Below are 115343 nucleotides of genomic sequence, written 5' to 3'. Positions count from 1 at the left end.
TGAGAACTTCCCGGCAAACCGGTCACCCCGGGAGCGATTTCGATGCCCCGCGCGTTGTACCGGTGAAGCGAAGAAAGGACCGTCATGCTCGCTCTGTTCGTACTCTATGTCGTGGTCGAGGTCGCAGCGCTGGTCGCCGTGGGAAGCGCGCTCGGTGTTCTCTGGACAGTCGTACTGCTGATCGGCGGATCGCTGATCGGGTCACTGCTGGTGCGATCGCAGGGCAGACGCGTGTTGGACGGTCTGCAGAGGGCATCGCGAGGCGAGCGATCGGCCGGTGGAGCCGTGGCCGATGGAGCTCTCTTCGCCGCAGGGTCGGTCGCAATGTTCGTGCCGGGTCTGGTCACCACGGTGATCGGACTGCTGTTGTTGATCCCGCCGACCAGGTGGCTGCTGCGCCCAGCGGTGATGTGGGCCGCCGCACGCTGGTTGCCGCAGGTTGCGACCGCAACCAGGCGCATGCGCCCCACCGTCATCGACGGTGAGATCCTCGACGATCAGGTCGACGACAGCACGCGCGCACCGAATGCATCCGGTTCTGCGCTGATCCTCGAAGGACAGGTGATCGAGGCCGACCGCTTCGACCCCACCGCCGGGGATTTCCGGAAGCCACACCGGTAGGGGCAGACTGGTCGTTCGTGACCACCGAATTGTTCTGCGGCGGACGGATCTACAGTCCGATGGCGTCCGACGCCACCGCCATGGCCGTGACCGATGGAATCGTCAGTTGGATCGGTGAGGATCGCACCGGGCGAGCGCTCCACCCAGGGGTCCGCATCACCGACCTGGCCGGGTCCTTCGTGGCACCGGCGTTCGTGGATACGCACGTGCACGTCACCGACCTGGGGCTCACGTTGATCGGACTCGATCTGTCGGGCTGCTCCTCGCTCGAAGACTGTATGCGGGTGCTCGCCGAGCATGCATCGTCGTCCTCGGACGCACTGGTGTGGGGACACGGCTGGGACGAAACCGGGTGGCCCGAACATCGCGCACCGTCGACAGCCGACCTCGATGCCGCAGCGCCCGGACGCCCGGTGTACCTCACTCGCATCGATTCGCATTCGGCCGCCGTCTCGACGCCGTTGCGCGTCGCCGCGATCGGAATCGAATCCACCACCGGCTTCTCGGGGCAGGCCACGCTCACTGCTGCCGCCCATCACCTCGCGCGGCTGACGGCACGGTCGATGATCACGGCCGGCACCCGGGATCGGGCTCGAACGGCTGCTCTCGACAGTGCTGCGGCGCACGGAATCGTTGCCGTTCACGAATGTGCTGGTCCGATCGTGTCGGGTATCGACGACTTCCGTGAACTGATGGCCACCGACCACGGGGTGGAGGTTCGCGGATATTGGGGCGAGCTGGTCGAGACGGCCGAGCAGGCGCAGCAGCTACTCGACGACACCGGTGCCCACGGGCTGGCCGGTGACATCTTCGTCGACGGCTCGTTGGGGTCGCGGACCGCGTGGTTGTCCTCGCCGTATGCCGACGGCTCCGGATCGGGCGTCCCGTACGAGGACGTCGATGCGATCGCCGCTCACATCTCGGCGTGCACGACGGCCGGAGTACAGGCGGGTTTCCACGTGATCGGAGACGCGGCGATCTCGGCTGCCGTCACCGCATTCGAGCGGGTGGTGGCCGAGCTCGGAACTCCGGCCGTCGCCGCGTGCGGGCATCGGCTCGAACATCTGGCAATGGTCGCACCCGAGCAGGCCGACAAATTGGCCTCGTGGGGCGTGATAGCGAGCATGCAACCGATGTTCGACGCACTATGGGGCGGTTCGGGAGGGTTGTACTCGGCACGGCTCGGCGCAGATCGTGCGTCGGCGCTCCATCCGTTCGCGCGCTTGGCATCGGCTGGGGTGTCGCTCGCATTCGGTTCGGATGCGCCGGTCACCCGACTCGATCCGTGGGCGACGGTCAGAGCGGCGGTCAACCACCACACGCCGGGCAGTGCCATCTCGCCTCGGGCCGCTTTCTCGGCCGGTACCCGCGGAGCATGGCGCGCGGGCGGAGTCCGAGACGGCTTGGCAGGGACGTTGGTGCCGGGAGCGCCCGCGTCCTTCGCGGTGTGGGAGGTCGACGAACTCGTCGTCCGAGCTCCCAAGGACAGCGTGCAACGGTGGTCGACGGACCCACGCGCTGGGGTGTCTCCGTTGCCCGGTCTCGACCCGTCGTCCACCAGCCCACAGTGCTCGATGACCGTTCATCGCGGGCAGGTCATCCATGAGAACTGAGTCCACTTCGGGTGTCGGGACGGTGGCCTCGTCAGCGGAGCGGATAGGCCGGGCCTCGATGTCGACTGCGCTCTCCGTTGCCGGCGGTGCACTGATATTCGCGAGCTTTCCTCCGCGAACCCTGTGGTTCCTGGCACCGCTGGGTATCGCGCTGCTGGCCCTCGTTCTGACCGGCTTCGGCGGCCGCAGGTCGGTATCGCTGAAGGCGGGATTCGGCTACGGCTGTGCCGCCGGACTGGGGTTCTTCGTTCCGCTCCTTCCATGGATCGGTGTGTACGTAGGACCGATGCCCTGGCTGGCGCTCGCCGCCGCCGAGTCCGTCTTCGTCGGCCTGTTCGGAGTGCTCGGGGTGTTGGCAGCGCGGAGTGCCTGGTGGCCGTTGTCGATGGCATTGGCCTGGAGTCTGACCGAATGGCTCAGATCCACTGTTCCCTTCGGTGGCTTTCCGTGGGGCAGGTTGGCGTTCGGACAACCCGAGGGCTGGCTGCTTCCCTTGGCGAGCATCGGGGGTGCACCGTTGCTCAGTTTCGGCGTGGCGCTGACCGGAACCGGGACGGCGGCGCTGCTGCTCGCGGTCTGTCGGCGAGACGGAGCGCGTTCGTACCTCGGACCGATCGCCGCCACGACGGTCGCGTCCATCGTGGCGCTGGCGCTGCTACCGACGCTGCACAGCAACGACGCACCGGAGAGCGACGAACGGACGGTGACGATCGCGGCCGTCCAGGGAAGCGTTCCGCGTCTGGGTCTCGATTTCAACGCACAGCGGCGAGCGGTGCTGGACAATCACGTCCGGGAGACGATGACGTTGGCCGCTGACGTCGAGGCCGGCAGGCAACCTGCCCCGGATCTCGTCGTGTGGCCCGAGAATGCGTCCGATATCGATCCGTTGAGAAATGCCGACGCTGCGACCCTCATCACACAGGCGTCGGTGGCTGTCGGGGCTCCGATTCTCGTCGGCACCGTACTGGTCAATGCCGATGGCACGAACACGAATTCGGTGATTGCGTGGAACGGTACCGATGGGCCCGGTGAGCGGCACGACAAGAAGATAATTCAACCGTTCGGCGAATACTTACCATTCAGAAGTTTTTTCCGATTGTTTTCGGAATATGCCGACCGAGCGGGTTATTTCGTCCCCGGCAGCGGAAATGGAGTGGTACGCGCTGGGGGAATAGCGGCCGGAATAGCGACGTGCTACGAAGTCGCATTCGATCGTGCCCTCGAGGAATCGGTCCGATCGGGCGCAGAGTTCATCGCCATACCCACCAACAACGCGACCTTCGGCGACACCGAGATGACCTACCAACAACTCGCGATGTCCAGAGTACGAGCCGTCGAGCACGGGAGAACTGTCGTGGTTGCGGCGACGAGTGGCGTCAGCGCGATCGTGTCGCCGGACGGCGACGTGCTGCAAGAGACGCCGCTGTTCACCGCCGACGTGCTGGTGTCGAGTGTCGAGCTGCGTCGAACGCTTACCGTCGCGACGCGGATCGGCTTCGGATCGGAACTGTTCCTATGTCTGGCCGCCGTCGTCGGAATCGGCGCGACGCTGCTGGCTGGGAGGCGATGCCTCAGCCCATAAACAATCACCAAGTCGGTATTGGTGCATCTTTTGAATCTTCGAGTCGGTAAATCGCCGGACGTGACGTTTTTCGACAATCTGGAGTCATTCGTTCGATCTAATAGCGCACGTTCGAGTGGTGCACACAGTCACTCCTGTAACAGGCTGGAAGCGGCGGTCGATGCTTTTTATGACTACTGCACAAAAGGCCAGAGCCAATGTTGTATCTTTGTAAGCCGCTGGACGTGTTGGAGGCTGGTTTTCGGGTGTGGCTTCAGTGGATGGCCGAGCAGAACATCGGCTACACGTGGGTTTGGGATCGAAGTATCGACGCCGACATTGTGTCCGGGTCGCACATCTGGCCGGGGAGGGGAAGTGTGTGTCGCAGACGACGGTAGATTCGGGCATCAACACATGCTCGTCGTACGAACTCACAGTTCGGTCCATACGGTAAAACAGGGATCGTCCCCGTTTCAATCCGGTCGACTACGCGCGACGAACCAATACAAGCCCTGTTAAGCCATCGAGCGTGTGCGAACCGACACGAACGCAGACCAGAACGGAAGCCAGAATTGCTCAATCGCGCGCTCAAGCCGCCGCGGCTCGACACCCCGAGTCGGACCGAGGGCTCCGAGTCGATCGACTCGACGTCGGCCTTCGCCGCCGTGACCGTGCCGCCGAAGGGCAAGTGAATGCGCGCAGCAATTACCGGTGGGTCTCAGACGCCCCCGACCGGCCCCGGTTTCGAGAACGGCTTCCCGCTGTCGTCTGCACAACGGGGCATGTGGTTCGCCCAGCAGCTCGCCCCTGATGTTGCGGTCTGCATCGCCCAGTACGTGGATCTGCGAGGCAACCTCGACATAGCCGTACTGCAGGAAGCCTCGGCACAGGCCGGACACGAGTTCCAGTCCGCCTACCTCCGACTGGGCGAAGTCGACGGCGAAGCAGTCCAGCTGGTCGACCACTCCATCGACCAATCCGTGCACTACCTGGACCTGCGCGGCGAAGACGATCCGATGGCCTCGGCGCTGCGCTGGATCGACGACAACTACGTGCAGCCGGTCGACATGGAGAACGATCCCCTCGTCGAGAGCTGGATCATTCAGGTCGAGGACGAACGCAACCTCTGGTACAGCAAGATCCACCACGTCGCCCTCGACGGCTACGGTGCCATGACGCTCGTCAACCGCACGGCAGCGCTCTACACGGCCGCCGTCGAGCACAGCGAACCCGCGCCCAACAAGGCAGCCGAGCTCCGCCGACTGTACGAGCTCGATCAGGAATACCGGACGTCCAGGCGTTTCGAAACCGACAAGAAGTACTGGATAGATCGCGCCGCGGACATCAACGACGGTGCATCTCTTTCGAACACGGACGGTCGCACGATCGCCGCCAGCAAGCTACGCAGCGTTGCTCTGCCCGCGGACGTCGTCACCGCACTCGAAGGATCGGACACAACCAAGGGCGGCACCGCCGCGGCTGTGTTCATCGCCGCCTTCGGATGCTACCTCTCGCGAATGTCCGGGCGAGAAGACGTCTCGGTCAACATCCCGGTGTCCGCGCGCACCACCGCACTGCTTCGCCGATCCGGTGGAATGCTCGTCAACGTCGCACCTATTTCGATCCACGTACCCCAGGACGCAACCGTCGGCGAGCTGGTACAGCAAGTACAGCTCGAACTGATGGGCGCCCTGCGGCACCAGCGCTTCAGCATCGAGGACATTCGGCGCGAGCTCGCGGCTTCGGGGAGCGACAAGCAGCTTGCCGGCCCGATGGTCAACATGATGCTGTTCCATCAGCAGATCAACCTCGGGTCGATCGTCGGCGAGTTCAACATCGTGACCTCGGGTCCGGTCGAGGATCTTCTGGTCAACGTGTATCAGAGCGGTTCTCCGGCCAGGACGTTCGTCGATTTCAGAGCCAACCCCAACCGGTACGACGACGACGACCTCACCGCACACCATTCGAGTTTCGTCGACATGGTGGAGTCCTTCATCGCGGCCGGGCCCGATGTCGCCGTTCTCGACGTACATCCGGACAGCGCACGTGAAGGCCAACGCCGGCGGCGCGCCGCAGCCCATCTCGCCTACTGGACCGACCGGCTCGCCGATGCTCCGGATCTCCTCGATCTTCCGACCGACCGCTCGCGCCCCTCGCGCATCGGTCACGTTCGCGCATCCCACGAGGTGACGATCGGATCCGAATCGTGGTCCGGAGTGGCTCGATTGGCGGCCGAACGTTCCACGACTCCGTTCGTGGTGTTCGAATCTGCTCTCGCCGTGTTGCTTTCGCGGCTCGCGAACACCGACGACGTGTCGATTGCCGTGCCCGCGGGTGACGGCAACACCGTGGTGCTGCGGACCCGACCCGACGTTCGGCACTCGTTCGCCGAGTTCGTCGATGCCTCAGGAACCGACTTCGATTCTGCGATGACGCACGGTGACACGTCGTTCGACGATGTCGTTCAGGCCCTCGGTCTGCCGCGATCGGAATCTCACAGCCCCCTTGCTCAGGTTGCGCTCCGGTTCGGCCCGTCCGCACTGCCGCGTGACGGGATCGGCATGGATCTGGTCGTCACCGTCGACGAGTCCGACACTCTCGCCGTCGTTTTCGACTACGCCACAGAACTGTTCGACGCCACGAGCATGGCTCAACTCGCCCGCCGCCTCGTACGCATGCTCGACGCTCTGACCAGCGAGCCGGATCTTCGGATCGGCGATGTGGACATGCTGTCCACCGCTGAACGCGCTCGCCTGGCTCCGGTTCGTGGTCCGCGGTCTGTGGTGGGTGTGGTGTTGCCGGAGTTGTTGGCTGGTGCTGTGGGTGTTGCTGGTGTCGGTGGTGTTGCGGTGGTGTCGGGGTCGCGGTCTGTTTCGTATGGTGAGTTGGATGCGGCGTCGTCGCGGTTGGCGCGGATGTTGATGTCGTGTGGGGTGGGTCCGGGGTCGTTCGTGGCGTTGGCGTTGTCGCGGTCGGTGGAGTCTGTGGTGGCGGTGTGGGCGGTGGCGAAGGCCGGTGGTGCGTTCTTGCCGGTGGATCCGAATTATCCGGTGGATCGGATCGAGCACATGTTGGTCGATTCGGGTGCTGTGGTGGGTGTGACGTTGGGTGCTCATGTGGGTGCGCTGTCGGGTGTGGGTGGGGTGTCGTGGGTGGTGCTCGATGATGCGGATGTGGTGGCGGATCTGGCGTTTCGGTCGTCTGCTCCGGTGTTGGATGCGGAGCGTTCGGGTGTGTTGCGGCTCGATGATGCGGCGTATCTGATTTATACGTCGGGTTCGACGGGTGTGCCCAAGGGTGTGGTGGTCACTCATCGTGGTGTGGGGAACTTGGCTGCCGAGGAGCGGGTGCGGTTCGGTGTGGGGCCGTCGTCGCGGGTGTTGGCGTTTGCGTCGCCGAGTTTCGATGCGTCGATTCTGGAGTTCGTGTTGGCGTTTTCGGGTGGGGCGACGATGGTGATTGCGCCGCCGTTGGTGTTCGGTGGGGTGGAGTTGGCGTCGTTGCTGGCGCAGGAGCGGGTCTCTCATGCGTTCGTCACGCCTGCGGCGTTGGCGTCGGTGGATCCGGTGGGGTTGGATTCGGTTGCGGTGGTGGTGACCGGTGGTGATGTGTGTGCGCCGGAGTTGGTGGCGCGGTGGGCGCCGGGTCGGCGGATGTTCAATGCGTACGGTCCGACGGAGGCGACGATTTTCTCGTCGATTTCGTCGGCGTTGGTGGTGGGGGAGTCGGTCGATATCGGTTCGCCGACGATCGGTTTCGCGGAGGTGGTGTTGGATTCGCGGTTGAATCCGGTGCCCGTCGGTGTGGTGGGTGAGTTGTATCTGGCGGGTCCGGCGTTGGCTCGTGGGTATCACGCGCGGTTGGGTTTGACGGCGGAGCGGTTCGTGGCCAATCCGTTCGGTGGTGCGGGTTCGCGGATGTATCGCACCGGTGATGTGGTGCGGTGGAATGCCTCGGGTGCGTTGGAGTATGTGGGGCGTAGCGATTTTCAGGTGAAGGTGCGTGGTTTCCGGATCGAGTTGGGTGAGATCGATTCGGTGTTGGCGGCTGTGTCGGGTGTCGATTTCGTGGTCACCATCGGGCGTGAGAGTGCGGCCGGGGCAACGGTGTTGGTGTCGTATGTGTTGCCGGTGGCGGGTGCGGTCCTTGAGGTCGATGCTTTGCGGGAGCATGCCGGTTCGGTGTTGCCTGCGCATATGGTGCCGTCGGCGTTCGTGATGTTGGAGTCGATTCCTCTTACTCCGGCAGGCAAACTCGACCGAAACGCACTCCCCGAACCGGAATTCGGTTCGCAGGGTGCATTCGAGGCCGCGGAAACGGAATACGAGGCCGCGGTGGCTACCGTGTTCTGCGACGTTCTGGAGGTCGATCGGGTCGGCGTCACCGACAGCTTCTTCGATCTCGGCGGAAACTCCCTCGTGGCAACGCGTTTGATCGCGCGGGTCAATTCGGCTCTCGGAACCGATTTGAAGGTGCTGGATCTGTTCGAAGCGTCGACGGTTCGGACTCTGTCGGAACGTGCCGAAGCCAAGGGCGCGTCACTGCATCGACGCCCGGCACTCGTCCCCGTCGACCGGCCCGATTCGATCCCGCTGTCTCTCGCGCAGCAGCGGATGTGGTTCATCAACCAGTTCGAAGTGTCCTCGCCCGCGTACAACATCCCGCTCACCGTTCGCCTGACGGGTCGGCTGGACGTGAGTGCGATGGCTGCGGCCGTCGGCGACGTCCTGTCCCGGCACGAGTCGCTCCGCACGGTGTTCCCGACTGTGGGCGATCTGCCGAACCAGGTCATCGCACCGGTCGAGGACGTCACCCGATCGAAGCTCCTCCTCGATGTGGTCGACGTCGACGCCGGTTCGGTCGATGCGCTCGTCCGTACCTCTGCAACAACAGGATTCGACGTCACGGTCGATCTTCCGTTCCGTGCGGTGTTGTACCGGACCGGCTCGGAAAGCTTCGTACTCTCCATCGTCGTCCACCATATTGCGGCGGACGGTGCGTCGATGGCACCGTTGGCCCGAGACGTGATGGTCGCCTACGGTGCTCGGTCCGCGGGTTCGGCTCCGGCGTGGGAGCCACTCGCCGTCCAGTACGCGGACTTCGCGCTGTGGCAGCACGCTGTTCTCGGCGACGAGAGCGACTCCACCTCGGTGGCGTCGCGGCAGATCGAATTCTGGCAGTCGGCTCTGGCAGACCTGCCGGACGTACTGCCGATGCCGCTCGACCGCCCGCGGCCCACCCGGCAGTCGATGCGTGGAAGTGTCACCCCGTTTATGATTCCCGCCGATGTCGCCGCTCGATTGAGTTCGGTTGCTGCCGAACACGACTCGACGCTGTTCATGGTCGTCCATTCCGCGCTTGCGTTGCTGCTCGCGCGCCTGAGCGGCACTCAGGACATCGCTATCGGTACTCCGATCGCTGGTCGAGGCGACGCGGCCCTCGACGACCTCGTGGGCATGTTCGTCGGGACCCTCGTCCTGCGAACACAGGTCGAGCCGCAATCGACCTTCGCCGAACTGCTCGCCGATACTCGTAGCTCCGACCTCGCCGCCTTCGACAACACCGACATCCCGTTCGAGCGACTGGTCGATGTACTCGATCCGGTGAGGTCGACCGACCATTCGCCGCTGTTCCAGGTTCTCCTCGAGTTCCAGAACAATGCAGCTGTCACGTTGGAGCTTCCCGAACTCACCGTTCGGTTCGAGGAAATCAGCACCGACACAGCCAAATTCGATCTGCAGCTGCGCGTGGATCAGGAGCCCGTGGACCCATCGGGTGCACTGTCGGCGTCGTTCACCTACGCCACAGATCTGTTCGATCCCGAAACCATCGACCGGTTCGTCGATCGCTTCCTGCGGATCGTGTCGACCATCGGGACGTCGACCGACGTACGCACCGGCGACATCGACATCCTGTCAGCCGCGGAGCGGGAGCTCGTCCTGTTCGAGTGGAACGACACCGCACGTCTGATCGAACCTCCTGTCCACCAGCAGATTCCGGCCGGCGGCGTCGACATGACGCTCAGCAGCCTGTTCGACCGACAGGTGCAGCGCAGTCCGTACTCGACCGCGCTCGTGTTCGAGGACGAGCAGATCACCTATCTCGAACTGGACGAACGTGCGAATCAGCTCGCGCGACATCTCATCTCGCTCGGCGTTACACCCGAATCCCATGTAGGCCTGGCGATTCGACGGTCGATCGACCTGCTCGTCGGCATGTACGCGATCGTCAAGGCCGGTGGCGCCTATGTGCCGATCGACCCGGACCATCCGGTCGAGCGCTCGTCGTACGTCCTCTCCAGCGCCCAGCCGGTGTGCATCCTCACCACGAGCCGCGACTGGATCAACATCCCGGTCGCAACTCCGGTCCTCGCCGTCGACCTACTCGACGTGTCCGATCGCGACCACTCCTCGGTCACCGATTCGGACCGTCTGGGAAGACTGCACGGCTCGAACACCGCATACGTCATCTACACCTCCGGTTCGACCGGTCGGCCCAAGGGTGTCGCAGTCACACACTCGGCCATCGTGAACCGGTTGCTGTGGATGCAGCACGAGTATCACCTCGAGCCTGCGGACACCGTTCTACAGAAGACTCCGGCCACGTTCGACGTGTCGGTGTGGGAGTTCTTCTGGCCGCTGCAGGTCGGTGCCAAGCTCGTCGTGGCCGAACCCGACGGACACCGCGATCCCGTGTACCTGTCTCGCATCATCGCAGACGAGCACATCACCACGGCGCACTTCGTACCGTCGATGCTCGCAGTGTTCGCGGCAGGAGCACGGGCTGCGGAATGTGTCTCGCTTCGGCTGGTCTTCTGCAGCGGCGAGGCACTTCCGCCTGCCACCGCGGCGCAGTTCGCGCAGTTCTCCCTCGCGGAACTGCACAACCTCTACGGTCCGACCGAAGCGGCCGTCGACGTCAGCTACTACCATGTGACAGGGCGCGACGCCGTCTCGATCCCCATCGGCGCACCGGTGTGGAACACGCGCTTGTACGTGCTCGACGCCTCGTTGCGACCGGCTCCGATCGGTGCTCCCGGCGAGCTGTATCTCGCCGGTGTGCAACTTGCTCGTGGGTACGTCGGTCGCGGCGACCTCACAGCGGATCGCTTCGTCGCAGATCCGTTCGGTGAGCCGGGCGAGAGGCTCTATCGCACAGGCGATCTGGTGCGGTGGCGCTCCGACGGCGAACTCGAGTACATCGGCCGCACGGACTTCCAGGTCAAGCTGCGCGGCCTCCGCATCGAACTACCCGAGATCGAATCGGTTCTCCTTCGATCCGAGTCCGTCGCACAGGCGATCGCGTTGGTGCACAAGGATCCGAACACCGGTGAGACCCTCGTGGCATACGTGGTCGGTGCGCACGGTTTCGCCGTCGACCCCGCGCTCCTGACGGCCGAGGCCGCGCGCCGCCTCCCGGGGTACATGGTGCCCTCACACGTGGTGGTACTCGATTCGCTCCCGGTCAACGCCAGCGGCAAACTCGACCGCAAAGCACTGCCTGCGCCCGAATTCACCGTCGCCGCGTCGGAGTTCTTCGGTCCAGAGAACCCGGTCGAAGAGATCGTCGCCGGTGTCTTCGGTGATCTACTCGGTATCGCTCAGGTCAGCGTCACGTCGAGCTTCTTCGAGATCGGTGGCAACTCGCTGATCGCGATGCGGTTGGTCGCGCGAGTCAATGCCGCACTCGGAACCGACATCGGCATCAGGGATCTGTTCGACGCCCCCACCGTGCGAGCGCTGTCGGCAGGCATCGACATCGGCGAGCACGACGCTGCAGCCGCCCCTCGACTGATCCCGCAGGAGCGACCGGATGTGGTGCCGCTGTCGTTGGCGCAGCAGCGCATGTGGTTCATCAATCAGTACGACACCGAGTCGGCTGCCTACAACGTTGCGTTCGCCATGCGTCTGAGCGGTGTGCTCGATGTCGACGCGATGCACTCGGCCATCGGTGACGTGTTGAGCCGGCACGAGTCGCTGCGCACGATGTTCCCGCTGACCGACGACGTTCCCGCGCAGTCGATCCTGGACGTGACATCGGCACTGCCGGATCTGACTCCGATTCTCGCGAACGACGAGCGTCACGTCCTCGAATTGATCGCCGACGTCGCCGGCTCGGGCTTCGACGTGGTGGCCGATGTTCCGCTGCGAGTCCGACTGGTTCGGGTGCGCGAGAACGAACATGTGCTCGTGATGGTGGTGCATCACATCTCCTCCGATGGGTTCTCGAGCGCCCCGCTGGCCCGCGACTTGATGGTGTCCTACAGTGCCCGCGCCGCAGGGCACGCACCGAGCCAGGAACCGTTGCCGGTGCAGTATGCCGATTACGCGCTGTGGCAGCGCCGGTTCCTCGGCCCCGAGTCCGATCCCGAGTCGTTGATGGCCAAGCAGCTCACCTTCTGGGTCGACACACTGTCCGGCAGCCCCGAGGTCCTGACGTTGCCGACCGATCGCCCACGTCCCGCGGTGGCATCCCTGCGCGGCGACAGCGTCACGTTCGACATCGACGCCGCAATTCATGCTCGACTCGCTACTGTTGCCGCCGAGCACAATTCGAGCTCGTTCATGATCGTGCACGCGGCTCTGGCCGTCCTTCTGGCCCGACTCTCGGGTACCGAGGACGTCTCGGTCGGAACGCCGATCTCGGGCCGAGGAGACGCCGCACTCGACGAACTCGTCGGCATGTTCGTCAACACCCTCGTTCTGCGCACCCAGGTGCCCGGCTCGACTCGGTTCGAGGACCTGCTCTCGGACGTTCGCACCGTCGACCTGGCCGCGTTCACTCATTCGGATGTCCCGTTCGAGCGAGTGGTCGACGCGGTCGATCCCGCGAGGTCGACTGCCCATGCACCGTTGTTCCAGGTGATGCTCGAGTTCCAGCAGACCGACCGACCGACGGTGACGTTGCCCGGACTGTCGATCGAGAGCATCGAGCTACCCAACGACATTTCCAACTTCGACCTGCAGTTGACGATCTCGGAAGAATTCGACAGGTCCGGCGCACCGGTCGGCATCGAAGCCGGATTCCGCTACGCCACAGAACTCTTCGACGCAGATACCGTCCAGGTGCTCGCCGATCGCCTCGTACGGATCCTCGACGCCGTGACGTCCACGCCGACCATCCGAGTCGGTGACATCGAGATTCTGTCTGCCAACGAGTACGACTCACTGGCTCCGGTTCGTGGTCCGCGGTCTGTGGTGGGTGTGGTGTTGCCGGAGTTGTTGGCTGGTGCTGTGGGTGTTGCTGGTGTCGGTGGTGTTGCGGTGGTGTCGGGGTCGCGGTCTGTTTCGTATGGTGAGTTGGATGCGGCGTCGTCGCGGTTGGCGCGGATGTTGATGTCGTGTGGGGTGGGTCCGGGGTCGTTCGTGGCGTTGGCGTTGTCGCGGTCGGTGGAGTCTGTGGTGGCGGTGTGGGCGGTGGCGAAGGCCGGTGGTGCGTTCTTGCCGGTGGATCCGAATTATCCGGTGGATCGGATCGAGCACATGTTGGTCGATTCGGGTGCTGTGGTGGGTGTGACGTTGGGTGCTCATGTGGGTGCGCTGTCGGGTGTGGGTGGGGTGTCGTGGGTGGTGCTCGATGATGCGGATGTGGTGGCGGATCTGGCGTTTCGGTCGTCTGCTCCGGTGTTGGATGCGGAGCGTTCGGGTGTGTTGCGGCTCGATGATGCGGCGTATCTGATTTATACGTCGGGTTCGACGGGTGTGCCCAAGGGTGTGGTGGTCACTCATCGTGGTGTGGGGAACTTGGCTGCCGAGGAGCGGGTGCGGTTCGGTGTGGGGCCGTCGTCGCGGGTGTTGGCGTTTGCGTCGCCGAGTTTCGATGCGTCGATTCTGGAGTTCGTGTTGGCGTTTTCGGGTGGGGCGACGATGGTGATTGCGCCGCCGTTGGTGTTCGGTGGGGTGGAGTTGGCGTCGTTGCTGGCGCAGGAGCGGGTCTCTCATGCGTTCGTCACGCCTGCGGCGTTGGCGTCGGTGGATCCGGTGGGGTTGGATTCGGTTGCGGTGGTGGTGACCGGTGGTGATGTGTGTGCGCCGGAGTTGGTGGCGCGGTGGGCGCCGGGTCGGCGGATGTTCAATGCGTACGGTCCGACGGAGGCGACGATTTTCTCGTCGATTTCGTCGGCGTTGGTGGTGGGGGAGTCGGTCGATATCGGTTCGCCGACGATCGGTTTCGCGGAGGTGGTGTTGGATTCGCGGTTGAATCCGGTGCCCGTCGGTGTGGTGGGTGAGTTGTATCTGGCGGGTCCGGCGTTGGCTCGTGGGTATCACGCGCGGTTGGGTTTGACGGCGGAGCGGTTCGTGGCCAATCCGTTCGGTGGTGCGGGTTCGCGGATGTATCGCACCGGTGATGTGGTGCGGTGGAATGCCTCGGGTGCGTTGGAGTATGTGGGGCGTAGCGATTTTCAGGTGAAGGTGCGTGGTTTCCGGATCGAGTTGGGTGAGATCGATTCGGTGTTGGCGGCTGTGTCGGGTGTCGATTTCGTGGTCACCATCGGGCGTGAGAGTGCGGCCGGGGCAACGGTGTTGGTGTCGTATGTGTTGCCGGTGGCGGGTGCGGTCCTTGAGGTCGATGCTTTGCGGGAGCATGCCGGTTCGGTGTTGCCTGCGCATATGGTGCCGTCGGCGTTCGTGATGTTGGAGTCGATTCCTCTTACTCCGGCAGGCAAACTCGACCGAAACGCACTCCCCGAACCGGATTGGTCCGCCCAGGTCACGGCCGGTCGCGATGCGGACAATGCGGTCGAGAAGACGTTGGCCGGATTGTTCGCCGAGGTTCTTCGACTGGACCGCGTCGGCGTCGACGATTCGTTCTTCGCCCTCGGCGGCGACAGCATCATGTCGATTCAGCTGGTTTCGCGCGCCAAGGCGGCCGGACTGTCTCTGTCGCCACGAGATGTGTTCGAGCACAAGACCGTTGCGGCACTGGCCGAGGTGGTCGCGTCCGGAGACGGCACCGCACCTCTCGTGCTGGAGGAATTGCCCGGTGGAGGTGTGGGTGACGTACCGCTGACTCCGATCGTGGCGTGGATGCTCGATCGGACGGCAGTCCTCGACAAGCACACGCAGACGGCGGTTCTCACACTTCCGGTCGACATCGAGCTGGATGTGCTCGAGGCCACCGTCCAGACGGTCCTCGATCACCACGACATGCTCCGCGGCGTATTGCATCGCGGTGACGACCCGTCGATGGAGGTGCTTCCCGTCGGATCGGTGACGGCGCAGTCCGTTGTCCACCGGGTCGAGTCGACAACTGTTCACGGACAAGCATTCTCGGATCAGGCGAAGGCCGAGGCCGCGTCGGCGGTCGGGCGCCTTGCACCCGATTCCGGCATCATGATTCAGATGGTGTGGTTCGACGCAGGCTCTGAGGGGAGTCGTCTGCTCGTCGTCGCTCATCACCTGGTGATCGACGGTGTGTCCTGGCGAATCCTGGTTCCCGACCTGGCGTCGGCGTGGGCCCAGATCCTCGGCGGAAGCACTCCGGAGCTGGCTCCGGTCGGCACCTCCATGCGTCGTTGGTCGCACGGGTTGCGTGAGGTCACCGCCACCCGCGGCGACGAGCTGGCGATCTGGCGCGACGTTCTGGCACAACCGGATCCACTCATCGGATCGCGCGCACTCGATCGCGAGATCGACGTGTACCGGACAGTGGACAAGGTCGAGTTGTCGCTGTCGACCGACGTCACCGAGGGTCTACTGACAGCGCTGCCCGACGCGTTCCACGGCAGCGTCAACGACGGTCTGCTCGCGGCTCTCGCGCTCGCCACGGCAGTGTGGCGACGTGGACGGGGAGTGGCCGTGAACGACGCTCTCATCTCGCTGGAGGGTCACGGCCGCGAGGACCACGTGGTGCCCGGTGCCGATCTCGGCCGGACCATCGGTTGGTTCACCACGATCTACCCGCTCCGGCTGACCCTCGCCGGTCTGGACCTGGACGACGCACTCGCCGGCGGTGTCGACGCAGCGCGTCTGATCAAGTCGGTCAAGGAGCAGTTGCTGGCAGTCCCCGACCACGGCATCGGTTACGGCATGCTCCGATACCTCGACGAGGACGGTGCCGCTGCTCTGCGCGACTTCCCGGCTCCCCAGATCAGTTTCAACTACCTCGGGCGCTACAGCACCGATGTTCCGGACGAGCTTCGCGGACACGGCTGGCTGCCGGTCGACGACTCCGGTGTCGGCGATTCGCAGGACCACGACCTACCGGTCGCAGCCGTGCTCGACATCAATGCCGTCACCACCGCAACGCCGACCGGCCCACGGCTCGAGGCGACGTTCGCTTTCCCCACCGGAGTGCTCGACGCCGATGAGGTCACCGAACTGGCAGAGCTGTGGCGTCAGGCCCTCACCGCTTTGACTCAGCTCGCCCAGCGACCGGGGGCCGGTGGCTTCACACCGTCCGACCTCGATCTGGTGCGGCTCGATCAGAGTTCCATCGACGACCTCGAACGGGTCTATCCCACGCTGGACGACATCTGGTCCATGACGCCTCTGCAAGCCGGATTGCTCTTCCACGCCGAGCTGTCGGATCAGTCCGTCGACGCCTACATCGTCCAGCTCGTGTTGGAGTTGCGCGGAAGCGTCGACGAGGCGCGGTTCCGGCGTGCTGCTCGGGCGCTCCTGCGTAGACACGCGAACCTGCGGACTGCCTTCGTGCACAACAACGACGGCGAGTCCATCCAGATCGTCCACCACGACGTGGACGCTCCCTGGTCGTCGATCGACCTGACCGAACTGGACCTCGAAGATCGAGCTGTCGAGCTCGATCGCATCGAACACGAGGACCGAGCCACCCGATTCAACATGGCGCAAGCACCTCTGTTGCGCTTCATGCTCATCACAGTGGCACCGGGCGAGTGGCGTCTGGTGATGACCAACCACCACATCCTGCTCGACGGTTGGTCCACGCCGCTGCTGCTCAAGGACCTGCTGACGCTCTACGTGGTCGACGGCGACGACACCGTGCTCCCGCGTGTTCCCGCCTACCGCGACTACCTGTCGTGGCTGGCCAAGCGCGACCGCTCGACGGCACTGGACGCGTGGACGAACGCGCTCGCAGGGTTGTCCGAGCCGACCCTGTTGACGCCGGTCGAGAGCCGACGCCAGGAGTCGACGTTGGCCGGCCGTTCGTTGGTCTCGCTCGATGTGGAGCAGACGAACCGCCTGCGCAGCGTCGCTCGTGCACGTGGCGTCACGATGAACTCCATGGTGCAGGCGTCGTGGGCCCTGGTTCTCGGCACTCTGACCGGACGTTCCGACGTCGTGTTCGGTGCCACCGTGTCCGGACGACCGCCGGAGGTCTCCGACATCGAGTCGATGGTCGGTCTGTTCATCAACACTCTGCCGGTGCGGATCGTGCTCGATCCGTCGGAGACACTCGGTGAGTACCTCGAGCGGGTGCAAGCCGAACAGGCCGCTCTGCTCGATCACCACTACCTCGGCCTCACCGACATTCAGCGAGCAGTGGGACCGGCCGTCGCCTTCGACACCCTGACGGTGTTCGAGTCGTACCCGATGGACCGCGCGGGATTGTCGGCGGAAACCGACCTCGCCGGAATGCAGGTGCACGACGTGCACGACGGCAGCGACACAGCGCAGTATCCGCTGACCTTGGTCGCCATGGTCGACGATCGGCTGCACATCGAGGCGAAGTACCTGCCGGAGTTGTTCGAGCACAGCGTCGTCGCGGCGACGGTCGACAGAATCGTGCGCGTTCTCGAGGACATTGCCACCGACACCGGTCGCCGTGTCGGAGCGCTGTCGTTGCTGTCCGAGGAAGAATTGCGCCGGGTGGCACCGGTTCGGGGACCGGCATCGTCGGATGCTCGACTGCTTCCCGATATCTTCACCGACGCCGCTGCATCGAACCTGCACGGCACCGCTCTGTGGAGCGACGGTCGCACCGTCGACTATGCCGAACTCGACGCGCAATCATCAGCTCTCGCAAGAACATTGATCGCTCGCGGTGCCGGCCCGGAAACTGTCGTTGCGCTGGCTCTGCCACGGTCCATCGAATCCGTACTCGGCATCTGGGCAGTCGCCAAGACCGGGGCGGCATTCCTGCCGATCGATCCGAGCTACCCGCGCGATCGCGTCGAACACATGCTCGTCGACTCGAACGCGTCGATCGGCCTGACTCTGTCCGAGCACGTGGCTGCGGTCGCAGACCTCGGCTCTGCTCGGTGGACCGTGCTCGACCAGGACGACACACGCACCGAACTCGCCGGTCACCCGACCACGCCGGTTCTCGACGTCGACCGTATTCGGCCGATGCACATCGATCAGGTCGCGTACCTGATCTACACCTCGGGCTCGACAGGTATTCCCAAGGGCGTCACCGTCACCCACCGCGGGCTGGCGAATCTGGCCGAGGAGGAGCGGACTCGTTTCGAGGTGACCCCGGACGCCCGGGTTCTCGCGTTCGCGTCCCCGAGCTTCGATGCCTCGATCCTCGAACTGCTCATGGTGTTCTCCGGTGCCGCGACAATGGTTATCGCGCCGACCTCGGTCTACGGTGGCACCGAGTTGGCCGAACTGCTCGCAGCACAGCACGTCACGCATGCGTTCGTCACTCCCGCCGCGCTGGCATCGGTGGATCCGGACGGCCTGACCGACTTGGCCGTGGTCGCCACCGGTGGCGATGTTTGTCCTCCCGAGCTCGTGGCCCGATGGTCACCGGGCCGTCGAATGTTCAACGCGTACGGTCCGACCGAGGCGACGATCTTCTCGTCCATCAGCGATCGACTGCACGTCGACTCCGCCATCGACATCGGCGCGCCGACAATCGGTTTCAGCGAAGTCGTCCTCGACGCACGGCTGCATCCCGTCCCGGTCGGGGTTGCAGGTGAGCTCTATCTCGCCGGGCCGGCACTGGCACGTGGCTACCATTGCCGATTCGGTCTGACCGCAGATCGTTTCGTCGCGAATCCCTTCGGCGCGGACGGTGCCCGGATGTACCGCACCGGCGACGTGGTGCGGTGGACCGAGTCGGGAACGCTCGAGTACGTCGGGCGCAGCGACTTCCAGGTCAAGGTGCGCGGTTTCCGCATCGAACTGGGCGAGATCGACGCTGTCCTGACCGACGATCCGACGGTCGAGTTCGCCACCACTGTGGGTGTCGACGGTCCGACGGGCAACACGATTCTGGTCGCCTACGTTCTTCCGAGGTCCGGCGAGCAGGTCGATGCAGCAGCTCTGCGCACTCACGTGTCGAATTCGCTACCGACCCATATGATCCCGACGGCCTTCGTCGCGCTGGAGTCGATCCCGTTGACACCGGCAGGCAAGCTGGACCGCAACGCCCTGCCTGCGCCCGATCTTCATCTCGGGGGCGACTCGCGTGCGCCACGTAACGACACCGAGCAGGTCATTGCCGACATCTTCGGCGAGGTACTGGGGATCGACGGCGTCGGAATCGATTCGAGCTTCTTCGATCTGGGTGGCGACTCGCTCAGTGCCACCCGACTCACTGCCCGCGTCAACTCTGCCCTCGGCACCACGATCAGCGTCCGCGCATTGTTCGAGGCTCCCACCGTCGAGTCACTTGCGGTTCGGGTGAACAGCAACCCGGTCGGCACCCTGCGCCGCCCCGCACTCGTGGCGACGCCGCGACCGGATTCGATTCCGTTGTCACTCGCGCAGCAACGGATGTGGTTCATCAACCAATTCGACGTCGCTTCTGCGGCCTACAACATCCCGCTTGCGGTCCGGCTGACGGGTCGACTCGACATCGCCGCGATGAGCGCGGCAATCGGGGACGTCCTGGAACGTCACGAGTCGCTGCGCACGGTGTTCCCCACCCACGGGGAGCGCCCCGAGCAGAAGATCCTCGACGCGCAGACGGTGAGAACCGAACTCGCCGTCGTCGATCTGGACGCCACCGAAGTCGTTGCGGCCATCTCCGCCTCTGCCGCAACGGGATTCGATGTGTCGACCGATCTACCCTTCCGCGCGGTCCTGTACCGGGTTGCACCGGACGAGTTCGTACTCTCGATCGTTGTGCATCACATCGCTGCCGACGGCGCGTCGATGGCACCCTTGGCCCGAGATGTCATGGTTGCCTATGGTTCTCGCGCAGCGGCCGGCGCTCCGATGTGGGCACCGCTCGACGTTCAGTACGCGGACTTCGCACTCTGGCAACGCACCGTCCTCGGTGACGAGTCCGATCCGTCGTCCCTGGCGGCGCAGCAGTTGGAGTTCTGGACGACCGAACTGGCGGATCTTCCCGACGTGCTGCCGCTGCCGCTCGATCATCCGCGGCCCGCTCGGCAGTCACTGCGCGGCAACAGTGTTCGGTTCGAGATCGACCGCACCACTCATGCCGAACTGGTCGAGATCGCGCGCGCCAACGAGGCGACCGTCTTCATGGCCGTCCACGCGGCATGGTCGATCCTGCTGGCACGCATCAGCGGCACCGAGGACATCGCTGTCGGAACGCCGATCGCCGGTCGCGGCGACGCCGCGCTCGACGATCTGATCGGTATGTTCGTCGGCACGCTGGTTCTGCGTACAGAGGTGGCACCGGGGCTCTCGTTCACCGATCTGCTCCGTTCCACGCGCACAGCCGATCTGGCTGCCTTCGACAACACCGATGTTCCATTCGAGCGACTGGTCGACGTTCTCGACCCCGCTCGTTCGACCGACCACTCACCGCTGTTCCAGGTGCTGCTCGAATTCCAGAACAACACTTCGGCTGCGCTCGAATTGCCGGAGCTCACGGTCGAGGCCGTCGACATCGACGCGCACGTCGCGAAATTCGATCTGCAGCTGACCGTCGCCGAGCAGTACGACGAGTCCGGTGCACCGGCAGGGATGACCGCCGCGATCACCTACGCGGTCGACCTCTTCGAGGAATCGTCCGTCGAGGAGTTCTCGGCACGATTGCGGGCCGTTTTCGCCGCCGTGACGGCCGATCCCGAGCGTGCTGTGGGCGATATCGACCTCCTCCTCCCGGGTGAGCTCGACGCCATGACGGGGGAGTGGAACCACGCGGGCCTCGTGGCATCCGACGCGACGTTGGCCGATCGATTCGCCTCTGCTGCAGCGCGATTCCCCGATTCGCGCGCGATCGTCTTCGGAGATCACACACTGACCTATGCCGAGCTGGACGACCGGTCGAGCCGGCTCGCGCGGCTTCTGATCCAGCGCGGTGTGACCTCGGAATCGCTCGTGGCGGTCGCGATGCCGCGCAACGAGGAGCTGATCGTCGCGCTGCTCGCGGTGATCAAGTCCGGTGGCGGCTACCTTCCGATCGACGTGTCCTACCCAGCGGATCGGCTGACGTTCATGCTCGAGGACGCCTCACCCGTCTGTGTGATCTCCACTGTCGCCGACAGTGCGTCGGTGCCTGCCTCCGATCTCGATATCCTCGAGATCGATTCGCCCGAGTTGATCGCCGAACTGGACGGCATGTCGGGTGCCCCGCTGACCGATGCGGACCGCTCGGGTGGCACCAGTGCCGATTCGATCGCGTACGTCATCTACACCTCGGGCAGTACCGGTCGCCCCAAGGGCGTGCAGATCGCGCACCGCAACGTGGCGACGCTGTTCGCGAACACCGCTGATCTCTTCGATTTCGACGATCGCGACGTCTGGACGATGTTCCACTCGTATGCGTTCGACTTCTCGGTATGGGAGCTGTGGGGACCGCTGCTGCACGGTGGAACGCTCGTCGTCGTCGACTACTACACGGCACGCTCCCCGGAGCTGTTCCGCGAGTTGCTGGTACGCGAGAAGGTCACGGTGCTCAACCAGACACCGACGGCGTTCTACCAGTTCGCGGAAGCGGATCGAGTGGCTACCGGAAACCTCGCTGGTGCCGCGGACTCCGATCTCTCGCTGCGCTACGTGATCTTCGGCGGCGAGGCACTCGATCTCGGTCAGTTGGCTCGCTGGTACGCCCGACACGACGAATCCGCGCCGACTCTGGTCAACATGTACGGCATCACCGAGACGACGGTCCACGTGAGCCACCTGGCACTGACCGAACAGTTCGCGGCGTCGGCCTCGGCCAGCGTCATCGGCCAGGCGATTCCCGCGCTGCACGTCGCTGTTCTCGACACGCGGCTCAATCCGGTTCCGCCGGGTGTGACCGGCGAAATGTACGTCTCGGGGGCACAGCTCTCTCGCGGCTACCTCGGCCGGGCCGGCCTGTCGGTAACCCGTTTCGTCGCCGATCCGTCCGGGGAGGCCGGTGCCCGGATGTACCGCACCGGTGACACGGCGCGGTGGAATCGCGACGGGGCACTGGAGTACCTGGGCCGCAGTGACATGCAGGTGCAGCTGCACGGCTTCCGCATCGAACTCGGCGAGATCGAAAGCGCGCTGCTCGCATTCGACGGCGTTGCGGCTTCTGTGGTCTCGGTTCGAGACGACGGATTCGGTGATCGACTGATCGGATATGTCGTCGCAGAAGCGGGTCGAACACTCGACCACTCCGCCGTTCTCGAATTCGTCGGACACTCGCTGACGTCCTACATGGTTCCGGCTGCGCTGATCGTGCTGGACGAGCTGCCGCTGACCGCCAACGGAAAACTCGATCGCCGAGCACTGCCGGCACCGGACTTCTCCGCCAACGTGACCGAAAGCCGTTTGCCGGCAACCGAAGTCGAGTCGATTCTCGCCGGCTTGTTCGCCGACGTCCTCGGCCTCGACACCGTCGGCGTCGACGACTCGTTCTTCGCACTCGGCGGCGACAGCATCATGTCCATCCAGCTGGTCTCACGCGCCAAAGCGGCCGGTCTGGTCCTGGCTCCACGCGACATCTTCGAGCGCAAGACCGTCGCGGCGTTGGCCGAGGTCGTGGTTCTCGGGGGCGACGTCGTCGTACTGGAAGAACTCGACGGTGGGGGAGTCGGCTCGCTGCCTCTGACACCCGTCGTTCGCTGGATGTTGGACCGCAGCACCGACTTCGGTCGCTACACCCAGACTGCCCTGCTTCAGCTTCCGGTCGGCATCGAGAGCGACATGCTCGAGCGCACCGTCCAAGCCGTGCTCGATCGTCACGACATGCTCCGGTCGAGGCTGTTCGAGGATGCGGACGGTATCTGGCACGAGGAAGTATCTCCGATCGGCACTGTGTCCGCCGCGTCGGTCATCCACGCGGTCTCGGTCGATTCCGTGGACGGTGCCGAATTCTCTTCCTGCGCCGCAACAGAACTCGACGCCGCAGCCGATCGACTGGTCCCCGCCGACGGGGTCATGGTGCAGATGGTGTGGTTCCAGGGCCCGAACGGGTCCGGCCGACTGCTCGTCGTCGCGCATCACCTCGTGATCGACGGCGTGTCCTGGCGCATCCTCGTCCCGGATCTCGCGACGGCATGGAGCCAGATCATCGCGGGCGACGAGCCTGCGCTGGCTCCGATCGGCACATCGATGCGGCGGTGGTCCACCGGATTGACCGAGGTCACCGCGAGCCGTGCCGACGAAATCGGGCTGTGGCAGCGCATTCTGAGCGGTGACGATCCGACGATCGGTTCGCGACCGCTGGACAAGCGCGTGGACGTCGACGCGACCGTGCAGCGCATCCGCGCGTCACTGCCCGTCGAGGTCACCGAGCGCCTGCTGACCACGGTGCCGAACGTCTTCCGCGGCAGCGTCAACGATGGCCTCCTGGCCGGGTTGGCACTGGCACTGACCGCGTGGCGTCGCGAACGGGGAGCCGCTGTCCGCAGCGCGCTGATCACGCTCGAGGGCCATGGCCGTGAAGACGCCGTGGTTCCCGGAGCCGATCTCGGCAGAACCGTCGGCTGGTTCACCACGATCTTCCCGGTGCGACTCGACCTCGGTTCGGTGGACATCGCCGACGCGTTGTCGGGTGGAGACTCCGCCGGTGCACTGATCAAGGCCGTCAAGGAACAGCTACTCGAGATCCCGGATCACGGAATCGGCTACGGCATGGTGCGGTACCTCGATTCCGCTGGAACCGAGGCGCTGTCCGATTTCGCTGCTCCGCAGGTCAGCTTCAACTACCTCGGACGGTTCTCGACCGGATCCAGCGAAGGCATGGCCGATGTGGGCTGGATTCCTGTGGCCGATGCCGAACTGGGCGACGCGCAGAATCCGGATATGCCCGTACCGGCTGCGCTGGACATCAACGCCGTCACCACCTCTACACCCGACGGTCCGCAACTCGACGCCACCTTCGCGTTCCCGGCAGGCATCCTCGATGCCGACGAAGTCGATCGGTTGATCGAATTGTGGACGCAGGCGCTGACCGCGATCACCGAGCACGCCTCGACCGAGGGCGCCGGCGGCTTCACCCCGTCCGACCTCGAGCTGGTGGACATCGATCAGCGCTCCATCGAGGTGCTCGAGAAGCAGTTCCCCGACCTCGACGATGTGTGGTCGATGTCGCCGCTGCAGGCCGGGTTGCTCTTCCATGCGCGCCTCGCCGGCGAGGTCGGCAGCGACAGCGCAGGCGTCGACGCCTACATGGTGCAGCTCGGTCTCGAGCTGCGCGGTGCCGTCGATGCCGAGCGGATGCACTCCGCCGTGAACAAGCTCGTCTCTCGACATCCGAACTTGCGAGCAGCGTTCGTGCACAACAGCACCGGCGAATCTCTGCAGATAGTGCAGAGTTCGGTGACGGTTCCCTGGTCCGAGGTCGATCTGCGCGGTGAAGCCGACGTCGAGGCTGCGCTCGAGGCCGTCCTCGCAGCCGATCGCGGTGTGCGATTCGAGATGGATTCTGCGCCGCTGCTTCGGTTCACGCTGATCACCCTCGCCGACGATCACTGGCGACTGCTGCTGACCAATCACCACATTCTGCTCGACGGCTGGTCGACGCCGCTGGTCGTCAAGGAACTGATCACGCTCTACGTCACCGAGTCCGACGATTCGATGCTGCCGCGGGTGCCCGCGTACCGGGACTACCTCGCATGGATGCGGCAACGCGACGTCGCGATCTCCACTGCTCAGTGGGTCAGTGCGATGGCAGGTGTCGAGGAGCCGACGCTGCTGGTCACCGGTGATCGGGGTCGACAGTTGTCCACCGTCTCGAGCGAAACCGAGCGGTCGTTGTCGATCGAGACCACGGCGGCACTGCGCGATTTCGCGGCGCGCCGCGGGTCCACTTTGAACACCCTCGTTCAGACCGCGTGGGGCATCGTGCTCGCTACTCTGACCGGTCGCGAGGACGTCGTCTTCGGTGCCACGGTGTCGGGTCGGCCGCCTGAGGTGCCTGGCATCGAGGGCATGATCGGGCTCTTCATCAACACGCTGCCCGTTCGGGTCACGCTCGATCGGGCCGAGACTCTTGGCGCTCTGGTCGATCGCGTGCAGGCCGAACAGGCAGCGCTGCTGGACCACCATTACCTCGGTCTGACCGACATCCAGCGCGCAGCCGGTGCAGGCGTCGCCTTCGACACGCTCACTGTGTTCGAGTCGTACCCGGTCGATCGCGCCGGAGCCTCTGCGGCAACGGATTTCGCAGGCATGCAGGTGACGGACATCCTCGGAACCGACGCCGCGCACTACCCGCTGACTCTGGTGTCGTCGGTCGACGAGCGCCTGAACCTCAAGGCCAAGTACCTGCCCGAACTGTTCGAGCTCGAAGACGTGCACGCGATCGTCGATCGAGTCGAGCGGGTACTCGACGCCGTGCTCACGGACGAGCAGCAACCGCTGGCTCGGCTCCGACTGCTGGCCGACACCGAATTCGCCTCGCTGGCTCCGGTATTCGGACTCGAAGGCCGATCGACTCGGTTGCTGCCGGAGATCTTCTCCGACGCAGCTGCCGTCGACCCGGATGCCATCGCGCTGCGTAGCGTCGACGGCGAGTTGACGTACCGAGAACTGGATCGACAGTCGAACCGACTCGCGCGCATTCTGCTCGGTCACGGTGTCCGTACCGAGACGTTCGTAGCACTCGGGATCGCACGATCCATCGAGTCGGTGCTGACCGTCTGGGCCGTCGCCAAGTCCGGTGCCGCCTTCGTACCGATCGATCCGAACTACCCGGCCGATCGCATCGAGCACATGCTGGCCGACTCCGGCGCAACCTTCGGTGTCACCATCCGCACTCACCTCGACGATCTGCCGTCGACCGTGCCGTGGATCGTCCTGGACGACCTCGCCACCGACGGTCCGAACACGGTGAGCGACGAGCCCATCGCCGACGACGAACGCCATGGTCGCGTCACCCTCTCGAGTGCCGCGTACACGATCTACACGTCGGGTTCGACGGGTGTTCCGAAGGGGGTCGTGGTCACCCACTCCGGCCTCGACAACTTCGCGACCGAGCAGCGCGAGCGCTATCGGGTCACGAAGGACTCACGCACACTTCATGTTTCGTCGCCCAGTTTCGACGCGTCCGTGCTCGAGTACCTGCTCGCGTTCGGCGTCGGAGCCACGATGGTGATCGTTCCGCCGACGGTGTACGGCGGAGCCGAGCTGGCGTCGTTGCTGGCCGAGGAATCGGTCACTCACGGCTTCATCACCCCGTCCGCCCTCGCCTCGGTCGATCCGACCGGTCTCGACACGTTCGCCGATGTCGTCGTCGGCGGCGAGGCCGTACCGGCCGAGTTGGTCACCAAGTGGGCTCCGGGCCGCAACCTGTTCAACGGGTACGGACCGACCGAGGCCACGATCATGTCCAACATCAGTGCACCGATGGTCGCCGGTGAGCCGGTGTCGATCGGCGGGCCGGTGCGGGGTGTGTACGAGGTCGTTCTCGACTCGCGACTGCAGCCGGTTCCCATCGGGGTGGCGGGTGAGCTGTATCTCGCAGGCGTCGGGTTGGCCCGCGGCTACCACGATCGGATGGGGCTGACGGCCGAACGATTCGTCGCCGATCCGTTCGGTGCCCCCGGTGCCCGCATGTACCGCACCGGAGATGTGGTGCGCTGGTCGCCGGATCTGACCATCGAGTACGTCGGTCGAAGCGACTCCCAGGTCAAGGTCCGCGGCTTCCGCATCGAACTCGGTGAGATCGACGCCGCGCTCTCCACACTTCCGTCGGTCGACTTCGCGGCGACATTCGGAACTCCCGGGCCGACCGGTGCCACTGTTCTGGTGGCGTACGTGCGCCTGACGGGAGACAGCCCGGCAGAGACGGTCGATACTTTCGACACGGCCGTTCTCCGCGATCATCTCGCCGCTGCATTGCCGTCGCACATGGTGCCCAGCGCCATCGTCGTGCTCGAGTCGATTCCGCTCACTCCGGTGGGCAAGCTCGATCGCGCCGCGCTGCCCGTACCGGAGTTCGGCTCGGCAACCTCGTACCGCGAGCCGAGCACTCCTGCCGAGCTGACGGTCGCTGCGGTCTTCGCCGAGATCCTCGAGGTGGATCGAGTCGGTGCAGACGATGGCTTCTTCGAGCTCGGTGGCGATTCGCTCAGTGCAACGCGGGTGATCGCTCGCATCAACGCCGAATTCGGTACCTCGATCGGTGTGCGCACGATCTTCGAGACCCCGACGGTGTCGGGATTGGCGAGCGCAGTCGGCTCTGCCGACACTCGCGCGCAGCGGCCGGCTCTCGTTGCGGCGGCGCGTCCGGAGCACATTCCGCTCTCGCTCGCTCAGCAGCGCATGTGGTTCATCAACCAGTTCGACACCTCGTCGGCCGCGTACAACGTGCCGTTGGTCGTCAAACTGACCGGACGCCTCGACACCGCTGCGCTGGCCGACGCGGTGGTCGATGTTCTGGGGCGCCACGAGTCTCTGCGCACGACCTTCCCCGACGGCCCGGAGTTCCCGGTGCAGCTCGTGCACCCGGCTGCCGAGGTCGCCCCTGCGGTCGAACCCGAACGGATCGATGCCGCTGTTCTGACCGATCGCGTCGCTCTGTTGGCCGGTCGAGGATTCGACGTGACCACCGAGATCCCGGTGCACGTCGAGCTGTTCGAGGTGCTCGACGCCGGCGTCGACACGTCCGAGGATCCGGTCTTCGTGCTTGCCATGGTGGTGCACCACATCGCCGCCGACGGCGCGTCGATGGCACCTCTCGCTCGCGACGTCGTGCTCGCGTACTCGGCGCGCAGCGCAGGTCAGGCGCCGAATTGGCAGCCGCTGCCCGTCCAGTACGCCGATTACACGATCTGGCAGCGGTCGCTGCTCGGAGACGAGCAGGACGCCTCGAGCGTGGCAGCGGCTCAGCTCGAGCACTGGTCCACCGCGCTCGCGGGTCTTCCCGACCTCTTGCCGTTGCCGACGGACCGGCCGAGGCCGACCACTCAGGATTTCCGCGGTGGCCGAGTTCGCTTCACCGTCGACGCCGACATCCATCGGGCCCTCGTCGACATCACTCGCGAACAGAACGTCAGCATGTTCATGGTTCTGCACGCCGCGTTCGCGGTCGTTCTGGCACGTTTGAGTGGCACCGACGACATTGCTATCACCACCCCGGTGGCCGGGCGCGGTGACGCGGCGCTCGACGACCTCGTGGGTATGTTCGTCAACACGCTGGTGCTGCGGAGCCGAGTGGACGAGTCCGCTCCGTTCGACGAACTACTGAATCAGGTCAAGGCACACGATCTCGACGCATTCGATCACACCGAAATGCCCTTCGAGAGAATCGTCGAGGTTCTCAATCCCACTCGTTCGACGGCGTACGCTCCCCTCTCGCAGGTCGCGTTGTCGTTCCAGAACAACGAGAAGGCCTCGGTCGAGCTTCCGGATCTACGCGTGGAAGGCTTCGACTTCGACGTTCCGGTAGCCAAGCAGGATCTGCAGTTGCTGCTGTCCGAGACCTTCGAAGAGGACGGGCGTCCGTCCGGCTTCGAGGCCGCGTTCGACTACGCCACATCGCTGTTCGACGCGGCCAGCGTCGAGGCCATCGCGGCGCGACTGATTCGAGTTCTCGATGCCGTCGGACGCGACCGACACACGGTGGTCGGAGACATCGAAATTCTGGGCGCCGACGAGCAGCGCGCGTTGGTGCCGGCGCGAGGAAACGCGGACGCGGCAGTCCGGACGTGGCCGGAGTTGCTCGCGGCGGCCGTCGCGCTCGACCCGTACGCAGTCGCCATCACCTACCGAGGCATCAGCCTGTCCTACGCCGATCTCGACAGCTGGTCCAACCGAATTGCTCGAATGCTGATCGACTACGGCGTCGGTCCCGAGACGTTCGTCGCGTTGGCGCTGCCTCGATCGATCGAGTCGGTGCTGTCGGTGTGGGCTGTGGCCAAGACCGGTGCCGCCTTCCTGCCCGTCGATCCGAACTACCCGGCGGACCGAATCGCGCACATGCTCGAAGATTCCCATGCCGCAATGGGTCTGACCGACATCGACAGCAGAGAATCGCTGCCCGACACCGTCCCGTGGCTGGTTCTGGACGATCCGGAAATTTCCGCGGAGTTGTCTCGCTACCCGGCAGACGCGGTGACCGACGTCGAGCGTACGGCGACCCTGCACATCGACCACCCCGCCTACCTGATCTACACCTCGGGTTCGACCGGTCGCCCGAAGGGCGTTGCAGTGCGGCACCGTGGCTTGGCCAACCTCCAGGCCGAGGTGCTCGAGCGATTCCGCCCCACTCGGGATTCGCGTGTTTCGCACATCGCGTCGCCGAGTTTCGACGCATCCATCTACGAGCTGACGATGGCGTTCGGCGTCGGTGCCACCGTCGTGATCGTGCCGCCGGGAGTCTTCGGCGGCGGCGACTTGGCCGACCTGCTCGAATCCGAACACGTCACTCATGCGTTCCTGACTCCCGCGGCGCTGTCGTCGATCGACGAGACACGTCTGGGCAGCGTTCGGGTCCTTGCCGTCGGAGGTGAGGCATGCACTCCGGAGTTGGTGGCGAAATGGGCACCGGGCCGCAAGATGTTCAACGGCTACGGTCCGACCGAGACCACCATCCAGGCAAGTGTCGGTGGACCGTTGGTGCCCGGTGGCACAGTGGACGTCGGCGGGCCTGGAACCGGATTCCGGTTCCAGGTGCTGGACGCACGACTGCGGCCGGTTCCGGCCGGAGTGTCGGGCGAGCTCTACATCGCCGGTCCCGGTACCGCCCGCGGATACCTCGGTCGTTTCGGGCTGACATCCGAGCGATTCGTCGCCGATCCGTTCGGCACTCCGGGCGATCGGATGTATCGAACCGGTGACGTCGTGCGCTGGGGAAGTGCAGGGGCCGTCGAGTTCGTCGGACGCAGTGACTTCCAGGTCAAGGTGCGCGGTTTCCGTATCGAACTCGGTGAGATCGACTCCGCCCTCACCGAGCACGACCAGGTCGGGTTCGCCGCCACGATCGGACACACGGCGGCGTCCGGTGACACAGTCCTCGTGTCCTACGTTCTCGCGGCCGACGGCGAATCGGTCGACACCGAAGCACTTCGCGATCGCGTCGCCAAAATGCTTCCACGGCATATGGTTCCGTCGGCGATCATCGAGCTCGACGACATTCCGCTCACTCCGGTGGGCAAGCTCGATCGGCGGGCACTGCCGGTTCCGGAACTGACGACGTCGACAACTCCGTACCGGGCACCGACCACCGAGGTGGAAGCTGCGATCGCCGATGCGTTCGCTCAGGTTCTCGGGGTCGATCGGGTCGGCATGGACGACAACTTCTTCGAGTTGGGCGGAACGTCGCTGGTCGCCACGAAGATCGTGCCTGCCATCGAGAACGCCATCGGAGTTCGGGTCCCGCTGCAAGCGCTGTTCGTCGATCCGACTCCGGCAGGGTTGGCCGCACGGGTCGCCGCGGATGCCGACGCCGGGGGCGCGGATCTCGATTCGGTGTTCGGAGTCGTGATTCCGCTGCGCGGTAGCGGGTCCAAGGCCCCATTGTTCTGCGTCCACCCAGGAATCGGGTTGTCGTGGGGATACGCCGGTCTCGTCTCACACCTGAGCGACGACCGTCCCGTGTACGGCCTGCAGCTGCCGAGCATCGTGGAAGGGTCGAGCTTCGGATCCATTCGCGATCTCGCACACCGCTACGCCGACGAGATTCGCGCCGTCCAGCCGGTGGGTCCTTACCACCTTCTCGGGTGGTCGCTCGGCGGCTCGCTCGCTCATGCGATTGCGGTGGAACTGCGCAGCAGCGGCAGCGATGTTCACACCCTCGCTCTGTTGGACAGCTACGTCGACGGCCACGACGGCGAACCGGCCGAGGGAGCCTTGAGCGTCGAGAATCTGCTCGCGGGATTGGGGCTCGACCTGACGGCTCAACCGTCGACCGAGCCGTTGACCTACGAACGGGGCGTCGAACTACTCGACGAGTCGTTGGGGCAGACGACCGGCGTTTCCGCCGATCATCTCCGGCGTATCAATGCGGGATTCGAGAACTCGACTCGGATAATGGCCGAGTTCGTCCCGGACGTGTTCGACGGAGATGTTTTGTTCTTTTCCGCAACGAAGGGTGCGAGCGATGGAATTGTTCGATCCCCGCAAGAATGGCGGCCGTATGTGACAGGAGATATCGTCATCCACGATGTCGACGTTTTCCACAACGAGATGACCAATGCAGATGCTGCCACGGTGATCGGGCCGGTCGTCGATTCTCATCTCGGTAATACACCTGAATAACAATTGGTGTGTTCTTCACATCGAAGGGCACATCTACGAATAACATCGGCATTCGACACGAATGCCGTCGAATACGAATCACTACCACCAGGGGACACAGTGAAACTGATCAGAACAGCAACGGTAGCGGTGGCGTTGACCGCTGCGGTGGCCACAGGAGCGGGCCATGCTGTAGCAGACCCATCGTCGGACCCGGTGAACTACGAGACGTCGGTCAACCCCGATGGAACGGTCACCACCATCCTCGATGCCGGACTGTTCCGGGTCGACGCCACGAGCGAGACCGTGTCCGTCATCGACCAGGCCGGTGCCACGCTTGCATCTGTTCCGCTGGAGTACACCATCAACGGCACCGTCTACTCGATCGCGCCGCTGATCGGAGCCGAGGGTCGCGAACTGACGTTGACTCCGCAGACGGTTCCCGTCGCCGAGGTCGCAGGTCCGCGGACCAAGCAGCAGGCATTCGACAACATGGTCAACCAGCTCGCGATCGGCTGGAACAACGGCGGCGGTGTCGGTACGGCGATCGGCGCAGGCCTCGGTTTCGCCATCGGCTGTGTGTCGATCTTCCCGAACTTCATCTCCGGGTGCATCATCGGAACCGTCATCGGTACGGTCGCCGGCGCAGTCATCGGCACAGCCAACGGAAACCCGCAGGCTCAGCCTGCCGTGTTCGAGTACTTCACCACTCCGTAAGGCAGGACGGCCTCGAGCCGACGGATGTCCGAACAGCGGGTGGAGCGCGTGCGCTCTACCCGCTGTTCGCTGTTCGCCCGGTCAGCGCTCGGCGCATCGACACAGCCTTGACCATCGTCTCCTCGAACTCCTCGTCGGGATCCGACAGTGCCACGATCGCGCCACCGACCCCGTACGTCACTTCGTGTTCGGTGGCCACGATCGTGCGAATGACGATCGAGAAGTCCGCGGTGCCGGTGATCGAGAAGTAACCGATGGCACCCGAGTACACCCCCCGCGGTCCGTCTTCGAGCTTGTCGATGATCGCCATCGTGCGGATCTTCGGGGCTCCCGTCATCGATCCACCCGGAAACGCAGCACGGATACAGTCCGCCGCCGACGCGTCGTCGCGCAGGCGACCACGAACGGTCGAGACCAATTGGTGTACGGGAGCATAGGTTTCGACATCGAACAGCTTCGGCACGTGTACCGACCCCGGCACGCAGACCTGGGCGAGGTCGTTGCGCACCAGGTCCACGATCATCAGGTTTTCGGCCTTGTCCTTCTCGTTCGCGACGAGATCGGCCTTGAGTGCGTTGTCTTCCTCCACGGTGGCCCCGCGGGGACGCGTTCCCTTGATCGGCTTGGACTCGACTATGCGGTCGGCGTCGATGCGCAAGAAGCGTTCCGGAGACGCGCTCAACACGGACAGCTCGGGGAACTTCAACAGCGCACTGTACGGAGTGGGGTTGATTTCGCGCATGTACGAGTAGGTGGCGGTTGCATCGATGGAACCGGCTACGGTCGCCGTGTTGGTCAAACACACCTCGTACGTCTCACCGGAACGAATCTCGGCGAGGCACTGGGAAATCAGATCGAGGTAGTGGGCACGGTCGTGGCGTAGTCGGGGCTCGAGCGACCGATCGGCTCCGAGCAGGGGAGTGCCGGACGCAGGCACACCCGGACGGTCGTTCGGGGCAAACTTTCGGGACAGGCCACGCAGCGTGTCGGTGACCGAGTCGAACCACTGCCCCAACACAGGATCCCCGGGGGTGGTGGCCAACCCCATCAGATAGAGGGTGCCTGCCTCGTGGTCGAACACCAGCGCGCGATCTGCGAAGACCATCGACGCGTCGGGAGTCGCAGCGGTGTGAACCAGTTGTCCACCGGTGTCGGCCTTGAGTTCGTAACCCAGGTAGCCCACGTAGCCGAGACCGAAAGCAAACGGTAGGTCGTGCCGAGGGGGAGTGGCCCGCTCTCGCAATCGGTCGTCGACGTAGTCGAAGAATGTCGAGTGGATGCGCTCGGTCGTACCATCGGCACTTTGCACGGTCACCGTGGTCTCGGCAACCGAATAGGTCACGTACTCCGCGTGGGGACCCGAGCAGTCGCCCATGACGGTGAATCTGCAGTCGGGTTCGAGAGCCGCGCTGCCGTCCAGCCAGAAACTCTTCGAGCCGTCCGCGAAAAGAGCTTCGAATACCTGCTCGGAGTCGAAAGCCTCGTCGAGCGAACGTGTTTCGATGGTGAACATCGAATCCTGAGTACGCGCAGCACTCGATGGGCTCGATTGTGCGAGCGTCAGATCGCGGAAATTGGCGAGTAGTTCGCGGCCGTATTCGGTACTGATCGACTCGGGATGGAACTGAACTCCCCACATGGGCTTGCTGCGGTGCCGGACGGCCATGACCAGTCCGTCGGGCGTCCACGCGACTTCCTCGAAGTCGGCAGGGGTGCGTGTCACGACGAGCGAGTGATACCGCACCACCGAGTACGGCGACGGGATCCCGGCGAACAGATCCACACCGGTATGAGTGATGTCGGTGATCCTGCCGTGCATCGGCGCGGGCGCGAGATCGACACTGCCACCGAACAGGTGGCACAGACCCTGATGCCCGAGGCACACTCCGAGTATCGGTAGACCGGACTCGAGTATCACGCGGGCACTGATCCCGAAGTCCTGCTCCAGATCCGGGCGTCCTGGACCGGGCGAGATCACGACATTGTCGTATTCATCGAAATCCAGCGACGTCCACTCGACGTCGTTCTTGACCACCGTCGGCGGCCGACCGTTCACCTCTGCCAGAAGGCTGTACAGGTTATAGGTGAACGAATCGTAATTGTCCACCAGGAGCGTATGGATCGTCATCGGGTGCTTCTACCGTTCACTGTCGAGGCCGGGCCCGGGCGTCGGAGAATCGATGATCGAATCCTCGACGCGACATGCCTCTGCGATCATCGATCTGTACAGATCTTCGAGAAAATCGGGAGACAACCCATTGGCCGACGCGAATTCTCTCGCTCGCTCGGTCACCAGTCCGACACGTCCTGGTTGCATCATCGGAATGGCGTGTTCCCGTTTTACGTGTGCAACACGTACACACACATCGATGCGGTCTCGAATTGCAGCGCGCAGAACTTCGTCGATTCCGTCCAACTCGCGCCTCAACTCCGCAAGCTTCTGCTCGCCGACTGCACGATGACCTTCCGATTCCGCTTCGGAGGCCACCGTACGCACAGCGTCGGTCGAGCGCTGATCAGAATCCTGGCTCACGAGTTAATGCCCCCTGCTTTTTTCGACTCCGGTGCTGCTGTCTATCGGTATTCTTCGACAACTGTTACGGCAACCGTTCACGAATCGTCCACCTGTGTGACAACCGATACTCGATGATGGCACCTCGGACTGTCACACCGCCACTCGATCGTATTGGAATCCTCGTTCAGGCGACAATCAATGCAACAAAGCGCGTGAGAACATCCAATAGGTTCGAATTGCATAAAAAAACTGCACCGCCGGATTGTTTTCAATCAGGCGGTGCAGTGAGCGACGACGGTCATGCGCCGCGGCGCTTCACCTTCAGCAGGTCCAAGCGCTCCTTGAGGAGTTCTTCGAGCTCGTCGACCGAACGACGCTCGAGCAGCATGTCCCAGTGGGTGCGGGGAGGCTTGACCTTCTTGGCCTCCGGCGCAGTGCCCTCGATCAGGGACCCTTCCAAGCCGTTGCGGCATGCCCAGGTTCCGGGAATCTCGGCATCGTCGGCGAACGGTACGTCGAACTCCTCGCCGTTGTCGCACCGGTAGCGCGCAACGCGGCGGGGTGCCAGGTCGTGATCACGGTCGGTCTCGTAGCTGACCGCTCCCAGCCGGCTACCTCGAAGTACACGATCTGCCATGGTGAAGTCCTCTCCATCGATAGTAGGTACGTGCGTCGAAGCCATCCGTCGACATCGAACTACGCCGTCTACCCACTGATCTACAACGTCGCCGCGCGTCGGTTCGTTCCCGGGCCGATGAGTCCGGGTGCGGTACCATCGGCGCAGCTTATCGGGACGATCTTACCTCGCGGCCGCAGTAGGCTGAACGACCATGTCCGTCAGAACCCGCCGCGACCAGACATGCGCCTGGTGCGGGCGCCCGGTCGCCGATACCGGAACCGGCCGTAAGCGGCGGTACTGCCGCCAATCCTGCCGTCAACGCGCCTACGAGCAGCGCAGCGCGACGAAAGGGACGTCGATTCCCGACGACGCCGTCGTGCTGACCGCGGAGGAGGTGTCGGCGGCGGCCGACAGGGCGTTCGAGGTTCGGTGTGCCGCCGAGGACGTCAGTACGGCGGTGACGGAAGGGGCCGACGCCGCGGAACTGCACCAGCTGTGTGTCGAACTGTTGGCCAAAGCGCGCGACGCGGAACGGCTGCGCTGAGCTGGGGTTCCTTTCTCGTTCACCGACTCCATGGACAATGGTCGAGGCCCGCGCGACTGCGCGGGCGGTACGACCTAGTGAGGAGCTCCATGGCGTTCTGGGATCAACTCAAGTCCAAGGCACAGGAATTGAACGGCCAGCTGCAGACCAAGACCAGCCAGTTCAAGAACAAGGAATTCGCCAACGGCAGCATGGCGATGTGTGCCCTGATCGCGGCGGCGGACGGCACCATCGATCCTGCCGAGCGTCAGAAGACGGCATCTCTGATCGCCGGCAACGAGGCCCTGCGAGTGTTCGAGCCCGACGAGCTTCGGCAGAAGTTCGACTGGTACTGCGACAAGCTGCAAGGAGACTTCGATTTCGGGAAGGTCGAGGCGACAGCCACGATCGGCAAGCTCAAGTCGAAGCCCGACCAGGCACGAGCCGTCATCCAGATCGGCATCATCATCGGCGGCGCGGACGGCCATTTCGACGATCACGAGAAGTCTGCAGTGCGTAATGCGTGCTTCGCAGTCGGAATCGATCCGGCCGAGTTCGAGCTCTGAGACCTTCCGCACGGAAGGACCGCGGTAGTCGATCGTGCTCACGGCGATCGACGAAGTCACGTGACGACTTCGTCGATCGCCGTTCTCGTCGGGAGCCGTCCGCTGTGAAATATGCGGAATGCCGGGATACTGGGGGCACTCCGACGGCATGTGCCGATGTCGTCGATCCTTGGAGATCCGGTTGCAGCCCACCAGCAAAGGGACCGTGCATGACAATTGCCGCGATCTACCTCGTCATCGCCTTCGGTTTGGGCGGACTTGCCATGGTGGTACGGCTACCTCCTCTGGTCGGGTTCCTGGCTGCCGGTTTCGTCATCAATGCACTCGACGTCGGTGAGGTGCCCCAGCTCGAGGTCATCGCCGATCTGGGCGTGACGCTGCTGTTGTTCGCCATCGGTCTCAAGCTCGACGTTCGTATTCTTCTGCGCCGGGAAGTGTGGCTGACGACCTCGGTGCATCTGGTGGTCAGCATCGTGGTCGGTACCACCGTTCTGTGGCTCGCCGCCGTCGCCGGATTGTCCATGTTGTCCGGCCAGAGCCTGACAACGATAGCGTTGCTCGCCTTCGCGATGTCGTTCTCGAGCACGGTGTTCGTGGTCAAGGTTCTCGAAGAGCGAGGGGAGTCGCACGCCCTCTACGGGCGCGTGGCGATCGGCGTCCTGGTGATGCAGGACATCGTTGCCGTGGTCTTCCTCACCATTACCAGCGGTTCGCTACCGAGCCCATGGGCGGTGACGCTCGTACTGCTGTGGCCGGTGACGCGGATCCTTCGGAGGATATGGAGCGAACTCGGCCACGGTGAGATGCAGTCACTGTTCGGCATCGTGATGGCGCTGGTCCCGGGTTACGCATTGTTCTCCGCCCTCGGACTCAAGGGGGACCTGGGCGCACTGGTCATCGGCGTGTTGCTGGCATCGCATTCGGCCTCGTCCGAACTGTCACGATCGCTGTTCCACATCAAGGAACTGCTCCTGGTGGGCTTCTTCGTCTCGATCGGTCTGTCCGGGTTGCCGGACTTACCCAGTCTTGGTGTCGCCCTGCTCATGGTGCTTCTGCTGCCTCTCAAATCCGTCCTCTATCTGGCGCTGTTCGCCATGATGAAGTTGCGATATCGGACCGCGCTCCTTGCCGGACTGAGCCTGATGAATTACTCCGAGTTCGGTCTGATCGTCGTGTCGGTAGGCGTGACGACCGGCCTCCTCGCGCCGGCATGGCTGGTCGAGATGTCGATCGCCGTGGCTTTGAGTTTCGTCGTGTCGGCTCTGGTGAACGGCCGTGGGCACCTGATGGTCGAGAAGATCGCGACACGTCTGCCCGAGCAGGACGAGCAGAGCCTGCATCCCGAGGAACGCTCCGGCGATGCCGGCGACGCCGAGGTCGTTGTGATCGGAATGGGTCGTGTCGGGTTCGCGGCCTATCAGCGGCTCACCGATCACTACCATCTCGATGTGGTGGGAGTCGACTACGACGGGCCTCGTATTCGTCGCCTCGCCGATCAAGGACTGCGAGTCGTCGAAGGGGACGCAACCGATCTCGATTTCTGGAACCAACTGCGTCATTCCGAGTCGGTACGCATTGCCGTGCTCGCGATGCCACGTCACGGTGCCAACGTCACAGCACTCGCCTGTCTGCGCGAATCCGGGTTCAGTGGAACAGTCGCAGCCGTGGCTCGCTACGACGACGAGGTGCAGTGGGCCAAGGAGCACGGCGTGGACATCGCGTTCAATGTCTACGCAGGTGCGGGATTGGAGTTGGCGGATCAAGTGGCCACTACGTCCCCCAATCCCGTGGGCGACGAATTCGACCCCGACCTCGGTCCCTCCGAAACCGATAAGTTCCCTCGACCGACAACGGAACCGGTACCTCTCGAGGAGCGTCCGTGACCGACGCGCCTGACCCACCCAACGCCGAGTGGAACGCGCAGGCCAGGGGAGAGACGCCTACTCAGCAACTCGACCGTAACTGGCTCGGTCTACTCCAGGAACTGCGCGTCGAACAGACCGGGGTACAGCTGCTGACGGGATTTCTGCTGACGCTGCCGTTCCAGCAACGTTTCGACGATGTCTCTGCGTTCGGCCGCGGGGTGTATCTGGTCACTGTGAGCGCATCGATCATCGCGACGATACTGCTGATCGCGCCTGTAGGTATGCACCGAATTCTGTTCCGTCACAAAGAAGTCGGTGTACTCGTACGGATCGGCAACCGACTCGCGATCGCCGGCTTGGTCATGCTCGGCATCGCGCTGGTGGGAGTCGTCGCTCTCACGTTCGACTTCGTGGTAGGTCCGCTGGTCGGCATCGTAGCGGCCCTGGTCGCTCTGACCCTTCTCCTCGCGTTGTGGGTAGCACTGCCACGGTGGTACCTGAAATCTCGATGACCTTGCGGTGGTGAGAGATTCGCTCGGGGTGTGCCCTCACGCCGGCCAGCGACTGCGTTTCGCGCGATACATCTCCGAGTCCGCGATGCGCAGTACGTCGTGCGCAGACTCCCACACATCACTGTCCGCGTCGATGTGTACCGCTGCCGACCCGACGCTGACGGTGAGTCCGGACAACATCCGAGCTTGTGTCAGGCTCGCTACGAGCTCCGCCGTCCGGGCAGCGAGATCGGCAGGCCGACCGACGGCGATGCATGCGAACTCGTCACCGCCCAGCCGTGCGACGATCCAGCGGTTGGCGGCCAATGCTCGCAGATGCTGGGCCACATCGACGAGGACGGCATCGCCGGTGTGGTGTCCGTAGTTGTCGTTGACGCGCTTCATCCCGTCGACGTCGGCGGCGACGGCGCACATCACCCTGGGTTCGACATACGACGTCGTCATCGCGGTGGCAGCAACCGCAGCGAACAGCCCGCGACGGTTGTGCAGACCGGTCAGCGGATCGACCAGCGATTCTCGTGCACGAGAACGGAGTTCGCTCACGTACACCACCAAGACCAGTGGAGAGGCGAATATCAACAACATGGTCGAACTGTGTGCGGCGACGACCCAGCCGCTGGCGATGTCGGCCTGGACCGTGCGTACGGCCACGACGGACAGAATGGCCGTAGCGAAAAGCATATGTATGGCGCAGGGGAGTGGCGGCACCGCTATTACGGCCAGCATCGTGATTACAGCGAACAAGACCGTTCCGCCCATTGCCGTCAACGCCGTGTCTTTCATCACCAGGCTGACCGCGATGGATATATCCGAATACACGATGAACGCGCTCAGCAGACGCCGGCCGGGCCATCTGCCGAACACCCAACGCAGCGCGACCGGAAACGCGGTCAGACTGATGGCGACCACCGCATACACTCGCCAACCGCAGTACTCCTCGGACGGTGCGCTGAGCAATCCGATGAGCCCGATCGAGAACGTGCCCAAGCCGACGATCAATCGAATGAGGCGAGTTCGAGTCGCGTCCAGATCCAACAACTCCGACACCGACGTGTCCTCGCGTGGGCGTGACGCATTTCGACCCGAGGCCGAGCTGAACGGACGAACGGCAAACATCGAGTGACCTTCGGCTGGTTTTTGCCCAGAGCAACAATTTCACGGAGCGTAGCAGGAACGGGCAATTCGACTGCTCGATCGGCTGATACCGACCGCAACGACTGTTTGCGACCCAACCGATCATCGGAGGTGTCGCGTTGAAACGAATTAGAGCTCCGTTCCACCACTGCAAATCGTCACTGTGACGTTTCATAGTGATGGAACGGCCACCGAGCAGCGACCCGAAGGATGACCCGGATTCCCTTGGATCCACGAATTGAATCCATGTGCAGCGAGGAGCCCCGTCAGGCAGCCACGGGTGCCCGCCGCGGCGTTCGCGAAGCTGGGCCATCGCCGATACAACAGTCGACCCGGGCTCACCCTGAATGTGTCGGCCCACGCGGACGAGACCGCCGTGCCGACCATCGAAGCAGCTTCCAAGCTGTGATCAGTTTTTGCCGATAATCAACATTATGTCAACTTGTCTCAGCCGGACCGAGTGCAGGCGCTGCTCCACGACTGCCTAGACGGATCGCAGAAAACAGCGAGCAGACTCGAGCCGATCAGCGTCGTAGTCTTCCCACTTCGCGGCAGGCACATCCTGATGCCCAACCTCGACAAAACTGCGCTTGGTGAAGAACTCCGCTGCTTCACTGCTGACGGTGACCGCGAAGAGATTCGCGATACCCCTCGTACGGCAGACCTCCAACAATCCGTCTATCAGCAGGACGCCCGCTCCCAGTCCGGAGAACTCGGCGACTGTGATCAGACCGGATACTTCGCCGAATCCTGTTCCGGCGTAACGGTCCACCTCGAGTCCGACGATACCGGCGAGGTGCCCGGTGCGCAGTACTCGTGCACCGAGCCCTCCGACCGCCATCCTGGCAATCTCGATCCGACTGCGCTGCTTGAGAACCCCTTCTCGCACTCCCTGTGCGACCAACGCCTCTATTGCAGGGAAATCGTCCACCTGCAGGGAGGCCAAGTGAAGGTAGCGCCCTTGGGTGAGGACGGTGCCCCGGCCGTCGAATGTGAACAGCTCGAATTCGAGATCCTCCGCACGGCAAAGGTTTACGCTGTATGCACCGCCGGCAAGTGCCGCCTCGGCCGCGGGCGTGAAATCGTCGAGCCCCCGTTCGGCCAGGTGTGCGACCAGGCGCTCGCGGTGCAGGTCGATGTCGGCGAAGCTACGAGGAGGATCACCCCAACCCCCGCCCGGATCGGTCAGCACCATCTTCGAGGCCCGCACGCTCGCAGACACAGTGCCGGCGGTGCGCGCGACAGCGGCCGCCTCCGCCCCGATCACGACGTATTCCGAGTCCGCAATAGCGAGCCACAGACGGGCAACGGACTCGTCGTTCCAGGCAGTCGCACTCGCCATGGCCACACCACCGACTGCAGCGGTGACTTCCGGAACGTAGTCGGCCGAAACGACGAAAATGAACCGCGTATCGCCAGTGCCGAACTCCCCGACCGTTCGTTCCACTGCTTCCAGCGCTGTGATGCTCAACACGGGAAGGGCAATCACGATCGTGACCCCGCGGAACTCCTCGATGAAGAAATCGCGCTCGGAAACAGGCACCCCGCTGAACGTCAATTCGATCGCTGCCTCGCGCGGGACCGCTGCCCGCGGTCGCAATTTACGTGGGTTGGCGCGCAGATCGTAGTTCGTCATGGTGGGTCCCAGTTTGGACTGTCGGCTCACACCCCGCAACGTCCGAATCAGTGGGTGTAGTCGATATCTCGGAAGAACGTGAATCCGCGACTATTCGAGCGCGAGGACCGAGAACGGCGAATAACATGGGCCCGGTGCCGCTCGTATCCCGAGCGAAACGGATCGGAGGGCCGATGTTCGATCTCCCGGACGATCCGGTGGGTCTTCGATCCTTCCTGGAACGTTCTCCGGACTTCGTTGCGCTGGCCGATTTCACGGGGAAGATTCTGTACATCAATCCGGCGGGTTCGGAACTGATCGGAGTCGAGGACGTGGCCGATATCGGCCAACTGTCGGCCTTGGAACTGCTGACCTCCGACGGAGTCGATCTCACCGACGACATCGCCGCTGGTCTGCTCTCCGAAGGCAAGTGGGAGGGCTACTGCGAGCTGCGCCATCACGTGACCGGTACCGGCATTCCGGTCGTGGTGTCTGCCTATGTGATCAGTCGTGACGACGGTGGCCCCGACGTGGTCGCATCCACCATTCGGCACCGACACACAGTGGAGCAACGCAGCGCCCGGATGGCGGCCGACGCAGTGATCGCCGGTCGTCACGCTCAGGAGCAGAAGGCGCTCGCCGACCTGAGCCGATTCGCCGTCATCGCCGAGCTTCCCAGATTGCTCACTGCAGCAACCGACACCGCCGCCACCCTGATCGGCGTGGGAAACTCAGCCATCGCGCATCTCGAGCACCCGAGCGACCCGTACTTGACCATGGACGCGGCCAGCGGTGTACTCGGCATGCGTCAGGACGTTCCGTCCGGGGACGGTTCGTTGGTGGGATTCGTCCTGACACACTCGGAGCCTGTCGTGTGCAACGACAGTCACGCCGAGAAGCGTTTCCGTACCGACACGATGATCTCGCTCGGCCTTCGCAGCGGCGTCGGAGTTCCCATCTACACCGCCGCCGGAAGAGCATGGGGAGTTCTCTCCATCCACAGCGTCGAGGCCCGTCTCTACCGCGACGAAGAAGTGTCGTTTCTCAGTTCGGTGGCCGGCATAGTTTCCGCGGCGATACGACGCATCGACCTCGAACTTCAGCTGCGACGGCGTAGTACGCACGACGCCCTGACCGGTCTGCCCAACCGCACCCTCGCATACGAGGTCATCGATTCGGCACTGGACCGCGCGAGACAACAGTCCGGCACCGTAGCACTGCTTCTGCTCGACATCGACGACTTCAAGATCATCAACGACAGCCTGGGACACGACGCCGGAGACAGGGCGTTGGTCAAGTTCGTCGAACGGCTCGCCTCGGCAATCCGAGACGCCGACACCATCGCGCGCCTGGGCGGAGACGAATTCTTGATAGTCTGCGAAGGCGTGGACAGCGTTGCTCATGCGGAGGAACTCGCACGACACATCACGAGTTCCATCGCCGTTCCCTTCTCCGCCGAGGACGTGCCCATCCCGTTGAGCGCCAGCATCGGTATTGCGGTGTCCGAAGCGAATTCGACTCGGCACGAGCTGATCCACCGCGCAGACTTGGCCATGTACCGCGCGAAGGACAGTGGGACCGGTGGGCATGCAGTGTTCGATCCCACCGATCTCTACGACGCGGATCGCATCAGGTCACTGTCGATCGATCTGCGAGCGGCGCTGCGCGCCGACGAACTCACACTCGCCTATCAACCGTTGGTGGACATCGCCACACGAGAAATAGTTGCGGTGGAGGCACTCGCCCGCTGGAATCACCGCGAACTCGGGCCCATCGAACCGAGCGAGTTCGTCGGCGTCGCGGAAAGAACCGGTCTTGCAACACCATTGGGCGCGTGGGCGCTGCGTACCGCATGCACGGCCGCCGCACGGTGGCGAACGTTCTCCGACATCGTGGTTCGCGTCAACGTCAGCGCGCTTCAACTTCGCGATCCCGATTTTCCCACCGAGGTCGCTTCCATATTGGCAGAGACGGGACTGCCTGCCTTCGCTCTCGGACTCGAAGTGACCGAAACCGTGTGGGTCGCGGACACCGAACGGGTCGCCGACACCGTCTCTGCCCTGCACGCCATGGGTGTGGCTCTCTTGCTCGACGATATGGGTAAAGGGCACAGCTCCATGTCGTATCTCGACCGCTACCCCATGTTCGAGAGCTTCAAGATCGACAAGTCGTACATAGCCCGGCTGCCTGCCCCTCGGGCCCGCGCGATCGTCTCGGCCATCGTTGCGCTCGCTCGCGCATTCGACGTCACCGTCGTCGGCGAGGGAGTCGAAACCGAGGAGCAACTCGACGCACTGGCCGCCACCGGCTGCGACTTCGCGCAGGGATACCTCTTGGGGCGGCCGGTCGCTGCCGGTGCCATCGCCGATCTGCTTCTCGGCGATCGATGAAGCCCGGGTCGTCCAGACGTTCGTGATACCGTGCCGAACCAGAGCTACTCGCATAGCCACCCCAGCTGCAGCAGGCACCCGCGTCGCCTCCGTCAGCGTTCCACGGGCAAGGTCCTTCACGGATCTGCGATCGACAATGCTGGTTTCTTGTTGCACACCGTGTTCATGACTTCCGACCGGTGCAGCAGTGCGCGGGACTGGTGCACACAGGGATTGGAACTCTCGTGACCAAGAACCATGCCGACAAGCGCGCAGCGCGGACCTATGCGCGAGCACATGCACTCCCCTACCGTCAGGCGCTGGCGTCGGTACGCGCCGCCGGAGCCAATCGAATGTCGTTGTTGCCCTTTGCAGAGCGCCTTCTGATCGAGGCGGTCGAGGGATGCGGAATTCGACACTGGGCACGTGTCGACGAATGGGACGGCGTAGGCCGCGCGGAGATCACCGATCTCGGCGGCGAGCGATTCGTCCTCACTGTCGACACCGTTCTGCTGGTGCTCAGGCAACACCTCGACGAGCATCCGAGCCTAAAGCCCACAGACATCGACAGCTACTTCGCCGACGAGGCAGTGCAACGGATCCTGTTCGGCGGCGTGATCTATCGACTCGAACTCCACCGCGGCAGGGGTCTGGTGGCCTGATCCGATGTCGGATCAGGGTGTGCGCAGCCCGTTTTCGTCGGTGCTGAATGGATTCGGAAAGCGACTGTTCCCTCTTCCCCCTTCAATGTATAGCGCACCCCGGGTCTTGCGGCAAGACCCCGTGCAGGGCTCAGAATTGCTCGCTGCAGCCACGTAGCAATCGATCGGAGTCCTGTGAAACATGTGAACCCGAGTGTTTTCGACCTACCCGACAATCTCGCACGCAAGCGCGACCCAGCATTGATCGGCCAAGATGAGCAACACTTTTCAGCGGTCCACTCGAGTATCGAGAAGTCTCGTTTCGATACTGTGGCGCGGCTCGAGGCCGCGCAGAAGTCGTCGGGCCGAATGGGCCAGGAGGTGATGGAACGGGACTTCGAGATCCATCGCTTGGGCAACCGTCTCCGTTCCCTCCGTCGCTACGGGGTCGATCTGTGCCTGGGCCGCGTCGTGACTACCGACGCGGACGAGCCGGTGTACATCGGACGACTCGGACTGCTGGGAACCGCGGGCGAGCAACTCCTCGTCGACTGGCGCTCCCCCGCGGCCGAACCCTTCTTCGGTGCTACTCACGCCAATCCCATGGGGCTGCGAAGTCGTCGTCGATATCGGTGGACGAACGGCACCATCACCGACTATTGGGACGAGGTGTTCGACCTGACCGGACCGATCACAGACGCTGCGCTGGACGATCAGTCTGCCTTCATCGCCAGTCTGGGTACGGCACGTTCACCGCGAATGCGTGACGTGCTGGGCACCGTTCAAGCAGATCAAGACGCGATCATACGAGCGGACGCCCGCGGCGCGCTGGTCGTCGACGGTGGTCCGGGAACCGGGAAAACCGTGGTCGCCCTGCATCGCACCGCGTATCTGCTGTACACCGAGTCGCGTCTCGGACGCAGCCGCGGCGGCGTGCTGTTCGTCGGCCCGCACCAGCCGTACCTCGCCTACGTTTCCGATGTCCTACCGAGTCTGGGCGAGGACGGTGTGCAGACCTGCACTCTCCGAGATCTCGTCGCCGAAGGAACGAACGTGATCGAGGAGACGGATCCTATTGTGGCGCAACTGAAGGCCACTGCCGGCATGAGCGTCGCGATAGAGGCGGCCGTTGCGTTCTACGAGCAGCCGCCGACTCGGAACATGATCGTGGAAACCGAATGGGCCGATCTGATCCTGACTTCAGCCGATTGGGCCGAGGCGTTCGCGGCTCCCGATCCTGGCACTCCGCACAACGAGGCTCGTGAACACGTCTGGGACCTGCTGCTGACGATTCTGACGGACCGCTACGACGGCGACGAGGCCCTGACCGACATACGAAAGTCACTGCAGAACAACGAGTCCCTACGCGTGGAGCTCGAACGATCCTGGACGATCATCGATGCTGCCGACCTCGTCGCAGACCTGTGGAGTGTGCCGGCGTACCTTCGCTCGTGCGCACCCTGGCTCGGCCCCGAGGACGTCCGCTCGCTCCAACGACCCGATCCGACGCGATGGACAGTGTCCGATCTGCCGCTGCTCGACGCCGCACGGATGCGGCTCGGAGATCCCGAGCATTCGCGCCGCACTCGGCGTCGGAAGGTAGCCGCGGCTGCGGAGCGTGTGCGAATGGACCGCGTCGTCGACGAACTCATGGCCGTCGACGACGACGAGATGATGGCTGCGCAGTTGCGGCAGGACGGAATTCGCGATGCACTCGTCGATTCGGCGGGCTTCGAGGAGATCCCGTCGGATCCCTTGGCGGGGCCGTTCGCACACATCGTCGTGGACGAGGCGCAGGAGTTGACCGACGCGCAGTGGCAGATGGTCCTGCGCCGGTGCCCGTCGGGCAGCATCACCATCGTCGGAGACCGCGCGCAAGCGCGCCTGGGATTCGCAGAGTCTTGGCGAGAACGGCTTGGACGGGTCGGACTCGACCGGGTGAAGATCGCCACTCTCGGCGTCAACTACCGCACCCCGCAGGAAGTGATGGCCGAGGCCGAACCGGTGATCCGCGCGGCGCTGCCGGACGCCAATGTTCCGATCTCCATCCGCAGCACCGGTGTACCCGTCGAATACGGTGACGCGGCAGATCTGTCGTCGATCCTCGATCGCTGGCTGAAGCCGAATGTCGACGGAATCGCCTGCGTCATCGGCAATCCCGCATTTCCGTCGTCGGAGCGTATCCGCTCGCTGACACCACAGTTGACGAAGGGACTCGAATTCGACCTGGTCGTCCTGATCGACCCGGACTCGTTCGGATCGGGAATCGCAGGTGCCGTCGACAGGTACGTGGCGATGACGCGAGCGACCGGACAGCTGGTGGTTCTGACCCCTCAGCGCGAGGCCGCATCGAGGACGTCCAGCACGGCATGAATTGCCGGGCTGGCGTCGGCGCTGCGCCGCCAGGCCGCCTGCACCTCACGAGCGGGAGCGCGCTCGAGCGGAACCGCGACGAGACCGGCAGTGAGCAGCGGACGCGCGAGTCGAGGCACGAGAGCGAGCACATCGTCCGCTTCGACCAGCGCGAGTTGCGTGGAGAAGTCGTCCACGAGATGGCGAACGTCGACCTCGGCGGATGTCTCGGCGAACAGCCGACGAAACCACTGGTGACAGACCGTCCCGGCCGGGCTCGTCACCCACGGGTACCGAGCGAGTTCGGCATGGGTCAACGCGGTCTCGCATCGAGCGAGGGGGTGGGTTCGCTTCATGATCACGTCGCCGAAGTCCGTGTGAATCGGTTGCCGAACGACCGAGGGAGGAGCGGGTGCCGATACTCCGTCTGCGTCGTGCACCAGCGCCAGGTCTGCGGTCCCGGCATACACGGCGTGCAGGGCACGGTCCGGATCCTCCTCGCTGATGTGCACCGTCAGATCGGGACACCGTCGATTCAGCTCGATCAGCGCGGGTGCCAGCAAGCCACGTACCGCGGTCGAGAAGCCGACCAGCCGAACGACCCCACGTGCGACGCCCTCGTCGGCGGATCGAGCCGCCTCGACGCACCGTTCGAGAGCGTCGAACACCTCCCCCGCGGACTCGACAACCGCCCGACCTGCGGGGGTGAGCACGACGCCCCGACCGGCCTGGGCCAGTACCGGGGTACCGATCTGCCGTTCGAGTCGTTTGATCTGCTGGGAGATTGCCGAGGAGGTGTAGCCGAGCTCGTCGGCGGCCCGCGCAAGAGTGCCGAGGGCTGCCACAGCGCGCAGGGCATGCAGGGCACTCACGTCGATCATGAAGCAACAGTACGCAGTAATGAAGAAAATGCATCGCTGGACCTCATGTATCGAGCGGTCCACACTCGAACCATGACCACCACTCCGTCGCCGGCCTCGACGATCTTCGGCGCGAACCTCGTCGCCATGGCGACCCCCATGCACCCCGATGGATCGCTCGACCGAGCGGGCGTCGATGCCCTTCTGACGCACCTGCTGGCGACACGATGCGATGGCGTCGTCATCGCTGGAACGACCGGTGAAGCACCGACCCTGGCGGGCCACGAGATCTCACAGCTGATCGCTCGAGCCCGCAGGCATGGCGATCACGCTCTTCGAGTGATCGCGGGGATAGGCACCAACGACACCGCCACGGGGATCGAGATGGCTCGGTCCGCCGCGGCGGCCGGCGCCGACGCACTGTTGGTCACCGCTCCCTACTATTCGCGCCCCACCCAGGCCGGCATCGCGGAGCACATCGTCGCCATCGCCGAGGCAGGTGGGCTGCCGGTCATGGTGTACGACGTCCCTGCACGCACAGGTGTGTCCGTCGAGGCGTCGACGCTCATGGAGCTCTCGCTCCACCCACTCATCGGTGCCGTCAAGGACGCGAAGGGGGATCTGTACGAGGCCATGACCGTCATGTCTTCGACGGACCTCGCCTACTACTGCGGAACAGACGAACTCGCGCTCCCCTACCTCGCCTCCGGTGCAACAGGATTGGTCAGCGTCACCGGCAACGTGGTGGCAGACCGCTACGCCGAGCTGATCGCGGCAGTCCGCGTGGGCAACCTGGACCTGGCAAATGCAGTACAGCGTTCGCTCCTGCCGTTGACCGATGCCGTCATGCGCACGACGCAGGGAGCCATCATGGCCAAGGCCGCGCTCGTCAGGATCGGCGTCATCTCCGACGCGACCGTGCGACGCCCACTTCTCGAGTCCTCGGCGGCCGACCTGAGCCGACTCGACGCTGCCCTGTCCGCCACCGGAATCGGTCAGGAATCGAGAAGCGAGCACGTTCCGGTACGACTAGCGTGACTGCTCATGGCGACGAAGAAGGTCACGCAGGGCTCGGCACCGCACGCTGCCGACAGTCACGATTTGATTCGTGTGCAGGGGGCGCGGCAGAACAATCTTCAGGACATCGATGTGGAGTTGCCCAAGCGCCGACTGACCGTGTTCACCGGCGTCTCCGGCTCCGGAAAGAGCTCGCTGGTCTTCAGTACGATTGCGGCCGAATCACAGCGCATGATCAACGAGACCTACAGTGCCTTCGTTCAAGGATTCATGCCGACGCTCGGTCGCCCGGATGTCGACGTCATGGACGGACTCACCACAGCGATCATCGTCGATCAACAGCGGATGGGCGCCAATCCCCATTCCACCGTCGGCACTGCAACCGATGCCTACGCCATGCTCCGAATTCTGTTCAGCCGAATCGGAAAGCCGTACATCGGCTCCGCACAGGCTTTTTCGTTCAACGTCGCGTCGGTGTCCGGTGCAGGCGCGTACAAGGTGGACAAGGGCGGCAGGCAGACCACCGAGAAGAAGTCGTTCTCCGTGACCGGTGGCATGTGCCCGCGCTGTGAGGGCCGAGGCTCCGTCAGCGACTTCGATCTCACCGCTCTCTACGATGCGACCAAGTCGCTCAACGAAAGCGCCATCACGATCCCCGGTTACAGCATGGAAGGCTGGTACGGCCGAATATTTCGCGGCTGCGGGTATTTCGACCCGGACAAGCCCATCTCGAAGTACACCAAGAAGGAACTCGACGATCTGCTCTATCGCGAGCCGACGAAGATCAAGGTCGAGGGCATCAATCTGACCTACTCGGGGCTGGTGCCCCAGATCCAGAAGTCGTTCCTGACCAAGGACGTCGACGCCATGCAGCCCCACATCCGCGCTTTCGTCGAACGCGCGATCACCTTCACCACCTGCCCGGACTGCCACGGAACCAGGCTCAACGAAGGTGCTCGGTCGTCGAAGATCAAGGGCGTCAACATCGCCGACGCATGTTCGATGCAGATCAGCGACCTGGCGAAGTGGGTGGGCGGCCTGAAGGAACCGTCTGTCGCGCCGCTGCTGACCACGCTCGGCGAGACCCTCGACTCGTTCGTCGAGATCGGGCTCGGCTACTTGAGCCTGGATCGCCCGTCGGGAACGTTGTCCGGTGGAGAGGCCCAGCGCACCAAAATGATTCGTCACCTCGGATCGTCGTTGACCGATGTGACGTACGTCTTCGACGAGCCGACCACCGGTCTGCATCCCCACGACATCGAGCGAATGAACAACTTGCTGCTTCAGCTGCGGGACAAGGGAAACACCGTTCTGGTGGTGGAGCACAAGCCCGAGACGATCTGCATCGCAGACCACGTCGTCGATCTGGGTCCCGGTGCGGGAAGCGCAGGCGGGCACGTCTGTTTCGAGGGCACCGTCGACGAATTGCGCCAGAGCGACACCGTCACCGGTCGGCATTTCGACGATCGGGCATCACTGAAGGACTCGGTGCGCGAGTTCTCCGAAGTGCTCGAAATTCGCGGCGCGGACTCCCACAATCTGCGCGACGTGGACGTGGACGTTCCACTCGGTGTGCTGGTGGTCGTCACCGGCGTCGCAGGCTCGGGCAAGAGTTCACTCATTCACGGATCGGTCTCGGGGACAGACGATGTGGTGTCGGTCGATCAGGGGGCGATCCGAGGGTCGCGGCGAAGCAACCCCGCGACGTACACCGGCTTGCTCGAACCGATCCGCAAGGCGTTCGCCAAGGAGAACGCCGTCAAACCCGCACTGTTCAGCTCGAACTCCGAAGGCGCGTGCCCGACGTGCAACGGCGCGGGCGTCATCTACAGCGACCTCGCGATGATGGCCGGGGTCGCCACGGTGTGCGAAGAGTGCGAGGGCAAGCGATTCCAAGCGTCGGTACTCGAGTACCACTTCGGCGGTCGCAACATCGACGAGGTGTTGTCCATGTCGGTCGCCGAGGCCGAGGAGTTCTTCTCCGACGGCGTCGCGAAACTGCTCCCGGCACAGAAGATTCTGCAGCGATTGAACGACGTCGGGTTGGGATACCTGAAGATCGGCCAGCCGTTGACCACACTGTCGGGTGGAGAACGCCAACGCCTCAAACTGGCAACGCACATGGCCGACAAGGGCGGGATCTACGTGCTCGACGAACCCACCACCGGACTGCATCTCGCCGATGTGGACAAGCTTCTCGGGCTGCTCGACCGGCTGGTCGACTCGGGCAAGTCGGTGATCGTCATCGAGCATCATCAAGCCGTCATGGCACACGCCGACTGGATCATCGATCTCGGACCGGGTGCCGGGCACGACGGCGGCCTCGTCGTGTTCGAGGGAACACCGTCCGATCTGGTCGCGGACGGTTCGACTCTGACCGGCCGGCACCTGGCTGCGTACGTCGGGAGCTGACGCACAACGAACACGAGAAGAAGGGAGATACCGTGACCACCCTGCCTCACCGGCCCGCAACCGCACTGGTGATCATCGACGTGCAGAACGACGTGATGGTCGGCGTCCACGAGCGGCAGCGCGTCGTCGACAACATCGTCACGCTGGTGTCCCGCGCACAGCACACCAGCACTCCGGTGATCTGGGTACAGCACTCGTCCGAGAGGGATCTGGAATTCGGAACGGTGGGTTGGGAACTCCTCGACGAGTTGCCCGTGGATCCAGGCGATCCGATTGTCCACAAGAAGCACGGCGATGCCTTCGAGGACACACGTCTCGAAGCCGACCTCGCCGCCTCCGGCGTGGGGCACGTCGTCATCGCCGGCGCACACACGGATTTCTGCATCAGGTCCACATTGCACGGAGCCCTGGTGCGCGGATACGACGTGACGCTGGTGAGCGATGCGCACACCGCCGAGGATCTGACCGAGTGGGGCGCGCCGCCACCTGCGCAGGTCATCGCGCACACCAACATGTACTGGGACAACCAGACCGCTCCCGGCCGGACTGCCGAGGCCGTCGTCACCGAGAACGTCACCTTCACCTGACCGATACCCTGAACCCTCCATGGTGACCTTGCTGCTCGCGCTCGTCGGATTCGCACTGCTCGATTCGCTCGACGTGTTGCTGATCGGCGTGACCGCTGCCATCGCAGTGCACTCGAGAACCAGCCGCCGGTCTCCTTTCCGAGCCGGGCTGGCCTTCGTCGGCGGTGTGTTCACGGCGACGACCACGTTCGGCATCCTCACCGTTCTCGGCATCGACTTCTTCACCGATCTGTTCGACATCACCATCACGCCCACGGTCCGGTATCGCACGGAGCTCGTGGTCGGGCTGGTCCTGATCACTCTCGGCGCTCTGCGCACCACCGAACGCCGCCCACCCGCGTGGGCAGCCCGAGCCGGCTCGAGCATTCCCGTCGTCGCCCTGACCGGACTGACGATCGGTCTGGTGCAGGGCCCGACGGCAGTGCCGTATCTCGCCGGGCTGACGATGCTCTCGACCTACGATCCCCGCCCACCGTGGTGGCCGGCCATCGTCGTCGCCTACTGCCTCATCGGGCTGCTACCGCCCATCCTCGTTCTGATTCTCGCGTCGAGGAAGAGTCGACGTTCCAGGCGGGCGTTCACCGCGACCGTCCGGGCCCTGACGCGCTACGGCCCGCCGACGGTGCGCGTCATCTTCGTCGTGCTCGGTGTCGCACTCGTCGCCGACGCTCTGATTCATGCCCGAGACCTCGTGTAGGTCATCGCCGTAAGCTTCTGCGCATGGCACTCGATCACGGCGACCCCGGTGACGCCCCGTCCGTTCCCCCTCCCCTGGCGCCGGTCGTCGACGACCGTCGTCCCTCCGCGGCCGAGGAAGCGCGCACGATCGCTGCGTCCACCAACACCGCAACTCTTGCGAGCCTGACCGCGGACGGCGATCCGTGGGCTTCGTTCGTCACGTACGGATTGCTCGCCGGCGCTCCGGTTCTGTGTGTCTCGCGGATGGCCGAGCACGGACGCAACCTCGCAGACGATCAACGGATGAGCCTGTCGATCGTGGCACCGCAATCGCAGACCGATCCACTGGCATCGGGCCGTATCACGCTGGCAGGCGTGGTCGAGCGGCCCGAGGGGGACGAGTTGGCCGCAGCACGCGCTGCGCATCTCGACGGCGTACCGGCGGCGAAGTACTACCTGGACTACAGCGACTTCACACTCTGGATCATGCGCGTGCATCGAGTCCGGTGGGTCGGTGGATACGGCCGGATGGATTCGGCAACTGCCGAAGCGTATTCCCAGGCCGCACCCGATCCGGTGTCGCCGACCTCGGCGTACGCGATCGAGCACCTCAACGCCGACCACTCGACGTCGCTGACTGCGATGGCCCGCGAACTGGGCGGCTTTCCCGATGCCACGTCCGCAGAGTGCACGGCCGCGGACCGCTATGGACTGGATCTCGAGGTGCTCACTCCGCGCGGAATCGCGTACACCCGGGTCGGTTATGCGACTCCGATCGACTCGGCTACCGAACTGCGGGCCGCGACCGTCGAACTGGCGAAGCGCGCAGCAGCCGGCCGATAGGTGTGGGCTGCCATCACAGACACGACGACCTTGTCGAGACGTCGCGATGGATGGCGACTACCGTTGACCTCACACCGCAATCGTTAGGGAGCAGGCAATGAGCATCCAACCGCTCGAATCGAAGCGTCACCGCGTCGTCGTCATCGGTTCCGGGTTCGGAGGTCTGTTCGGCGTCAAGGCGCTCAAGAAAGCCGACGTCGACATCACCCTCGTCGCCAAGACGACACACCACCTTTTCCAGCCTCTCCTCTATCAGGTCGCGACAGGCATTCTGTCCGTCGGCGAGATCGCTCCCACCACCCGCGTCATTCTGCGCAAGCAGAAGAACGCGGAGGTGCTGCTCGGAGACGTGCTGAACATCGATCTCGAGGCCAAGACGGTGACGTCCAAGCTCCTCGAACGCATCACCGTCACTCCGTTCGACAGCCTGATCGTCGCGGCAGGCGCACAGCAGTCCTACTTCGGCAACGATCACTTCGCCGAGTTCGCGCCCGGCATGAAGACCATCGACGATGCACTCGAACTGCGCGGACGCATCCTCGGTGCGTTCGAGCAGGCCGAACTCTCCGACGATCAAGAGGAGAAGGACCGCCTCATGACCTTCGTGGTCGTCGGCGCGGGTCCCACCGGCGTCGAGCTCGCCGGGCAGATCGCGGAGCTCGCCGATCGCACGCTGGACGGTGCCTTCCGCAACATCGATCCGCGTGACGCCCGCGTCATCCTGCTCGATGCCGCGCCCGCCGTACTGCCGCCGATGGGCGAGAAGCTCGGCCGCAAGGCTGCCGAACGGCTCGAGAAGCTCGGCGTCGAAATCCAGCTCAAGGCGATGGTCACCGACGTCGACAACGACGGCCTGACCGTCAAGGAGAAGGACGGCACTACGCGGCGCATCGAGGCGCAGTGCAAGGTCTGGTCCGCAGGCGTGCAGGGCAGCCCCCTCGGCAAGCAGCTCGCCGATCAGTCCGGATCGGAGACCGATCGCGCCGGACGCGTGCTGGTGGAACCGGACCTCACCGTCAAGGGCCACCCGAACGTGTTCGTCGTCGGCGACCTGATGTCGGTCAAGGACGTACCCGGCATGGCGCAGGGTGCCATTCAGGGCGCGACCTACGCTGCCAAACTCATCAAGGCGTCGATCAAGGGCCAGGACGATCCCGCCCAGCGTGCCCCGTTCAAATACTTCGACAAGGGCTCGATGGCAACGGTGTCGCGATTCAACGCGGTTGCCAAGGTCGGCAAACTCGAATTCGGCGGATTCATCGCCTGGCTCATGTGGCTCGCTCTGCACCTGTATTACCTCGTGGGCTACCGCAGCCGTATCACGACCGTCATCTCGTGGTTCGTGACGTTCCTCGGCAAGGGCCGGGCGCAGATGGCGTCGACCGAACAGCAGGTGTTCGCGCGACTTGCCATTGAGCAACTCAACTCCCTCGAACGCGCGGGTGCCGTCGAGGCGGCCGCGGCCGCCTCGGAGCAGGAACGCGAGAAGGCAGCGGGCTGATCGGTCCCGAACCGAGGTTTCACCACCAAAACCAGCTCTGACACAACGCATCGGCCGACGGAATACCGTCGGCCGATGCGTTGTTCGTTGCGCAGAGTGCCGGTCTCACACATCCAGTGCGGCGTGCTGAAGGCGACGCCCCACCGAGGTACTCAGCGAACCGCCTCCAGCCAGCGCCAGCCGGACGGTCCCGTCGGCCAGATCGACCTCGGACGCCCGGGTATCGGGATATCGCAGCGTGCTGGACATCGACAGCGGTGCCGACAACGCGTCGTGCGCAACCGTTCCCGCGCCCAGTTCCACTCGATGGCGTAGCAACGGTGTGCCTCCGACATCGCATCGCATCGCACTGCTCCACTGTCCCGACGCTTCCTCGAAGCGGCCGATCTGGGTACGCTCACGCAGCCATAGGGTCGAATCCTGTTCCAGCACAACGGTATTGACCACCGAATGCGAGGCGTCGGAGACAACGACCATCGGCTCCGGATCGAAGACCAGCGACGCGCCTGCACCGACCTCGAAGTGCCACTGCGCGGACGAGTGACGGTGCAGCCCACCGGGCATCGCCAACGAGGCCGCGACACTGCGCACCTCCAGGTGCGCGCCGGCCGCCACCGATATCCTGACCACGATGGTGTCACCGCCGAGAGGAGTTGCCGCCGTACCGATCAGGTGAACCGTGTCCGGTCCCGTCTGGCGGCCGGCAAGTCCGCCCACCGAGGTGATGCGTGGGCTCCGGCTGCGGCTCGCGTCGATGCAGAGCTCGGTGTGCATCGACGCTCAGTGCGTGTGGGCATGCGCGTCGGCGTCGGCGATCACCTTCAGCTGTTCCCGCACCCACTCGAGCACCCTGGTCGCCGCCGGATCGTCGGTGAGGGAGATCAGCGCAGTCGGTCGCCCCTCGCGCACCTGGGCCGCGTCCCGCTCCATGACACCGAGGTCGGCTCCGACGTACGGGGCGAGGTCCGTCTTGTTGACGACCAACAGGTCGGAGAACGTCACACCGGGACCGCCCTTGCGCGGCACCTTGTCTCCCCCGGCAACGTCGACGACGAATATCTGTACATCGATCAGACCGGACGAGAACGTCGCCGTCAGATTGTCGCCACCGGATTCCACGAGAATCAGATCGAGGGGCGGGTTGTTCTCGATCAGGTCGTCGATGGCGTCGAGATTAGCCGTGATGTCGTCTCGGATCGCGGTGTGCGGGCAGCCCCCGGTCTGCACCGCCGTGATTCGCGCGTCGGGCAACACTGCGTGCCGACGCAGGAAGTCCGCATCCTCGGTCGTGTAGATGTCGTTGGTGAGTACGGCGAGCGAGAGTTCGTCGCGCAGCTCGCGGCACAGTGCCGCTACCAACGCCGTCTTTCCGGAACCGACGGGTCCACCGATCCCGACGCGCAGCGCGTCACCTGCCACCCGTGCGCGCTTGGGCCGATCCAAACCGTGGTCGTGGGGCTCACCGTCGATCAGGTGCGGGGGCATGTCGAACTCCTTGTCGCTAGAGAAAAAGATGGATCCGTATTCAGGATACGAACAACGGCCGATCGCGGACGGCGTGGGCTTCGGCGAACATGTCCAGCAACGGATCCGACAACTCCATCAGCTCGGGCAGGCACTCGCACACCGCGGCGGTCACGTCGTCGCAGAAGCCGCCCAACCGGATGGTGCACGCCGCGACCTCGGCCGGATCGAGCGCGAGCAGACGCTGCGCGGCGATCGCCGACCCGGTCATGGTGATGTACACCTGCACGGCCGCCGTGTCGGCAACCGACAGGCCCGCCGCGAGCCCGACGTGCCCAGCGGCAACAGCCAGGTGCGGCTTCCGCCCGATGGACATCCAATCATGATGCGGCCAAGCCGACTTGGCCAACCGAAGCAATCCACGGCCCTGAGCACGGGAGGCAGACCTGGCGGCCGGAGACGGGGTCCGAGCGTCGGATTCGGCATCGGCCTCGTCCGTGCTCGACGACCCGTACACCAGCGATGCTGCAATGGACGCCGTCGTGGCTCCGGAGGTTCGGATACGGCGTCGCAGAAACGCCTCCAGCGTCGCGATGTCACGAACGAAGCCCGAGGCGATCGCTTCCTCCACGCCGCCGGAATGCACGTGACCACCGGTGGGCAGACGTGAATCGGCAAGCGAGAGAAGCGTCGTCACCTGCAGCCGAGCATCGGGCATCAGAAGAGGAAGTATCGCTGCGCCATCGGCAGTTCGGTTGCCGGCTGCTCCGTCCATACGTCACCGTCGATCCGCACGGTGAAGGTGTCGGGGTCCACTCGGATATCCGGCAGAGCGTCGTTGAGTGCCATATCCGACTTCCTGACACCGCGCACGTTCTTGACCGGAACCAGCCGGCGATCGCAGTTCAGTCGCCCGGCGAGTCCGTCCTCGATCGCCTGCGGGGCAACGAAATGCAGCGACGTGGCTGCCGCTGCTTTGGGCGACGCCCCGAACATCGGACGCGGTAGCTCGGGTTGCGGAGTCGGAATGGATGCGTTGGCATCCCCCATAGCAGCCCAGGCGATCATGCCGCCCTTGATGACCATGTGCGGACGGACGCCGAAAAATGCCGGATCCCACAGCACCAGATCGGCTAGTTTGCCCGGCTCGATCGAACCGATCTCGTCATCCAGACCGTGGGCGACGGCCGGACAGATGGTGTATTTCGCGACGTAGCGCATCACTCGATTGTTGTCGGCTCCGTTGTCACCGGCCAGGAAACCGCGACGAGTCTTCATCACGTGCGCCGTCTGCCAGGTACGCAGAACGACCTCGCCGATACGGCCCATTGCCTGCGCATCGCTGCCGATCATCGAGATCGCACCCATGTCGTGCAGCAGGTCCTCGGCTGCGATGGTCGACGGCCGGATGCGGCTCTCGGCGAAGGCCAGATCCTCGGGGATCGACGGACTGAGGTGATGGCACACCATCAACATGTCGAGATGTTCGTCCAGGGTGTTGACGGTGTGGGGACGCGTCGGGTTGGTCGAGCTGGGGAGGACGTGCGGCTGCGCCGCAACGGTGATGATGTCGGGCGCGTGCCCGCCGCCCGCACCCTCGGTGTGATACGCGTGAATTCCGCGGCCCCTGATCGCATCGAGGGTGGTCTCGACGAAACCGGCCTCGTTCAGGGTGTCCGAGTGCAGTGCTGCCTGAACTCCTGCGTCCTCGCACACTCGAAGGCACGCGTCGATCGCGGCCGGGGTGGATCCCCAGTCCTCGTGCAGTTTGAATCCCGATGCGCCGGCGCGCAATTGCTCCCACATCGAGTCGGGATTGACCGTGTTGCCCTTGCCGAGGAGCACGATGTTCATCGGCCAGTCGTCCAGCGACTCGAGCATCCGAGACAGGTGCCATGCGCCCGGGGTGACGGTGGTGGCCTTGCTGCCTTCGGCGGGGCCGGTACCGCCTGCGATCACGGTGGTGATGCCGCCGCCGAGAGCCTCCTCCTTGATCTGCGGGCAGATCAGATGGACGTGACAGTCGATGCCGCCGGCCGTGACGATCTTCCCGTTGCCCGCGATGATTTCGGTGGACGGGCCGATGACGAGATCGGGATGCACCCCGGTCATGGTGTCGGGATTGCCTGCCTTGCCCAGCGCCACGATGCGTCCGTCGCGAATACCGAGATCGGCCTTGATGATTCCCCAGTAGTCGACGACGACGACCCCGGTGATCACCGTGTCGGGAGCACCGTCGGCGCGGGTGGCTCGGGACTGCCCCATCGATTCACGGATCACCTTGCCGCCGCCGAACACGGCCTCCTCACCGGCCTTGCCGGGGCCACCACTGCGGTCCTCGGTGACCTCGATCAGAAGATCTGTGTCTGCCAAGCGGATTCGATCACCTGTGGTGGGGCCGAACAACTGGGCATATCGACTGCGACTCATGCGCGCCATCAGCTGTCCAACTTTCCGGGAGGTGTCATGCTCAATCCGTATACCTCGCGCGTGCCACCGAGGGGCACGAGCCGAATCGTCTGTTCGATGCCGGGCTCGAACCGCACCGCCGTGCCAGCGGGGATGTCGAGGCGGCAGCCGTGTGCCCGCTCGCGGTCGAACTGCAGAGCTGCGTTGGACTGCGGGAAATGCACGTGGCTGCCCACCTGTACCGGACGATCTCCCGCGTTGACGACGGCCATGGAGATGACCTCGGCGCCGTCGTTGATCTCGATGTCGCCTGCGACGGTGATGACCTCGCCCGGAATCAGGTGGCCGTCACCCCGCTTCGGTGAGATCGGCTCGTGCACCGTGATCAGCTTCGTGCCGTCCGGAAAGGTCGCTTCCACCATCACCTCGGGGAGCAACTCGGGCACACCGTCGAGCACGTCGTCGGCGCCGAGAATCTCGCGACCCGAGGACATCAGGTCTGCGACCGATCGGCCGTCGCGGGCACCCTCGAGGAGGTGATCGGTGATGACCGCGATCGCCTCGGGGTGATTGAGTCTGAGGCCGCGTGCCTGGCGACGCCGAGCGAGTTCGGCCGCGTAGCTGACGAGCAGTCGGTCCTGCTCGTGCGGAGACAACCGCATTGGAGTTCTCCGTCCCGATCGGTGATGGTGCCCGGCAATTCTGACACGCTTGCGACCCGTCGGCAGCGGAGCGCGCCGACGCACCTCAACCGAGCGGCACGGTCACCGATCGATCGAGCAATCCCCGCAGCACGTCTCGGTCGATGCCGTCAGCCACGTTCTGCAGTTCGGCGATGCCGAACGCGCCCGAATCCAGGCCCCGCACCAGAACGCCTGCCAACGCCTGGGCTGTCGCCGGCTCGTCCATCACCTCACCACCCTGGCGATCGAGGTAGCTGCCCAGTCGAGCAGCAGCGACCGGCATGGCCTGACGGAAGAAGCCGAAGGTGGCGAGCCATCGCGTCACCAGATGCCCGGGATGCATGTCCCAACCCTGATAGAAGCCGCGCTCGAGGGATCTGGTGACCAGGTCGAAGTGTCGACGCGCGGACGCAGCCACCTGCGTGGGGTCGCCTGTCGGCACCACCTGGGTCGAACCGTCGCACACCCATACCCCGGTCTGTGCCGCTGCCACCAACATGACGTTCTTCGCATGGTCCGCCACCGGGTGGGCCAATGATTGTTGCGCAGAGGTGATTCCGCAGGCGGCGCTGTAGTCGTAGGTCCCGTAGTGCAGGGAGGTGCAGCGGCCGTCCGCCCTGGTGATCGCCCGCGCGAGCGTGGCCGTACCGTCCGCCCCGATCACCGCCTGTGGGCTCTCGATCTGCAGCTCGAATCGAAGAGCTCGATCGGTCAGGCCGTGCGCACGCTCAAGTTCCTCACACAAGGCGACCACCGCGGCTACCTGCGAGGCGGCACGGAGCTTGGGTACGGTGAACACGAAGCCGTCGGGCACTCCCCCGGCTCCGTCCAGGACCAGCTCAAGGGTGCGTATTCCACGCCGACGCTCATGTGCCGCAAGCCCTTTGGCACGAATCCCGAGCCACGTCGGACCGGCCGGATCTTCGGCCAAGGCGGACAGTGCTGCCCCGGCCGCCCTCGCATGACTGTCCTCGACGGCATCCGATCGCCACCCGTAACCGTCCTCGAAATCGAATCTGAGGTCTTGGATGGGCGCATTGCCGAGCCGGTCGCGCACGAGGGGTAGTGCGTGCTGGGTGTCGAGTCCGGAGAACGCCTCGGGGTGGGCATCCAGGATTGCCAGGGCGGCGGCACCCCATTCGGCGGGGACAGCCGCCGACGCATCCGAGGCCGGTACGTAGACGGTGTGCGAGGGCTGGCCACCGACTCGGTCACCCGGATAGTGCTGCGCGAGTTCGTCGTCGATGGGACCGAACAGTGATTCGAGGCGATCGAACGCGTCGGAAGTCAGTGCGGTTGTCCCCGAATGGAAGGAAGAGTCGGCGCTGTCGCTGTGTCCCGTCATGGGCATCACTGTCCCAGACGCGCCATGTTTTCGATATTCGCCAGCCGGACCTTGCCCTGAGCAACCAGGCGTCCACTCTCGTCCGTCATGTCGACCTGCCAGAGCTGCTGGGTGCGGCCCCGATGAATCGGATGTCCGTGCGCGGTCAGGGTTCCCGATCGAGTTGCGCGCAGGAAGTCGGTGTTGTTGTTGGTTCCGACCACGTGTCCGCGGGAGCCGAACCAGGCCGATCCACCGATACTGGCCACCGACTCGACCACCGAGCACAGCACGCCCCCGTGCATGATTCCGGCCGGTTGATGAAGTTGCGGGGTGACGGTCCATTCCGCGCGCACCTCGTCGCCGGACACCTCGAGGTATCGCAGGCCGACGACCCCGTCGAACCCTCGTGCACACAATTCGGTGAGCTGTTCCGCCGTCATGGAGTCGAAGGTGGTCTCTTCCGTCGTGCCGTTCGAGTCCGTCATAGCTGTGCCCTCCGGTTGCGTCGAGATGGTCCGGCCGACTCGGCTGTCGACTCTCGTTCAGAGATACACGACGATCGACCCACAAAAATCGGTGGGCCTCTCGTTCGTCGAAGAACGAGAGGCCCACCGTGGCAAGGACCGGGAGTCACTGCAGCCCTCAGGACTCCGGCGCGGTCCGTTGGTACGAAGTCAGCATAGGCAAACCTTAGTTCAGACGCAAGGCCTTCACGATGCCCGGAGTCTCGCACGCCCCGGAACCCCGACGCGTGAGCGGACGGGAGCCCCAGCGGCGACCATGGCGTCGAGGAGCATCTGTCCCCGGCGGGCACCTGCCGATGCGCTCGCACCCGCCAGAACCGGCACGTACGTCGAGGCCCCGAGGATGGCGTCACCGACCAGAGCCCAGAAGACACGCGCGTCCAGCGGTGCGCGCTCGGTGATCGCGCGGAACACCGCGCCGAGCGACGTCGTGCAGCGATGTGCAGTCCAGACCAACAGCGCCTGTTCGCACGGAAGCGTGACCGTGCCGGGCTCACCCGCAGCGGGATCCTCGGGGAGCACTCGCAGGATCGGCGATGCCACTCCCGCCCAATCGATCCCGCCGTCGCTGTCCATGTGGATCCACAGATTGTCGATGCCCGGATCCCAGGCGCGTGACTCCAGAACCAGCAGCGCGGCCACGCGCCCGACGACGGCGTGAATCAGGGCCGTCGCGACCTGCACTGCCGCAGCCTCGGGAACATCGAGATCCTCGAGCGATCGTCGGTACATCTGCTCGACGCGACCGTCGTCGAGACCCACCGCCAGCTGCCACCAACGGCGTTTGCCCTCGCTCGCCATGGCCGCCACCGCGTACATCCGCGGGTAGTCGGGGTTGAGTGCACGCAGGGTCGCGCACGAGTCGGCCAACAGCGCCGCCCCGCCGGATCGATTCGAGAATCGATGCACATCGGCCCAGCCCGTGTATGACGCTGTTGCAACTGACACCTGATCACTCCTTAGGTTCTCGGCGGGTGCACGCGTCGCACCCCTACCCGGTAAATGTAGGCTAGCCTAACCAGATCGTAAAGCGGGTCAGGCACCGCTACCCTTACCTCGCCTCACGCTTCGAGCAAGGGTTCCGTAACCTAAACCGAGTCCCTTCGAAACAGCGAGGAGTCACGAGCACTGTGACAACAGCTCCGCTACTCGGCCCCCACGGCGCACGCCGGTCTTCCGACGAGCCGTACGGGACCGAGGACGTGCCCACCGGGCCGCCGCGGCGTAGCTCTCGCATCGCTGCAGCCGCGATCGACGCACTGATCGTGCTGGTCCCCGTGTTCGTCGGCTGGTCGATCGTCGACGCGCTCCGTGACGACAACGGTGGCGGCCAGGCGGACCGATTCGTGTTCGGCACAATCTCGGTGTGCGTCGCCCTGGCTCTGTTCGTCTGGAATCGCGGCTACCGCGACGGCAACGAAGGCCAGAGCACCGGTAAACGCTGGATGGGTCTGATACTGCGTGACAGCGCCACGCACGGTCCGATAGGTGCTCGTCGTGCCCTCCGGCGCCAGTTCGGGATCGACGCTTCGTCATCCGAGGTCGTTCGCGACAAGACCGCGGCAGCAGAAGGATTCGAGCCCATCCCCAAAGACGGTTCGGTCGCTGCCATTCGGCGGCGGAGATTGCTCGGCTTGGCCGTCCTGGTCGCCGCTCTCTTCGCCGGCATCCTCGCCAGCATCGCCATCGGCGCACGACCACTGACGTTCGCCGAAATCGCTCATGCGCTGCTGAATTCGACAGGCACCGACACCGACATCATCGTGCGCACGCTGCGAGTTCCCCGCACGGTGCTCGCATTGGTCGTCGGAATCGCGCTCGGTATCGCAGGTGCTCTCATCCAGGGGCACACCCGAAATCCGTTGGCCGACGCCAGCCTGCTCGGCCTCAATTCCGGGGCGGCGTTCTTCGTCGTGATGGCCATCTACCTGTTCCGGTTCACCTCGCCGAGTCAGTACCTGTGGTTCGCGTTCGCCGGTTCGGCGGTGGCGAGCATCGTCGTGTTCGGACTCTCGTCGATCGGGTCGGGCAGATCGAGTCCGGTCAATCTCGCGCTGGCCGGGGCCGGCGTCGCATTCTTTCTCTCGGCCATGACCAACGCCGTCGTTCTGCTCGATCAGACCAGCTTGGACGGCTACCGCTTCTGGGTGGTCGGATCCGTTGCAGGACGCGGCCTCGACGTACTCTGGCAGGTCTTGCCGTTCCTGGTGATCGGCGTCCTCATCGCACTGGCGAGCACCCCCGGCCTGAACGTCATGAGCCTCGGCGAGGACGTCGCACGATCGCTCGGGACCAACATCGCGATCACCCGCACCGTCGGCATCCTCGCCATCACGCTGCTCACCGGTGCCGCGACCGCAGCATGCGGGCCCATCGCATTCGTCGGCCTCGTCGTTCCGCACATCGCCCGCGCGGTGACCGGACCCGACTACCGCTGGCTGGTGCCCTATGCGGGCCTCATGGGCGGAGTGATGCTCATGATCGCCGACGTCATCGGCCGGGTCGTGGTGCGCCCGGGCGAGCTTCAGGTGGGCATCGTTCTGGCACTGATCGGAGCGCCGTTCTTCATTGCTCTCGTTCGACGCCGGAAGTTGGTCGGCCTGTGACCGCCGACGTGCAGTCCCCCACACCATCGCCCGGCCCTGCTGTCGTTCGCACCCGGCCTGCGTTTCGCCTCGGTCCGATCTCGATGGTCCGACGGCCAGTGATGGTTTTGACGACCGTCCTCCTGGCTGCGGCGCTGGTGCTGGTCACGTGCGTGAACATCGGCCGAGGCGACTTCCCGCTGTCGATCGTGCAGGTCCTCGACGTGCTGCTCGGCGGCGGTTCGAGGATCGAACGATTCATCGTGATGGACCTGCGACTGCCCCGATCACTGACCGGGCTCCTCGTCGGGGCCGCACTCGGTATTTCCGGCGCGATCACGCAGTCGATCTCTCGCAATGCCCTCGCCAGCCCCGATATCCTGGGTATCACCGCCGGTTCCAGTGCCGCTGCTGTCGCACTGATCGTTCTCGGCGGTGGCAGCTTCAGCGGGTTGCTCGCCACCCTCGGCCTTCCTCTCGCGGCACTGATCGGCGGGCTGCTCACCGCGATCGCGATCTACGCCCTCGCCTGGCGCAAGGGCGTCGACGGGTTCCGCCTCATTCTGGTCGGCATCGCGTTCAACGCCATGCTCACCGCGGTGATCGGCTGGCTGCTGATCAGCGCCGACATCAACGACGTCTCGCGCGCTCAGGTCTGGCTCAACGGGTCGCTCAACGGAGCGGACTGGGCCGCGGTCTGGCCGGTCGCCATTGCGGTTGTCCTCGTCGGCGGCGGCACCGTCGTCGCGACGTTCACGCTGGGTGCCCTGCGACTCGGCGACGACAACGCACGATCGCTCGGTGTTCGCCTGCAACACAGTCAGGCCATGATGTTGCTCGCTGCCGTCGCACTCGCCGCGATCGCCACCGCCGCCGCGGGACCTATCGGATTCGTGGCGCTCGCCGCCCCTCAGATCGCGCTGAGGGTGCTGCGAACGCCCGGCCCGCCGATCATCGCGTCGGCACTTCTCGGTGGATTGCTCGTCGTGGCAAGCGATCTGATCGCTCGCACGATCCTGCCGGTGGAGCTCCCGGTCGGCATCGTCACCTCGGCCCTCGGCGGACCGTTCCTGCTCTACCTACTCGTTCGCAGTAATCGAAAGGCCTCCGTATGACAACCAGCCACACCTCGCGTCTGATCGCGAACGATCTGAGCCTCGGTTACGGCGACCGCACCGTCGTCGAGCACCTCGATCTCGAGATTCACACCGGCGTCATCACCACTGTCATCGGACCCAACGGCTGTGGAAAGTCGACGCTGCTGCGTTCGCTCGGCCGTCTGCTCAAGCCCAAGGCAGGCAGCGTGATGCTCGACGGTCGAGCGATCTCCTCGATGAAGACCAAGGAAGTGGCCCGCACCCTCGGGATGTTGCCTCAGGCACCGACCGCTCCCGAAGGGCTGACCGTCGCAGATCTCGTGTCACGCGGTCGTCACCCGCACCAGTCGTGGATCAGGCAGTGGAGCTCGGACGACGAGGCCGAGGTGGCGAACGCACTCGAACTGACCGGAGTCGGCGACCTCGCCGACCGACCTGTCGACGAGCTGTCCGGTGGCCAGCGGCAACGCGCGTGGATCTCGATGGCACTGGCCCAGGGCACCGACATCCTTCTGCTCGACGAGCCGACCACCTACCTCGATCTGGCGCACTCCATCGAGGTCCTCGATCTCGTCGACCGCCTGCACGACGAACTCGGCCGCACCATCGTCATGGTCCTGCACGATCTGAACCTGGCGATTCGCTACAGCGACCGGTTGATCGTGATGAAGCAGGGACAGATCGTCACCTCGGGTCGGCCGCAGGACGTGATTTCCGAGCAGCTTCTGCTCGACGTGTTCGGCCTAGAGGCCGCCGTGATCGACGACCCGATGTCCGATCGTCCGCTCATCGTTCCGATCGGCACCCGGCACGTCTACGGGTCGGTCGGTGGACCGGTCCGGTCCGAAAGTCGTTCCGCCGCAGGTGCATCCACCGAGCGGTAGCGCGCAGTCTCACCGCTCGATCATCGTGCGTACCAGCTTGACACCCTGACCGATCGACACGTCGGGCAGATATGCCCGGCCGATCGCATTGCCGATACTGGGCAGTGCGGCCGGATCTGCGAAGGTCATGTGCATCGGTTCGTAGCGAGGCTGGAACTTCGACTTGAACGCCAGTAGTGAACGGAATCCGTAGACGGGTTCGAGGGTGCGTCCGAGGACGTCGAGCAGTCGCTCGAGCAGTCCCGACAGAGTCGACTGCTCGGCACTGGAGACGTGTTCGGGTTGCTTCTCGTCGACCTTGGCCAGGGGTGCGCCCGAAAGACTGAGGAATCGGGCCCCCTCCTGCTCGAGCAGCAGAGCGGCCGATGCGATGAGAAATTCCATCGTGGGCCGAAAGCCCTCGGATCTCCGTCTCATGAAATCGAGCGTCCATCCGACGATGACGCCGTCCTCGTACACCGGCATCCACGAGGTCACCCCGTGCACGGTCCGGTGCTCGTCGACGGCGATCAGGCACCGCACGTTCTCGTCGTCGACCTCCTCTAGACCGCCGAGAGTGAAGCCCATCTCGGGCATCCCCTTGTCCGCGACCCATTCCTCCGAGATAGCCGTGATCTGGTCCGTGATCGCCAGCGGGGCAGAAGGAAAACGAATCCACTCGGCGACGACGCCGGCCTTCTTCGCTCTGTTCAGTGCAGTTCGCACGTCCTGGAATCGCTTGCCGGTGAATGCAATTCCGTCGAGGTCGAGAACCGTTTCCTCACCGACCTGGATTCCTCCCCAGCCGAGGGAGTCGGTGATGCGGCGGACGTCGGGAGTGACGGAGTAGAAGCACGGGATCCATCCGTTCTCGGAGGCGAACTCGGCGAAGTCGACGACGTTGTCCCGCAAGGACTCCCGCGGACCGACGGGATCCCCGGTGGTCAGTGCCACGCCGGAGATGACGCGGTAGGCGACATAGCTGCGGCCGTCGGGACCGAACCAGTACTTGTTGCCGCGCCAGGTCGTCATCCACGACAGAGCAGACCCGCTGCTCGACATGAGTAATCCGCGTGCCCGTTCGGTGGCGTCGGTCTCGGTGCCGTACACCGGGGTGAGGAAGGTACTCGCGGCGAGCACACAGACCACCACCCAGAACACCACGCCGGTCCACTCGAAGAGCAGGGTGGTCGGTGTGCTCTGCGGTAGCAGGGCGGGCTCGAGCCACTGCAGGTAGACCGGGGGAATCAATCGTTGCGGGAAGTCCACCAGCAATCCGCCGAAGGACGGCGAATCGGCGAAGCCACCTCGGGCCAGATACCCACCGATCGAGTAGATCAGGGCGAGTCCCGCTGCCACCCCGACCACCGAGGTCGCCCATCGACGATAGGTACCCGAAGGTGCCGACACGTCGAAGAACTTGCGGGTGACGATCAGGACCAGCAACACGATCAGTGGCAGCAGGAACGGCACTGCCGTGCGGTACGCCGTCGGCGATTCCAATCCGTAGAACAGGGACTGGTCGTCACCGGACTCGAGGAACCGGATTGCGAAGTTGGCCACCGACAGTGCGAGCAGAATCCCCTGCGAGACCACCGCCATCGCCCATGCGAAACGCCTGCCTCGGCGCAGGCCGTCACTGACCACGAGCAGGAACAGCGACGGCATGATGCTCAGGATGGTCGGGCCGACTCCCCCGAGTCTGAGATCGAGCAGACCACGACGGCATTCGACCGGGTCGGTGGTCGCGTCGGCGCAGATTTCGCGCACCTCGGCCGCCGTGTACGGAACCCCCCGCACCACATCACGAAGTACCGCGAACGGCCCGACAGCGTTGGGGCTCAGTGCCGCCAGCACCGGACCCAGGGCGCTCGCGGCGACGATCAGCGCTACCAGCACCCGACCTTCGCGTTGGGTACCCGCCAATCGAGGGCCACGTGCCGATCGGCCGACGATCCACGGACCCGCGATCAGACCGATCACCGCCGCGGCGAGCCGAACGACGTCCTGCAGGTGCCCACCGAACAGTGCCAACGTCACCAGTAGGGCCAACACGCCGACGCGGATTCTCCTGCGCCACAACGTATCCATCCGCGAAGTCGCGACCAGCACCACACCGAAGATCCAGGTCGTCGGGCCAACAGCGGTTCCGACATGCAACCGAAATCCCCAGTCCGCGTCGAAGGTCTTGGCCAGGACCGCGAGACCGAGGCCGAACAGCGAACCGGCCACCTGCGTCACGAACGCCGCGACGGCGAAGCGACGGGATCCGATACGGCGCTCGATCGGTGCGGCGGCGAGCAGCACCCCTACCGTGGCCACCACACAACCCGCGATATTGGGTGCCGCCAGACCCGAGGTGAGCGGGGTCCACAGATGCCAGTGCTCGAACGGCATGATGCCCACGGCGAAGTACTTGTCCATCTCGCCCCGGTTGTCCACGACAGCGGCGACGATGCCCATCACCCAGACGACGGCGAGCAAGGTGAAACTGACCGGTGCTCCCACCGCACCGAACACGATGAGCGCCCACACCCGGCGAAGCTGGCGCATCACCGCAGACGCGCCAGACCTCAGGGATTCGGTGCGCTTGGACATCCACGACGGATCGGCGGGGTCGTGCGCGTCTCCCACCGCCGAGGTCGGTGCTTCGGGGTTCGAAGCGGACGGTCGTTCCGGATCCGTCACGTTCACGACATCAACCCTGTCCTCGTTGCCAACCATGGGAGCTCACGTCGGAGGCCTTCCGACCACACCGCGAAGCTGTGTCCGCCCGGTACCTCCACGTACTGCACGTCCATTCCGGCGGCCTTCGCCGCGTCGTACATCTCCTGTTGGCCCGGTTTGTAGTCCTTGTCGTCCGACCCCACGACGAAAATACCGGCCGAGTCGGGATACTGACGTGATTTCAGCAGGTCGAGCGGGTTGATGGCGGTGAACGCCGCAGAGTTTCCTCCGAAAGCCTGCTGCACAGTTCGGTCTCGATCGCCGAGAGTCGGCTCGCGCTGGCCGGAGAGGTCGAGAAAGGTGGGATAGACATCGGGATGATTGGTCGCCATCTGAATCGAGCACGTACCGCCGTAGGACAATCCACCTATCGCCCAGTGCGCGCGATTCGGGTCCACCTGCAGCGCGCTGTCGATCCAGTCGGGAACGTCGCGGGAGAGATACGTGTCCACGTTGCCCAGGGGTGAGTCGACACAGAGCGGATTCGCCATCGACGACCCGGTTCCGTCCGCGACAACGACGACCGGCGCAAGACCCGAGTGATCGCGAGCGAAGTTGTCCATGGTCTCGGCGAGCTTTCCGCCGTTGAGCCAATCCTCGGGCGCTCCCGGCTGGCCTGCGAGCAGCACGAGAACCGGCAGGAGGGGACGAGGATCGGCGAAGTAGGCGGGCGGCAGGTAGATCTCCGCATCTCGTGCGGAGAAGTTCGACGCGGTGGCCGGAATGGAGGCAGAGGTGATTCTCCCGGCGGCCGCCAGATCTCCTGGCGCGGTCCAGACCGAGTCGAGCGGCGTGCCGGTGACGGTCTGTTCTACCGCAGCGGGCACATCCGAGAACTGAATACGCGCTGCGGACTCGGCCCCGAGAGCGTTGCCCACGGTGGGATAGGCGTCGAACTCGAGGTTGATGTGCAAGGCCGACGCCGCCACCACGAACACCATCGCAATCACGGAAGCCAGCGTGCCCAGCACCCCTCGCGCGGCCAAAGACCGGGGAATCACCGCGAACAGCGCAGCGAGGCCGACTCCGATCCACACGTAGATCGCGGTCTCTATCGGGTCCGGGAACGGTCGCCACACCTTCTCGACCACCACGTAGCCGATCGCCGTGACGACGATCGCTGACGTCGCGGCGATCGGCAGCGCACGCGTGGCGTATCGCCGCGATCTCGAGAAGAGCAGCCACAGACCACCGAGGGCGCCGAGAACGGACACGATCACCGGTACCGGGCCGTCGATCAACGACAGGGAATCGAACCACTCCACGCTTTCGTCTCCGCTCACTTCTCGAAAGTCGGGCCGAGGGGCGGCACGATCACAGCACAGAATATTCGCCCCGGGATCCCGGCGGTCGAGACCCGCCGATTCGTCGCGACCACGTCTATGACCGATCCCACACCAGCTGACCGGTCGGTACTACCACGAGTAGTACGCATCCGCGTCGGACTAGCCGTAGACTCGGACGAATGGCTGGTCTTGGTGAACTAGAGCGCGCAGTGATGGACCATCTGTGGGAGTCGTCGGATCCCCAGACCGTTCGACAGGTCCACGAGGCCCTTGCGACGCATCGCGAACTCGCTTATACGACGGTGATGACGGTGCTGCAGCGGCTGGCGAAGAAGAAGTTGGTCGTCCAGCAACGCGATGACAGAGCGCACCGCTATGCCCCGTTGCACGGCCGCGACGAGCTGGTCGCGAGCCTCATGGTCGACGCGCTGTCGCAGGCACCGGCGTCGGGTGGACGCGCAGCGGCACTCGTGCACTTCGTCGGTCAGGTCGGGGCCGACGAAGCCGCCGCCCTCCGTGAGGCGCTCGCCGCATTGGAAGTGGCACAATCGACATCGAAGTCCCCTTCGGCTGGAGATGGCCGTCCGACGGACTGACGCTCGCGGCAGTAAGTGAGGACATGAACTCGACGACTGCGCTGGTATTCGCAGTACTCGCGCTGATCCTGGCCGGGCCGGTTCCGGCAGTGCTCGCTCGCGCGAGCTGGCCGTACCGGTCACCGCGCGCGGCTCTCGTGCTGTGGCAAGCAATTGCCCTCGCTGCTGTGCTCTCGGCGTTCAGTTCCGGCCTCGCGATCGGCGGACTGCTACTGGTCCCCGGTCCGGACGGTCGTCCCACGACGGCACCGACCGACGAGATCGACGCGCTCGGCCTGCCCCTGTGGATCCTCTACGTCGTCGTCCTCGCCATCACGCTGGGTATCGGTGCCAAGCTCATGTTCTCCGTCGTTCAGGTAGCGGTCAGAACACGTCGTCGACGTTCCAGGCATCGCGTGCTCGTCGATCTGCTGGATCGAAGTGACTTGGGCGAGAACCCCTTCCGCGGTCTCCGCGATGCAGACATCCGCGTGCTCGACGCAGCCGAACCGATCGCGTATTGCCTACCCGGCCTGCGTCAGCGGGTGGTTCTCAGCCGGGGAACATTGGCCAGCCTGTGCGAGGCGGAAGTCACCGCCATCCTCAGTCACGAGCGGTCACACCTGCGCGCCCGCCACGACCTGGTCCTGGAAGCATTCACTGCCGTCAACGAAGCGTTCCCGCGGATCGTCCGCAGCAGGTCCGCACTCGGCAGCGTGCAGCTGCTGGTCGAGCTGCTCGCAGACGATTCGGCGGTCAAGGTCACCGGACCGACTCCGTTGGCCAGGGCACTGGTCACGTGTGCCGGATCCACCGCACCGCGTGGTGCGATGGCCGCCGGAGGGCCGCACACCCTCATCCGTGTTCAGCGCTTGAGCGGTCCTCGCAGCGATGTGCGTATCGCCGCGGCTGCCTACGCCGCGGCCGTGGTGATCCTCGTTCTTCCGACGATCTACGTCGCCATGCCGTGGCTGGAGGAACTGAGCAAGCTCGTCGGGTGAGCCCGCCCGCGATAGGGGTCGCACAGGTCACATCGACTCGAGTCGAACAATTCGCGATACGTCCCGTACAGTAGAGATCGGTCGCCATCGCGACCTAGCAATCGAAATGGCACAAACAGCCCCACTTTATGCAGTTCTCATCTGCATTCTGATGGCCAGGTGACAGTGCCCTGGCTCGTATCAATGTGTTCTGGCTGTTTTTCCGTGTTTCCCGGTTCATCGGGTGCTCTCAGCTTCGGGCTTATTGGCGTGCCCGTAATCCGGAGAGGCTTTACTGCGTGACCCACGCTGTTTCCAACACACCCGTTTCCACCACTTCCGACACCACGGCAGTCCCGACGCCCGTAGCGGCACCGGCCTTCACCTTCGCCGATCTCGGACTGCCCGAGGCAGTCGTCGCCGCATTGGCGCGCAACTCGATCACCGTGCCCTCCCCTATTCAGGAGAAGGCACTTCCCGACGCGATCGCCGGTAAGAACGTCCTCGGTCGTGCGCAGACCGGCTCGGGCAAGACCCTTGCCTTCGGACTGCCGATCCTGCAGCGCCTGTCGCTGCACACCGACCGCCCGGCAGCCAAGCGCCCGCGTTCGCTCGTGCTGGTCCCCACCCGCGAGCTCGCCTTCCAGGTTGTCGAATCCCTCGCTCCCTACGCCAACGCCCAGGGCCTGCGAGTCATGCCCGCCGTCGGCGGCACCCCGTTCAACAAGCAGGTCGAGCAGCTCCGACGCGGAGTCGACGTCCTCGTCGCCACCCCGGGCCGCCTCGCCGATCACCTCCGCCAGGGCACCTGCATCCTGGACTCGATCGAGATCACCGCGCTCGACGAGGCGGATCAGATGGCCGACATGGGCTTCCTGCCCGAGGTACGTGCCGTCCTCGCCGACACTCCGGCAGACGGGCAGCGCATGCTGTTCTCGGCCACCCTCGACCGTGAGGTTCAGTCGCTGGTCCGCCAGTTCCTGCCCGATCACGTCGAGCACTCCACCCAGGACGGCAAAGCCAGCGTCCGGACCATGGATCACTACGTCCTCATGGTCGACCGGGGTCAGAAGGATCTCGTTCTCTCCGAGATCGGTGCTCGCGAAGGCGGCCGCACCATCATGTTCGCGCGTACCAAGCTGGGCTGCGACGGAATCACCGATCGCCTGCGTGCGCTCGGTATCGCCGCGGAGTCACTGCACGGTGGCAAGGCTCAGAATCAGCGCACCCGCGTTCTCGAGCGCTTCAAGAACGGTCGCACCCCCGTCCTCGTCGCCACCGACGTTGCTGCTCGCGGAATCCACGTCGATGGTATCGACCTGGTCGTCCACGTCGATCCGCCCGCAGACCACAAGGACTACCTGCACCGCGCAGGACGCACCGCACGCGCGGGAGAGAAGGGAACCGTCGTCGCGATCGTGCTCCCCAACCAGCGTCGTCAGGTTCTGCGTCTGACCGGTATGGCCGGCGTCAAGGCCACCGCCGTCAACGTCTCGCCCGGTTCGGCCGAGCTGAACAGCATCACCGGAGCGAAGAAGCCGACCGGTGAGCCCCTGCGCGCCGAGTCCGCTCCCCGCGACCGGAACAGCCGTCCCGGCTACCAGGGATCGAACCCACGCAGCGGCGGTGGATACCAGGGCTCCAACCCCCGCAGCAGCGGCGGATACCAGGGCTCCAACCCGCGCAGCAGCGAGGGCTACCAGGGTGACCGTCCCCGCACCGGCTACCAGGGATCGAACCCACGCAGCAGCGAGGGCTACCAGGGCTCCAACCCCCGCAGCGGCGGTGGATACCAGGGCTCCAACCCCCGCAGCAGCGGCGGATACCAGGGCTCCAACCCCCGCAGCAGCGAGGGTTACCAGGGCGACCGCCCGCGTCGCTCCGACTCGAGCTCGTACCGCGGCTCCGAGGGTCGTGGCTACGAAGGTCGTGGCTCCGACAACCGTCGTCCCGCGTCCGGTCCTCGCCAGGACGAGCACCGCTCCGGAGGCTTCCGCAGCCGCACGGAACGTCGTTCGTACGACGGTTTCGACGGTCCGGCTCGCAGCCACTGATCGGTTCGTCACCGTGAGGTCGTGATCCGACCGGAACTGCACAAACGGGTGCCGCATTCTTCGCGAATGCGGCACCCGTTGTCGTTGCCGGTGGTCGGGTTCGACACCGGCCGGGGGGTTGGCTCGCGCGAAATCTCTCGGCAGGGAAAGCTGTCGGTATGACCTCAGCAGCAGAACCGACAGAACTGGCTCAGATCGGAGTCACCGGACTCGCCGTCATGGGCTCCAACATCGCCCGCAACTTCGCCCATCACGGCCACACCGTCGCCTTGCACAACCGCAGCGTCGCCAAGACCGATGCCCTGATCGCCGAGCACGGCACCGAGGGCACCTTCATCCGCACCGAAACCATCGAGGAGTTCGTCGCCGCCCTCGCGAAGCCGCGCCGAGTGCTCATCATGGTCAAGGCAGGCGACCCCACCGACGCGGTGATCGAGGAGCTTGCAGGCGCGATGGAGGAGGGCGACATCATCATCGACGGTGGTAACGCCCTCTACACCGACACCATCCGTCGCGAGGCGGCCATGAAGGAGCGCGGACTGCTCTTCGTCGGTGCCGGTATCTCCGGCGGCGAAGAAGGCGCGCTCAACGGACCGTCGATCATGCCGGGCGGTCCGGCCGAGTCCTACAAGGCCCTCGGGCCGCTGCTGGAATCCATCGCAGCGCAGGTCGACGGCACGCCGTGCTGCACGCACATCGGACCCGACGGCTCCGGACACTTCGTCAAGATGGTCCACAACGGCATCGAATACGCCGATATGCAGCTCATCGGTGAGGCGTACAACCTGTTCCGCGACGCCCTCGGTTACACGCCGGCGCAGGTAGCGGACGTGTTCACCGAGTGGAACAACGGTGATCTGGAGAGTTACCTCGTCGAGATCACCGCCGAGGTTCTACGCCAGATCGACGCCAAGACCGGTCAGCCTCTCGTCGACGTGATCGTCGACGCTGCGGAGCAGAAGGGTACCGGTCGCTGGACCGTCAAGGCGGCCCTGGACCTCGGTGTTCCCGTCACCGGTATCGCCGAGGCGGTGTTCGCTCGGGCTCTGTCGGGGTCACGCGCTCAGCGCAAGGCAGCCGTCGGGCTCGCCTCGGGAACACTCGCCGACAAGCCCACCGACGCGGAGCAGTTCACGCACGACATCAGTCGGGCTCTGTACGCGTCCAAGATCGTCGCCTACGCACAGGGCTTCGACCAGATCGCCGCCGGCAGTACCGAATACGACTGGAATCTGCATCCCGGTGACCTCGCCACGATCTGGCGCGGTGGCTGCATCATCCGCGCTCGGTTCCTCGATCGCATCAAGGACGCATACGACGACAACGCCGAACTGCCGAGTTTGATCCTGGCGCCGTACTTCCGTGATGCCATCGAGAACGCCATCGACAGCTGGCGTCGGGTAGTCATCACCGCGGCTTCGTTGGGCATTCCGGTCCCCGCGTTCGCGTCCTCGCTCTCCTACTACGACGCGTTGCGGGCAGAGCGTCTACCGGCCGCTCTGACACAGGGACAGCGGGACTTCTTCGGGGCGCACACCTACGAGCGCACCGACTCGGACGGAAAGTTCCACACTCTGTGGAGCGGCGATCGTTCCGAGATCGAAGCCTGACCGACGATCGCCCGCCGGTGGCGCTGCGTGCATCACGCAGCGCCACCGGTGGACGTACCGAACCCGGTCAGACGGGCACCGGCCCGAGGACCGGTTGGACCACCGTCGACGGGATGCCCTCCCACGGCAGTGAACCTTCCAGGTCCTTCCACACCGCCTGCACGGCGCTGAAGCACCCTTGACCGTATACGTCGGATGCTGTGTAGAGAATGTCGGCACAGTCCGGTACGTCGATGGTGAACAGCTCGAATCCTGCTGCAGTGCAACCAATTCCGGATTCAAGCTCCAGCATTCCCGAGGCCACCGAGGCACCGAGCGAATTGAGAATTCGTGAGGACTCATGCGGCCCGCGCCCCGTCATGACAATCTCCGGGCTGCCGAAATTCGTGAGACCGACCGTGTAGCAGAACGCCGGGTGGATACCGTCGGGATCGATTTCCGATTCGACGTACTGCAGGGCCCACCCACACCTGTCGATGGTGCGTTTCACACCTTCGATGTACTCGTCGACGCTGTAGCCCTGACACATCTTGCACATAGCTCCCCCGCACTCTGCGTGTGATCGCCCCCGCGGCAATCACGGTGTCGAACGCTTATCGAACATGCGTTCTACTCCGAGTATTGCGTGGGGCACCGACAAGAAGATTCCGACGCGTGGTCGACGCAGCGGTAGGGTCACAGCCATGCCGGGTCAATCCGTTCGATCGTTCGCAGAACTGGGACTGCCCGTGGTTCTCGTGCACTCGCTGAGGAAAGCGGGTGTCTCCGAGCCGTTTCCGATCCAGTCTGCCGCCCTGCCCGATGCGCTTGCGGGCCGCGATGTGCTCGGCCGTGCTCCGACCGGATCGGGGAAGACTCTCGCGTTCGGGCTTCCGCTGCTCGTGCGGCTTGCCGGCCGTCGTAGTGAGCCCGGTGCACCGCGTGGACTCGTGCTGGCTCCCACTCGCGAACTTGCGCTCCAGATCCAGGAAGTGCTCGACGTCCACGGTGCGACGTTCGGCCTGCGCAGCGTCGGTGTGGTCGGCGGCGTTCCGCTCGAGCGGAATGTTCGAGAAATCCAGCGCGGAATCGACATCGTGGTTGCCACCCCCGGTCGTCTCAACGACCTGCTCGAACGACGCTCGATCACGTTGAATCGCGTGGAGGTGACTGTGATCGACGAGGCGGATCGCATGGTGGACATGGGATTTCTGCCCCAGGTCGATTCGCTTCTCGCCGCGACACCGGCCGGCGGCCAGCGGCTGCTGTTCTCGGCGACCCTCGACGAGGACGTCGACCGCCTGGTCCAGAAGTTCCTGAACGATCCGGCCGAACATTCCACGGCGGAGTCGGTGAGCGAGCCCGACATCGCGCACTACGTGTTTCGGGTCGATGCTGCCCACAAGACCGAAGTAGCTGCCGCACTTGCCAACAGAGACGGTCGCACGTTGCTGTTCGTCCGCACCACTCACGCGGTCGACCGACTCACCGACGACTGTCGCCGGCTGGGCGTATCGGTATCGTCGCTGCACGGCAACAAGACTCAGGCGCACCGAACACGTTCGCTGGCCGCTTTCGGCGACGGCGCATCGACTGCGCTGATCGCGACCGACGTCGCAGCACGCGGAGTTCACGTCGACGACGTCACCCTCGTGGTCCACGTCGACCCACCGTTGGATTCCAAGGACTACGTGCACCGCGCAGGTCGCACTGCACGCGCCGGAGCCAGCGGAACCGTCGTGACGTTGGCCACCGCCGACCAGGTGGATCACGTGTGTGCGATGGTCGGCGATGCCGGCGTCTCGGCAACGGTGGTCGATACCGAGACCGATCCCACCTCGTGGCGTCGATTGACCGGGGCTCGTACACCCATCGGCAGGCCGCTCCCGGCCGAGGCGGCGGAATCACCAGCACCGCGTGGTTCACGACGCGGTGCCGCACCCGTCCGACACGAGCGAAGCGGGCGGGCCGGAGGCAGGCGGGGCGGCAGCAGAGGACGACGCGGGTGACCTCGCCCTGGTTGTCGGTTGTCCTCGCTCTCGTTTCGGCATTCCTGTTCGCGTGCGCGGCGGTGGCGCAGCAGAGCGCCGCTGCGTCCGTTCCGGAGGGAACATCGCTGGTATCGGCCCTTGTCCGTAGCCCCCGATGGTGGATGGGTGTGGTCGGAGACGGGGGTGGTTATGCGGTACAGATTGCGGCCCTCTGGGTCGGTTCGGTCCTCGTCGTGCAGCCGCTGCTCGTCACTGCCCTCCTGTTCGCGTTACCGATGTCGGCGAAATTCGCGCGCCGCTCCCTGCCTGGGTCGACCTACCCACTCGCGTTCCTCCTCGCCGCCGCGCTCGCGGTCTTCATCGTCGTCGGTGACCCCAGCGAAGGCACAACCGATGCGCCTCTCGCAGCGTGGATCGTGCCTCTGATCGTTGCCGCTGTCGTGATCGGCGGCGCGGCAGTGGGCGGCCTGGTGCTGGCCTCCCCCGGCCTGCGGGCCCTGCTTCTCGGAGCTGCGGGAGGTCTGTTGTTCGGACTCGCTGCAGCCCTCACCAAATTCGTGACCGATCTCGTCGACGCCGATCCCCTTGCAGCACTGACGGCGTGGCAGACCTACACCCTGATCGGATCCGGCGTTGTCGGCTTCTACTTGCAACAACGCGCATTCCAGGTGGGGCCGCTGTCCGCATCGATGCCGGCCGTCACGATCTGCGAACCCCTCGGTGCAGCGTTCATCGGAGTGACGGTCCTGGACGAGAGAATCAGAACCGAGGGCGCAGCCCTGGCGACGATCGTGGTGGTGGTCGCCGTCATGGTCGTCACCACCGTCCTCCTGTCGCGCACTCAGGCGGCGAACACGACCGATTCGACGGCAGCAGACCGGGCGTCGAACGCAGGAACTCCATCCGACCGGTAGTCTCGATCAACGTGCAGTTCCTCGATGGTCACCAGCCGCCCTACGATCTCACCTACGACGATGTCTTTCTCGTCCCCAACCGAACCGACGTCACGTCGCGGTTCGATGTCGACCTGAGTACGGTCGACGGCTCGGGAACGACCATTCCGATCGTGGTGTCGAACATGACGGCAGTATCGGGCCGGCGGATGGCCGAGACCGTCGCCCGTCGCGGTGCCATCGCCGTCATCCCCCAGGACTTACCGACCGAGGCCGTCGCCGACACCGTCGCATTCGTCAAGAGCCGTGACCTGATCGCGGATACACCAGCGGTACTCGGGCCCAACGCGTCCGTGTCCGACGCCTTGGCGCTGGTACACAAGCGAGCTCACGGATCGGTCGTGATAGTCGAACACGGCAAGCCCATCGGAGTCGTCACCGAGAGCGCCTGCACCGACGTCGACCGATTTGCTCGGCTCAGTTCCGTGGCGTCTGCCGACTTCGTGCGCGTTCCCCGCCATGCGTCGCCCAAGGAAGTGTTCGAGAAGATCGAGGCGGCGCATGCTCACCTTGCCGTCGTCGTGGAGGACGACGGCTCGCTGGCGGGTGTCGTGACGAGAACCGGCGCAGTTCGGACCGGCATCTACGCCCCCGCCGTGGACGCGTCGGGGCGCCTGCGGATCGCCGCGGCTGTCGGCATCAACGGCAATGTGGCGGAGAAGGCGACCGCACTCGTCGAAGCCGGTGCAGACGTGCTCGTGATGGACACCGCTCACGGGCATCAGGAGAAGATGCTCGACGCTCTCGCTGCTGTACGCTCCCTCGATCTCGGCGTTCCCCTGGCGGCCGGCAACGTGGTGTCTGCCCAGGGCACGCGCGACCTGGTTCAGGCGGGCGCGGACATCGTCAAGGTCGGCGTCGGACCAGGAGCGATGTGCACGACGCGAATGATGACCGGTGTCGGACGCCCCCAGTTCTCGGCTGTGGCCGATTGTTCGGCTGCGGCAGCCGAACTGGGGGCTTCGGTGTGGGCCGACGGCGGTGTGCGCCATCCTCGTGACGTTGCTCTCGCACTGGCAGCCGGTGCTGCGAACGTCATGATCGGCTCGTGGTTCGCCGGCACCTACGAGTCGCCCGGCGATCTGCGAGTGGACGCATCCGGCAATCGGTACAAGGAGAGCTTCGGCATGGCGTCCAAGCGAGCCGTTGCCGCCCGTACCGCCACCGACGGGGCGTTCGACCGAGCTCGCAAGGCCCTGTTCGAGGAGGGCATTTCCAGTTCGCGGATGCGCCTCGATCCCGACCGCCCCGGCGTCGAAGATCTGATCGATCACATCTGTGCCGGAGTTCGGAGCACCTGCACCTACGCAGGGGCCCGCAGCCTCCCGGAGTTGGCCGAACGCGCAGTTCTGGGAGTTCAGTCCGCAGCCGGATTCGCCGAGGGGCGCCCCCTGCCGTCCGGGTGGTGACCCCAGTTCACGGTTAGACTCTCCAACAGCAATCACAGTTGTCCGCGCTCGCTATGCGCCCGAGGCCGATCACCCCGTGCCTGGGCGCCGTCGAATCGTCGGTCCCGCACGGGTGGGGTCACAGCGCGGACCATACAGAAGGGAATCAGGTGCCCGAGGCACCCACTATTTCGGTTGCCGGTCCGGCAACTGCAGAGCAGCACGACGAGAGTTCCACTTCGGAGGGATCCTCTATCGAGCCGGGAGAGAAACCCGGCGACACCGATTTCGGCAGCCACGTGCACTCCGGTGGCGCGATGCTCCTGTCCCAGCTTCGACGGTCCCGGCTCAGGCGGAGTTGACGCGTGGCTCTTCTTCTCACCATCGTCAGCCTGCTCGGTTTCGTCGCATTGACGGCCGGCACCGCGCTGTTCGTAGCGGCCGAGTTCTCCCTCACTGCTCTCGAACGCAGTGCGGTCGAGTCACAGGCCGACAACGGCGACCTGCGCTCCCGCCAGGTTCTGCATGCCCACAAGACGCTGTCGTTTCAGCTGTCCGGTGCCCAACTCGGCATCACCATCACGACACTGATCACCGGCTATCTCGCCGAACCTGTGCTGGCCGGCTTCATACGGCCGGTGGCCGACGCGCTGGGCGCATCCGAGACCCTCTCCGCCGGCATCTCGCTTGCGGTAGCGCTGATCCTGGCGACCTCGTTCTCGATGATCTTCGGTGAGCTGGTTCCGAAGAACATCGCCATCGCGAAACCGATGTCGACCGCTCGTGTCACCGCCGGTGCGATGGCCGGGTTCTCGCTGGTGTTCAAGTGGGCCATCAACGGGCTCAACGGCTCGGCAAACTGGCTGGTACGCCGGCTCGGCATCGAACCGGCGGAGGAACTGAGATCCGCGCGGTCGCCGCAAGAGCTGGGTTCGCTGGTCCGCACGTCGGCACGGCAGGGGTCGATCGACGAGAACACCGCCCGACTGGTGGATCGGTCGTTGCAGTTCGGCGACCGCACGGCCGAGGAACTGATGACGCCGCGAGTCAAGATCGAGACGCTCGCCACCGACGCCACCGTGGCTGATCTCATCGAAACGGCTGCGCGGACCGGCTTCTCGCGCTTTCCAGTGGTCGACGGCGACCTCGATGACACCATCGGCGTAGTTCACATCAAGCATGCGTTCACCGTCGCCGGAGCGCACCGTCGCTCGACGACGGTCGAGTCCCTGGCGCGCGACGTTCCTGTCGTACCGTCCAGCCTCGACGGCGACGCGGTGATGGAACGGGTACGCGCCGACGGTATGCAGGTCGCGCTCGTCGTCGACGAGTACGGCGGCACCGCGGGCATGGTCACGATGGAGGATCTGATCGAGGAGATCGTCGGTGACGTGCGCGACGAACACGACGAGCCGGAGCTCGACGTCTCCAGATCGGGCGACGGATGGGATTGCGCAGGCCTGCTGCGTATCGACGAGGTCGCGTCGGCCACGGGGTATTCGGCACCGGAGGGCGAGTACGAAACCATCGGCGGTCTGGTACTGACGGAGTTGGGTCGCATTCCGACCGAGGGCGACGCAGTTCTGTTGCCTCCCCCGGCGAACGAGGATCCGCTCGAAAGAGACGGCGGTTGGGTTGCACGGGTGCTTCGTATGGACGGCCGCCGCATCGACCGGGTGGTACTCCTGCCCGTCGACGCGGCAGCCGTGGCTCGTATGAGATCGGAAGGTGAGATCGATGGGTGATTTCCTCGGCGTCGGACTCGCCGTTCTGTTGCTCGCCGGCAACGCATTCTTCGTCGGAGCCGAGTTCGCACTGATCTCGGCCCGGCGGGATCGCCTCGAAGCTCTGCTCGCGCAGGGAAAGAAGCGCGCTCAGAGCGTGATCGAGGCCGGTCAGAACCTGTCGCAGATGCTCGCCGCGGCCCAGCTCGGCATCACGATCTGCTCGATCCTTCTCGGTCGTGTGGCGGAGCCTGCGGTGGCACACCTGATCGAGGTTCCACTCGCCGCGGTCGGCATTCCCGAGTCCTTCCTGCATCCGATCGCCTTCGCCATCGCGTTGACGCTCGTGGTCGTCCTCCACATTCTCATCGGCGAGATGGTGCCCAAGAACATTGCCATCGCGGGCCCCGAGAGCACTGCGATGGTTCTGGTGCCCATCCATCTGCTCTTCATCAAGGTGGCGCTGCCGCTGATCTCGTTCTACAACATGTGCGCCAACCTGACCCTTCGACTGCTGCGGATCGAACCCAAGGACGAGCTGAGTTCCTCGGTGTCGGCGGTCGAGTTGTCGCAGATGATCGGCGAATCACGATCCGAGGGATTGATCGACGCCGAGGAGCATCGACGATTGCGGCAGGCGCTCGAGACGTCAGGGCGGACGGTCGGTGAGGTTCTGATTCCCTCTCACCAGGTTCGCAGTATCGAGTTGTCCGGGCCCGATCACACACTCGGACCGACGCTGGGCTCCGTCGAACGCGCTGTCATCGAAACGGGATTCTCTCGTTACCCGGTCCGCGACGCCTCGGGGGCACTCGTGGGCTACCTGCATCTCAAGGACGTACTCGACGACATGGCCGACGAGTCGGCCGGACCGGACACGGTCATTCCCCGCAGCGATGTGCGGGCACTACCGGTGGTCTCCATCGACACGGTGCTCGACGACGCATTGACCAAGTTGCGGCGTGCGAGCAGCCATCTCGGTGCCGTGCACGACGCGACGGGTGCCACGGTCGGCATCGTCGCGCTCGAGGACCTGGTCGAGGAATTCGTCGGTACGGTTCGGGACGGCACGCACCGGGTGGCCGGTCCTCGTCCGGGTCAATCGTCGTCCAGCTTCAAATCCGCGGCCGCTCCCCCACGGAACGTGTGAATGCCCAACTCGACGTTGCTGAGCGAAGGACAGTGGACCACGCGTCGTGCTGCGCATACGGCACGGGTGGAGAACCTCGTCGGTGACTATCTGACCGACCGGGGCCACGGCGGCGTCCATCCGGTGCTCGACTTTCTGTTCACCTACTACAGTCACCGCCCGGGTCAGCTGCGCCGATGGAATCCAGGTCACGGCGTCGTGCTCACCGGAGATCGCGCGCACGATTTCGCAGCGTTCGCGTCCTACGAGCAGGTGGACACCGACGACGGCCCGGGCTTTCGGGTGCGGTCGGATCTGGTGGAGCGACGACGATCGAGCATCGAATTCACCCTCGGCCTGCTCGCCGCCACCCGAGACAGACCACCGGTGCTCGGCTGTTTCGGACTGCACGAGTGGGCGATGGTCTACCGCGGAGGCACCTCGGCGCAGCGTCACGAGCAGGTGCCACTGCGTCTCGGGCACGACGGAACCGATGCCGTGGTCGATTCGATGACGTTGCGCTGCACCCACTACGACGCCTTCCGGTTCTTCACCCCCGATGCAGCGCCGCGCAACGCTGTTCCGCTGTCCCCGGAGTCGCGTCTGACATCCGAGCAACCCGGTTGTATTCACGCGTCCATGGATCTGTACAAGTGGTGCTACAAGCTGGGACCGCTGGTCGATTCCGAGTTTCTGACCGATTGCTTCGAGCTGGCTCTGCACGCGCGAACGATCGATATGCGCGCGAGTCCGTACGACCTGAGCGACTACGATCTCCAACCCATTCGAATCGAGACCGCGGCCGGCCGAGCGGAGTACGTTCGCGCGCAGGGGGAACTGTCTGCCGAAGCGGCCCCTCTGCGCTCGGCGTTGATCGCTCGATGCCAGAATTTACTGATCAGCGGCGAGTTCGGCGTCGGACTTACCGCCGAGTAACATCGACATCGTTGTCGTGGGGACACCGTCACCGGTGTCCGTGACCGGAAAGAGTGAGGAATTCATGACCGATCGTGTGCAGGCTGGTGGACTTCAGGTCGCCAAGGTCCTATTCGATTTCGTCGAGAAGGAGGCGCTGCCGGGTACCGACGTAGATTCGGATGCCTTCTGGGCCGGTGCCGCGTCGGTGATCGCCGATCTCGCTCCCAAGAACAAGTCACTGCTGGCTGTCCGCGACGAGATCCAGGGCAAGGTCGACGCCTGGCACGGCGAGCACGCAGGCCCGAACTACGATCGCGCCGCCTACAAGGCATTCCTGAAGGAGATCGGCTACCTGCTCGACGAGCCGGCCGACTTCCAGATCAGCACATCCGGTGTCGACACCGAGATCACCACCACCGCCGGCCCGCAGCTCGTGGTGCCGGTGCTCAACGCCCGGTTCGCGATAAACGCCTCCAACGCACGGTGGGGCTCGCTGTACGACGCTCTCTACGGAACCGATGCAATTCCCGAGACCGACGGCGCCGAAAAAGGCACCAGCTACAACAGGGTCCGCGGCGACAAGGTCATCGCCTTCGCGCGAGACTTCCTGGACGAGGCTCTGCCCCTGAGCTCCGGCTCGCACGTCGGTACCACCGGCTACGTCGTCGACGCAGCATCGCTGACGGTGACCCTCGCCGATGGAAGCACGGTCGGGCTGAAGGATCCCGCACAGCTGCTCGGCTACCAGGGCACCCCGGACGCGCCGACGGCAATCCTGTTCGTGCACAACGGCTTGCACTTCGAAATCCAGATCGACCCCGAGAGCCCGATCGGCAAGACCGACGGCGCAGGCGTCAAGGACGTCCTGCTCGAGTCGGCTGTCACCACCATCATGGACTTCGAGGACTCCGTCGCTGCAGTCGATGCGGACGACAAGGTTCTGGGGTACCGCAACTGGCTCGGTCTGATGAAGGGCGATCTGACCGAGGAAGTCTCCAAGGGCGGCAAGAGCTTCACTCGTGCGATGAACAAGGACCGCACGTACACCTCGGTCGACGGTTCGGAATTGACGCTGCACGGTCGCTCGCTGCTGTTCGTCCGTAACGTCGGTCACCTGATGACGTCGGATGCGATCCTCGATGCCGACGGCAACGAGGTGCCCGAGGGAATTCTCGATGCTCTGTTCACCTCGCTCGCCGGTATGCACTCGCTGACCTCGGACAACGTACTGTCCAACTCACGCACCGGTTCGCTGTACATCGTCAAGCCCAAGATGCACGGACCGGACGAGGTCGCGTTCACCGCGGAGCTGTTCGGCCGTGTCGAGCAGGTCCTCTCACTGCCGGCCAACACGCTCAAGGTCGGCATCATGGACGAGGAACGCCGCACGACGGTCAACCTCAAGGCGTGCATCCAGGCCGCGTCCGAGCGGGTCGTGTTCATCAACACCGGCTTCCTCGACCGCACCGGCGACGAGATCCACACCTCGATGGAGGCAGGTCCCGTCGTGCGCAAGGGCGCGATGAAGGGCGAGAAGTGGATTGCCGCATACGAAGACTTCAACGTCGACACCGGTCTCGCCGCAGGACTCGAAGGAAAGGCGCAGATCGGTAAGGGTATGTGGGCCATGCCCGACCTGATGCACGACATGCTCGAGCAGAAGATCGGGCATCCCAAGGACGGCGCCAACACCGCGTGGGTTCCCTCGCCCACCGCTGCGACCTTGCACGCCCTGCACTATCACAAGGTCGATGTCTTCGCCCGTCAGCACGAGATCGCACAGGCCAAGCGCGCCACCGTCGACGACATTCTCGAAATTCCTCTCGCGCCGTCCACGGACTGGACCGACGAGGAGAAGCAGAACGAACTCGACAACAACTCGCAGTCGATCCTGGGCTACGTGGTGCGGTGGATCGACCATGGCGTCGGCTGCTCGAAGGTTCCCGACATCAACGACATCGCACTCATGGAAGACCGTGCGACGCTGCGCATTTCGAGTCAGTTCATCGCGAACTGGCTGCGTCACGGCATCGTCACCGAAGCCCAGGTGCGCGAGTCGCTGAAGCGGATGGCACCGGTGGTGGACCGTCAGAACGAATCCGATCCGACGTACAAGCCGTTGGCTCCCGACTTCGACACCAACATCGCCTTCCAGGCTGCCAGTGACCTGATCTTCCAAGGCACCAGCCAGCCCAACGGCTACACCGAGCCGATCCTGCATCGTCGCCGACGGGAGTACAAGGCCGTCAACGCCTGACGGACTTGTCGATCACGTGGGTGAACATCGGAACACAGGGCGCGGGCGTTCGATAGCCGCCGGACCCGTGATCGTCGTGATAGCGATCGCGGTGCTGGTTGCGGCCGTGTTCGGATGGTTTCAACTGCGGGATCGAATCTTCGATCAAGGAGTCGAAGCTGCCGACACGTGTGTGGAGGGATCGGCGGTGCTCACTGTCGCCGCCGATCCCGACATCTCCGGGCCTGTGGAACAACTGGCTGCTCGGTTCAACGACACCGCACCGGTGGTACGGGACCACTGTGTGACGGTTCAGGTTCGAGCTACAGCCTCCGATGCCGTGCGGATGGCCTTGAACGCCGGAATCGACAACTGGGACGTCGGAGCACTCGGCGCTCGGCCGGGCCTGTGGATACCTCAATCGTCGGGCGACGTCGAGGCCGTGACCGACCTCGGTGCCGTCGACGGCACCCCGCGGCCACTCGCGACGAGTCCGGTCGTACTCGCGGTGCCGTCTGCCGTGGCCGACGCTCTGACTTCCGCGACCTGGGCCGACCTGGTCCGCCTGCAACGCGACCCACAGGCATTCGGCCTCGGCGAGTGGGGCGCACTCCGTCTCGCACTACCGACCGGATCCGATGCCGGCGCAACCACACTCGCGGTCGCCGCCATCGCTGCCGGGGTACGCGGTGATCCGACCACTGCACTGACCGTCGAGCAGGTCTCGTCGAGAGAACTGATCTCGGCTGTGTCGGAGCTGGCCGTCACCGACACCGCAGCCTCTGCAACATCTGCGTCCACCACCTACGACGCACTCGCGGCCCTCGAGAACGCGCCCGGCCCCGACGCTCCGGTCCACGCGGTTCCGGTCACCGAACAACAACTGGCATCGACCGATTCGTCGACGCTGACCGCCGTCGAACCTCAGGGCCCTACTCCCGTTGCCGATCATCCCGCGGCTGTACTCTCCGGCGACGAGACATCGACTCGGGCTGCCGCCGCGTTCGTCGATTTCGTCCGGCAGCCGAATGGTGCGCAGTTGCTCGCGGATGCGGGCTTCGGCGTCGGCGAGACACCGGACGCGGAAGCCGTCGCTGCTCCTTCCGGACCAGTTGCCGACGCACTGCTCGCCGTGCTGCGAAATCCGGTCCTGCCGCGCCGAGCCACAGTACTGCTCGACCTCTCCGAGTCGATGGGCACGACCGAAGGCAGTGCGACGAGGCTGCAGAACACGGTCCGCGCTCTCGACGAACAGTTCCAGCGAGTGCCCGACTCCACCGAGCTGGGCCTGTGGAGCTTCAGCGAGGATCTGGACGACTCGCTGCCTTTCCGAGTAGATGTTCCGACCGGTCCGATGACGGTTCCGGTCGGAACTACTCCCAGACGCGCAGCACTGACCACCACCGCGGCGGCGTTGACGCCGGCAACCGGGTCGTTCACGTACGCGTCCTTATTGGTCGCGTATCTCGACGCAGTGGCCGGATACGTTCCCGGCCGCATCAATTCCGTCGTGCTGATCACCGACGGCCCAGACGACTCGTCCTTGTCCACGGAGGAGTTGCTCACCGACCTGACCGCCGCGGCCGATCCGGCGCGTCCGGTCGCAGTGAACGTGGTGATGATCGGTGACAACCCCGATGTCTCCTCCTTCAACGACATCACCGCCCGGACCGGCGGCACTGCGGAAACAGTGTCGACATCGGATTCACCAGACCTCATCGATCTACTCGGAAAGTTGCTGTACTAGAACATGTCTCGTGTACTTTTTGTCGGCGTCTTCTTGCTCCTCGTCACCCTGTTCCTGCACTGGCGATTTCTCTCCGTCACCAGGATGCCGACACGTCCCAAACGGGCTGTCGATGCTGTGCTGGCACTGCTGTGGTTGTGCGCGGTGATCGGCTTCGGCAGCGGCGTGGTGTTCGACCCGTCCTGGGCCCGCGGTCCGGCCTTTGTCGGCCTCACGTGGCTCGCCGTGGTGTTGTACCTGTTCTTGGGAACGGTGCTCGTCGGGCTGGTCTGCACCGTCGTCCGCGTGGCGTTCGCGGTGATGCGCCGCGATTCGGCCGGTGTGCGGTTGCGTATGTCGAGAGTCGGCTCCGCGATGGTTGCGGTCGTCAGCGTCGTCGCAGTGGGGTATGGACTCGTCGAGGCCGCGACCCCGCGCGTGACGAACACCGACGTTGCGCTCGAGAGGCTACCGGCCGAATTCGACGGCGTGCGAGTGGCATTGGTGTCCGACATCCATGCCGGGCCCTCCCGCGGTGCGGACTTCGTGCGCAAGGTCGTCGATTCGGTCAACGCCCAGAAACCGGATCTCGTTCTGCTCGACGGCGATCTCATCGACGGCACAGTCGAGCTGGTCGGGCCCGATCTCGAACCCCTGCGCGACCTCGATGCCCCGTTGGGTGTGTTCGCGGTCAGCGGCAATCACGAGTTCTACGCGGGAGACGGCGGTGAATGGCTCGACTTCTGGTCGACGCTCGGCATCGACGTGCTCCGCAACGAACGCACAACCCTCACTCGCGGCGACGCGGCGATCGATCTCGCCGGCATCAACGACGCCACTGCCCCTGCGCCGTACGAACCAGATCTCGGTGCGGCATTGGAGGGGATAGATCCCGACCGCTTCGTGTTTCTGATGGCCCACCAGCCGTTGCAGGCGGTGGAGGCATCGGACTTCGGAGTCGACATGCAGGTCTCCGGGCATACACACGGGGGTCAGATATGGCCGATCCGGTACCTGGTGCCGCTACAGCAGCCGAGTGTCGAGGGCCTGGACACGATCGACAACACCACGTTGTACACCACCAGGGGTGCGGGAGCGTGGGGTCCTCCGGTCCGCGTCGCTGCTCCGCCCGAGATCGCGATGCTCGAACTCACCCGGGGCTGAACACTCGCGAGCGGATAGAACAGAGCCCGCCACGGCGACGTGACGGGCTCTGTTTTCGGCTCAGGCGAACGCCTCGATCGGTGGGCACGAGCACACCAGATTGCGGTCACCGTGGGCACCGTCGATGCGTCGCACCGCGGGCCATACCTTCGGACGGTCGTAGCCCGCCGGGTAGGCAGCGAGTTCCCGTGAATACGGGTGACCCCACTCGGCAACCAGACTCCGAGCGGTGTGCGGTGCGCCTCGAAGTGGGTTGTCCTCGGCCGTCCATTCGCCCGATCCGACGCGATCGATCTCTCCCCTGATGGCGATCATCGCATCGCAGAACGCGTCGATCTCCTCGAGGTTCTCGCTCTCGGTCGGCTCGACCATCAGAGTTCCGGGCACCGGGAAGCTCATCGTGGGCGCGTGGAAGCCGTAGTCCGCCAACCTTTTCGCAACGTCGTCGACGGTGACTCCGGTGTCCTTGGTCAGGCCTCGCAGATCGAGAATGCACTCGTGGGCAACCATGCCGTTGTCGCCGGTGTACAGAACCGGGAAGTACTCGTCGAGGCGGCGGGCGATGTAGTTGGCCGACGCGATCGCAGTCAACGTCGCCTGCCGGAGTCCGGTCGCACCCATCATCGCGATGTAGGCCCACGTGATCGTCAGGATCGAGGCACTGCCGTAGGGGGCACCGGACACCGTCGGTCCCGAACCGAGTTGCGGGGCCAGTGGGTGACCCGGCAGATAGGGCTGCAGGTGCGACCGCACACCGATGGGTCCGACACCGGGCCCGCCGCCTCCGTGTGGGATGCAGAATGTCTTGTGCAGGTTCAGGTGGCTGACGTCGCCGCCGAATCGACCGGGGCGTGCCAGACCGACGAGAGCGTTGAGGTTGGCACCGTCTACGTACACCTGACCGCCTGCGTCGTGGACCGCTGCACAGATCTCGGAGATCTCGTGCTCGTACACGCCGTGAGTCGAGGGATAGGTGATCATGATCGCGGCGAGGGTGTCGGCGTGCTCGGCGATCTTGGCGCGCAGGTCGTCGACGTCGACGTCACCGTTGGGACGGCAGGCCACGACAACCACGCGCATGCCCACCATCACCGCCGAGGCTGCGTTGGTGCCGTGGGCGCTCGACGGGATCAGGCACACGGTGCGTTCGACATCGCCGTTGCCGAGGTGGTAGCGACGAATGGCGAGCAGCCCTGCGTACTCGCCTTGGCTTCCCGCGTTCGGCTGCAGGCTGACCGCGTCGTAGCCGGTGATGTCCACCAGCCACTGTTCCAGGTCGGCGATCACCCGTAGCAGACCGGGCACGTCCGAAGACGGAGCGAAGGGGTGCTGACGGGCGAACTGCGGCCAGGTGATGGACTCCATCTCCGCGGTTGCGTTCAGCTTCATCGTGCACGAACCCAGCGGAATCATGCTGCGATCGAGCGCAATGTCCTTGTCGGACAACGCGCGTAGGTAGCGCAGCATGGCCGTCTCGGTGCGGTACCGGGTGAATGCCGGGTGCGTGAGGTACTCCGAGGTGCGAGTCATGTTCGCCGGCAACGACTCGGGCCCGGAACCGGCGGCTTCTGCACCGAACGCGGCGAGCGCGTTCGCGATGTGCTCGGGCGTCGACGCCTCGTCGCACGCGACGGCCACGTGGTCGGCGTCGACCAACCGCAGATTGATGCCGCGCTGCTTGGCATGGTCGACGACGGCCTGAGCCTTACCCGGGATCGCCGCCAGGACGGTGTCGAAGAATTCCGTGTGCACCACGTCGATGCCTGCCTCCTGCAGACCTGCCGCAACGCGTCGAGCATGCGCATTCACCCGAGTTGCTATCGCCCGCAATCCGTCTGCGCCGTGGTAGCTGGCGTACATCGCGGCGACGATAGCCAGCAGGACCTGAGCGGTACAGATGTTGGAGGTCGCCTTCTCGCGGCGGATGTGCTGCTCGCGGGTCTGCAGCGCAAGTCGGTAGGCGCGGTGGCCGTCCGCATCGAGCGAGACCCCCACCAGTCGGCCGGGTAGCTGACGGGAATGACCGGACCGCACTGCGAGGTAGCCGGCGTGCGGTCCGCCGTATCCCATCGGAACACCGAACCGCTGGGTGGTTCCGAAGCAGACGTCCGCGCCGATCTCACCGGGCGGAGTCACCACGGTGGCAGCGAGCAGGTCCACTCCCACGGCAACCAGCGCGCCACGCTCGTGCGCGGCCTCGACGATCGCCGTGTGGTCGACCAGACGGCCCGACGCTCCCGGCAGCTGCGCCAGCACACCGAAGAATTCGCCGTCGGGCAGGCCGTCGGTCAGATCGGCGTAGACCAGCTCGATCCCCAACGGCTCGGCGCGAGTGGCCAATACGGCCTCGGTCTGCGGGAAGATGTCGGAGTCGACCAGTAGCCGAGGCGACTTCGATGCCCTGTTCGCGCGCCGCATCAAGGTCATGGATTCGGCGGCCGCCGTCGACTCGTCGAGCATCGACGCATTGGCCACGTCCATGCCGGTGAGGTCGGCGACCATGGTCTGGAAGTTCAGCAACGCTTCGAGTCGCCCCTGGCTGATTTCGGGCTGATACGGCGTGTATGCGGTGTACCAGGCCGGGTTCTCCAGAATTCCCCGGGTCAGCACCGGCGGGGTCAACGTGTCGTAGTACCCGAGGCCGATCATCGATGTCGCCACGGTGTTCTGCCCGGCGAGATCGGCCAGTGCGGCGAGCACCTCGTGCTCGCTCAGGGCAGGCGGCAGCGTCGCCAAGCCGTCGGGAACACCGTCGACCACGGTGTCGAGGATGGAGGACGGAACGGCTTTGCGAGCCAGCTCGTCGAGACTGTCGACGCCGATCGTGTCGAGGATGCGGACCAACTCGGTGGCGTCGGGGCCGATGTGACGGTCGACGAAAGTGTGTGCGGACGAGGCGGTTCGGTCGGTCACGATGTGCTCCCAGGTGCCGGAAAGACGAGGCGTCGGACGACCGAGGCATACGCTCCGGCCGCTCCTCCCCCTCTGTCGTGTGCCCGCTGACGCGTGCGCCTGAGAGATTCGGTCGGACACGGCGCGCCAGTGAAGCGCGCCGGCACCTTTCCCCTTGGGCGGGTGGGTGCTCCCACCACTTTCCAGAGTTGTCGAAGCCCACACGGTCCGTGTGCCTGAGAGATTGACGGGGAGGTGTTGCTCCTTCGGCGTCCGAGACTGGATGCCTCGGAACTCTCCCGCGCGGGCGCGACGAGGAAAGTCTAGCCGGTCTTGCGGCTCGCGCGATTCTTGCGGCGTGAGGCCAGCTCGTCCTCGGGGCTCGGCTGGCTTTCACCACCGTCGGCTCGTTCTGCCGGGAAGTCGGCGATGGTGCCGGTGAGCTCGCGCATCGCGCCGTTCACAGCAATGCCGAACACGCCCTGCCCGCCTTGGAGCAGGTCGACCACTTCTTCTGCCGACGTGCACTCGTAGACGGTGGTGCCATCGGAGAACAGCGTGATGTTGGCTAGATCGCCCACGCCGCGCTGGCGTAGGTGATCGACGGCGACGCGGATGTTCTGCAGCGAGATACCGGTATCGAGCAGCCGCTTGACGATCTTGAGGACGAGCATGTCCTTGAACGAATACAGCCGCTGGCTTCCCGACCCCGCTGCGCCGCGGATGGACGGAACGACGAGCCCGGTGCGGGCCCAGTAATCGAGCTGGCGGTAGGTGATGCCGGCGATCTGGCACGCACTCGGCACGCGGTAGCCCACAAGTTCGTCGGGCACGGAGTCGTCGGGGAACAATCCCGGTTGAATGTCCTGGGGCGCTTCGATTCGGGCGCTCGACGCCTGGTCGGGGGTGTCGACCCGAGCATCGGCACCGACGGGCGTGTCCTCGGTCCGGCCTGCGGCTTCGGACTCTCGACGGCCGTGATGCTGCTGCGGCTGATCTCCCACTGACTGCTCCCTCTCGGATGTCTCACTGCGTTCGGATCGAGTCAGTACTGCGATCCGTCCGGGACACTGAAAATGTCTCGGTGTACTCGCGTGAAGTCATACCGTGTACCAGGCCAGAGTACGCCTCGGCAGCTATCGACGAGGCGTGAACTGCACCGGATCGGACCAGCAGCGGCGATGAACTTCACTGGCACGAACGTTATGGGGACGATCGTGCAGATTCAACGCAACGCGCCGTAAACCTGAACCTAAAGTTGAGGTTGAGACTCTTCTGTTACCCGTCGGTGGCTTTGAAGTCGTCCGGAGACACCGATTCGAGGAACTCCTTGAACTTCTCGACCTCGTCCTCGCGCTCATCGGGCATGATCAGCCCGGCTTCGGCGAGCACGGGCTCCTCGGCGAAGATCGGCACCCCGGCCCGAAGTGCGATGGCAACGGAATCCGACGGCCGAGCGGAGACTCTGATGTCCTTGTCGAACACGAGATCGGCGTAGAAGGTGCCCTCCTGCAGATCGACGATGCGCACCTCTTTGAGCTGGTGCCCCAGTGCCGAAATCAGATTCTTGACGAGATCGTGGGTGAGTGGCCGTGCGGGTTGCACGCCCTGCTGCTCCAAAGCAATTGCAGCAGCCTCGGTTTGACCGATCCAGATCGGGAGGTACCGGTCGCCGTCGGCCTCGCGCAACAGCAGCACGGGCTGGTTCTGCGGCTGTTCGACACGAATACCGACCACACGCATCTCACTCATCGTGTCTGCCTCTCACCTCGAGAAATCCGGGCTGCACTGAAGACTGGCTCAGCTCGTCGCTGCCGAGTCTATTGGAATTCGAAACGACGCGAGCGAGCGTCACCGATCGAGTGCACCGCGCACCGCCGCTTTGACCAGGCAGGTGTGCAAGGTCAAGGACAGTGCAGCCAACTCGCGAATCATTTCTTCTGCGCGATCGCGCGCACCGGCATCTCGACCCTTTGCGACGGGTCCAGCAATCTGCGCAACGAGGCCGGCTTCGCGGTCCGCCGCGAGCTTGAAGGCGCGGAGGTGGCGTACTTCGAGACCGAACTGCAACATCGCGTGTGCCGTTCGGGCGAGCGTCACGGCTCCGTCGTCGTAGAAACCGGCCTGCCCGGGAGTGATCAGACCGGCTCGCAACAGCTCGGTCAGAAACGCATCGTCGATACCCGCCTGCGCGAGTAGGTCCGCTTTGGCGATGCGAACCTCACGATCGGGCAGAAACTCCTCGGGAGACACCTCGCCCGCGGCAACCGTGAGCGACCGCGGACGCTTGACCGACGCATCGGCCCGTTCCACAGTGGCGACCCCGTGGTCGATGGCTTCGAGTTGCTCCTTGATCACCTTGAGCGGCAGGTACTGATCGCGCTGCGCGGTCAGCACGAACCGCAGCCGCTCGCAATCCGCGATGGAGAACCGCCGGTACCCCGACGGTGTCCGCTCCGGCGAGATCAGGCCCTCGGCTTCGAGGAATCTGATCTTCGAGATGGTGACATCAGGAAAGTCGGGCCGTAGTCGATCGAGGACGGAGCCAATCGACATCCCCCCGTTGGACTGCTGCCCGACGGCGGTCACTGGCTTCCTGCACCCGCAGACGCGTCGCCGACCTGAGATCCGTTGCCGCCCCGAGGCCCGGTGAGGAACACCAGTCGGAACTTGCCGATCTGGACCTCGTCTCCGTTGGCCAGCACAGCGGAGTCGACCGGCTCCCGGTTGACGTACGTGCCGTTGAGGCTGCCGACGTCGACGACCTGGAAGTCGTCCTCGTCCTGCCGGAACTCGGCGTGCCGACGGCTGACGGTGACGTCGTCGAGGAAGATGTCACTGTCGGGGTGCCGACCGGCCGAGGTGGTCGGCTGGTCGAGCAGGAACCGTGATCCGGCGTTGGGTCCTCGCTTGACGACGAGCAGCGCGGCACCGACAGGCAACCCCTCGACACCCGATACCGGAGCTTCGGTGCTCTGGGCGGCCGCGGAGATGTCCAGCTCCTGCAGGAAATCTGCACGGAAGACCGAGGTGGTCTCTGCCGGTGACTCCCCGTAGTTGCTGTCGTTGTCGTTCTGGCTCACCGTTACTCCTTCTCAGTCCGTTCACCCGGGGCAGAGAACGCCGCGGGTAACGCAGTACATGGTCTTCACATCGGGTGTTGCTTGGCGTTCGGTGTTGCGTAGCGTCGTACAGCTTGCTGGACCTTCGCCCCGACAGGGTATTCGCTCGGTGTCGACCGTACCCTGCGCAGTGGGGGCCGTGTGGCCTGTTGGCTGGTGTCGACAGCCGGCCGACTACTCGGCCGTGATGAGAGCATATCCGGCGGCATCGAGCATCTGCGCCAGTGCCGCGTCCAACTCCTCCGGTGTCGAAACCTCGAGGTCGATCAGCCAGCCTCCGGTGTAAGGACCCGAGTTCACCTTCTCCGGTTCTCCGTCCAGATCCTGGTTCACGGCAACCACTTTCGCGGTCAGAGGGCTGAACACGTCGGAGACACTCTTGGTGGATTCGACCTCGCCGAGAGACTCGCCCGCAGTGACCGTGTCGCCGATCGAGGGAAGCTGAACGAACACCACGTCGCCCAACTGCGCCTGCGCGAAATCGGTGATACCGATGCGCACCGTTGCAGGGCCCGTGCGCTGCACCCACTCGTGCTCGGGGGTGTAGTACAGATCAGCTGGTGTGTCGATGTCGCTCAACGCGGCATTCCCTTCGATCGTGGCCCGGGGCGAGCGGGCGGTCAGTTACCGGGCTGAGCGTATTGACGCGGGCGCGGGTCCCGCAAGGCGGACACCGTGACCTGGTCCGACTGCGCGATGTTCGACGTAGCACCGTTGCGAGTCACCGTGTCCACGACCCCGCCGGGAATGTTCAAGGCCGACGCGAGCGTCGGCGGGTCTCCGATGGCAGTGAAGGTGTACGGGGCTCGCAGTTCTCGCCCGTCGACCACCACCCGACCCGCGGAACCGGCGATCCACGAATCGACGCCGATGCGCGCGGCATTTCCGCCGCCCTCGAGCTGGAGTGCTTCGGCACCGGCGGCGCGCAACTCCTGCATCGCGTCGAGCAGCACTTCGGATCCCACGCCCGAGTTCGGGTCCTCGATCACCAGTGTCACGCCTGGCCCCTGGGCCGCGACGGTGCCGACTTGAATCGACAACGCGGACAATCGTTCCTGCGCTTCCGCCACTGCCGCCTCCGATCCCGAACCGGACTGGCGAAGCGTCGCCAGAGTGGCCTGCAGGGTGCCGATCTCGTCCCGGATCGACGCCTCGCGACGGGTCAGGGTGTCCAGCACGACCAGTAGGTCCTCGGGCCTGGAGTTCTCCAAGCCATCGTCGGTGCGCGTCTCTCGTACCTGCGTGGCCAGGCCGATTCCCAGGACGCACAGCAGCGCGAGCGCGAGAACGCCGAATGCCGTTCCGCGCCTTCGCCCCTCTGCGTCGGGACGTCGCGCGCGCCATCCGTGCCGACCGCCGCCTGCCGTCATGATCTAGGCACCGAACAGACGTCTGCGTAGAGCGGCCGCGTTGCCGAAGATACGAATTCCGAGGACGACGACGATTGCCGTGGACAGCTGAGTTCCCACCCCGAGCTGGTCGCCGAGCCACACGATCAAGGCCGCGACCAGAACGTTGAAGACGAACGAGATCACGAACACCTTGGCGTCGAAGATCCCGTCGAGGAAAGCCCGTACACCGCCGAACACCGCGTCGATCGCCGCGACGACGGCGATCGGCAGATAGGGCGCAACCACGGTGGGAACCTGAGGACCCGCGACCGTCCCGATGACGACCCCGACGATCAGTGCGGCGATCGCGGCGAGGGCGTAGACACCGTGGGTGGGGGTGATCGGCGCGTCTGCCGGCGCCCGGACGTCGGACTCGGCCGGTAGGGCACTCGGTGGATCGTGCTCCGTCATCGTGGGCCTGCCTCCTCTGCCTCGAACGACTCTCTCACAGCGGCGGGACCGAATTCGAGATCGGTTGCCGGACGCACCGTGAATCCCACGCCGTACAACTGCGCCACCGTGCTCATCCGCAGATAGGCGTCGCTGACGACGAACTGGACCTGAATGCGCTGCGGCGGCCCGATCGCGTCGATGTCGTAGGGCGAGTCGATCGGGCGATTGTCCAGCAGCATCGCCCCGCCTGCCTGCCGGATGGTCACGTTCGGTCCGACGCGAATACCGTCCACCGACACCGCCTCGCCACCGCTCGCCCACAACGAGTTGACGATCGCAGCGATGTCTCGATCGAGCACGGCCGCGCCCGAACCCCGGCGAACCGACCGATCCGACGCGTCGTCCCCGGCCACCGGTTCGGTGACGACGACCGAGAGCCCAGGACCGGACACCGAATCGATGCCCGCAGCGGATTCGACAGCACTCAACCGGTCCAGCAGCGCACTGCCCGAGACATCGGACTGGAGGGCTCTGTCGCGCTCCGAGGACACCTGCTCGGCCAGCGCCTGTTGCGTCGCTTCCAATTCGGCGCTGCGATCCTGCGCGGCGCGGACAGCAGCCGACGCATCGGAGCCCGCACGGTCCACATCGGCGCCGCCGGAAGCCAGTTGCGAGAACGCGATACCGAAGATCACCCCGACGACGACGGCACCGCCCAACAACCAGAGCGCCGCAGGTACCCGCGGCTTGCGGGTGTGCTGCGCCGTACGTTCGGCGGCCGCCGCGCCGTATCCCGGGTCCAGATGGTCGGTCAACAAGGACGTCAGCAGCGACGGGACGGGATTCCTTCTGACCTGTGTTCCTGGTCTTTCCGGTCGTTCCGGTCGTTCCACCGTCAGGTGCCGGCCACAGTCGGATCGACTGCCCTGGCGACAGCGATCGCTTTGCCGAGGTACAGCAAGCCGGTCCAGGTGTACAACGCCGTTCCCCAGATCAGCAACGCGTATCCGAGCGGTCCTGCGGCCTCGGCCACCGAGTTGCTGCCTGCGGAGACCAGCAGGACCGGCAGCGCGATCATCACCACGAACGTGGCGGCCTTACCGAGGTAGATGACGTCCGGAGGCGGGAGGGACCTGCGGCGGTAGACGAACATCGTCAATCCGAGTACGGCGTCGCGCCCGATGAGTATCGCTGCAACCCACCAGGGAATGATGCCGCGCAGAACGAACGCCACCAGGGTGCTGACGACGTAGAGCCGATCGACCAGCGGGTCGAGAATGGCACCCAGCTTCGATGCCTGACCGAGCATGCGAGCCAGTTTGCCGTCGAGCCAATCGGTTCCACCGCTGACGAGCAGTATCACCAGCGCCCACCCGTCGGCCTCGGGGCCCAGCATGAGGTAGAGGAACAGCGGAACGCCCAACAGCCGGATTGCGCTGAGCAGGTTGGGAATGGTCGCGATGCGATTCGATACCTCGAGCTCACGGTTGTTCGTCATCGGCGATCACCTCCTTGTCGTCCTACTCGTCGCGGTCTGCCCACCCGGGCCTGCGGCCACGTTAGCGCCACGCGAACACCGGCTGCTCGAAGTCCGCGACTCGGGTGTGTCGACCATGCAGTGCCACTTCACGAAACTGGTGGACGATCGCGCCGGTCGGAGCGTGGATGGCCCCGGATCGGTACGGCCATCGAATGACCGGACGCGTCGATTCGGGAATCGACACGAATTGGGCGTCGACGTCGAGTTCGTCGACCGTCACCTCGAACACTTCGGCCACCTCGTCCTCGCTGGGCAGCAACGAGGACGAGTAGTCGCCGACCCACACCACGAACGGAGTGATGACATACCCGGATCGAGTGACGTAGTCGTCCAACCTACCGAGCACGTCGGTCTCATCGGCTCGAATCCCCAACTCCTCGGCCAATTCCCGCAGACAGGCCTGCATCCTGGATTCGCCCGGGTCCACACCGCCGCCGGGCAACGCGTACTGCCCCGGATGCGCGCGCAACCGATCCGGCCTCCTCGTCAGAAGCATCCGCCTGTCCCCCGGCGGTCCACCGATCGCAACGGCGACGGCGGCGGCGCGCAAACCATCGGCTTCGGCGGTGCGATGGGAGAAACGGGCGAGTTCGCGCGCGACGGAAGCCCGATCGAGCAGGTCCTCGTTCGGCCTACCGGAATCGTCGACAGTCACAACACGACCCTAGAGGCACGGCGAGATCAGCGGGTATCGGCAAGACGGGCGGCGGGAGGAAGCAGATCGTCCGGCGACGCCGGCCAGCCGAGTGGCTCGTCGGCCAGAGCCGTCAACTGCTCCACCTGCGTTCGACACCAGGGTGATACGTCGATGGTGCCGCCCAGTACCCCCGCGGAGAACTCACGCCACGACACCCATCGAGTCTCGTCCACCTCGGCCGGATCTGGATCGAGTGTCGCGTGCTCGTCGACTCTCACGCGGTACACGGGACACATTTCGTTCTCCACGATTCCGTTGTCCATGACGGCCCGGTATCGGAAGTGCGGCAGTACCAACTCGGCGGATTCCGCGCGCAGGCCGAGTTCTTCACCGATTCGGCGCAGCACGGCGTCGTCGAGCTTCTCACCGGGAGCCGGGTGGCCACAACATGTATTGGTCAGCACCCCTGGCCACGTCGTCTTGCTCGACGCTCTGCGCGTGAGAAGAACAGCGCCGTCCGCTCTCACCACGTAGCTGGAAAATGCCAGGTGAAGTGGCGTGTCCAGCGTGTGGACGGTGGTCTTGTCATGCGTACCGACGGCACGGCCTTCGTCGTCCAGCAGCACCACGTGCTGCGCTCGGGATCGATCCATCGTTCCATGGTCCCACGGCCTGCGCGGCGGTCTACTGTCGAACCATGGGACGTGACGCGAACACCGACAACGAGAACCCGACAGAGTCCGAGAAGGCATCGGACACGCCGAAGGGCGGCCGACCAGGACCCGTGGACGGCGGCGGAGGCGGGATGGCGACGCGGGAGAACGCCCCCGAGATCGCCGACGACTCTGCCTGAGATTCACGGCGCCACCGCTGTTTGAGAAACAGAGTTTGCGTCAATACCTCCGATGTTCTCGCGCTGCGCGGGCACACGAACCTCCACGACCGGAAGGACTTCGATGAGCATCAACGACGACGACATCACCACCACGGGCGGAGCCGCAGGCGAAGGACCCGCCGACGGCGGATCGAACCCCGGTGGCCATGACGGTGGAGCAGACGGCCCCGCCGGAGCCGGTGAAGGACCCGCCGACGGCGGATCCAACCCCGACGGCCACGACGGCGGAGCAGACGGCCCCGCCGGAGCGGGCGAGGGCCCGGCCGACGGTGGATCCAACCCCAACGGACACGACGGCGGTGCGGACGGTACCGCTTGAGCACTGACTCGAGCGGCGAGCGCGGATCGGATCATCGGTCCGCGCTCCGTCGTCTCACCGGTACCGACTTCGGGACGTTCGCAGACCAGTTCTGGGGAATCGCACCCAAGCTCACCCGATCCGCCGAGCTGTCGGGGTCGTTCGACGATCTGATGACGCTCGACGCGGTGGACGAGCTGATCTCCGAACGCGGAGTACGCACTCCGTTCGTGCGGATGGCCAAAGATGGTCAGCTGCTGGACAAGTCGCAGTTCACGGCGTCGGGTGGTTTCGGTGCCGAGGTGACGGACCAGGTCGACTCCGCGGCGGTGCTGGCAGCCTTCGCGGCCGGCAACACGCTGGTTCTGCAGGGCCTCCACCGGCTGTGGCCGCCGCTCATTCACTTCGTCGGCGATCTCGTACGCGAGATCGGCCATCCCGTCCAGGTGAACTCGTATGTCACACCGGCTGCGTCGCAAGGCTTTTCACCGCACTACGACGTACACGATGTGTTCGTCGTGCAGATCGCGGGGACCAAGCGGTGGAGCATTCACTCGCCGGTGCACGTGCATCCGCTCAACAATCAACCGTGGTCGGACCGACGGTCGGCCGTCGAAGCACAAGCGCTCAGCACCCCCGAACTGGATGTCGTCCTCGAGCCAGGCGATGTGCTCTACCTGCCGCGCGGGTGGATCCACTCGGCGCAAGCACTCGGCGACACCACCGTGCACCTGACCATCGGCGTCGCGTCGTACAACGACTACGACCTCGCCCACCACGTGCTCGAGTCGCTCGGCGGCGTCGAGAGTCTGCGTGCTCCCCTCCCCGCCGGCCTCGACCACTCCGACCCGGGGTCCATCGTCCCGCATGTACACCGAGTTGTGGACGCCATGCGCGCCGCGCTCGACGAGATCGGCCGAGACCCCGACGCGGTACGTCGACTCGCCGAACGCGTCGCAGATCGTCACGACGACCTCGTCCGACCGGAACCGGTGCGCCCACTGGCAAGCGTCGCCGCGATGGGAGCGTTGCGGGGCGAGGATTCGATCCGACTTCGACCCGGTGTGTTCGCGCGCGTCGTGCGATCGGCCGATGCCGTGTCCGTGGTCGTGCGCGCCAAGACCGTGACGATGCCGCCCCAGTGCGCGGAGGCTCTCGACCTGCTGCTGCGGGGAGCACCGTGCCGCCTGGACGCGCTGACCGGACTCGACACCGACGACGCATTGGTGGTTGCGCGCAGACTGATTCGCGAGGGAATCGCCGTTCCGGCCGTCGAAGGATAGCCGTCAGGTGATCGTGATCCCGCCGTCGACCGCGATGGTCTGACCCGTCACGTATCCCCCGGCGTCCGAGGCGAGCCAGATCGCGGTTGCGGCCAGTTCTTCGGGATCGCCCTTGCGTCCGAGAATCATTCGCGGAGCCATCGAGTCGAGGTATCCCGGCTGGTACGAGTCCGTCATCTCGCTCTGGAAGAAACCTGGCGCAATAGCGTTGACCCTGATGCCTTTTCGCGCGCCCCATTGCTGAGCGAGATCGCGGGTGAGGCCGATGATGGCTGCCTTGCTGGCGCTGTAGGCCGCCTGCGGTAGGCCTGCGGTGGTCAGCCCCAGAATGCTGGAGATGTTCACGATCGAACTGCCGGGTGCCATCACCCGTCCACAGGCCTGCGCTGCCCAGTACGACCCGTTCAAGTTGATGTCGATCACCGAGCGGAACTGCTCGGGTGTCTCACGCGTGGCGGGGTAGGCCGTGCCGACTCCGGCGTTGTTGATCAGAATGTCCACCTTTCCGAACTCCGTCATCGCGGCCTCGACCATCGCGGTGCACTGATCCGGGTCGACCACGTCGGTGGCGACCGTGATCGAGCGTCCTCCGACGCTGTCGATCAACTCGGCGGTCTGCGCCAACTTGTCCACTCGCCGTGCAGCGAGCACCACATCCGCTCCTGCCTCGGCGGCTGCTTTGGCGAATGCCACGCCCAGTCCCGAGGATGCACCGGTGACGATGACGACGCGACCGTCCAAGCGAAATTTGTCCAAGATCGACATGTTGATGAATCTCCTTGTACTCGACTCAGAACCAAGCGGGTGACATATCGAGGGTCGTGCGGTCCAGTCTCGCCAACAGATCGAGCTGAACGTCCACCTTCGGCAATTCGTAGACGTAGAAATACTTTGCTGCAGAACGCTTTCCGTCGTAGAAGTCTCCAGCTTTCGTGCCGACGGCCAGCAACTGCTCCAGCCACATCCAGGCGATGACCGTATGCCCCATCGCTTCGAGGTAAGCCGTGGAGTTCGCCAGCGCCACGGCGGCATCGCCGGTATTCCACACTGCCGCGGTGACCTCGACGATTCTGCCGAAGCGTGCGTGCAGTTCGGCCGCATACCGAGCAGCATCACCGCCGGCGGCGTGCGCCCGCTCGACTGTCTCCCCGATGTGTTCGGCCAGCAGAGCCAATCCCGCGCCGCCCTGCATGATCACCTTGCGCCCGAGCAGATCCAAACCTTGAATACCGTGTGTGCCTTCGTGGATCGGATTGAGGCGATTGTCGCGGTAGTGCTGCTCGACGTCGTAGTCGCGGGTGTATCCGTAGCCGCCGTGCACCTGAATGGCCAGACTGTTGGCTTCGAGGCACCACTGCGACGGCCAGCTCTTGGCGATGGGCGTCAGTACGTCGAGCAGCAGTGTCGATCGCGCTGCTTCGGCATCGTCGGACGCCGAGTCCTGATGATCGACCAGACGCGAACAGTAGAGTCCGAGCGCCAGCGCCCCTTCGACGTAGGACTTCTGCGCCAACAACATTCGACGAACGTCGGCGTGTTCGATCAGCGCGACCGCGGGTGCAGCCGGATCCTTGGCACCGAGCGGTCGACCCTGAGTACGGGTCCTCGCGTACTCCACCGACTTCAGGTAACCGACGTAGCCGAGGGCGATCGCGAGGAATCCGACGCCGATCCGGGCTTCGTTCATCATGTGGAACATGTACGACAATCCGCGGTTCTCCTCGGCGACGAGGAAGCCGACTGCTCCGGGTTGCCCACCGGGAGAGTGGGTTCCGTCGCCGAAGGCCAGCAGGGTATTGGTGGTTCCGCGGTTTCCCATCTTGTGATTGAGGCCGGTCAACACAATGTCGTTGCGCTCGCCTGTACCGCCGTCGCCATCGGGAAGGAATTTGGGAACGATGAACAGGGAGATTCCCTTGACCCCCGGTGGTCCACCCGGCGTCTTGGCGAGCACCAGGTGAACGATGTTCTCGGTGAGTTCGTGATCTCCACCCGAAATCCACATCTTGGTACCGGTGATTCGGAAGCTACCGTCGTCCTGCGGGACTGCCTTGGTCGTGATGTCCGCCAGTGACGATCCGGCCTGCGGTTCCGACAGGCACATGGTTCCGAACCAGCGCCCGTCCAGCATGGGCCGGACGTAATCTCGCACCTGATCCGGTGTGCCGTACGTCGCGATCAGGTTGGCGTTGGCCATGGTGAGGAACGGATACGAGGATGTCCCGGCGTTGGCGGCCTGGAAGAACGCCATTGCTGCCCGGGAGACGGTCGCGGGCAATTGCATGCCGCCGATCGACTCGTCGAACTGCCCGGCGATCAGACCCGCCGAGGCGTATACGTCGAGCGCTACCTTGACTTCCGGTATCAGTTCGACCGAACCGTCCGCATTCATCGTCGGCTCCTGCGCGTCCGCCTTTTTGTTGTGCGGCGCGAAATGCTTGCGGGCGATGTCCGCGCTGAGGTCGAGGACCGCGTCGAAGGTCTCCTTCGAGTGCTCCGCGAAACGCGGACGAGCAGTCAGTGCCGCCACGTCCAGCCATTCGTACAGCAGAAAATCCAGGTCGCGCCGCGAGAGGACGTCCGACATTCACTTCTCCGATCGCGAGGGGTGACACGTGCGCACGATGGTGACGAGCACTGTGACGCACATGACTGTGGACTCACCATACAAGTCGCGATCCCCCGCTTTCACCGAGTACCCACGTGAGCTGTCGCCCCAGATCCGCGTCCGCGATCCGGGCTCCAAAAGTGCAGTCAGGCAGACTTTTACGACTAATCGGACTATGAGGAGCATCACGATTGGCGAGGTCCCCCACGGCATATACTTACCTTTGATAACGATATGACGCGGACAATCGCGAGGTGCCCCGAACGATCGGTGCGCTTCGTCGGAGGGAGTCGAGCATGACGCACACACTGGCCGTCGACAGCCGACAGGACCGAGAGAGCAGGCAACGCAGTCGATTCCAGGAGCTGCACGAGTCCGACCAGGAGTTTCGCGCCGCCGAACCGGACAGCGCAGTGGCCGACGCCGCCCAGGAGTTGTCGCCCAACCTGGCCCGCGTGGTTGCCGAGATCATGACTCGCTACTCGGATCGGCAGGCCCTCGGCCGCAGGGCTCGAGAGATCGCCCGAATCGACGATGCGAACACCCTTCGCCTGCTCCCGCGCTTCGAGACCGTCACCTACGGCCAAGCCTGGAACGACGCCGGTGCACTGGCCTCGGCGCTGACGCACGACACACTCGGTATCGCTTCAGGAGACTTCTTCGCAACCCTGGGATTCGCGAGTGCCGACTACGTCATAGCGGAATTGGCCACGATCCGACTCGGCGCGATTGCCGTTCCGTTGCAGGCCGGTGCCACCGCAGGCCAGCTCTCGGCCATCGCCGACGAGGTCGAACCCGTCGTCCTCGCAGCCGATGTCGACAACCTGTCCGTCGCGGTCCAGGTTGCCACGCATTGTCGGTCCATTCGGCGAATCGTCGTCCTCGACTACGACGGTGCGATCGACGCGCACGCACGGATCATGGAGTCCGCACACAGCGATGCCGAACAGGTGGGAGTCTTCGTTCGGCCGCTCACCGAGCTGGTTCGCGACGGCGCGCGACTACCGGAGGTTCCACTACCCGATGCCGAGGATCCTGACCGACTCGCGACGCTGATCTACACCTCCGGCAGCACCGGAACGCCCAAGGGGGCGATGCACACCGAACGAATCGTGTGCGGAGCATGGACCGGAGCGTGGCACCACACCGGAGCTTCCTCCGAATCCACGGACCGGCCGGCCTTCCCGGTCATCACTCTCGACTACCTTCCGATGAGTCACCTGGCCGGCCGTGGCCTCGTCTTCTCGACGCTCGCCGCCGGCGGGACCGTCCACTTCGCAGGAGCGAGCGACCTGTCGACCCTTTTCGAGGATTTCGCACTCGCCCGTCCCACGATGGCACTGTTGATCCCGCGGGTGTGCGAGATGATTCGACACAACATCCTCGCCGAGATCGACCGCGAGGTCGAACGCTCTGCCGGTGGCGATGCCGACAGTACGCGTCGAGAGGTACTCGAACGCAACAGGATCGAACAATTCGGCGGTCGTATTCTTGCAGCAATGGTCGGCACCGCACCGATCGCCGAGGAGGTCAAGGACTTCGTCACGGAGCTGCTCGATATTCGGGTGCGAGACAACTACGGCTCCACCGAAGCCGGAATGGTGTTGCACGACGGCGTCGTTCAACGCCCACCGGTGATCGACTACAAGCTCGACGATGTGCCCGAACTCGGTTACTTCTCCACCGACACACCGCATCCGCGCGGTGAGCTCCTCCTCAAGACGGCGTCCATCATTCCCGGCTACTACAAGCGCCCGGACGTCACGGCCGACGTCTTCGACTCCGAGGGCTTCTATCGCACCGGTGACGTCGTCGCCGAGATCGAGCCGGACCGACTCGCCTACGTCGACCGGCGCAAGAACGTTCTGAAACTGGCTCAGGGCGAGTTCGTGGCACTGGCGCGCCTCGAAGCCCTGTTCGGTACCAGCGAGCTGGTCGATCAGATATTCCTGTACGGCAACAGCCAACGGGCGTACCTCCTGGCAGTGGTCGTTCCGGCTCACCCGGACACAACTGCGGGTTCGGTCATCGAATCGTTGCAGCACATCGCACGCACGGAAGCGCTGAACTCGTACGAAATTCCGCGCGAGGTCGTGCTGGAACACCACCCGTTCACACAGGACAACGGATTGCTGTCCGGCGCAGGCAAGCAACTGCGGCCCAAACTCGTCGAGCGCTACGGAGACGAACTCGAGCGCCGCTACGCAGAACTCGAATCCGGTCAGAACGAGCGCCTGCGCGAGCTCAGGCGCAGTGGTGCCGATGCCCCCGTCCTGACCACGGTCGGCGATGCCGCCCAGGCCCTGCTGGGATGCGACGAATCCGATGTCCGACCCGATGCTCACTTCAGCGATCTCGGCGGAGACTCGTTGTCGGCGTTGACGTTCTCGACGCTCCTGCGGGACATCTACGAGGTCGACGTGCCGGTGGGTGTGATCACCGGGCCCGCCATGGACCTGGCAGCACTGGCCGAGTACATTTCCGCGGCCCGCGACAACGATTCCGACACGGCCACATTCGCCTCGATCCACGGTCGCGGTGCAACGGTCGCCGAGGCGTCCGACCTGCGGCTGTCGGCATTTCTCGACGACGCAGTCCTCGATGCCGCACGTCATGTTTCGGGCCCACGCACACGAACCGACACCGTTCTGCTGACCGGTGCCAACGGGTACCTCGGTCGCTTCCTGTGCCTGGAGTGGCTGGAGCGCATGGCCGAGGTCGACGGAAAGGTGGTCTGCCTGGTGCGCGGACGCTCCGATTCCGACGCGCGAGCCCGACTCGATACAGCCTTCGACAGTGGAGACGCAGAACTGTCGGAGCGCTATCGAACCTTGGCCGACGCCGCGCTCGAGGTCGTGGCGGGCGATCTCGGGACACCTCACTTCGGCTTGGACCACGACGTATTCGAGGCGCTGGCCGAACGGGTGGATCGCATCGTCCACCCCGCAGCGCTCGTCAACCATGCCCTGCCGTACGAGCACCTTTTCGGCCCCAACGTCGTCGGCACGGCCGAGGTGATTCGGCTGGCGCTCACTCACCACGTCAAGCCGGTGACCTACCTGTCGACGGTTGCCGTCGCAGCGGGCGTCGAGAATTTCCGAGAGAACGGCGACATCCGCGTCGACAGTCAGTCGCGGGCCGTGGACAGTTCGTACGCCAACGGCTACGGCAACTCCAAGTGGGCCGGTGAAGTGCTGTTGCGCAATGCGTTCGACGAGTTCGGCCTGCCCGTATCGGTCTTCCGCTCGGACATGATTCTGGCGCACAGCACGTGGACGGGTCAGCTCAACGTGCCGGACGTGTTCACGCGTTTGATCTTGTCGGTCGTCGCAACCGGTCTGGCTCCGCACACGTTCTACGCCACCGACACCGGGGCACCGACCGACGAGAAGGGTCGACCGCTGGCCCACTACGACGGACTGCCTGCCGATTTCAGTGCGTCGGCCATCACGTCGATCGCGGGTGGGGAAACCTCGGGCTACCGAACCTTCGACATCCTCAACCCACACGACGACGACATCTCGCTGGACACGTTCGTCGATTGGATCCGTGACGCAGGTCGCGATATCGACATCGTCGAGAACTACGACGAATGGTTCGAGCGTTTCAGCGCTGCAGTCGAGGCTCTTCCGGAGAAGCAGCGTTCGCACTCGCTGCTCCCCCTGATCGATTCGTACGCGCACCCGCAACACCCGTCGTCCGGGGCGATCCTGCCTGCCGACGAGTTCGCCGCGGCCGTCGGAGATATTCCGCACCTCGGACGCGAACTGATCGAGAAGTATCTCTCCGATCTCGTGGCGCTCGAGCTCGTGAGCAAGCGCTAGAGCAGTTCCCGATGCGGGCCGTGCGGCCCGCATCGGGAAGCCCTACTCCCCGACCGGTTGTGGCTCGCTCGTCGGCTTCGGGGCGGGAATCAGCCGCGAGTACGCCAGACACACGAGCCCGAAGAACAGATAGCCCAGGGCTACTTGGGGATTGGCTGCCCACCCCACCTCGTGCGAGTGGATCAGACCGACCCACGACAGTGCCGCGGCCACCCCACCCGCTGCGGCTGCGGCGAGAAACCGTTTGTCGAGAACGAACGTGACGATGGTCCCCAACATCAGTCCGGCGAGTACCGCTCCCGACCCGAACGTCTTCAGCCCGTCGTACACGACACCGGCCTGACCCAGTGCCTCGCTTCCCACTTCCGTCGCCGATGTGCCTGCCGCGCTGAGTGCGTTGTCGATCAGACCCACCGCCCATTCCGCGAGGTTGGGAAGCAGTGCCACCACCACCGCGATGGCGTGCAGCTTCGGCACCGACTGGAACGCCTGGGCACCGATCAGCAGTCCGATGTACAGCAGAATCGGGACGATCGCAGGAATCGGCAGCAACGTTGCCAGCAATCCGAACAATCCGAGAAAACACATCAACCCGATCGCGACGCCCGACGCGACCGAGTATCCGGTCCGGCCGCCTGCGTCCTTCCAGCCGGGATGACCGATGTAGACCGCGGGCGGGAACGGCGAGCCGAATGCCGAGCCGACGACCGCACCGAAGCCGTCGGCGAGCAGCACACTGCGCAGGTTGTAGTTGTCTCCGGCAGCAGATGCGCTCTCGACGTTGCTCATCGCCTCGGTGAAGTTGTACACCCCCAGAGGAATTGCGGTCGCGAGTAGCGGTGCCAGATTGCCGAGACCGTCGAGTAGCAGGTCGAGGCGTAGATCGGGAAGGCCGAGTGCGATGTTGCTCGCCGCCTCGGTCACGTCCGGCACGGACATGTATCCGCCGATCCAGCCGATCGCCGTGCCCACCAGGAGCGCGGCGAGCCCGACCGGGATGTTGCCGGGCAACTTCACATCCGTGAAGAAGCCGATGAGAATGATGGCGAGAACGGGCAATCCGATCCAGGCGGCCTCCCACATCTGCGCGGCCGGGCGCATCGCGATGAACGTGATGGAGATGCCGGCCAACGTGCCGAGCATCGCCGCACGCGGAGTGATCCTGCGAATGTAGGGCCCGACGAACGCTCCGATCATGACGATGATGCCGATCATGAAGGCCCAGGCGAGCCCCGCCGCCCACGCCTGAACCGCGTCGCCGGTCGCCAGGTAGACCGGGAGCATGACCACGAACACGACGATGAACATGTGCGGAACGCTCGGACCGTACGGTAGCGCGGTCACATCGGTTCGGTTCTCGCGCTTGGCAAGTCGACGAGCGAGAACCATGTAGTACAGGTTCCCCAGGATCAGGGCGATTCCGAGGGCAGGGAGCAAGGTCCCGAGGACGTCACTCGACGGAATCCCGACCACGGCGATACTCAGTGTCGTCAGAGTGAGCACGTTGACGAGAATGTTGAAGCCGAGTCCGAAGAATGCGTTGGTGTCGCCCTTGGTCCACCACGCGAGAGCGAACGGAGACGACGGGCCGGCAGCGGGTGAATCTTTCACGTCCATGGTCATGTCCGAGGTCCTATCGACTCGCCGAGGTGGGGACGAAAGCAGACAACGCGGCCACGATGTCCTCCGACGGCGCGGTCCACCCGAAAATTCCACCTTGGGCCGAAATCATCTCGAGGCCGACTCGCTGAAACTCCGGGAAGTACGAACCGACACAGTCCGTCACGACCAGGCACTCGTATCCTCGATCGTTGGCCTCCCGAACCGTGGTGTGCACACACACCTCGGTCGTCACACCGGTGACGAGCAGCGTGGTGATTCCGGCGCTCGTGAGAATCTCGGCGAGCTCGGTGGCGTAGAACGCCCCCTTTCCGGGCTTGTCGATGACGGTCTCGCCGTCGATCGGTGCCAGTTCGTCGACGATGTCGTGACCGTACTCGCCGCGAATCAGGATGCGGCCGAACGCTCCTGGATCGCCTATGCGCTGTGACGGGGTGCCGCGGCGAAGCTTTGCCGGTGGACAGTCGGACAGATCAGGCAGATGCCCCTCCCTGGTGTGGATCACGGGTATCCCGGCTTCTCGTGCCACAGCGATGAGACCTGTGAGTGGTTCGATCACGGTTCGGAGCAGGCCGACATCGTTGCCGAGGCTCTCACCGAACCCCCCTGGAAGCAGAAAGTCCCTCTGCATGTCGATGACGAGCAGCGCCGTCGTCGCGGCATCGATGGTGAACTCCGATGGTGACGCCGAGGGTATCGTCGTTTCCGGTGTGTGTGCTGAGGTCATGAGATCTCCTGTGCTGCAATGGAAGTGTCGTGAGCAGAACTGATCGCCCGGGAATATGCCCGCCAGCCACCGAACTCGCTGATGTCGTCGACGGTGTGCCCCTCCGTGCCGGTCTGCACAGTGGCGTCGCAGACGTAGCCGAGAAGGTCGGAACCGTCGGCCAGCAGTACTCGTCCCAGAGCGAGTACCGCTGGCATTCTGCCCGCGAGTACCGCAAGAGAAGTGGCGGGCAGACGCCACCTCTCCACGTCGATTGCGCTGCCGCCGAATGGAACTCGCAGCAGGCCGGGTGTCGGATCGGCGGTTCCGATCCGAAGCAGTGTGTACGTCGGCGCGGTGGACGTGGCCTCGACCAGGGACCCGCCCAGCTCGAGAAGCTGCGGGTTGGCCCGCTCCCCCGACAGGTGGTGCCCGGCTACGACGATGTCTATGGTCTCCACTGTCGAGCGTCCGGCTACGGCAGGCGGTGGGTCAGCGCGCCCTTCTCGTAGCAACCGGGCCGCGACCGCGAGGATCGTATCGTCGGCCAGCGCAGGCCCGATCACCATGAGACTGACCGGTCGACCGTCCTCGGTGAGTCCCACGGGAACCGCTACGGCTGTCAGGTCGAGAAGGTTCCCGAAGTGGGTGTAGTGACCGAGTTTCGTATTGCACGCGATGGGGTCTGCGAGCACCTCCGGCACGGTGAAGGTGGTGCCGATGGTCGGCACGATCATCACGTCCATCGACGTCCAGAGCTGCGCGACGCGAGCGCGAAGGTCTTGCAGCGTCTGCAGTGCACGGAAGGCGTCGACGGCGCTGTACCGGCGCCCACCCAGAAAGATTTCACGGACGACGGGAACGATGGAATCGGGCTTCTCGCTCAGGAATTCGTCGAACTCGACCAGTCGCTCGGCGACCCACGGCCCCTGATACAGCAGCGAACCGGCATCGAGGAACGGCATGAGGTCGACTGTGGTGGTGCGTAATCCATGTTCGGGAAGCGACAGGCGCGCAACCGAATGCGCATCGCGCATGGCTGCGTCGCCGAAGAAATCCAGCTGCTGCAGGTCCGGTAGTCCGACGGTGATCTCCCGCCCGTCGGACCGTCCTCCGCGTGGACGTGCCCACCCGTCCGCCGGATCCTCGGTACACATGACGTCGAACACGAGGTCGAGATCCTCGATCGTGGTCGCCATCAGGGTGATGCAGTCCAGAGACTTGCACGCGGGGACGAGTCCGACGGTGCTGATCAGGCCGCGCGACGGCTTGTATCCGACGATGCCGTTGAGAGCGGCAGGCACTCGACCCGATCCTGCGGTGTCGGTGGCCACACAGAACGGCACCTGCCCGAGGGCGACGGCCAGTGCCGAACCGGAACTCGAGCCACCGGAGATCATGTCGTCGCCGTAGACGCTCCGCGGAATCGGGTGCGGCGTGCGGGTTCCGTTCAGCCCGGTCGCGAACTGGTCGAGGCTGGTCTTGCCGACGAAAATGGCTCCGGCGTCGACCAACGCCTGCACTGCCGGGGCCGTCGAATCCGGCGTGTAGGCGTAGTCGGGACAGGCAAGGGTGGTCGGGTATCCGGCCACATCGATGCTGTCCTTGACCCCGAAGGGAATTCCGTACAGGGGTAGCGACACTGCGTCGGGTCGCGCTTCGAGTGCCGCGGCGGCCGCGAGCAATTCCGCACGGCCGACGACGGTGATCCACGTTCCGTCGTCGCCGCGTGCAGCCACGGCGGTCGAGAACGCCTCGACCGTTGCAGTGGGAGTCGATGTGCCGGTTCGGTACGCCGCGAGCATCTCGGTAACGGTCGGGCCGAGTGTCGGTCCCAGGTCTGAATTCATACCGTCGATTGTCGACAGTTTTCTGTTACTGCAGGTTGATGCCGTGTTTCGAGTCTGTTAGGAAATACTCTCGAGATGTAGGTAGGTCAGCTCGCCATGCTGCTTCAACGCAGCGAGTGCCACCGACACGTCGTTCGATTCGATGGCGTCGAGCAACCACTCGTGACGCCGGATCCCGTCGACCGGATTGGCGACTCGGGCTTCTTCCCTGAGGTTGCGGGCCATCGGTAGCTGCAGCTTCAGCAGGATCGGCGCATACGCCACATCGAGCTGGCGACTGCCGGCCAACGCCACGATGGCCTCGTGGAAACGCCGGTGGGCGTCGTCCTTCTCGAGGGTGTCGCCCCGCGCATCGGCGTCACGCATCTCGTCGAGCGCCGTTCTCACCGGCGCGAACGCACCGTCGGGAGACGACGCGAGCGGAAGCGCACGCTCGAGCGCATGCCGTTCGAGAACCTGACGCAGCTCGAAGAGTTCGAGAATGTCCTCTGCCGACCACACCGTCACTCGGAACCCGCGACGTGGGAGATGCTCGACCAGACCCTGCTGAGCCAACAGGCGCAACGCCTCACGTACCGGTGCTCGGCTGATCCCGAGGCGCGCGCACAGGGTTTCCTCGACCACGCGGGATCCGGGCTCGAGCGCACCGCTGAGCACCTCGGATCGGACCTGGCGAGTCGCCATTTCGACAAGGCTCGGCGGCAAGGAGCCGTGTTCCGCCGGTGCAGCCATGCCGCCAGTGTACGAACATGTTCGGCGAATGGTGCGCATCCGAAGCGTCGCCGAGTCGAATCCCGAGCGCTCGGGCATCCCTCCAGCGTTAGAATGGTCGGCATATGTGGATTGGATGGATAGAATTCGACTTCCTTCTCGGAGATGTTCACTCACTCAAAGAGAAGCGCTCCGTGATCCGGCCGGTGATCTCCGACATGCAACGCAAGTTCGCGGTGTCGGTCGCGGAGACCGATCATCGCGAATTGTACAGGCGAGCAGGTATCGGCGCGTCCGTCGTAGCAGGCGATCTCGACCACGTCACCGACGTACTCGACCGAATCGAGCGCGTGGCGGCCTCACGTCCCGAGCTGCAACTCGTCTCCGTTCGGCGGCGCACCATCCGAAGCGACGACGTCTGAGGCCCACCCCGCGGTGCATCGACGTACGTCGCGGGGTCATCGACGTACGTCGAACACCTGCTTCTGAATTCCGTTGCCGTAGACCTCGTGTTCGACCAGTTCGAGATGCGTGGTGTCCTTGTCGGCCTCACTGAACAGTCGCTTTCCCGCCCCGAGCAGGAGCGGAAAGACGAGCAGGTGGTACCGATCGACGAGCCCGGCGTCGGCGAGACTTCGCCCCAGGGTGGCGCTGCCGTGTATCGAGATCGGCCCACCATCGGAGTTCCTGAGCTCGGCAACGTCGTCGACACCGCGCAGAATGGTTGCGGGCCACCGTGAGTCGTCCTGTTCGAGCGTCGAGGACACCACGTACCTCGGCATCGCGTTGTACCCGGCAAAGTCGTCCATGGTGGGCCAGATCGGCGCAAATGCCTCGTACGAGGTGCGGCCCAACAGCAGCGCAGCGGCTTCGTCCTGCTCGCGCCCCTTGATCTCGTACGCTGCCGGGTCGAATTCGATGCCCTGAAACGTCCACCCGGAGTTGCGATAGCCCACCTCGCCGCCGGGTCCCTCCATCACGCCGTCGAGCGAAACGAACGCGGTCACGATCACTGTGCGCATGAACGGTCCTTACCGGTGCTGGGATGCGGGTGCCGGAATCGTAAACCATCCGCCCGCCGAATCGGTCGATACGATCGACCGATGATTGCCAGCGACATGTCCCGCCCGGCGTGGGACGACGACCCGGTCGTGTCCGGCTGGCCGGGCTTGCCCGTACTCGAGCGTGACGGCACCGCCGACGTCTGCGTCGTCGGTCTGGGAGGCTCGGGGCTGGCCGCTGTCGCCGACCTCCTCGACCGTGGTCTCGATGTGGTCGGAATCGACGCAGGGCGGGTCGCTGCCGGTGCCGCGGGTCGGAACGGCGGCTTCCTGCTCGGTGGACCTGCGACCTTTCTGCACACAGCGCTCGCTACATGGGGTCGGTGCGCACTGGATCTGTATCGAGCGACTCTTGCCGAGATAGATTCTCTGGAAGGGCTTCTCGGATCCGACGTCGTCCGCCGCACCGGATCCATCAGGCTCGCCGGAGTCCCCGGTGCGCCGATCGAGCTCTCCGATTCGGAGGATTGCGACGCGCTGGCACAGTGCTTGCGCGAGAACGACTTTGCCGTCGAGCAATATTCCGGCGAGTTGGGACGCGGCATCTTCCTACCGGACGACGCGGTGATGAACCCTGCGCGTCGCGCGCTCGGGTTGGCGTCGATCCTCGCGGGCCGCGCCCGGCTGTACGAGCACACGCCCGCAACCTCCATCGGGCCAGGAGCGGTCACGACGCCGTGGGGGGTGATTCGGTGCGGCCTGGTTCTCGTTGCCGTCGACGGTCGGCTCGAACAGGTACTCCCCCAGCTCGACGGCCGGGTTCGGACCGCACGTCTGCAGATGCTCGCCACCTCACCCGTCACGCCGGGACGACTGCCGTGCCCCGTGTACGGACGATGGGGGTACGACTACGCGCAGCAGGACGCGTCGGGACGGCTGTATGTCGGGGGCGGTCGTGACCTCTTCGCGGAGGACGAGTGGACACCGTCCGGTGAACCGACCGCCCAGGTGCAGCGCTACATCGAATCGGTCGCGACATCGTTTGCAGGAGAACCAGTCTCGGTTGATGCGCGGTGGGCTGCATCCGTCGGATTCACCACGGATGGGCGGCCGCTGTGCACATTCGTCGACGACACCGTGATCGCATTCGGCGGCTACAACGGGACAGGCAATCTGGTCGGACCGGTCACCGCTCGTGCCGCCGTGGCGCTCGGACTCGACACAATTGCAGTGCCGCAGTATCTGAGCAGCCGACGCATGGCAGTGTGGACCCATGGCCGAAGAACCGGAACGCACCGAGGACGGTCACTACATCGTCATCAAGGGTCGACGTTGGCGCGCAACGGATCCTGACATCCCGGAGGATCGCAATGCCGAGTTGCGGTCGATTCTGATGGCGTGGCGCAGGGAGGTCAAACGCACGTCGGGCGCACCGGAATCACGTGCAGGTGTGCAGGCCACCAAAGTCGCCCTCGGCGAGCGAGGAACACCGTGGTGGGAGCAGTCCGACGACGAGCGACGGGCCCGATGGGAATCGGAAGTATCGCGGCCGGCCGACACCTGACCCTCGCCGGATTGTTGCCATAGTGGAAACTATCCGAGCAGCGGCGATCACGGACGGACTCGCGTCGGCTGTGGTTGTTGTTGACCAAGGACTGTAGAACGGCGTATCGGCGTCATGTGGCCGCACTGCGCACCATTCTGGCCGACACCGACGCCTCCATCTGATCTTCTGCGGTGACTTTCCGACGTGGTGCGTGTCTACTGTTTCGACGGATGCCGTCGACTTAGTTCAGCCCGCTCGTTCAGCGAAGAAGGAGACTTCGATCATGTCCATTCTCAATCCCTATCTGTCGTTCCGAGACAACGCCCGCGAGGCGATGGAGTTCTATCGGTCGGTCTTCGGTGGCGAGCTCACCGTCACCACGCTCGGCGAGGCCAATGCCAGCGAGGATCCCGCCGACCAGGACAAGATCATGCACGGCCAGCTGACCACCCCGAACGGCTTCAGTCTGATGGGAGCCGACACGCCGTCGTCGATGGAGCACACCCCCGGCAACACCATGAGCGTCTCGCTCAGCGGCGACGAGGAGGACGAACTGACCGGCTACTGGAACAAGTTGGCCGTCGACGCGCAGTTCACCATGGGTCTCGAGAAGGCTCCGTGGGGCGACGCGTTCGGAATGTTGACCGACAAGTTCGGCGTGCAGTGGATGGTCAACATCGCAGGATCCAGCACTGGGAGCTGAGCGTCGACGCGGCCGCCTCTACACGACGACGGTCTTCGGCGGGATCACCTGTCGGAGACCTTCGGGCCCCCAGCCCCGATCGAGCGCCACCAGCAACAATGCACAGCCGATACCGGACAGGACGAGCGCGGAACCGAACATTGCCGTGTATCCGAACAGGTCTCCGACCACACCGGCGGCAATCCCGGCCGCGCCCTGCGCGAAGACGATCGCGCACGCCATCAGCGTGTAATCGCTTCCCGCGAAGCGTTTTTCGGACGCGTCCATCATCAGCGCGAACACCGCAACGGTAGCCGCACCACCGAGCACGTGTTCGGTGATGTTGGCGGTGACCAGAAGCGGAAAGCCGCCGACGCCCAGGGACGCA

80 protein-coding genes and 1 riboswitch (2 of these 81 cut by a window edge) are annotated in these 115343 nt (G+C 64.7%); of the genes, 43 read left to right on the top strand and 37 right to left on the bottom strand.

Translation table 11 applies throughout. The annotated features are described in order from the left end of the window. The 6 genes from R4P57_RS15830 to R4P57_RS15805 form a co-directional block, all read left to right on the top strand. On the top strand, positions 1-3 hold the end of the coding sequence (locus R4P57_RS15830; protein ID WP_317803774.1) for a response regulator transcription factor. The gene continues 654 nt to the left of window position 1, outside the view; only the last 3 of its 657 coding nucleotides appear in the window; its start codon lies off the left edge, out of view; the stop codon is at positions 1-3. Positions 4-84: 81 nt separating this feature from the next. Then, positions 85-621: an FxsA family protein gene (locus tag R4P57_RS15825; RefSeq protein WP_317803773.1), complete on the top strand. Its 537-nt coding sequence runs from the start codon at positions 85-87 to the stop codon at positions 619-621. Between the two features lie 17 nt (positions 622-638). Continuing rightward, entirely contained in the window at positions 639-2234 is a 1596-nt protein-coding gene (locus R4P57_RS15820; RefSeq protein ID WP_317803772.1) for an amidohydrolase, read from the top strand. 58 nt (positions 2235-2292) lie between these two features. Next, positions 2293-3816, top strand: a complete 1524-nt coding sequence (lnt, locus tag R4P57_RS15815) for an apolipoprotein N-acyltransferase (protein WP_317803948.1) — start codon at positions 2293-2295, stop codon at positions 3814-3816. A gap of 671 nt (positions 3817-4487) precedes the next feature. Continuing rightward, positions 4488-31259 (top strand): non-ribosomal peptide synthase/polyketide synthase, encoded by a 26772-nt coding sequence (locus tag R4P57_RS15810; protein WP_317803771.1) that lies wholly within the window; start codon positions 4488-4490, stop codon positions 31257-31259. Positions 31260-31358: 99 nt separating this feature from the next. After that, positions 31359-31955 (top strand): hypothetical protein, encoded by a 597-nt coding sequence (locus R4P57_RS15805; protein ID WP_317803770.1) that lies wholly within the window; start codon positions 31359-31361, stop codon positions 31953-31955. 55 nt (positions 31956-32010) lie between these two features. Here R4P57_RS15805 and pabB read toward each other — a convergent pair whose 3' ends face one another. From pabB to R4P57_RS15790, 3 genes are all read right to left on the bottom strand, one after another. After that, positions 32011-34083, bottom strand: a complete 2073-nt coding sequence (pabB, locus tag R4P57_RS15800) for an aminodeoxychorismate synthase component I (RefSeq protein WP_317803769.1) — start codon at positions 34081-34083, stop codon at positions 32011-32013. Between the two features lie 9 nt (positions 34084-34092). Continuing rightward, positions 34093-34488, bottom strand: coding sequence for a chorismate mutase family protein (locus tag R4P57_RS15795; protein WP_317803768.1), 396 nt, complete (start codon positions 34486-34488; stop codon positions 34093-34095). Positions 34489-34768: 280 nt separating this feature from the next. Further along, the gene (locus R4P57_RS15790; RefSeq protein ID WP_027497120.1) at positions 34769-35107 is read right to left on the bottom strand and encodes an RNA polymerase-binding protein RbpA; all 339 of its coding nucleotides are present in this window, start codon (positions 35105-35107) and stop codon (positions 34769-34771) included. Positions 35108-35300: 193 nt separating this feature from the next. On the opposite strand from R4P57_RS15790, the gene R4P57_RS15785 reads away from it, so the two are divergent. From R4P57_RS15785 to R4P57_RS15770, 4 genes are all read left to right on the top strand, one after another. Continuing rightward, complete coding sequence (locus tag R4P57_RS15785; protein WP_317803767.1) at positions 35301-35633, top strand: hypothetical protein; 333 nt, start codon at positions 35301-35303, stop codon at positions 35631-35633. Positions 35634-35722: 89 nt separating this feature from the next. Continuing rightward, positions 35723-36178: a tellurite resistance TerB family protein gene (locus R4P57_RS15780; protein WP_317803766.1), complete on the top strand. Its 456-nt coding sequence runs from the start codon at positions 35723-35725 to the stop codon at positions 36176-36178. Positions 36179-36387: 209 nt separating this feature from the next. Beyond that, positions 36388-38061 carry a cation:proton antiporter family protein gene (locus R4P57_RS15775; protein ID WP_317803765.1) on the top strand — a complete coding sequence of 558 codons (1674 nt, stop codon included), beginning with the start codon at positions 36388-36390 and terminating at the stop codon, positions 38059-38061. After that, positions 38058-38555, top strand: coding sequence for a DUF6328 family protein (locus R4P57_RS15770; RefSeq protein ID WP_317803764.1), 498 nt, complete (start codon positions 38058-38060; stop codon positions 38553-38555). The genes R4P57_RS15775 and R4P57_RS15770 overlap by 4 nt, the downstream gene beginning before the upstream one ends. A 36-nt stretch (positions 38556-38591) precedes the next feature. Here the strand turns inward: R4P57_RS15770 and R4P57_RS15765 are convergent, their stop codons facing one another. Further along, complete coding sequence (locus R4P57_RS15765) at positions 38592-39671, bottom strand: GGDEF domain-containing protein (RefSeq protein WP_317803763.1); 1080 nt, start codon at positions 39669-39671, stop codon at positions 38592-38594. A gap of 502 nt (positions 39672-40173) precedes the next feature. Further along, a complete protein-coding gene (locus R4P57_RS15760; RefSeq protein WP_317803762.1) occupies positions 40174-41325 on the bottom strand; it encodes a GNAT family N-acetyltransferase in 1152 nt (383 codons plus the stop codon). 173 nt (positions 41326-41498) lie between these two features. On the opposite strand from R4P57_RS15760, the gene R4P57_RS15755 reads away from it, so the two are divergent. The 3 genes from R4P57_RS15755 (at position 41499) to helR (ending at position 46687) form a co-directional block, all read left to right on the top strand. Further along, the gene (locus tag R4P57_RS15755) at positions 41499-43694 is read left to right on the top strand and encodes an EAL domain-containing protein (protein ID WP_317803761.1); all 2196 of its coding nucleotides are present in this window, start codon (positions 41499-41501) and stop codon (positions 43692-43694) included. 224 nt (positions 43695-43918) lie between these two features. After that, entirely contained in the window at positions 43919-44335 is a 417-nt protein-coding gene (locus tag R4P57_RS15750; RefSeq protein ID WP_317803760.1) for a hypothetical protein, read from the top strand. A gap of 174 nt (positions 44336-44509) precedes the next feature. Then, entirely contained in the window at positions 44510-46687 is a 2178-nt protein-coding gene (helR, locus tag R4P57_RS15745; RefSeq protein WP_317803759.1) for an RNA polymerase recycling motor ATPase HelR, read from the top strand. On the opposite strand, the gene R4P57_RS15740 is transcribed toward helR, so the two are convergent. Next, positions 46648-47547: a LysR family transcriptional regulator gene (locus tag R4P57_RS15740; protein ID WP_317803758.1), complete on the bottom strand. Its 900-nt coding sequence runs from the start codon at positions 47545-47547 to the stop codon at positions 46648-46650. The genes helR and R4P57_RS15740 overlap by 40 nt on opposite strands. 72 nt (positions 47548-47619) lie before the next feature. Between R4P57_RS15740 and dapA the strand changes: the two genes are divergently transcribed. The 6 genes from dapA (at position 47620) to R4P57_RS15710 (ending at position 54564) form a co-directional block, all read left to right on the top strand. Next, complete coding sequence (gene dapA / locus R4P57_RS15735; protein ID WP_317803757.1) at positions 47620-48564, top strand: 4-hydroxy-tetrahydrodipicolinate synthase; 945 nt, start codon at positions 47620-47622, stop codon at positions 48562-48564. Positions 48565-48570: 6 nt separating this feature from the next. Beyond that, entirely contained in the window at positions 48571-50955 is a 2385-nt protein-coding gene (locus R4P57_RS15730; protein WP_317803756.1) for an excinuclease ABC subunit UvrA, read from the top strand. A 32-nt stretch (positions 50956-50987) separates the two neighbouring features. Next, positions 50988-51542 (top strand): isochorismatase family protein, encoded by a 555-nt coding sequence (locus tag R4P57_RS15725; protein WP_317803755.1) that lies wholly within the window; start codon positions 50988-50990, stop codon positions 51540-51542. A 19-nt stretch (positions 51543-51561) separates the two neighbouring features. Beyond that, the gene (locus R4P57_RS15720) at positions 51562-52239 is read left to right on the top strand and encodes a GAP family protein (protein WP_317803754.1); all 678 of its coding nucleotides are present in this window, start codon (positions 51562-51564) and stop codon (positions 52237-52239) included. Positions 52240-52262: 23 nt separating this feature from the next. Further along, positions 52263-53063: a HugZ family protein gene (locus R4P57_RS15715; protein WP_317803753.1), complete on the top strand. Its 801-nt coding sequence runs from the start codon at positions 52263-52265 to the stop codon at positions 53061-53063. A gap of 97 nt (positions 53064-53160) precedes the next feature. Continuing rightward, positions 53161-54564, top strand: coding sequence for an NAD(P)/FAD-dependent oxidoreductase (locus R4P57_RS15710; RefSeq protein ID WP_317803752.1), 1404 nt, complete (start codon positions 53161-53163; stop codon positions 54562-54564). Positions 54565-54669: 105 nt separating this feature from the next. Here R4P57_RS15710 and R4P57_RS15705 read toward each other — a convergent pair whose 3' ends face one another. The 8 genes from R4P57_RS15705 to R4P57_RS15670 all read right to left on the bottom strand — a co-directional run bounded on the left by R4P57_RS15705 (position 54670) and on the right by R4P57_RS15670 (position 61919). Continuing rightward, positions 54670-55338 (bottom strand): urease accessory protein UreD, encoded by a 669-nt coding sequence (locus R4P57_RS15705; protein ID WP_317803751.1) that lies wholly within the window; start codon positions 55336-55338, stop codon positions 54670-54672. Between the two features lie 6 nt (positions 55339-55344). After that, entirely contained in the window at positions 55345-56049 is a 705-nt protein-coding gene (gene ureG, locus R4P57_RS15700; RefSeq protein WP_317803750.1) for an urease accessory protein UreG, read from the bottom strand. Between the two features lie 40 nt (positions 56050-56089). Further along, on the bottom strand, positions 56090-56746 hold the full coding sequence (locus tag R4P57_RS15695; protein ID WP_317803749.1) for an urease accessory protein UreF: 657 nt from the start codon (positions 56744-56746) through the stop codon (positions 56090-56092). Beyond that, entirely contained in the window at positions 56746-58467 is a 1722-nt protein-coding gene (locus R4P57_RS15690) for an urease subunit alpha (protein WP_317803748.1), read from the bottom strand. Before R4P57_RS15690 ends, R4P57_RS15695 begins: the two co-directional genes overlap by 1 nt. Continuing rightward, a complete protein-coding gene (locus tag R4P57_RS15685; protein WP_317803747.1) occupies positions 58467-59099 on the bottom strand; it encodes an urease subunit gamma in 633 nt (210 codons plus the stop codon). Before R4P57_RS15685 ends, R4P57_RS15690 begins: the two co-directional genes overlap by 1 nt. Positions 59100-59184: 85 nt before the next feature. After that, on the bottom strand, positions 59185-60465 hold the full coding sequence (locus R4P57_RS15680; protein WP_317803746.1) for a DUF6986 family protein: 1281 nt from the start codon (positions 60463-60465) through the stop codon (positions 59185-59187). Positions 60466-60470: 5 nt separating this feature from the next. Further along, positions 60471-60887 (bottom strand): PaaI family thioesterase, encoded by a 417-nt coding sequence (locus tag R4P57_RS15675; protein ID WP_317803947.1) that lies wholly within the window; start codon positions 60885-60887, stop codon positions 60471-60473. A 270-nt stretch (positions 60888-61157) separates the two neighbouring features. Further along, positions 61158-61919 (bottom strand): hypothetical protein, encoded by a 762-nt coding sequence (locus R4P57_RS15670; RefSeq protein WP_411742372.1) that lies wholly within the window; start codon positions 61917-61919, stop codon positions 61158-61160. A gap of 182 nt (positions 61920-62101) precedes the next feature. On the opposite strand from R4P57_RS15670, the gene R4P57_RS15665 reads away from it, so the two are divergent. From R4P57_RS15665 to R4P57_RS15655, 3 genes are all read left to right on the top strand, one after another. Further along, the gene (locus R4P57_RS15665) at positions 62102-63577 is read left to right on the top strand and encodes an iron ABC transporter permease (protein ID WP_317803745.1); all 1476 of its coding nucleotides are present in this window, start codon (positions 62102-62104) and stop codon (positions 63575-63577) included. An 83-nt stretch (positions 63578-63660) separates the two neighbouring features. After that, positions 63661-64671: a FecCD family ABC transporter permease gene (locus tag R4P57_RS15660; protein ID WP_317803945.1), complete on the top strand. Its 1011-nt coding sequence runs from the start codon at positions 63661-63663 to the stop codon at positions 64669-64671. Then, positions 64668-65537, top strand: coding sequence for an ABC transporter ATP-binding protein (locus R4P57_RS15655; RefSeq protein WP_317803744.1), 870 nt, complete (start codon positions 64668-64670; stop codon positions 65535-65537). The genes R4P57_RS15660 and R4P57_RS15655 overlap by 4 nt, the downstream gene beginning before the upstream one ends. A gap of 9 nt (positions 65538-65546) precedes the next feature. Here the strand turns inward: R4P57_RS15655 and R4P57_RS15650 are convergent, their stop codons facing one another. Together R4P57_RS15650 and R4P57_RS15645 are read right to left on the bottom strand one after the other, a co-directional pair. Further along, positions 65547-68114 (bottom strand): bifunctional lysylphosphatidylglycerol flippase/synthetase MprF, encoded by a 2568-nt coding sequence (locus R4P57_RS15650; RefSeq protein ID WP_411742381.1) that lies wholly within the window; start codon positions 68112-68114, stop codon positions 65547-65549. A 92-nt stretch (positions 68115-68206) separates the two neighbouring features. Beyond that, positions 68207-69508 carry an alpha/beta hydrolase gene (locus R4P57_RS15645; protein ID WP_317803943.1) on the bottom strand — a complete coding sequence of 434 codons (1302 nt, stop codon included), beginning with the start codon at positions 69506-69508 and terminating at the stop codon, positions 68207-68209. A gap of 200 nt (positions 69509-69708) precedes the next feature. On the opposite strand from R4P57_RS15645, the gene R4P57_RS15640 reads away from it, so the two are divergent. The 4 genes from R4P57_RS15640 (at position 69709) to gndA (ending at position 74748) form a co-directional block, all read left to right on the top strand. After that, a complete protein-coding gene (locus R4P57_RS15640) occupies positions 69709-70125 on the top strand; it encodes a BlaI/MecI/CopY family transcriptional regulator (protein ID WP_032398122.1) in 417 nt (138 codons plus the stop codon). A gap of 23 nt (positions 70126-70148) precedes the next feature. Then, on the top strand, positions 70149-71105 hold the full coding sequence (locus tag R4P57_RS15635) for a M56 family metallopeptidase (RefSeq protein WP_317803743.1): 957 nt from the start codon (positions 70149-70151) through the stop codon (positions 71103-71105). Between the two features lie 278 nt (positions 71106-71383). After that, entirely contained in the window at positions 71384-73138 is a 1755-nt protein-coding gene (locus tag R4P57_RS15630; RefSeq protein ID WP_411742371.1) for a DEAD/DEAH box helicase, read from the top strand. A gap of 158 nt (positions 73139-73296) precedes the next feature. Further along, a complete protein-coding gene (gndA, locus tag R4P57_RS15625; protein ID WP_317803742.1) occupies positions 73297-74748 on the top strand; it encodes an NADP-dependent phosphogluconate dehydrogenase in 1452 nt (483 codons plus the stop codon). 67 nt (positions 74749-74815) lie between these two features. Here gndA and R4P57_RS15620 read toward each other — a convergent pair whose 3' ends face one another. Further along, entirely contained in the window at positions 74816-75286 is a 471-nt protein-coding gene (locus R4P57_RS15620) for a DUF4262 domain-containing protein (protein WP_317803741.1), read from the bottom strand. A gap of 64 nt (positions 75287-75350) precedes the next feature. On the opposite strand from R4P57_RS15620, the gene R4P57_RS15615 reads away from it, so the two are divergent. The 9 genes from R4P57_RS15615 to R4P57_RS15575 all read left to right on the top strand — a co-directional run bounded on the left by R4P57_RS15615 (position 75351) and on the right by R4P57_RS15575 (position 87956). After that, a complete protein-coding gene (locus tag R4P57_RS15615; RefSeq protein WP_317803740.1) occupies positions 75351-76736 on the top strand; it encodes a DEAD/DEAH box helicase in 1386 nt (461 codons plus the stop codon). Beyond that, positions 76733-77632, top strand: a complete 900-nt coding sequence (locus tag R4P57_RS15610) for a DMT family transporter (RefSeq protein WP_317803739.1) — start codon at positions 76733-76735, stop codon at positions 77630-77632. The genes R4P57_RS15615 and R4P57_RS15610 overlap by 4 nt, the downstream gene beginning before the upstream one ends. Before the next feature lie 11 nt (positions 77633-77643). Continuing rightward, the gene (locus R4P57_RS15605; protein ID WP_317803738.1) at positions 77644-79080 is read left to right on the top strand and encodes a GuaB1 family IMP dehydrogenase-related protein; all 1437 of its coding nucleotides are present in this window, start codon (positions 77644-77646) and stop codon (positions 79078-79080) included. A 344-nt stretch (positions 79081-79424) separates the two neighbouring features. Then, entirely contained in the window at positions 79425-80804 is a 1380-nt protein-coding gene (locus R4P57_RS15600; RefSeq protein ID WP_317803737.1) for a hemolysin family protein, read from the top strand. Beyond that, positions 80797-81933 (top strand): hemolysin family protein, encoded by a 1137-nt coding sequence (locus R4P57_RS15595; protein WP_317803736.1) that lies wholly within the window; start codon positions 80797-80799, stop codon positions 81931-81933. Before R4P57_RS15600 ends, R4P57_RS15595 begins: the two co-directional genes overlap by 8 nt. Next, positions 81934-82848: a 3-methyladenine DNA glycosylase gene (locus R4P57_RS15590; RefSeq protein WP_317803735.1), complete on the top strand. Its 915-nt coding sequence runs from the start codon at positions 81934-81936 to the stop codon at positions 82846-82848. A 64-nt stretch (positions 82849-82912) separates the two neighbouring features. Further along, positions 82913-85087 carry a malate synthase G gene (locus R4P57_RS15585; RefSeq protein ID WP_317803734.1) on the top strand — a complete coding sequence of 725 codons (2175 nt, stop codon included), beginning with the start codon at positions 82913-82915 and terminating at the stop codon, positions 85085-85087. Positions 85088-85154: 67 nt separating this feature from the next. Then, on the top strand, positions 85155-86813 hold the full coding sequence (locus tag R4P57_RS15580; protein WP_317803733.1) for a substrate-binding and VWA domain-containing protein: 1659 nt from the start codon (positions 85155-85157) through the stop codon (positions 86811-86813). 3 nt (positions 86814-86816) lie between these two features. Next, positions 86817-87956 carry a metallophosphoesterase gene (locus R4P57_RS15575; RefSeq protein ID WP_317803732.1) on the top strand — a complete coding sequence of 380 codons (1140 nt, stop codon included), beginning with the start codon at positions 86817-86819 and terminating at the stop codon, positions 87954-87956. 60 nt (positions 87957-88016) lie between these two features. Here R4P57_RS15575 and gcvP read toward each other — a convergent pair whose 3' ends face one another. The 12 genes from gcvP to idi form a co-directional block, all read right to left on the bottom strand. Then, a complete protein-coding gene (gene gcvP / locus R4P57_RS15570) occupies positions 88017-90869 on the bottom strand; it encodes an aminomethyl-transferring glycine dehydrogenase (protein ID WP_317803731.1) in 2853 nt (950 codons plus the stop codon). A 193-nt stretch (positions 90870-91062) separates the two neighbouring features. Beyond that, a riboswitch (glycine riboswitch) is annotated at positions 91063-91160 on the bottom strand. 11 nt (positions 91161-91171) lie between these two features. After that, entirely contained in the window at positions 91172-91729 is a 558-nt protein-coding gene (locus R4P57_RS15565) for a MerR family transcriptional regulator (RefSeq protein ID WP_052047548.1), read from the bottom strand. Positions 91730-92126: 397 nt separating this feature from the next. Further along, complete coding sequence (locus R4P57_RS15560) at positions 92127-92600, bottom strand: bifunctional nuclease family protein (protein WP_037189246.1); 474 nt, start codon at positions 92598-92600, stop codon at positions 92127-92129. A gap of 99 nt (positions 92601-92699) precedes the next feature. After that, the gene (locus R4P57_RS15555; RefSeq protein ID WP_037189245.1) at positions 92700-93437 is read right to left on the bottom strand and encodes a MerR family transcriptional regulator; all 738 of its coding nucleotides are present in this window, start codon (positions 93435-93437) and stop codon (positions 92700-92702) included. Further along, complete coding sequence (locus R4P57_RS15550; RefSeq protein ID WP_317803730.1) at positions 93434-93931, bottom strand: FHA domain-containing protein; 498 nt, start codon at positions 93929-93931, stop codon at positions 93434-93436. The genes R4P57_RS15555 and R4P57_RS15550 overlap by 4 nt, the downstream gene beginning before the upstream one ends. A 213-nt stretch (positions 93932-94144) precedes the next feature. Further along, positions 94145-94549 (bottom strand): glycine cleavage system protein GcvH, encoded by a 405-nt coding sequence (gcvH, locus tag R4P57_RS15545; RefSeq protein ID WP_094614226.1) that lies wholly within the window; start codon positions 94547-94549, stop codon positions 94145-94147. 41 nt (positions 94550-94590) lie between these two features. Next, positions 94591-95340 carry a DUF881 domain-containing protein gene (locus R4P57_RS15540; protein WP_317803729.1) on the bottom strand — a complete coding sequence of 250 codons (750 nt, stop codon included), beginning with the start codon at positions 95338-95340 and terminating at the stop codon, positions 94591-94593. Between the two features lie 3 nt (positions 95341-95343). Next, on the bottom strand, positions 95344-95772 hold the full coding sequence (locus R4P57_RS15535) for a small basic family protein (RefSeq protein WP_317803727.1): 429 nt from the start codon (positions 95770-95772) through the stop codon (positions 95344-95346). After that, a complete protein-coding gene (locus tag R4P57_RS15530; RefSeq protein ID WP_317803726.1) occupies positions 95769-96569 on the bottom strand; it encodes a DUF881 domain-containing protein in 801 nt (266 codons plus the stop codon). The genes R4P57_RS15535 and R4P57_RS15530 overlap by 4 nt, the downstream gene beginning before the upstream one ends. An 80-nt stretch (positions 96570-96649) precedes the next feature. After that, a complete protein-coding gene (locus R4P57_RS15525; protein WP_317803725.1) occupies positions 96650-97252 on the bottom strand; it encodes a CDP-alcohol phosphatidyltransferase family protein in 603 nt (200 codons plus the stop codon). 61 nt (positions 97253-97313) lie between these two features. Continuing rightward, on the bottom strand, positions 97314-97949 hold the full coding sequence (locus R4P57_RS15520) for an NUDIX hydrolase (RefSeq protein WP_411742370.1): 636 nt from the start codon (positions 97947-97949) through the stop codon (positions 97314-97316). A gap of 26 nt (positions 97950-97975) precedes the next feature. Then, positions 97976-98584: an isopentenyl-diphosphate Delta-isomerase gene (gene idi / locus R4P57_RS15515; RefSeq protein WP_317803724.1), complete on the bottom strand. Its 609-nt coding sequence runs from the start codon at positions 98582-98584 to the stop codon at positions 97976-97978. Positions 98585-98628: 44 nt separating this feature from the next. Here idi and R4P57_RS15510 point away from each other — a divergent pair, with 44 nt between their 5' ends. From R4P57_RS15510 to R4P57_RS15500, 3 genes are all read left to right on the top strand, one after another. After that, the gene (locus tag R4P57_RS15510; RefSeq protein ID WP_317803723.1) at positions 98629-98784 is read left to right on the top strand and encodes a hypothetical protein; all 156 of its coding nucleotides are present in this window, start codon (positions 98629-98631) and stop codon (positions 98782-98784) included. 103 nt (positions 98785-98887) lie between these two features. Further along, positions 98888-99145 carry a hypothetical protein gene (locus R4P57_RS15505; RefSeq protein ID WP_032398144.1) on the top strand — a complete coding sequence of 86 codons (258 nt, stop codon included), beginning with the start codon at positions 98888-98890 and terminating at the stop codon, positions 99143-99145. After that, a complete protein-coding gene (locus tag R4P57_RS15500; protein WP_317803722.1) occupies positions 99142-100407 on the top strand; it encodes a cupin domain-containing protein in 1266 nt (421 codons plus the stop codon). The genes R4P57_RS15505 and R4P57_RS15500 overlap by 4 nt, the downstream gene beginning before the upstream one ends. A gap of 3 nt (positions 100408-100410) precedes the next feature. On the opposite strand, the gene R4P57_RS15495 is transcribed toward R4P57_RS15500, so the two are convergent. Continuing rightward, positions 100411-101172: an SDR family NAD(P)-dependent oxidoreductase gene (locus R4P57_RS15495; protein ID WP_094614219.1), complete on the bottom strand. Its 762-nt coding sequence runs from the start codon at positions 101170-101172 to the stop codon at positions 100411-100413. Positions 101173-101197: 25 nt separating this feature from the next. After that, complete coding sequence (locus tag R4P57_RS15490) at positions 101198-102994, bottom strand: acyl-CoA dehydrogenase (RefSeq protein WP_317803721.1); 1797 nt, start codon at positions 102992-102994, stop codon at positions 101198-101200. Between the two features lie 317 nt (positions 102995-103311). Between R4P57_RS15490 and car the strand changes: the two genes are divergently transcribed. After that, positions 103312-106839, top strand: a complete 3528-nt coding sequence (gene car, locus R4P57_RS15485) for a carboxylic acid reductase (RefSeq protein WP_317803720.1) — start codon at positions 103312-103314, stop codon at positions 106837-106839. Between the two features lie 42 nt (positions 106840-106881). Here the strand turns inward: car and R4P57_RS15480 are convergent, their stop codons facing one another. From R4P57_RS15480 to R4P57_RS15465, 4 genes are read right to left on the bottom strand one after another with little or no spacing between them, the layout of a single operon-like run. After that, complete coding sequence (locus R4P57_RS15480; protein ID WP_317803719.1) at positions 106882-108462, bottom strand: regulator; 1581 nt, start codon at positions 108460-108462, stop codon at positions 106882-106884. Positions 108463-108472: 10 nt separating this feature from the next. After that, the gene (locus R4P57_RS15475) at positions 108473-109186 is read right to left on the bottom strand and encodes an isochorismatase family cysteine hydrolase (protein WP_317803718.1); all 714 of its coding nucleotides are present in this window, start codon (positions 109184-109186) and stop codon (positions 108473-108475) included. Beyond that, complete coding sequence (gene atzF, locus R4P57_RS15470; protein ID WP_317803717.1) at positions 109183-111015, bottom strand: allophanate hydrolase; 1833 nt, start codon at positions 111013-111015, stop codon at positions 109183-109185. Before atzF ends, R4P57_RS15475 begins: the two co-directional genes overlap by 4 nt. Positions 111016-111072: 57 nt before the next feature. Continuing rightward, entirely contained in the window at positions 111073-111747 is a 675-nt protein-coding gene (locus tag R4P57_RS15465; RefSeq protein ID WP_317803716.1) for a GntR family transcriptional regulator, read from the bottom strand. Between the two features lie 104 nt (positions 111748-111851). On the opposite strand from R4P57_RS15465, the gene R4P57_RS15460 reads away from it, so the two are divergent. Further along, the gene (locus R4P57_RS15460; protein ID WP_317803715.1) at positions 111852-112148 is read left to right on the top strand and encodes a DUF503 domain-containing protein; all 297 of its coding nucleotides are present in this window, start codon (positions 111852-111854) and stop codon (positions 112146-112148) included. A 36-nt stretch (positions 112149-112184) separates the two neighbouring features. Here R4P57_RS15460 and R4P57_RS15455 read toward each other — a convergent pair whose 3' ends face one another. Next, positions 112185-112748: a dihydrofolate reductase family protein gene (locus tag R4P57_RS15455; RefSeq protein ID WP_317803714.1), complete on the bottom strand. Its 564-nt coding sequence runs from the start codon at positions 112746-112748 to the stop codon at positions 112185-112187. An 81-nt stretch (positions 112749-112829) separates the two neighbouring features. On the opposite strand from R4P57_RS15455, the gene R4P57_RS15450 reads away from it, so the two are divergent. The 3 genes from R4P57_RS15450 to R4P57_RS15440 all read left to right on the top strand — a co-directional run bounded on the left by R4P57_RS15450 (position 112830) and on the right by R4P57_RS15440 (position 114976). Continuing rightward, entirely contained in the window at positions 112830-114080 is a 1251-nt protein-coding gene (locus R4P57_RS15450; protein WP_317803713.1) for an FAD-dependent oxidoreductase, read from the top strand. After that, positions 114001-114291, top strand: coding sequence for a hypothetical protein (locus R4P57_RS15445; protein ID WP_094634454.1), 291 nt, complete (start codon positions 114001-114003; stop codon positions 114289-114291). The genes R4P57_RS15450 and R4P57_RS15445 overlap by 80 nt, the downstream gene beginning before the upstream one ends. Positions 114292-114553: 262 nt before the next feature. After that, positions 114554-114976 (top strand): VOC family protein, encoded by a 423-nt coding sequence (locus R4P57_RS15440; RefSeq protein WP_317803940.1) that lies wholly within the window; start codon positions 114554-114556, stop codon positions 114974-114976. Between the two features lie 18 nt (positions 114977-114994). Here the strand turns inward: R4P57_RS15440 and R4P57_RS15435 are convergent, their stop codons facing one another. Continuing rightward, positions 114995-115343 carry the 3' end of an MFS transporter gene (locus R4P57_RS15435; RefSeq protein ID WP_317803712.1) on the bottom strand. It continues 923 nt past the right edge of the window, so the window shows 349 of its 1272 coding nt (coding positions 924-1272); its start codon lies beyond the right edge, outside the window — the gene reads right to left on this strand; the stop codon is at positions 114995-114997.

The sequence above is a fragment of the Rhodococcus sp. IEGM 1330 genome, from assembly GCF_033142445.1.
Classification (GTDB): Bacteria; Actinomycetota; Actinomycetes; order Mycobacteriales; family Mycobacteriaceae; genus Rhodococcoides.
This window is presented reverse-complemented; position numbering and strand designations above follow the sequence as displayed.

Coding starts and splice junctions, on each gene's coding strand:
- R4P57_RS15650 (WP_411742381.1), bottom strand. CDS start 68,114: ATGTCCAAGCGCACCGAATCCCTGAGGTCTGGCGCGTCTGCGGTGATG.
- R4P57_RS15695 (WP_317803749.1), bottom strand. CDS start 56,746: ATGCCCGATGCTCGGCTGCAGGTGACGACGCTTCTCTCGCTTGCCGAT.
- R4P57_RS15765 (WP_317803763.1), bottom strand. CDS start 39,671: ATGTTTGCCGTTCGTCCGTTCAGCTCGGCCTCGGGTCGAAATGCGTCA.
- R4P57_RS15505 (WP_032398144.1), top strand. CDS start 98,888: ATGAGCATCAACGACGACGACATCACCACCACGGGCGGAGCCGCAGGC.
- R4P57_RS15775 (WP_317803765.1), top strand. CDS start 36,388: ATGACAATTGCCGCGATCTACCTCGTCATCGCCTTCGGTTTGGGCGGA.
- R4P57_RS15740 (WP_317803758.1), bottom strand. CDS start 47,547: ATGATCGACGTGAGTGCCCTGCATGCCCTGCGCGCTGTGGCAGCCCTC.
- lnt (WP_317803948.1), top strand. CDS start 2,293: ATGTCGACTGCGCTCTCCGTTGCCGGCGGTGCACTGATATTCGCGAGC.
- R4P57_RS15810 (WP_317803771.1), top strand. CDS start 4,488: ATGCGCGCAGCAATTACCGGTGGGTCTCAGACGCCCCCGACCGGCCCC.
- R4P57_RS15780 (WP_317803766.1), top strand. CDS start 35,723: ATGGCGTTCTGGGATCAACTCAAGTCCAAGGCACAGGAATTGAACGGC.
- R4P57_RS15755 (WP_317803761.1), top strand. CDS start 41,499: ATGTTCGATCTCCCGGACGATCCGGTGGGTCTTCGATCCTTCCTGGAA.
- R4P57_RS15460 (WP_317803715.1), top strand. CDS start 111,852: ATGTGGATTGGATGGATAGAATTCGACTTCCTTCTCGGAGATGTTCAC.
- R4P57_RS15660 (WP_317803945.1), top strand. CDS start 63,661: ATGGTCCGACGGCCAGTGATGGTTTTGACGACCGTCCTCCTGGCTGCG.
- R4P57_RS15615 (WP_317803740.1), top strand. CDS start 75,351: ATGCGTTCTACTCCGAGTATTGCGTGGGGCACCGACAAGAAGATTCCG.
- R4P57_RS15595 (WP_317803736.1), top strand. CDS start 80,797: ATGGGTGATTTCCTCGGCGTCGGACTCGCCGTTCTGTTGCTCGCCGGC.
- R4P57_RS15560 (WP_037189246.1), bottom strand. CDS start 92,600: ATGAGTGAGATGCGTGTGGTCGGTATTCGTGTCGAACAGCCGCAGAAC.
- R4P57_RS15760 (WP_317803762.1), bottom strand. CDS start 41,325: ATGACGAACTACGATCTGCGCGCCAACCCACGTAAATTGCGACCGCGG.
- R4P57_RS15475 (WP_317803718.1), bottom strand. CDS start 109,186: ATGACCTCAGCACACACACCGGAAACGACGATACCCTCGGCGTCACCA.
- R4P57_RS15510 (WP_317803723.1), top strand. CDS start 98,629: ATGGGACGTGACGCGAACACCGACAACGAGAACCCGACAGAGTCCGAG.
- R4P57_RS15640 (WP_032398122.1), top strand. CDS start 69,709: ATGGCTGGTCTTGGTGAACTAGAGCGCGCAGTGATGGACCATCTGTGG.
- R4P57_RS15635 (WP_317803743.1), top strand. CDS start 70,149: ATGAACTCGACGACTGCGCTGGTATTCGCAGTACTCGCGCTGATCCTG.
- pabB (WP_317803769.1), bottom strand. CDS start 34,083: ATGACGATCCATACGCTCCTGGTGGACAATTACGATTCGTTCACCTAT.
- R4P57_RS15585 (WP_317803734.1), top strand. CDS start 82,913: ATGACCGATCGTGTGCAGGCTGGTGGACTTCAGGTCGCCAAGGTCCTA.
- R4P57_RS15715 (WP_317803753.1), top strand. CDS start 52,263: ATGGCACTCGATCACGGCGACCCCGGTGACGCCCCGTCCGTTCCCCCT.
- R4P57_RS15720 (WP_317803754.1), top strand. CDS start 51,562: ATGGTGACCTTGCTGCTCGCGCTCGTCGGATTCGCACTGCTCGATTCG.
- R4P57_RS15490 (WP_317803721.1), bottom strand. CDS start 102,994: ATGTCGGACGTCCTCTCGCGGCGCGACCTGGATTTTCTGCTGTACGAA.
- R4P57_RS15705 (WP_317803751.1), bottom strand. CDS start 55,338: ATGCACACCGAGCTCTGCATCGACGCGAGCCGCAGCCGGAGCCCACGC.
- R4P57_RS15445 (WP_094634454.1), top strand. CDS start 114,001: ATGGCCGAAGAACCGGAACGCACCGAGGACGGTCACTACATCGTCATC.
- dapA (WP_317803757.1), top strand. CDS start 47,620: ATGACCACCACTCCGTCGCCGGCCTCGACGATCTTCGGCGCGAACCTC.
- idi (WP_317803724.1), bottom strand. CDS start 98,584: ATGGATCGATCCCGAGCGCAGCACGTGGTGCTGCTGGACGACGAAGGC.
- R4P57_RS15675 (WP_317803947.1), bottom strand. CDS start 60,887: ATGACGGCGGAACAGCTCACCGAATTGTGTGCACGAGGGTTCGACGGG.
- R4P57_RS15495 (WP_094614219.1), bottom strand. CDS start 101,172: ATGTCGATCTTGGACAAATTTCGCTTGGACGGTCGCGTCGTCATCGTC.
- R4P57_RS15450 (WP_317803713.1), top strand. CDS start 112,830: ATGATTGCCAGCGACATGTCCCGCCCGGCGTGGGACGACGACCCGGTC.
- R4P57_RS15685 (WP_317803747.1), bottom strand. CDS start 59,099: ATGCGGTTGTCTCCGCACGAGCAGGACCGACTGCTCGTCAGCTACGCG.
- R4P57_RS15620 (WP_317803741.1), bottom strand. CDS start 75,286: ATGTGCAAGATGTGTCAGGGCTACAGCGTCGACGAGTACATCGAAGGT.
- ureG (WP_317803750.1), bottom strand. CDS start 56,049: ATGCCCCCGCACCTGATCGACGGTGAGCCCCACGACCACGGTTTGGAT.
- R4P57_RS15690 (WP_317803748.1), bottom strand. CDS start 58,467: ATGGCGCGCATGAGTCGCAGTCGATATGCCCAGTTGTTCGGCCCCACC.
- R4P57_RS15525 (WP_317803725.1), bottom strand. CDS start 97,252: ATGACGAACAACCGTGAGCTCGAGGTATCGAATCGCATCGCGACCATT.
- car (WP_317803720.1), top strand. CDS start 103,312: ATGACGCACACACTGGCCGTCGACAGCCGACAGGACCGAGAGAGCAGG.
- R4P57_RS15455 (WP_317803714.1), bottom strand. CDS start 112,748: ATGCGCACAGTGATCGTGACCGCGTTCGTTTCGCTCGACGGCGTGATG.
- R4P57_RS15465 (WP_317803716.1), bottom strand. CDS start 111,747: ATGGCTGCACCGGCGGAACACGGCTCCTTGCCGCCGAGCCTTGTCGAA.
- gndA (WP_317803742.1), top strand. CDS start 73,297: ATGACCTCAGCAGCAGAACCGACAGAACTGGCTCAGATCGGAGTCACC.
- R4P57_RS15590 (WP_317803735.1), top strand. CDS start 81,934: ATGCCCAACTCGACGTTGCTGAGCGAAGGACAGTGGACCACGCGTCGT.
- atzF (WP_317803717.1), bottom strand. CDS start 111,015: ATGAATTCAGACCTGGGACCGACACTCGGCCCGACCGTTACCGAGATG.
- R4P57_RS15540 (WP_317803729.1), bottom strand. CDS start 95,340: ATGACGGCAGGCGGCGGTCGGCACGGATGGCGCGCGCGACGTCCCGAC.
- R4P57_RS15575 (WP_317803732.1), top strand. CDS start 86,817: ATGTCTCGTGTACTTTTTGTCGGCGTCTTCTTGCTCCTCGTCACCCTG.
- R4P57_RS15655 (WP_317803744.1), top strand. CDS start 64,668: ATGACAACCAGCCACACCTCGCGTCTGATCGCGAACGATCTGAGCCTC.
- R4P57_RS15785 (WP_317803767.1), top strand. CDS start 35,301: ATGTCCGTCAGAACCCGCCGCGACCAGACATGCGCCTGGTGCGGGCGC.
- R4P57_RS15480 (WP_317803719.1), bottom strand. CDS start 108,462: ATGACCATGGACGTGAAAGATTCACCCGCTGCCGGCCCGTCGTCTCCG.
- R4P57_RS15680 (WP_317803746.1), bottom strand. CDS start 60,465: ATGACGGGACACAGCGACAGCGCCGACTCTTCCTTCCATTCGGGGACA.
- R4P57_RS15825 (WP_317803773.1), top strand. CDS start 85: ATGCTCGCTCTGTTCGTACTCTATGTCGTGGTCGAGGTCGCAGCGCTG.
- R4P57_RS15535 (WP_317803727.1), bottom strand. CDS start 95,772: ATGACGGAGCACGATCCACCGAGTGCCCTACCGGCCGAGTCCGACGTC.
- R4P57_RS15790 (WP_027497120.1), bottom strand. CDS start 35,107: ATGGCAGATCGTGTACTTCGAGGTAGCCGGCTGGGAGCGGTCAGCTAC.
- R4P57_RS15730 (WP_317803756.1), top strand. CDS start 48,571: ATGGCGACGAAGAAGGTCACGCAGGGCTCGGCACCGCACGCTGCCGAC.
- R4P57_RS15710 (WP_317803752.1), top strand. CDS start 53,161: ATGAGCATCCAACCGCTCGAATCGAAGCGTCACCGCGTCGTCGTCATC.